Source organism: Microbacterium sp. JC 701 (assembly GCF_021026215.1).
GTDB classification, from domain to species: Bacteria; Actinomycetota; Actinomycetes; order Actinomycetales; family Microbacteriaceae; genus Microbacterium; species Microbacterium algihabitans.
The window spans coordinates 115,344-230,392 of sequence record NZ_JAJNCV010000002.1 but is presented as its reverse complement, the minus strand read 5'-3'; the positions used below and the strand labels follow the sequence as shown (position 1 = coordinate 230,392).

At 70.6% G+C, this 115,049-nt stretch carries 104 protein-coding genes and 1 tRNA gene (2 of these 105 cut by a window edge); 80 read left to right on the top strand and 25 right to left on the bottom strand.

The genetic code is table 11. The features are described 5' to 3' along the window. The 3 genes in view from thrS to LPW41_RS08995 are tightly spaced (at most 57 nt apart) and all read left to right on the top strand, a layout consistent with a single transcriptional unit that may run on beyond the window. On the top strand, window positions 1–1,198 hold the 3' portion of the coding sequence (gene thrS / locus LPW41_RS09005) for a threonine--tRNA ligase (RefSeq protein WP_144833520.1). 788 nt of this gene lie to the left of the window's left edge; the window shows 1,198 of its 1,986 coding nt (coding positions 789–1,986); the start codon falls outside the window, past its left edge; the stop codon is at window positions 1,196–1,198. A gap of 50 nt (window positions 1,199–1,248) precedes the next feature. Next, complete coding sequence (locus tag LPW41_RS09000) at window positions 1,249–1,818, top strand: HIT domain-containing protein (protein WP_230704928.1); 570 nt, start codon at window positions 1,249–1,251, stop codon at window positions 1,816–1,818. Between the two features lie 57 nt (window positions 1,819–1,875). Beyond that, a complete protein-coding gene (locus LPW41_RS08995; protein WP_230704635.1) occupies window positions 1,876–2,472 on the top strand; it encodes a hypothetical protein in 597 nt (198 codons plus the stop codon). Between the two features lie 646 nt (window positions 2,473–3,118). On the opposite strand, the gene pdxY is transcribed toward LPW41_RS08995, so the two are convergent. Both pdxY and LPW41_RS08985 read right to left on the bottom strand, forming a co-directional pair. Then, window positions 3,119–3,970, bottom strand: a complete 852-nt coding sequence (gene pdxY, locus LPW41_RS08990; RefSeq protein ID WP_154096643.1) for a pyridoxal kinase PdxY — start codon at window positions 3,968–3,970, stop codon at window positions 3,119–3,121. Beyond that, window positions 3,967–5,307: an aminotransferase class I/II-fold pyridoxal phosphate-dependent enzyme gene (locus tag LPW41_RS08985; RefSeq protein ID WP_154096644.1), complete on the bottom strand. Its 1,341-nt coding sequence runs from the start codon at window positions 5,305–5,307 to the stop codon at window positions 3,967–3,969. Before LPW41_RS08985 ends, pdxY begins: the two co-directional genes overlap by 4 nt. Window positions 5,308–5,426: 119 nt before the next feature. Here LPW41_RS08985 and pdxS point away from each other — a divergent pair, with 119 nt between their 5' ends. The 10 genes from pdxS to LPW41_RS08935 all read left to right on the top strand — a co-directional run bounded on the left by pdxS (window position 5,427) and on the right by LPW41_RS08935 (window position 15,628). Further along, complete coding sequence (pdxS, locus tag LPW41_RS08980) at window positions 5,427–6,311, top strand: pyridoxal 5'-phosphate synthase lyase subunit PdxS (RefSeq protein ID WP_187358409.1); 885 nt, start codon at window positions 5,427–5,429, stop codon at window positions 6,309–6,311. After that, on the top strand, window positions 6,301–6,921 hold the full coding sequence (pdxT, locus tag LPW41_RS08975) for a pyridoxal 5'-phosphate synthase glutaminase subunit PdxT (protein ID WP_154096646.1): 621 nt from the start codon (window positions 6,301–6,303) through the stop codon (window positions 6,919–6,921). Before pdxS ends, pdxT begins: the two co-directional genes overlap by 11 nt. Window positions 6,922–6,931: 10 nt before the next feature. After that, window positions 6,932–7,690: a YebC/PmpR family DNA-binding transcriptional regulator gene (locus tag LPW41_RS08970; RefSeq protein WP_144833508.1), complete on the top strand. Its 759-nt coding sequence runs from the start codon at window positions 6,932–6,934 to the stop codon at window positions 7,688–7,690. Window positions 7,691–7,738: 48 nt separating this feature from the next. Further along, the gene (gene ruvC / locus LPW41_RS08965) at window positions 7,739–8,341 is read left to right on the top strand and encodes a crossover junction endodeoxyribonuclease RuvC (protein ID WP_230704634.1); all 603 of its coding nucleotides are present in this window, start codon (window positions 7,739–7,741) and stop codon (window positions 8,339–8,341) included. A gap of 9 nt (window positions 8,342–8,350) precedes the next feature. After that, the gene (gene ruvA, locus LPW41_RS08960) at window positions 8,351–8,971 is read left to right on the top strand and encodes a Holliday junction branch migration protein RuvA (RefSeq protein WP_144833504.1); all 621 of its coding nucleotides are present in this window, start codon (window positions 8,351–8,353) and stop codon (window positions 8,969–8,971) included. Then, on the top strand, window positions 8,964–10,010 hold the full coding sequence (ruvB, locus tag LPW41_RS08955; protein WP_144833502.1) for a Holliday junction branch migration DNA helicase RuvB: 1,047 nt from the start codon (window positions 8,964–8,966) through the stop codon (window positions 10,008–10,010). The genes ruvA and ruvB overlap by 8 nt, the downstream gene beginning before the upstream one ends. Before the next feature lie 93 nt (window positions 10,011–10,103). Next, the gene (gene yajC / locus LPW41_RS08950; RefSeq protein WP_144833501.1) at window positions 10,104–10,559 is read left to right on the top strand and encodes a preprotein translocase subunit YajC; all 456 of its coding nucleotides are present in this window, start codon (window positions 10,104–10,106) and stop codon (window positions 10,557–10,559) included. Window positions 10,560–10,606: 47 nt separating this feature from the next. Continuing rightward, the gene (gene secD / locus LPW41_RS08945; protein ID WP_230704633.1) at window positions 10,607–12,316 is read left to right on the top strand and encodes a protein translocase subunit SecD; all 1,710 of its coding nucleotides are present in this window, start codon (window positions 10,607–10,609) and stop codon (window positions 12,314–12,316) included. Continuing rightward, the gene (gene secF / locus LPW41_RS08940) at window positions 12,316–13,302 is read left to right on the top strand and encodes a protein translocase subunit SecF (protein WP_144833497.1); all 987 of its coding nucleotides are present in this window, start codon (window positions 12,316–12,318) and stop codon (window positions 13,300–13,302) included. Before secD ends, secF begins: the two co-directional genes overlap by 1 nt. 76 nt (window positions 13,303–13,378) lie before the next feature. After that, window positions 13,379–15,628, top strand: a complete 2,250-nt coding sequence (locus LPW41_RS08935) for a bifunctional (p)ppGpp synthetase/guanosine-3',5'-bis(diphosphate) 3'-pyrophosphohydrolase (protein ID WP_144833495.1) — start codon at window positions 13,379–13,381, stop codon at window positions 15,626–15,628. 99 nt (window positions 15,629–15,727) lie between these two features. On the opposite strand, the gene LPW41_RS08930 is transcribed toward LPW41_RS08935, so the two are convergent. The 3 genes from LPW41_RS08930 to LPW41_RS08920 all read right to left on the bottom strand — a co-directional run bounded on the left by LPW41_RS08930 (window position 15,728) and on the right by LPW41_RS08920 (window position 18,451). After that, window positions 15,728–16,291, bottom strand: a complete 564-nt coding sequence (locus tag LPW41_RS08930; protein ID WP_230704632.1) for a hypothetical protein — start codon at window positions 16,289–16,291, stop codon at window positions 15,728–15,730. 78 nt (window positions 16,292–16,369) lie between these two features. Then, window positions 16,370–18,079, bottom strand: coding sequence for a DUF349 domain-containing protein (locus LPW41_RS08925; protein WP_308071711.1), 1,710 nt, complete (start codon window positions 18,077–18,079; stop codon window positions 16,370–16,372). Between the two features lie 81 nt (window positions 18,080–18,160). After that, on the bottom strand, window positions 18,161–18,451 hold the full coding sequence (locus LPW41_RS08920; RefSeq protein WP_144833490.1) for a dioxygenase: 291 nt from the start codon (window positions 18,449–18,451) through the stop codon (window positions 18,161–18,163). 129 nt (window positions 18,452–18,580) lie between these two features. Between LPW41_RS08920 and LPW41_RS08915 the strand changes: the two genes are divergently transcribed. The 11 genes from LPW41_RS08915 (at window position 18,581) to LPW41_RS08865 (ending at window position 31,072) form a co-directional block, all read left to right on the top strand. Further along, entirely contained in the window at window positions 18,581–19,996 is a 1,416-nt protein-coding gene (locus LPW41_RS08915) for a replication-associated recombination protein A (RefSeq protein ID WP_230704631.1), read from the top strand. 188 nt (window positions 19,997–20,184) lie between these two features. Then, a complete protein-coding gene (gene rpsD / locus LPW41_RS08910) occupies window positions 20,185–20,814 on the top strand; it encodes a 30S ribosomal protein S4 (RefSeq protein ID WP_144833486.1) in 630 nt (209 codons plus the stop codon). Between the two features lie 569 nt (window positions 20,815–21,383). Continuing rightward, window positions 21,384–21,671, top strand: coding sequence for an ATPase (locus tag LPW41_RS08905; RefSeq protein WP_230704630.1), 288 nt, complete (start codon window positions 21,384–21,386; stop codon window positions 21,669–21,671). A 63-nt stretch (window positions 21,672–21,734) separates the two neighbouring features. Further along, window positions 21,735–24,404 (top strand): alanine--tRNA ligase, encoded by a 2,670-nt coding sequence (alaS, locus tag LPW41_RS08900; protein WP_230704629.1) that lies wholly within the window; start codon window positions 21,735–21,737, stop codon window positions 24,402–24,404. Next, window positions 24,401–24,874 (top strand): Holliday junction resolvase RuvX, encoded by a 474-nt coding sequence (gene ruvX, locus LPW41_RS08895; RefSeq protein WP_144833482.1) that lies wholly within the window; start codon window positions 24,401–24,403, stop codon window positions 24,872–24,874. Before alaS ends, ruvX begins: the two co-directional genes overlap by 4 nt. 2 nt (window positions 24,875–24,876) lie before the next feature. Next, entirely contained in the window at window positions 24,877–26,688 is a 1,812-nt protein-coding gene (gene mltG / locus LPW41_RS08890; RefSeq protein WP_230704628.1) for an endolytic transglycosylase MltG, read from the top strand. Continuing rightward, entirely contained in the window at window positions 26,682–27,518 is an 837-nt protein-coding gene (locus tag LPW41_RS08885) for a shikimate dehydrogenase (protein ID WP_230704627.1), read from the top strand. Before mltG ends, LPW41_RS08885 begins: the two co-directional genes overlap by 7 nt. Before the next feature lie 4 nt (window positions 27,519–27,522). After that, on the top strand, window positions 27,523–28,749 hold the full coding sequence (aroC, locus tag LPW41_RS08880) for a chorismate synthase (protein ID WP_154096652.1): 1,227 nt from the start codon (window positions 27,523–27,525) through the stop codon (window positions 28,747–28,749). 190 nt (window positions 28,750–28,939) lie between these two features. Further along, complete coding sequence (locus tag LPW41_RS08875; protein WP_144833783.1) at window positions 28,940–29,428, top strand: shikimate kinase; 489 nt, start codon at window positions 28,940–28,942, stop codon at window positions 29,426–29,428. Next, window positions 29,425–30,501 (top strand): 3-dehydroquinate synthase, encoded by a 1,077-nt coding sequence (aroB, locus tag LPW41_RS08870; RefSeq protein ID WP_154096653.1) that lies wholly within the window; start codon window positions 29,425–29,427, stop codon window positions 30,499–30,501. The genes LPW41_RS08875 and aroB overlap by 4 nt, the downstream gene beginning before the upstream one ends. 34 nt (window positions 30,502–30,535) lie before the next feature. Next, a complete protein-coding gene (locus LPW41_RS08865) occupies window positions 30,536–31,072 on the top strand; it encodes a GNAT family N-acetyltransferase (RefSeq protein ID WP_230704626.1) in 537 nt (178 codons plus the stop codon). Window positions 31,073–31,154: 82 nt separating this feature from the next. Here the strand turns inward: LPW41_RS08865 and LPW41_RS08860 are convergent, their stop codons facing one another. From LPW41_RS08860 to LPW41_RS08850, 3 genes are all read right to left on the bottom strand, one after another. Then, window positions 31,155–32,474: an MFS transporter gene (locus tag LPW41_RS08860; RefSeq protein ID WP_144833470.1), complete on the bottom strand. Its 1,320-nt coding sequence runs from the start codon at window positions 32,472–32,474 to the stop codon at window positions 31,155–31,157. A 13-nt stretch (window positions 32,475–32,487) separates the two neighbouring features. Next, on the bottom strand, window positions 32,488–33,393 hold the full coding sequence (locus LPW41_RS08855; RefSeq protein WP_230704625.1) for a shikimate dehydrogenase: 906 nt from the start codon (window positions 33,391–33,393) through the stop codon (window positions 32,488–32,490). Between the two features lie 1,016 nt (window positions 33,394–34,409). After that, the gene (locus LPW41_RS08850) at window positions 34,410–35,042 is read right to left on the bottom strand and encodes a TetR/AcrR family transcriptional regulator (RefSeq protein WP_154096656.1); all 633 of its coding nucleotides are present in this window, start codon (window positions 35,040–35,042) and stop codon (window positions 34,410–34,412) included. 63 nt (window positions 35,043–35,105) lie between these two features. On the opposite strand from LPW41_RS08850, the gene LPW41_RS08845 reads away from it, so the two are divergent. The 5 genes from LPW41_RS08845 (at window position 35,106) to LPW41_RS08825 (ending at window position 41,704) form a co-directional block, all read left to right on the top strand. Continuing rightward, window positions 35,106–36,917 (top strand): sugar phosphate isomerase/epimerase and 4-hydroxyphenylpyruvate domain-containing protein, encoded by a 1,812-nt coding sequence (locus LPW41_RS08845; RefSeq protein ID WP_230704624.1) that lies wholly within the window; start codon window positions 35,106–35,108, stop codon window positions 36,915–36,917. 13 nt (window positions 36,918–36,930) lie between these two features. After that, window positions 36,931–37,389 (top strand): type II 3-dehydroquinate dehydratase, encoded by a 459-nt coding sequence (locus tag LPW41_RS08840; protein ID WP_144833460.1) that lies wholly within the window; start codon window positions 36,931–36,933, stop codon window positions 37,387–37,389. Between the two features lie 73 nt (window positions 37,390–37,462). Next, a complete protein-coding gene (gene efp / locus LPW41_RS08835; protein ID WP_144833458.1) occupies window positions 37,463–38,023 on the top strand; it encodes an elongation factor P in 561 nt (186 codons plus the stop codon). A gap of 2 nt (window positions 38,024–38,025) precedes the next feature. After that, a complete protein-coding gene (gene nusB, locus LPW41_RS08830) occupies window positions 38,026–38,436 on the top strand; it encodes a transcription antitermination factor NusB (protein ID WP_144833456.1) in 411 nt (136 codons plus the stop codon). A gap of 322 nt (window positions 38,437–38,758) precedes the next feature. Continuing rightward, window positions 38,759–41,704: a DEAD/DEAH box helicase gene (locus LPW41_RS08825; RefSeq protein WP_230704623.1), complete on the top strand. Its 2,946-nt coding sequence runs from the start codon at window positions 38,759–38,761 to the stop codon at window positions 41,702–41,704. A 13-nt stretch (window positions 41,705–41,717) separates the two neighbouring features. On the opposite strand, the gene LPW41_RS08820 is transcribed toward LPW41_RS08825, so the two are convergent. Further along, a complete protein-coding gene (locus LPW41_RS08820) occupies window positions 41,718–42,716 on the bottom strand; it encodes a DUF2207 domain-containing protein (protein WP_230704622.1) in 999 nt (332 codons plus the stop codon). 207 nt (window positions 42,717–42,923) lie between these two features. Then, window positions 42,924–43,319: a tautomerase family protein gene (locus tag LPW41_RS08815; protein ID WP_144833449.1), complete on the bottom strand. Its 396-nt coding sequence runs from the start codon at window positions 43,317–43,319 to the stop codon at window positions 42,924–42,926. Between the two features lie 156 nt (window positions 43,320–43,475). On the opposite strand from LPW41_RS08815, the gene LPW41_RS08810 reads away from it, so the two are divergent. After that, entirely contained in the window at window positions 43,476–45,038 is a 1,563-nt protein-coding gene (locus tag LPW41_RS08810) for a Rieske 2Fe-2S domain-containing protein (protein WP_230704621.1), read from the top strand. Window positions 45,039–45,041: 3 nt separating this feature from the next. Further along, entirely contained in the window at window positions 45,042–45,437 is a 396-nt protein-coding gene (locus LPW41_RS08805; protein WP_144833445.1) for a VOC family protein, read from the top strand. 425 nt (window positions 45,438–45,862) lie between these two features. On the opposite strand, the gene LPW41_RS08800 is transcribed toward LPW41_RS08805, so the two are convergent. After that, entirely contained in the window at window positions 45,863–47,419 is a 1,557-nt protein-coding gene (locus LPW41_RS08800; RefSeq protein ID WP_230704620.1) for an HNH endonuclease signature motif containing protein, read from the bottom strand. A 155-nt stretch (window positions 47,420–47,574) separates the two neighbouring features. Between LPW41_RS08800 and pyrR the strand changes: the two genes are divergently transcribed. The 29 genes from pyrR (at window position 47,575) to LPW41_RS08655 (ending at window position 79,740) form a co-directional block, all read left to right on the top strand. After that, window positions 47,575–48,105, top strand: a complete 531-nt coding sequence (gene pyrR / locus LPW41_RS08795; protein ID WP_144833439.1) for a bifunctional pyr operon transcriptional regulator/uracil phosphoribosyltransferase PyrR — start codon at window positions 47,575–47,577, stop codon at window positions 48,103–48,105. After that, on the top strand, window positions 48,102–49,070 hold the full coding sequence (locus tag LPW41_RS08790; protein ID WP_144833437.1) for an aspartate carbamoyltransferase catalytic subunit: 969 nt from the start codon (window positions 48,102–48,104) through the stop codon (window positions 49,068–49,070). The genes pyrR and LPW41_RS08790 overlap by 4 nt, the downstream gene beginning before the upstream one ends. Then, window positions 49,067–50,389 carry a dihydroorotase gene (locus LPW41_RS08785; protein WP_230704619.1) on the top strand — a complete coding sequence of 441 codons (1,323 nt, stop codon included), beginning with the start codon at window positions 49,067–49,069 and terminating at the stop codon, window positions 50,387–50,389. The genes LPW41_RS08790 and LPW41_RS08785 overlap by 4 nt, the downstream gene beginning before the upstream one ends. Next, a complete protein-coding gene (locus LPW41_RS08780) occupies window positions 50,386–50,886 on the top strand; it encodes a hypothetical protein (protein ID WP_186316624.1) in 501 nt (166 codons plus the stop codon). Before LPW41_RS08785 ends, LPW41_RS08780 begins: the two co-directional genes overlap by 4 nt. After that, entirely contained in the window at window positions 50,883–52,121 is a 1,239-nt protein-coding gene (gene carA, locus LPW41_RS08775; protein WP_230704618.1) for a glutamine-hydrolyzing carbamoyl-phosphate synthase small subunit, read from the top strand. The genes LPW41_RS08780 and carA overlap by 4 nt, the downstream gene beginning before the upstream one ends. Then, window positions 52,114–55,401: a carbamoyl-phosphate synthase large subunit gene (carB, locus tag LPW41_RS08770; protein WP_230704617.1), complete on the top strand. Its 3,288-nt coding sequence runs from the start codon at window positions 52,114–52,116 to the stop codon at window positions 55,399–55,401. Before carA ends, carB begins: the two co-directional genes overlap by 8 nt. After that, window positions 55,398–56,258 carry an orotidine-5'-phosphate decarboxylase gene (gene pyrF, locus LPW41_RS08765; protein WP_230704616.1) on the top strand — a complete coding sequence of 287 codons (861 nt, stop codon included), beginning with the start codon at window positions 55,398–55,400 and terminating at the stop codon, window positions 56,256–56,258. Before carB ends, pyrF begins: the two co-directional genes overlap by 4 nt. Continuing rightward, complete coding sequence (gene gmk, locus LPW41_RS08760) at window positions 56,251–57,156, top strand: guanylate kinase (protein ID WP_230704615.1); 906 nt, start codon at window positions 56,251–56,253, stop codon at window positions 57,154–57,156. The genes pyrF and gmk overlap by 8 nt, the downstream gene beginning before the upstream one ends. Before the next feature lie 236 nt (window positions 57,157–57,392). Further along, a complete protein-coding gene (gene rpoZ, locus LPW41_RS08755) occupies window positions 57,393–57,647 on the top strand; it encodes a DNA-directed RNA polymerase subunit omega (RefSeq protein ID WP_055837405.1) in 255 nt (84 codons plus the stop codon). 116 nt (window positions 57,648–57,763) lie between these two features. Next, the gene (metK, locus tag LPW41_RS08750) at window positions 57,764–58,957 is read left to right on the top strand and encodes a methionine adenosyltransferase (RefSeq protein WP_230704614.1); all 1,194 of its coding nucleotides are present in this window, start codon (window positions 57,764–57,766) and stop codon (window positions 58,955–58,957) included. A gap of 60 nt (window positions 58,958–59,017) precedes the next feature. Next, window positions 59,018–61,000: a primosomal protein N' gene (locus LPW41_RS08745; RefSeq protein WP_230704613.1), complete on the top strand. Its 1,983-nt coding sequence runs from the start codon at window positions 59,018–59,020 to the stop codon at window positions 60,998–61,000. Window positions 61,001–61,044: 44 nt separating this feature from the next. Next, the gene (gene fmt / locus LPW41_RS08740) at window positions 61,045–61,962 is read left to right on the top strand and encodes a methionyl-tRNA formyltransferase (RefSeq protein ID WP_230704612.1); all 918 of its coding nucleotides are present in this window, start codon (window positions 61,045–61,047) and stop codon (window positions 61,960–61,962) included. Next, the gene (locus LPW41_RS08735) at window positions 61,959–63,329 is read left to right on the top strand and encodes an RsmB/NOP family class I SAM-dependent RNA methyltransferase (RefSeq protein ID WP_187358410.1); all 1,371 of its coding nucleotides are present in this window, start codon (window positions 61,959–61,961) and stop codon (window positions 63,327–63,329) included. Before fmt ends, LPW41_RS08735 begins: the two co-directional genes overlap by 4 nt. 118 nt (window positions 63,330–63,447) lie before the next feature. After that, a complete protein-coding gene (gene rpe / locus LPW41_RS08730) occupies window positions 63,448–64,119 on the top strand; it encodes a ribulose-phosphate 3-epimerase (protein WP_308071710.1) in 672 nt (223 codons plus the stop codon). A 96-nt stretch (window positions 64,120–64,215) separates the two neighbouring features. Next, a complete protein-coding gene (locus LPW41_RS08725) occupies window positions 64,216–64,479 on the top strand; it encodes a phosphoribosyl-ATP diphosphatase (RefSeq protein ID WP_144833417.1) in 264 nt (87 codons plus the stop codon). A gap of 46 nt (window positions 64,480–64,525) precedes the next feature. Further along, window positions 64,526–65,368, top strand: a complete 843-nt coding sequence (gene hisG, locus LPW41_RS08720) for an ATP phosphoribosyltransferase (protein WP_144833415.1) — start codon at window positions 64,526–64,528, stop codon at window positions 65,366–65,368. Further along, window positions 65,368–66,132, top strand: coding sequence for an imidazole glycerol phosphate synthase subunit HisF (hisF, locus tag LPW41_RS08715; protein ID WP_056231813.1), 765 nt, complete (start codon window positions 65,368–65,370; stop codon window positions 66,130–66,132). The genes hisG and hisF overlap by 1 nt, the downstream gene beginning before the upstream one ends. Then, the gene (gene hisI, locus LPW41_RS08710) at window positions 66,129–66,467 is read left to right on the top strand and encodes a phosphoribosyl-AMP cyclohydrolase (RefSeq protein ID WP_144833413.1); all 339 of its coding nucleotides are present in this window, start codon (window positions 66,129–66,131) and stop codon (window positions 66,465–66,467) included. The genes hisF and hisI overlap by 4 nt, the downstream gene beginning before the upstream one ends. After that, entirely contained in the window at window positions 66,467–67,057 is a 591-nt protein-coding gene (locus LPW41_RS08705) for a Trp biosynthesis-associated membrane protein (RefSeq protein WP_154096671.1), read from the top strand. The genes hisI and LPW41_RS08705 overlap by 1 nt, the downstream gene beginning before the upstream one ends. Before the next feature lie 103 nt (window positions 67,058–67,160). Further along, entirely contained in the window at window positions 67,161–67,391 is a 231-nt protein-coding gene (locus tag LPW41_RS08700; RefSeq protein ID WP_144833410.1) for a DUF6704 family protein, read from the top strand. 2 nt (window positions 67,392–67,393) lie between these two features. After that, window positions 67,394–68,167, top strand: a complete 774-nt coding sequence (gene trpC / locus LPW41_RS08695) for an indole-3-glycerol phosphate synthase TrpC (protein WP_230704611.1) — start codon at window positions 67,394–67,396, stop codon at window positions 68,165–68,167. After that, window positions 68,167–69,510, top strand: coding sequence for a tryptophan synthase subunit beta (trpB, locus tag LPW41_RS08690; RefSeq protein ID WP_230704610.1), 1,344 nt, complete (start codon window positions 68,167–68,169; stop codon window positions 69,508–69,510). Before trpC ends, trpB begins: the two co-directional genes overlap by 1 nt. Further along, the gene (gene trpA, locus LPW41_RS08685; protein ID WP_230704609.1) at window positions 69,507–70,298 is read left to right on the top strand and encodes a tryptophan synthase subunit alpha; all 792 of its coding nucleotides are present in this window, start codon (window positions 69,507–69,509) and stop codon (window positions 70,296–70,298) included. The genes trpB and trpA overlap by 4 nt, the downstream gene beginning before the upstream one ends. 10 nt (window positions 70,299–70,308) lie before the next feature. Then, window positions 70,309–71,313 carry a prolipoprotein diacylglyceryl transferase gene (gene lgt / locus LPW41_RS08680; protein ID WP_230704608.1) on the top strand — a complete coding sequence of 335 codons (1,005 nt, stop codon included), beginning with the start codon at window positions 70,309–70,311 and terminating at the stop codon, window positions 71,311–71,313. A 52-nt stretch (window positions 71,314–71,365) separates the two neighbouring features. Further along, window positions 71,366–75,943: a glutamate synthase large subunit gene (gene gltB, locus LPW41_RS08675; protein ID WP_230704607.1), complete on the top strand. Its 4,578-nt coding sequence runs from the start codon at window positions 71,366–71,368 to the stop codon at window positions 75,941–75,943. Next, window positions 75,936–77,402, top strand: a complete 1,467-nt coding sequence (locus LPW41_RS08670) for a glutamate synthase subunit beta (RefSeq protein WP_144833397.1) — start codon at window positions 75,936–75,938, stop codon at window positions 77,400–77,402. The genes gltB and LPW41_RS08670 overlap by 8 nt, the downstream gene beginning before the upstream one ends. Window positions 77,403–77,457: 55 nt before the next feature. Next, window positions 77,458–78,903 (top strand): pyruvate kinase, encoded by a 1,446-nt coding sequence (gene pyk / locus LPW41_RS08665; RefSeq protein ID WP_144833395.1) that lies wholly within the window; start codon window positions 77,458–77,460, stop codon window positions 78,901–78,903. A 74-nt stretch (window positions 78,904–78,977) separates the two neighbouring features. Continuing rightward, a tRNA-Leu gene (locus LPW41_RS08660) sits at window positions 78,978–79,058 on the top strand. Window positions 79,059–79,119: 61 nt separating this feature from the next. Beyond that, entirely contained in the window at window positions 79,120–79,740 is a 621-nt protein-coding gene (locus LPW41_RS08655; protein ID WP_144833393.1) for an ANTAR domain-containing response regulator, read from the top strand. Window positions 79,741–79,944: 204 nt separating this feature from the next. Here LPW41_RS08655 and LPW41_RS08650 read toward each other — a convergent pair whose 3' ends face one another. Beyond that, complete coding sequence (locus tag LPW41_RS08650) at window positions 79,945–80,376, bottom strand: hotdog fold thioesterase (protein WP_230704606.1); 432 nt, start codon at window positions 80,374–80,376, stop codon at window positions 79,945–79,947. A 59-nt stretch (window positions 80,377–80,435) separates the two neighbouring features. On the opposite strand from LPW41_RS08650, the gene polA reads away from it, so the two are divergent. The 5 genes from polA to LPW41_RS08625 all read left to right on the top strand — a co-directional run bounded on the left by polA (window position 80,436) and on the right by LPW41_RS08625 (window position 88,366). Then, the gene (gene polA, locus LPW41_RS08645) at window positions 80,436–83,072 is read left to right on the top strand and encodes a DNA polymerase I (protein WP_230704605.1); all 2,637 of its coding nucleotides are present in this window, start codon (window positions 80,436–80,438) and stop codon (window positions 83,070–83,072) included. Between the two features lie 213 nt (window positions 83,073–83,285). Further along, a complete protein-coding gene (locus LPW41_RS08640) occupies window positions 83,286–84,962 on the top strand; it encodes a DUF885 domain-containing protein (RefSeq protein WP_230704604.1) in 1,677 nt (558 codons plus the stop codon). A gap of 98 nt (window positions 84,963–85,060) precedes the next feature. Further along, window positions 85,061–86,137, top strand: coding sequence for an LLM class flavin-dependent oxidoreductase (locus tag LPW41_RS08635; RefSeq protein ID WP_154096677.1), 1,077 nt, complete (start codon window positions 85,061–85,063; stop codon window positions 86,135–86,137). Further along, window positions 86,134–87,468 carry an MFS transporter gene (locus LPW41_RS08630; RefSeq protein WP_230704603.1) on the top strand — a complete coding sequence of 445 codons (1,335 nt, stop codon included), beginning with the start codon at window positions 86,134–86,136 and terminating at the stop codon, window positions 87,466–87,468. The genes LPW41_RS08635 and LPW41_RS08630 overlap by 4 nt, the downstream gene beginning before the upstream one ends. 133 nt (window positions 87,469–87,601) lie before the next feature. Beyond that, window positions 87,602–88,366: an SGNH/GDSL hydrolase family protein gene (locus LPW41_RS08625; RefSeq protein ID WP_187358411.1), complete on the top strand. Its 765-nt coding sequence runs from the start codon at window positions 87,602–87,604 to the stop codon at window positions 88,364–88,366. A 4-nt stretch (window positions 88,367–88,370) separates the two neighbouring features. Here the strand turns inward: LPW41_RS08625 and LPW41_RS08620 are convergent, their stop codons facing one another. Further along, the gene (locus LPW41_RS08620; protein ID WP_230704602.1) at window positions 88,371–89,420 is read right to left on the bottom strand and encodes a hypothetical protein; all 1,050 of its coding nucleotides are present in this window, start codon (window positions 89,418–89,420) and stop codon (window positions 88,371–88,373) included. Window positions 89,421–89,494: 74 nt separating this feature from the next. On the opposite strand from LPW41_RS08620, the gene LPW41_RS08615 reads away from it, so the two are divergent. Next, entirely contained in the window at window positions 89,495–90,307 is an 813-nt protein-coding gene (locus LPW41_RS08615) for an SDR family NAD(P)-dependent oxidoreductase (protein ID WP_154096680.1), read from the top strand. Window positions 90,308–90,498: 191 nt separating this feature from the next. On the opposite strand, the gene LPW41_RS08610 is transcribed toward LPW41_RS08615, so the two are convergent. Both LPW41_RS08610 and LPW41_RS08605 read right to left on the bottom strand, forming a co-directional pair. Continuing rightward, window positions 90,499–91,278 carry an SDR family NAD(P)-dependent oxidoreductase gene (locus tag LPW41_RS08610; protein WP_230704925.1) on the bottom strand — a complete coding sequence of 260 codons (780 nt, stop codon included), beginning with the start codon at window positions 91,276–91,278 and terminating at the stop codon, window positions 90,499–90,501. A 40-nt stretch (window positions 91,279–91,318) separates the two neighbouring features. Beyond that, window positions 91,319–91,513: a hypothetical protein gene (locus LPW41_RS08605; RefSeq protein ID WP_230704601.1), complete on the bottom strand. Its 195-nt coding sequence runs from the start codon at window positions 91,511–91,513 to the stop codon at window positions 91,319–91,321. Window positions 91,514–91,747: 234 nt separating this feature from the next. Here LPW41_RS08605 and LPW41_RS08600 point away from each other — a divergent pair, with 234 nt between their 5' ends. Then, entirely contained in the window at window positions 91,748–92,362 is a 615-nt protein-coding gene (locus LPW41_RS08600; protein ID WP_144833369.1) for a sigma-70 family RNA polymerase sigma factor, read from the top strand. A 71-nt stretch (window positions 92,363–92,433) separates the two neighbouring features. On the opposite strand, the gene LPW41_RS08595 is transcribed toward LPW41_RS08600, so the two are convergent. Further along, window positions 92,434–93,753 (bottom strand): MFS transporter, encoded by a 1,320-nt coding sequence (locus LPW41_RS08595; protein ID WP_154096685.1) that lies wholly within the window; start codon window positions 93,751–93,753, stop codon window positions 92,434–92,436. 10 nt (window positions 93,754–93,763) lie between these two features. After that, the gene (locus tag LPW41_RS08590; protein ID WP_230704600.1) at window positions 93,764–94,444 is read right to left on the bottom strand and encodes a methyltransferase domain-containing protein; all 681 of its coding nucleotides are present in this window, start codon (window positions 94,442–94,444) and stop codon (window positions 93,764–93,766) included. Window positions 94,445–94,482: 38 nt separating this feature from the next. Between LPW41_RS08590 and LPW41_RS08585 the strand changes: the two genes are divergently transcribed. Beyond that, window positions 94,483–95,943, top strand: coding sequence for an NAD(P)/FAD-dependent oxidoreductase (locus LPW41_RS08585; protein WP_230704599.1), 1,461 nt, complete (start codon window positions 94,483–94,485; stop codon window positions 95,941–95,943). 10 nt (window positions 95,944–95,953) lie between these two features. On the opposite strand, the gene LPW41_RS08580 is transcribed toward LPW41_RS08585, so the two are convergent. Both LPW41_RS08580 and LPW41_RS08575 read right to left on the bottom strand, forming a co-directional pair. After that, on the bottom strand, window positions 95,954–96,580 hold the full coding sequence (locus tag LPW41_RS08580) for a CDP-alcohol phosphatidyltransferase family protein (protein WP_230704598.1): 627 nt from the start codon (window positions 96,578–96,580) through the stop codon (window positions 95,954–95,956). Then, window positions 96,573–97,202, bottom strand: coding sequence for a TVP38/TMEM64 family protein (locus LPW41_RS08575; protein WP_230704924.1), 630 nt, complete (start codon window positions 97,200–97,202; stop codon window positions 96,573–96,575). Before LPW41_RS08575 ends, LPW41_RS08580 begins: the two co-directional genes overlap by 8 nt. A gap of 136 nt (window positions 97,203–97,338) precedes the next feature. On the opposite strand from LPW41_RS08575, the gene LPW41_RS08570 reads away from it, so the two are divergent. The 4 genes from LPW41_RS08570 to LPW41_RS08555 are packed head-to-tail and all read left to right on the top strand — an operon-like array spanning window position 97,339 to window position 101,325. Beyond that, the gene (locus LPW41_RS08570) at window positions 97,339–98,583 is read left to right on the top strand and encodes an ABC transporter substrate-binding protein (protein ID WP_222123930.1); all 1,245 of its coding nucleotides are present in this window, start codon (window positions 97,339–97,341) and stop codon (window positions 98,581–98,583) included. After that, window positions 98,580–99,455 carry an ABC transporter permease subunit gene (locus LPW41_RS08565; protein WP_230704597.1) on the top strand — a complete coding sequence of 292 codons (876 nt, stop codon included), beginning with the start codon at window positions 98,580–98,582 and terminating at the stop codon, window positions 99,453–99,455. Before LPW41_RS08570 ends, LPW41_RS08565 begins: the two co-directional genes overlap by 4 nt. Beyond that, window positions 99,452–100,288 (top strand): ABC transporter permease, encoded by an 837-nt coding sequence (locus tag LPW41_RS08560; protein ID WP_230704596.1) that lies wholly within the window; start codon window positions 99,452–99,454, stop codon window positions 100,286–100,288. Before LPW41_RS08565 ends, LPW41_RS08560 begins: the two co-directional genes overlap by 4 nt. Further along, a complete protein-coding gene (locus tag LPW41_RS08555; RefSeq protein WP_230704595.1) occupies window positions 100,285–101,325 on the top strand; it encodes an ABC transporter ATP-binding protein in 1,041 nt (346 codons plus the stop codon). Before LPW41_RS08560 ends, LPW41_RS08555 begins: the two co-directional genes overlap by 4 nt. 15 nt (window positions 101,326–101,340) lie before the next feature. Here the strand turns inward: LPW41_RS08555 and LPW41_RS08550 are convergent, their stop codons facing one another. Beyond that, entirely contained in the window at window positions 101,341–102,810 is a 1,470-nt protein-coding gene (locus LPW41_RS08550; RefSeq protein ID WP_187358414.1) for a radical SAM domain-containing protein, read from the bottom strand. A gap of 248 nt (window positions 102,811–103,058) precedes the next feature. Between LPW41_RS08550 and LPW41_RS08545 the strand changes: the two genes are divergently transcribed. Then, on the top strand, window positions 103,059–103,706 hold the full coding sequence (locus LPW41_RS08545) for an FMN-dependent NADH-azoreductase (RefSeq protein WP_144833353.1): 648 nt from the start codon (window positions 103,059–103,061) through the stop codon (window positions 103,704–103,706). A gap of 63 nt (window positions 103,707–103,769) precedes the next feature. Here LPW41_RS08545 and LPW41_RS08540 read toward each other — a convergent pair whose 3' ends face one another. Continuing rightward, complete coding sequence (locus tag LPW41_RS08540) at window positions 103,770–104,552, bottom strand: dienelactone hydrolase family protein (protein WP_230704594.1); 783 nt, start codon at window positions 104,550–104,552, stop codon at window positions 103,770–103,772. Between the two features lie 131 nt (window positions 104,553–104,683). On the opposite strand from LPW41_RS08540, the gene LPW41_RS08535 reads away from it, so the two are divergent. From LPW41_RS08535 to LPW41_RS08525, 3 genes are all read left to right on the top strand, one after another. After that, window positions 104,684–105,205 (top strand): DUF2127 domain-containing protein, encoded by a 522-nt coding sequence (locus LPW41_RS08535; RefSeq protein WP_230704593.1) that lies wholly within the window; start codon window positions 104,684–104,686, stop codon window positions 105,203–105,205. 109 nt (window positions 105,206–105,314) lie between these two features. Beyond that, the gene (locus LPW41_RS08530; RefSeq protein WP_230704592.1) at window positions 105,315–106,244 is read left to right on the top strand and encodes an AEC family transporter; all 930 of its coding nucleotides are present in this window, start codon (window positions 105,315–105,317) and stop codon (window positions 106,242–106,244) included. Window positions 106,245–106,346: 102 nt separating this feature from the next. Beyond that, a complete protein-coding gene (locus LPW41_RS08525; protein ID WP_144833347.1) occupies window positions 106,347–106,898 on the top strand; it encodes an HdeD family acid-resistance protein in 552 nt (183 codons plus the stop codon). Between the two features lie 49 nt (window positions 106,899–106,947). On the opposite strand, the gene LPW41_RS08520 is transcribed toward LPW41_RS08525, so the two are convergent. Next, the gene (locus LPW41_RS08520) at window positions 106,948–108,918 is read right to left on the bottom strand and encodes a S9 family peptidase (protein WP_230704591.1); all 1,971 of its coding nucleotides are present in this window, start codon (window positions 108,916–108,918) and stop codon (window positions 106,948–106,950) included. Window positions 108,919–108,920: 2 nt separating this feature from the next. Next, the gene (locus LPW41_RS08515) at window positions 108,921–109,685 is read right to left on the bottom strand and encodes an SDR family oxidoreductase (protein WP_144833343.1); all 765 of its coding nucleotides are present in this window, start codon (window positions 109,683–109,685) and stop codon (window positions 108,921–108,923) included. Window positions 109,686–109,830: 145 nt separating this feature from the next. On the opposite strand from LPW41_RS08515, the gene LPW41_RS08510 reads away from it, so the two are divergent. The 4 genes from LPW41_RS08510 to LPW41_RS08495 all read left to right on the top strand — a co-directional run bounded on the left by LPW41_RS08510 (window position 109,831) and on the right by LPW41_RS08495 (window position 112,532). Beyond that, window positions 109,831–110,319 carry an NfeD family protein gene (locus LPW41_RS08510; protein WP_154096693.1) on the top strand — a complete coding sequence of 163 codons (489 nt, stop codon included), beginning with the start codon at window positions 109,831–109,833 and terminating at the stop codon, window positions 110,317–110,319. Between the two features lie 9 nt (window positions 110,320–110,328). After that, window positions 110,329–111,270 carry an SPFH domain-containing protein gene (locus LPW41_RS08505; RefSeq protein WP_144833339.1) on the top strand — a complete coding sequence of 314 codons (942 nt, stop codon included), beginning with the start codon at window positions 110,329–110,331 and terminating at the stop codon, window positions 111,268–111,270. Next, complete coding sequence (locus tag LPW41_RS08500; protein ID WP_230704590.1) at window positions 111,270–112,067, top strand: glycerophosphodiester phosphodiesterase family protein; 798 nt, start codon at window positions 111,270–111,272, stop codon at window positions 112,065–112,067. The genes LPW41_RS08505 and LPW41_RS08500 overlap by 1 nt, the downstream gene beginning before the upstream one ends. A 93-nt stretch (window positions 112,068–112,160) precedes the next feature. Then, window positions 112,161–112,532, top strand: a complete 372-nt coding sequence (locus LPW41_RS08495) for an RNA polymerase-binding protein RbpA (RefSeq protein ID WP_144833335.1) — start codon at window positions 112,161–112,163, stop codon at window positions 112,530–112,532. Window positions 112,533–112,714: 182 nt separating this feature from the next. On the opposite strand, the gene lnt is transcribed toward LPW41_RS08495, so the two are convergent. Both lnt and LPW41_RS08485 read right to left on the bottom strand, forming a co-directional pair. Then, a complete protein-coding gene (lnt, locus tag LPW41_RS08490) occupies window positions 112,715–114,280 on the bottom strand; it encodes an apolipoprotein N-acyltransferase (RefSeq protein ID WP_230704589.1) in 1,566 nt (521 codons plus the stop codon). After that, window positions 114,277–115,049, bottom strand: partial view of an RNA helicase gene (locus LPW41_RS08485; protein ID WP_144833331.1) — the 3' portion only. Its footprint extends 1,711 nt past the window's final position; the window shows 773 of its 2,484 coding nt (coding positions 1,712–2,484); its start codon lies off the right edge, out of view; its stop codon occupies window positions 114,277–114,279. The genes lnt and LPW41_RS08485 overlap by 4 nt, the downstream gene beginning before the upstream one ends.

The following is a 115,049-nucleotide window of genomic DNA, read 5'->3' as shown; positions in this document are numbered from 1 at the left end:
CGCGGTGTTCCACCCCAAGGGCGGCATCGTGCGCTACGAGATCGAGCGCTACATGCGCGAGCGCCTGCTCGCCAGCGGCTACGAGGTCGTCAACACCCCGCACATCACCAAGGGCGACCTGTTCATGACGAGCGGCCACCTGCAGTGGTACGCCGACGGGATGTACCCCCCGATGGTGCTCGACGAGGTGACGGATGCCGATGGCCACGTCTCGCGCGAGGGCCAGGAGTACTACCTCAAGCCCATGAATTGCCCGTTCCACAACCTGATCTTCCGCTCGCGCGGACGCAGCTACCGCGAGCTGCCGCTGCGCCTGAGCGAGTTCGGATCGGTCTACCGCTACGAGAAGAGCGGAACCCTCTCGGGCCTCACGCGCGTGCGCGGCATGACCCAGGACGACACCCACATCTACGTCACGGCCGACCAGGTCAAGGGCGAGCTGACGCACAGCCTCGACTTCGTGCTGCAGACGCTGCGCGACTACGGCCTGAACGACTTCTACCTCGAGCTGTCGACCAAGGAGGAGGGCAACCCGAAGTTCATCGGCGACGACACCCTCTGGGCCGAGGCGACCGAGACGCTGCGCGAGGTCGCCGAGGCCTCGGGCCTCGAGCTCGTGCCCGACCCGGGTGGAGCGGCGTTCTACGGCCCGAAGATCTCGGTGCAGGCGCGCGACGCGATCGGGCGCACCTGGCAGATGTCGACCATCCAGCTCGACTTCAACCAGCCCGAGCGCTTCGAGCTCGAGTACACCGGCCCCGACGGCGAGAAGCACCGCCCGGTGATGATCCACCGCGCCCTGTTCGGCTCGGTCGAGCGCTTCTTCGCGATCCTGCTCGAGCACTACGCCGGGGCGTTCCCGGTGTGGCTCGCCCCGGTGCAGGTCGTGGCCGTGCCCGTCGCCGCCGAGTACGGCGACTACCTGCAGGGCATCGTCGCCGACCTCAAGACCAAGGGCGTCCGCGCCGAGGCCGACCACAGCGACGACCGCATGCAGAAGAAGATCCGCACGCACACCACGCAGAAGGTGCCGCTCATGCTGATCGCCGGCGAGCAGGACCGCTCCAACGGCACGGTCTCGTTCCGCTTCCGCGACGGCACGCAGCTCAACGGCATCCCGGTCGACGAGGCCGTCGCGCGCATCACCGGCGCGATCGCCCAGCGCACCCTGGTCAACACCGCCGAGGACCTGGCGTGATGAGCGATCCGGATGCCGTCGCGGCGGGCTCGTCGTCGGACTCCGGCTCGATGCCGGCCGTCGACGGCTCCGGATCGCCCACGACCGATGCGGAGCTCGTCGACGCCGCGACCCTTCCGGGCGTGCCCGACGAGTTCCAGCGCCTGTGGACGCCGCACCGCATGGCGTACATCTCGGCGGGGCGCGAGCCGATGGAGAAGACCTGTCCGTTCTGCGCCGCTCCCAGCAAGAGCGATGAAGACGGGCTGATCGTGGCGCGCGGGAAGACGGCGTACGTGCTGCTCAACCTGTTCCCGTACAACTCGGGCCACCTGCTCGTGTGCCCGTACCGTCACATCGCGACCTACGACCACGCCACCGATGAAGAGGTCGCCGAGATCGGCGCCCTCACGCAGCGCGGTATGCGGGTGCTGCGCGCAGTGTCGAACTGCGACGGCTTCAACCTCGGCATGAACCAGGGAGCGATCGCGGGGGCTGGCGTCGACGCGCACCTGCACCAGCACATCGTTCCCCGGTGGGCGTCGGATGCCAATTTCTTCCCCATCATCGCGAAGACCAAGGCCCTGCCGCAGTTGCTCGGCGATGTGCGCCGCACGGTCTCCGAAGCCTGGAACGCCTAGAACAGGGTTATCCACAAGCCCGGTTCGCGGTGGCGTCGGTCTGGCTACCGTGGGGCCATGCACGCTCGCCTTCGCCCCCTCGCCCTCGGTCTCGCCCTCGTCGCGGTGCTCGGGGTGACGACCGCGTGCATCCCGCTGCCGAGTCCGCTCCCACCCGATGCGGAGGCGTCTCCGGCGACCGAGGAGTCGGGCACGCCGGTTCCGGAATACAGCGGCACCGTCGCCCCCGACGGCGTCGAAGACGTCTTCGCGGAGCGCGAGGAGTATTTCCGCGAGCAGCAGCTGCCGATGGACGGGTCCCCGCTGGTGGCGGTGACGCCCGCGCAGCAGGAGTTCATCGCCCAGCAGCGCGCCTACGTCGAGCAGCAGGGCCTGTCGTGGACCGCGGCCGACGAGAGCCTGTCGCTCGCCCTCGCCGGCGACGCCTGCGAGACGGCGATCCTCAGCCGGCACGAGGTCGACGCGTCGACCCTGCAGGCGCACGTGGCGACCTCGCCCCTGTTCGCCCAACTGGTGCCCGCCGACGCGCAGGGCGATGCGCGCCTGCAGGCGGAGGCGCCGATCGCGAGCGTCATGGTGTTCGGCACGACGTTCATGTGCCCCGACGACGGCGACATGTGGGTCGCGGCGTATCAGGACGTGTACGGCGGTTGACGACCCCCTGCGCGACGCGAGGTGGCTGAGCTTGCGCGAGCTCCCGGTCCCTTCGACAGGCTCAGGGACCTGCCTTTCGCGAGGTGGCTGAGCCTGTCGAAGCCACCGGACCCACGAGACCTACGCAAGCGACCGGGCCCTTCGACAGGCTCAGGGACCTGCCTTTCGCGAGGCGGCTGAGCCTGTCGACGCCACCGGACCCACGAGACCTACGCAAGCGACCGGGCCCTTCGACAGGCTCAGGGACCTGCCTTTCGCGAGGTGGCTGAGCCTGTCGAAGCCACCGGACCCACGAGACCTGCGCAAGCTTGCGGTCCCTTCGACAGGCTCAGCGACCTGGCGTTCGCGAAGTGGCTGAGCCTGTCCAAGCCACCGGACCCACGAGACCTACGCAAGCGACCGGTCCCTTCGACAGGCTCAGCGACCTGGCGTTCGCGAAGTGGCTGAGCCTGTCCAAGCCACCGGACCCACGAGACCTACGCAAGCGACCGGGCCCTTCGACAGGCTCAGCGACCTGGCGTTCGCGAGGTGGCTGAGCTTGTCGAAGCCACCGGGCCCACGAGACCTACGCAAGCGACCGGGCCCTTCGACAGGCTCGGGGACCTGGGTTGCGCTCAGGGACCTGGGTTGCGCTCAGGGGCCCTGCTCAGCGCACCTGGCGCACGCCGAACTGCAGGCGCGGGTGGGCGTAGGCCTCCTGCGACTCGATGAGACGCAGTTCGCGCGACCCCGACTCGTAGGTGTTCGACAGCAGGTCGAACACGCTCGAGGCCGTGCGGGCGAGCGCGTCGGCGGCGTCGCCGGTGCGGCGGTAGTGCGCGGTGAACAGGGCCGCGGTGACGTCTCCCGAGCCGTTCGCCTTCATCGGAATCAGCGGGGTCTGCACGATCCAGGCCCCGGCGTCGTCGACGACCATCATCTCGATCGTGTCGGGCTCGCGGTCGGGGCGCTCGACGCTCGTGACGAGCACCGTGCGCGGGCCGCGGGCGCGCAGCATGTCGGCGGACTCGAGCGTCGAGTCGATGCTGCCGGGCTCGGTGTCGGTGAGGAAGCCGAGCTCGAACTGGTTGGGGGTCAGGATGTCGGCGACCGGCACGACGCGCTCGCGCAGCAGCACCGGGATCGCAGGCGCCACGAAGCACCCCGACTTGGCGTTGCCCATGACGGGGTCGCAGGCGTATACGGCATCCGGGTTCGCCTTCTTCACCCGCGCGACCGCGTCGATGATGACGTCGGCGATGCCCTCGCCGCCCTGGTAGCCCGAGAGCACCACGTCGATCTCGGGGAAGACGCCGCGGTCCTCGATGCCCTGGATCACGGCGGCGACGTCGTCGGGGGAGATGAGCGGACCGCGCCACGCGCCGTAACCGGTGTGGTTGGAGAAGTTCACGGTATACACCGGCAGCACCTCGACGCCGATGCGCTGCAGGGGGAAGACGGCGGCGGAGTTTCCGACGTGCCCGTACGCGACGGCGGACTGGATCGAGAGGACCTTCATGTCTCGATCCTCCCACTTCGTCCCGATCCGCGGAGCACGCCCGCGGCGGCGGCCAGGTCATCCGCGAGGGTCGTGGCCGAGGCCTCGTCGAGGTCGTGCACGGTGAGGCGCAGGAACGAGCCGTGGTCGCCGTCGCCGAGGAAGAAGGGGTCGCCCTCGCGCACCAGCCATCCGCGTCTCATGAGGTCTTCGCGCACTCCCGCCGCGGGCACCGGCAGCGGCACCCACAGGTTGAGGCCGTCGCCCGGGCTGACCGGCAACCCGCGAGCGGTGAGCTGCGCGCAGAAAGCGGCATTGCGCGCGGCGTAGTGCACGGCCGCGCTCTCGATGCCCTCGCGGACCGCGTGATCGGTCACGAGGGCGAGGGTGAGGCGCTGGAGGATGTGGCTGACCCACGTGGTTCCGGGCGTCAGGCGCTGCCCGAGACCGTCGGCGGTGTCGGGATCGGATGCCGTGACGGCGAGGCACGTGTCGGGTCCGAGGAACTTCGACATCGAGCGGATGCGCGCCCAGCGACGCTGCGAGGCGCCGATGACCGAGTGCAGGGGAGCGCGGGACAGCAGCGAGAAGTGATCGTCTTCGATGACGAGAACGTACGGGTGCTCCGCGAGCACCTCGCGCAGGGCCGTCGCGCGATCCGCCGTGAGACTCGCGCCGGTCGGATTGTGGGCGCGGGGCGTGCAGATGACGGCGCGGACGCCGGCCTCGAGCGCGGCGCGGAGTCCGTCGACCGTCATGCCCTCGGCATCCACCGGCACGGGCACCGCCCGATACCCCCCGGTGCGCACCGTGTGCAGGGCGGAGAGGAAGCACGGGTCTTCCAAGGCCACCGCGTCGTCGCGCTGCAGCGCTTGGGCGAGGAGGCGTTCGATGGCGTCGCTCGCGCCGCTCGTGACGGTCAGACGCAGGTCGTCGTGGGGGAGTCCGTCCGCCATCCAGTCGCGCGCCCATTCCTCCAGGCCCGGGTCGATCACCGGCTCGCCGTACAGCACGGGGCGCGCCGACCGGGCGAGGGCCGCGGTCGGATCGGGGATGAGCGCCGGGTCGGGGTTGCCCGACCCCACGTCGCGCAGCACGGTGTCGGGCGCGTAGCCCTCCTGGGCGACGGCGGCGCGATCGGCGACGCGTGTGCCGCCGCGACCGCGCGCTTCGACGAGGCCCGCCTGCGCGAGCTGCCGGTACGCCGCGACGACGGTGTTGCGGTTGACGCCGAGGTCGGCCGCGACGGCGCGCACCGACGGCAGCAGGGTCCCCGGGGTCAGCTCTGCGCGCTCGATGCGCGTGCGCAGATCGGCGGCGATCTCGGATGCCGATCGGCCGGTGATGTCGATGCTCATGAGCCCCCCTGAGTCCCGAACAGCCTATGTCCTGAGCCATGCTACGGTTTGGCCTAAGCCAAAGAATCGCGCCCCGAAGCGCGGAACCACGCGCCGCATCGGCGCGGAACGGAGTGGACATGACCGACACCGGAACCTCCCGCGTCAAGCGCGGTCTCGCCGAGATGCTCAAGGGCGGCGTGATCATGGACGTCGTCACCGCCGAGCAGGCGCGCATCGCCGAAGACGCCGGCGCCGTCGCCGTCATGGCGCTCGAGCGCGTGCCCGCCGACATCCGCGCCCAGGGCGGCGTCGCGCGCATGAGCGACCCCGACCTCATCGACGACATCATCGCCACGGTGTCGATCCCCGTCATGGCGAAGGCCCGCATCGGTCACTTCGTCGAGGCGCAGATCCTGCAGGAGCTCGGCGTCGACTACATCGACGAGTCCGAGGTGCTCTCGCCCGCCGACTACGTCAACCACATCGACAAGTGGAACTTCACCGTCCCCTTCGTCTGCGGGGCGACCAACCTCGGCGAGGCCCTGCGCCGCATCACCGAGGGCGCGGCGATGATCCGCTCCAAGGGTGAGGCCGGCACGGGCGATGTCTCGGAGGCGACCAAGCACATCCGCACGATCCGCGGCGAGATCAACGCCCTGCGCGCCAAGACGAAGGACGAGCTCTACGTCGCGGCCAAGGAGCTGCAGGCGCCCTACGACCTCGTCGCCGAGATCGCCGAGACCGGCGAGCTGCCTGTCGTCCTCTTCACCGCCGGGGGAGTGGCCACCCCGGCCGACGCCGCGATGATGATGCAGCTCGGCGCCGACGGCGTGTTCGTCGGCTCGGGCATCTTCAAGTCGGGCAACCCCGCCGAGCGTGCCGCCGCGATCGTGAAGGCCACGACCTTCCACGACGACCCGAAGATCGTCGCCGAGGCGTCGCGCGGCCTCGGCGAGGCGATGGTCGGCATCAACGTCAGCGACCTCCCGGCCCCGCACCGCCTCGCCGAGCGTGGCTGGTAACTCCCCGCGCGTCGGCGTCCTCGCCCTGCAGGGGGACGTGCGCGAGCACCTCGCCGTGCTCACCGCCCTCGGTGCCGACGCGCGACCCGTGCGCCGGCCCGAGGAGCTCGCCGCCGTGGAGGGCCTCGTCCTCCCCGGCGGCGAGTCGAGCGTCATCGACAAGCTCGCCCGCGCCTTCGGCCTGTTCGAGCCGATCCGCGCGGCGATCGCCGAGGGGATGCCGATGTACGGCACGTGCGCAGGTCTCATCCTGCTCGCCGACCGCATCGACGGGGCGATCACCGGCCAGCAGACGTTCGGCGGCATCGACGCGCGCGTGGCGCGCAACGTCTTCGGCGGCCAGACCGCGTCGTTCGAGACCGAGCTCGAGGTGCCCGTCCTGGGCGATCCACCGGTGCACGCGGTCTTCATCCGCGCGCCCGCGGTGGTGGAGTGGGGTCCGGATGCCGCGCCCCTGGCGACCCTCGCCGACGGACGCGTCGTCGCGATCGAGCAGGGCGCCCTGTTGGGGACCGCGTTCCACCCCGAATCGACGGGGGAGACGCGTTTCCACCGCCGCTTCCTCGATCACGTCGCGGCCAGACGCGGCATCCACGCCCCCGCGCTCTAGACTGGAAGCTATGTCCGGACACTCCAAATGGGCCACGACCAAGCACAAGAAGGCGGTCATCGACTCCCGTCGCGCCAAGTCGTGGGCCAAGCTCATCAAGAACATCGAGGTCGCGGCGAAGCTCGGTGGAGCCGACCTCCAGGGCAACCCCACCCTCTTCGACGCCGTGCTCAAGGCCAAGAAGACCTCGGTCCCCAAAGACAACATCGACCGCGCGATCAAGCGAGGTGCGGGCATCGGCGGCGAGGCTGTTGAATACGCCTCGATCATGTACGAGGGCTACGGCCCGAACGGCGTCGCGTTCCTCATCGAATGTCTGACCGACAACAAGAACCGCGCCGCGGCCGAGGTGCGCACCGCCCTCAGCCGTAACGGCGGAACACTCGCCGACCCGGGCAGCGTCGCCTACAACTTCAGCCGCAAGGGCGTCATCGTGGTTCCCTCCGAGGGCACCACCGAAGACGACGTCATGCTCGCGGTCCTCGAGGCCGGCGCCGAAGAGGTCGAGCCGCACGGCGAGGGCTTCGGCGTCATCACCGAGGCGAGCGACCTCGTGTCGGTGCGTTCTGCTCTGCAGGACGCCGGCATCGAGTACGACTCCGCCGACGTCGAGTTCGTGCCCTCGCTCAAGGTCGAGGTCGACGCCGACACGGCCCGCAAGGTGTTCCGCCTCATCGACGCGCTCGAAGACAGTGACGACGTGCAGAACGTCTACACCAACTTCGACATGACGCCCGAGGTGCAGGCCGAGCTCGAGAACGACGAGTAAGGGCGCGCCCTGAGCTCGACCACGACCCCTGCGCCTACCGTGGGGGTCGTGGCATCTTCCCTGCGCGTCCTCGGCATCGACCCCGGCCTCACGCGCTGCGGCATCGGCATCGTCGACGTCGCTCCCAACCGCACGGCCACCCTCGTGCACGTCGGGGTGGCGCGTTCGGCACCGACCGATCCGATCGAGAAACGTCTCGCGGCCATCGCCGCCGGCATCCGCGAAGTTCTCCTCGCCCACCAGCCGCACGTCGTCGCCGTCGAGCGCGTGTTCGCACAGAACAACCGCCATTCGGTGATGGGCACGGCCCAGGCCAGCGGCATCGCGCTGCTGCTCGCCGCCGAGCACGGTCTCACCGCCGCCACGCACACGCCCAGCGAGGTCAAGGCCGCGATCACCGGCTACGGCTCGGCCGACAAGCTGCAGGTGCAGACGATGGTCGCGCGCGTGCTGCGCCTCGACGCTCTTCCCCAGCCGGCGGATGCCGCGGACGCGCTGGCCATCGCGCTCTGCCACGCGTGGCGCGGGGGAGCAGCCGCAGCTCCCGGCGGCGCGGAGCTCACCCCCGCGCAGCGCGCCTGGCGCGACGCCGAGAAGCGACGGACACCGCCGACGCGTGTCGCTCGAACACATGTACGAACCGATGCGTAGGCTCGGAGCATGATCTCTTCGCTGCACGGGACGGCGGCCCACGTCGCCGACGACTCGCTCGTGATCGTGGTGGGCGGCGTCGGTTTCTCCGTCGCCGTCACCTCGCAACTCGCCCGCACCGTCCACGTCGGCGATGACGTGCACCTGCACACGAACCTCATCGTGCGCGAAGACGCCCTGTCGCTCTACGGCTTCGACACCCGCGAAGAGCTGACCGTGTTCACGCAGCTGATCAGCGTGACCGGCGTCGGACCGAAGTCGGCCCTCGGCGTGCTGTCGTCGCTCACCGTTCCGCAGATCGCCCAGGCCGTCGCCGACGACGACGACGCCCCCTTCCGCCGCGTGTCGGGCATCGGCCCCAAGACCGCGAAGCTCATCGTCGTGCAGCTCGCGGGCAAGCTCGCCGTGATTCCCGCCACCGCCCCCGCGGCCGTGTCGGCGCACGGACAGGTGCCCCTGCAGGTGACGCAGGCGCTCATCGGCCTCGGGTGGACCGAACGCACGGCGGCCGAGGCCGTGGCATCCGTCGCCGAGAACGCCTCCGACGCCGACCGCGCGTCGGTGCAGGCGCTGCTGCGACTGACGCTCGCGCTGCTCGGCCCCGCCCGCAAGGAGAGCGTGAGTGGCTGACGTCCGCGACGCCGGCACCCCCGACGACGAGGTCGAGCTCGCGATCGAGGGGGCGCTGCGCCCCACCTCGCTCGCCGAGTTCGTCGGCCAGCAGAAGGTGCGCGGTCAGTTGCAACTGCTGCTCGATGCCGCACGCATCCAGCAGCGCTCGCCCGACCACATCCTGCTGTCGGGCCCTCCCGGGCTCGGCAAGACCACGCTCGCCATGATCGTCGCGCACGAGAGCGGCCGCCCCCTGCGCCTGTCGAGTGGACCGGCGATCCAGCACGCGGGCGACCTCGCGGCCCTGCTGTCCTCCCTCACGCCGGGTGAAGTGCTCTTCATCGACGAGATCCACCGCATGGCGCGCTCGGCCGAAGAGATGCTGTACCTCGCGATGGAGGACTTCCGCATCGACATCATGGTCGGCAAGGGTGCGGGTGCCACCAGCATCCCCCTCGACCTCGCCCCCTTCACCCTCGTCGGCGCCACCACCCGATCGGGCCTGCTGCCGAACCCGCTGCGCGACCGCTTCGGCTTCACCGCCCACCTCGAGTACTACGAGCCCGAAGAGCTCGAGCAGGTCGTCACGCGTTCGGCGTCGATGCTCGACGTCGGGCTGCCGGGCACCGCGCGCTCCGAGATCGCGCGCCGCTCGCGCGGCACCCCCCGCATCGCGAACCGCCTGCTGCGCCGCGTGCGCGACTACCTCGTGGTGCACGGGCCGTCCGCGGGCGCCGAACACGGCGACGCCGACGTGCGCACGGTCGGTGCCGCCCTCGACCTCTACGACGTCGACTCCATCGGCCTCGACCGCCTCGACCGCGCCGTGCTCGACGCGCTCGTGCGGCGCTTCCGCGGGGGACCGGTCGGACTCAGCACGCTCGCGGTCGCCGTCGGCGAAGAGCCCGAGACGATCGAGTCCGTCGTCGAGCCCTACCTCGTGCGCATCGGATTCATGGGCCGCACCCCCCGCGGCCGCGTCGCCACCCCAGAGGCGTACGACCACCTGGGCGCCCCTCACCCCGACGGCCTGCTCCGGTTCAGCCAGGGGTCATGACCTATACTCGGCGGGGGATTCCCCGACCCCCGCTCTACCCCCCGCTAGGCAGTGCCGCACGGCGCGCCTGACTTTGAAAGGTGCACCGCCTCGATGGATATCGCCCGGTTCTTCTCCGATTACGGCCTCATCATCCTGCTCATCGGCCTGCTGGTCTTCATGTTCTGGAGCTCGCGCCGCCGCATGCAGAAGCAGAAGGCCGAGCAGGAGAAGAAGGCCCGCGAGACCGTCGCCGGCGCCGAGGTCCTGCTGCAGGGCGGCCTGTACGGCACCATCGTCGAGTACGACGGTGAAGACCTCGACAAGCCCGCGCTGGTCGAGATCGCGCCCGGCGTGGTCATCAAGGTGCACAGCCAGGCCGTGCTCCGCATCGTCGACGCCGCCCAGGGCGCCGTCACCGAAGACGAGTTCATCGAGGCCGAGGAGTCCGAGGCCGAATACATCGCGGGCGTCGCCGACCACGACATCACCTCGATCAGCGACGACCAGCGCGCCGCCCGTCAGCACACCGAGGCCGAGCAGACCGACAAGGACCGCCCGCAGGCCTGACCTCCGCTCTTCCGCCGTACTCGCCCGCCGCACAGAAAGCCGACTCCGTGGCGCCCTCGACTCCTGTCCGTCATGCCTGGCGCGTGTTGACCGGACTGCTCGCCATCACCGGCGTGCTGTTCGGCATCAACGCGCTCGGCGTGTACACCTTCAACGCCAGTTCCTGGTCTCCCGAGCTCGCGCTCGACCTCCAGGGCGGCACGCAGATCATCCTGCAGGCCCAGACCACCGACGGCGCCGCGCCCGACAGCGATCAGCTGCAGCAGGCCGTGTCGATCATCCGCCAGCGCGTCGACGCCTCGGGCGTCGGCGAGGCCGACGTGGCCACCGAGGGCGGACAGAACATCGTCGTGCAGATCCCCGGCCAGGCCGACGAGGCCACCCGCCAGCGGATCCAGAGCGCCGCGCAGCTCCAGCTGCGTCCCGTGCTGTTCACGGGCTCGCCGGCCACGACGTTCGTCGGCGCCGACGGCAACTCCACGCCGTACCCGACGCCCGACCCGAGCCTGCCGGCCACGCCCACCGCGTCGCCGACCGACGCGAGCGACCCGGCGTACATCACCCCGGCTCTGCAGGCGCAGTTCCTCTCGTACGACTGCGCGAACCCGCCGAGCAACCCCGCGCAGGCCCCGGCAGACCAGCCGATGATCACGTGCGGGCTCCAGGACGGTACGAAGTACATCCTCGGACCCGTCGAGCTCGACGGAAACGACATCGTCGACGCCACGAACGGCCAGGAACAGAACACCGGCCGCTGGGCCGTCAACCTCGTCTTCAACGACCAGGGCACCCAGAAGTTCGGCGAGATCAGCCAGCGCCTTTACGGCAAGCAGGCACCCTTCAACCAGTTCGCGTTCGTGCTCGACGGTCAGGTGCTGTCGGCTCCGTCGATGAACGGCATCATCCTCGACGGCCGCCCCAGCATCACGGGCAGCTTCACGCAGGAGTCGTCGAAGGCCCTCGCCGACCAGCTGAAGTACGGCGCCCTGCCGCTGAGCTTCACCGTCGTCAGCAGTGACACCGTGTCGGCGACACTCGGTTCGCAGCAGCTGCAGGTCGGTCTGATCGCCGGCCTCATCGGCCTCGGCCTCGTCGCGATCTATTCGCTGATCGTCTACCGGGCCCTGGGCACGGTGATCATCGCGTCTCTCGCCGTGATGGCGGTGTTGACCTACGCCGCGATCTGCATCCTCGCGTGGCGCGCCGGCTTCCGCCTGTCGCTCGCCGGTGTCGCGGGTCTGATCGTCACGATCGGCTTCACCGCCGACTCGTTCATCGTGTACTTCGAACGCATCCGCGACGAGTTGCGCGACGGCAAGTCGATCACCGCGGCCGTCGAAGACGGATGGGGTCGCGCCAAGCGCACGATCTACATCTCGAAGTCGATCAACATCCTCGCCGCCGTCGTGCTGTACATCCTCGCGGATGCCACGGTGAAGGGCTTCGCGTTCACCCTGGGCCTGACCACGGCGATCGACATCCTGATCTTCATCCTGTTCACCCACCCGGTCATGCAGCTGCTGGCGCGCACGCGCTTCTTCGGCTCGGGCCACCCGCTCTCGGGGATGGACCCCAACGCGCTCGGGGCCGTCTACCGCGGTCGTGCGGAGTTCCGCGCCCCGGTCGTCGACAGCGGTCGCGCCAAGCGCTCGCGGGGCGAGGCCGCACGTCGGCAGACGATCGCCGAACGCAAGCAGGCCGAGCTCGCTGCCGCGTCCCGCGGCGATAGCCGCTCCACGAAGGAGGGAGACGACTGATGCGCTCCATGTCTCAGCTCGGAAACGACCTCTACTCCGGGAAGACCTCGTTCCCGTTCGTGCAGCGTCGTCGTCTGTGGTTCATCATCGCGGCGGTGCTCGTCATCGGCGCGGCGCTCGTGCCCTTCATCCGCCCCGTGCAGTTCTCGATCGAGTTCACGGGTGGGTCGCAGTTCACCGTGTCGAACCCCGCCAGCTTCGACCAGTCGCTCGCGACGAACGCGGTGACCTCGGTCGTGCCGGGCGCGCAGACGCGCGTCACCACGATCAGCGACCAGGCCGTCCGCGTGCAGACCGACCAGCTCGGCAGCGACCAGACGCAGGCCGTCTCGGCCGCGCTCGCGAGCGCGTACGACGTGCCCTCCGCCGAGGTGACCGACTCGTTCATCGGTCCCACCTGGGGCGCCGACGTCACGCGTCAGTCGCTGTGGGGTCTGGCGATCTTCCTCGCGCTGACCTTCCTCATCCTCGCGCTGTACTTCCGCACGTGGAAGATGTCGGTCGCCGCGATCATCGGCCTGGTCGACGTGCTCGTCATCACCATCGGCGTGTACGCGGTGTTCGGGTTCGAGATCTCGCCCGCGGCGGTGATCGGCTTCCTCACCATCCTCTCTTACGCCCTCTACGACACCACCGTCGTCTTCGACAAGGTGCGCGAGAACACGAGAGAAGACGGCGAGATCTCCGGCCGCACCTTCGCGGAGTCGGTCAACCTCGCCGCCAACCAGACGCTGATCCGCTCGATCAACACGACGGTCGTGGCCGTGCTCCCGGTCGGTGCGATCCTCTTCATCGGTGTTCCGCTCGGTGCCCGCACGCTGAGCGACATCTCACTGTCGATCTTCGTCGGCACGATCGTCGCGGCCTACTCGACCCTGTTCGTCGCCGTCCCGATGTACGCGCTGCTGCGCGAGTCGGAGAAGCCCATCGCCCAGCGCGACGCCCGCGTCGTCGCCGCGCGCGAGAAGGCGGGCGTCCCGGCCTGAGGCCGGGGCCCCGCCGCTCTCCGGGGCATCGCGCGGGGCGTAGACTTGATCGACTGGCCGTGAGGAAGGGGTGGCGATGACCGAGACCGCATCCTCCGCGCCGCCGCCGTCCTCGCTGCGACGCCTCGTGCCGCGCATCTTCTCGCGTGCCGCCCGCCGCGACGACGTCGACAAGTTGCTGCGAACGGTGCGCACGCATCACCCCAAGGGTGATCTCGCGATCATCGAGCGCGCCTACGCCGTCGCTGACAAGGCGCACGACGGGCAGAAGCGCCAGAGCGGCGAGCCGTACATCACGCACCCGCTCGCCGTCGCGCAGATCCTTGCCGAGCTGGGCCTAGGGCCGAAGGCCATCGCCGCGGCCCTCCTGCACGACACGGTCGAAGACACCGACTACCCGCTCGACGAGCTCGCCGCCGACTTCGGCGACGAGGTGGCGATGCTCGTCGACGGCGTCACCAAGCTCGACAAGGTCAAGTACGGCGACAGCGCGCAGGCCGAGACCGTCCGCAAGATGATCGTGGCGATGTCGAAAGACATCCGCGTGCTGCTGATCAAGCTCGCCGACCGCCTGCACAACGCGCGCACCTGGGGCTTCGTGCCGCCCCACAAGGCGGCCAAGAAGGCCACCGAGACGCTCGAGATCTACGCCCCGCTGGCTCACCGCCTCGGCATCCAGGCGATCAAGAGCGAGCTCGAAGACCTCTCGTTCGCGGTCATGCACCCCAAGCTCTACGCCGAGATCGAGAGCCTCGTCAAACAGCGCACCCCGCAGCGCGAGCAGTACGTGCAGAACGTGATCGACGCCGTCGACGCCGACCTGCGCGAGCTCCGCGTGCGCGGGCGCGTCATGGGTCGACCGAAGCAGCTGTACTCGGTGTACCAGAAGATGGTCGTGCGGGGCCGCGAGTTCGACGACATCTACGACCTCATCGGCATTCGCATCCTCGTCGGGACCGTGCGGGACTGCTACGCGGTGCTCGGCGCAATCCACGCGCGGTGGACACCGCTGCCCGGGCGGTTCAAGGACTACATCGCCACGCCCAAGTTCAACCTGTACCAGTCGCTGCACACGACGGTGATCGGCCCGGGCGGACGCACGGTCGAGATCCAGATCCGCACGAACGAGATGCACCAGCAGGCCGAGTTCGGCGTGGCCGCGCACTGGAAGTACAAAGAGCGCATGGCCGGCGGCAAGACCGACGCGAAGGCCGTCGACGCCGACATGGCGTGGATCGCGCACATCTCCGACTGGCAGGCCGAGACCGCCGACCCGGGGGAGTTCCTCGACTCGCTGCGCTTCGAGATCGGCGCCAAAGAGGTCTACGTCTTCACGCCGAAGGGGCGCGTCGTGGGTCTTCCCACTGGCGCCACCCCCGTCGACTTCGCCTACGCCGTGCACACCGAGATCGGCCACCGCACGATGGGCGCCAAGGTCAACGGTCGCCTCGTGCCGCTGGAGTCGACTCTGCAGAGCGGCGACGTCGTCGAGGTCTTCACCTCGAAGAACCCCGATGCCGGCCCCAGCCAGGACTGGCTCGGCTTCGTCAAGAGCACCCGCGCGCGCAACAAGATCCGCGGGTGGTTCACCAAGGAGCGTCGCGAAGAGGCCATCGAGCAGGGCAAGGACTCCATCGCGCGCGCGATGCGCCGGCAGAACCTGCCGCTGCAGCGCCTGATGAACCAGGACTCGTTCACCGAGGTGGCGCGGCAGTTCCACTACGAAGACGTCTCCGCCCTGTACGCCGCGGTCGGAGAAGGCCACGTCTCGACCCAGTCGGTCATCGAGAAGGTCACCGCGCTCGTCAGCGCCGAAGAGACCAACACCGGTCCCATCGACATCCCCGTCGGGCGCAGCCGCGCCCCGCGCGGCGGAGACTCCGGCGTCCTCGTGCGCGGAGCCCCCGACATCCTCGTCAAGCTCGCCAAGTGCTGCACGCCCGTGCCGGGCGACGAGATCGTCGGCTTCGTCACACGCGGCAGCGGGGTCTCGGTGCACCGCGGCGACTGCACCAACGTGCGTTCGCTCAAGGAAGAACCCGACCGTCTCATCGAGGTCGAGTGGGCGCCGACGACCAAGAGCGTGTTCCTCGTGCAGATCCAAGTCGAGGCCCTCGACCGCTCGGGTCTGCTGAGCGACGTCACGCGCGTGCTCAGCGAGCATCACGTCAACATCCTCTCGGCGACCGTATCGACCACCAACGACCGCCTCGCCCTGAGCAAGTTCGTGTTCGAGATGGGCGACACCGTGCACCTCGACCGGGTGCTCAACGCCGTGCGCCGCATCGACGCCGTCTACGACGTGTACCGCGTCACCTCGTCGTAAGGCCGGCGTCTCACGACCGAGGCCGCGTGCCGGTCTGCCCGTGCGCCGTCTCGCTCGATTCAATCGTGGATCGTCACGGCGGCCGGGGGATCCGACGCGTCAGCTCGTGGGCTGCGACTCGGACCGACCCGCCGCCGTCTGCGCGAGCACGTCGGCGGCGCGACGGGCGAAAGGGAATCGCGGATGCCGCGCGAGCCACTCGACCGCGTCATCCCGAGCTCCGGGATCATCGGCGGCCCACATGCGAGCGGCACGACGCTCGGTCTCGTCGTCGCTGCGCGCGAGGTCGACGAGGGTGCGTACGGGTGAGGTGACCGACACCCCCGCCACCTGCCGCACGTCGGCGGCCGCAAGGCGCACCTCGTGAGACACGACGCGCGCGTCGTGCGGCGCGCGGGCGCGGGTGGCCGCGACGCGCTGCACGTGGTGTCGATACGGTTCGGTCAGCACCCCGCCGTGGATCCACGCCGCGCTCAGGCGGATCGCCGCCCACCGCTCACCCACGAGCGGGGCGATGCTGCGCGCGCGCATCCACGGCGTCTCGACGGCATCGGCGGGGATGTAGCCCGCCCCGAGCGGGACCAGGATGCCGTCGAGGCACGCAGCGGTGAGCTCGGCGATCGACAGACGCTCACCGGGGAAGAACAGGAAGGGCGACACCATTCCGCCAGTGTGGCGGGAACGGTGTCGCCCCGTGACGGAAGTCCGTCAGCCTGTGGATAACCCGGTGGGTCGGCCTGTTCAGCCGCCGAGAGCGCGCAGCCAGGTGAGGCGCGCCTCGAGGGCCTCCTGCGTCTGGGCCACGGCGCGCTTGTCGCCCTTGGCCTCGGCGGCGGCGAGCTCGGCCTCGAGCTTGTCGATGGCGTCGGTGAGCTGACGCGTCATGTCGTTGGCGCGCGCCTTCTGCTCGGGATCGTTGCGCTTCCAGTCGGCGTCTTCGCGGGTGCGCACGCTCTGCTCGATGTTGCGGAGCTCGTCGTCGAGGGCGCGCTCCTTGTCGCGGGGGAAGATGCGACCGATCTCGTCCCACTGACGCTGGATCGCGGTGAGCTTCTGGCGCGCCGTGGCGATGTTCTTCTCATCGACGATCGGAGCGGCCTCCTGCAGCAGCACGCGCTTCTGCTCGATCTTCTCCTTCGACGCCTCGGCGTCGGCCGACTCGCGCTCGATGCGCGCGCCGTAGAGCGCGTCGCCAGCGGCCTTGAAGCGCGCCCACAGGGCGTCGTCGACCTTGCGGCCGGCGCGGCCGGTGGCCTTCCACGCGTCGAGCAGATCGCGGTACGCGCCGATGCCGTCTTCGCCACGGGGGGCGAGTGCCTCGGCACGCTCCACCAGGCGGGTCTTCGCCTCGCGCGCGGCCTTGTGGGTCTCGTCGAGCGACGAGAAGAACTCGCGGCGGTGGCGGTCGACCGTGGCGCGGGCGTCGCGGAAGCGGCGCCACAGCTGCTGGGCGGTCGACTTCGACAGGCGCGGACCGTTCTGCTGGTGGGCCTGCCACCGGTCGAACAGCGCGGTCATGTCGGCCGTCATCTGCTTCCACTGCACCGTCTGCGGGTCGCGAGCGGCCAGGGCCTCGGCCTCTTCGACGATCGCGGTGCGCTCGCGCACGGCCTCTTCGGTGGCCTGCTTGGCGGCGACGGCCTCAGTCTCACTCGCCTCGGCGAGTTCGGAGGTGAGGGCGTTGACGCGGGCGATCAGAGCCGAGAGGTCGCCGACCGCTGCGGCACCGTCGAGCTTGCCGTGCAGCGCCTTGGCCGCGGCGCGCAGGTCGGACGCCGAGGCGCCACCGCGACGGTGACGGGTCTCGAGCAGCGTGACCTCGCCGGCGAGGTCGGCGAACTTGCGTTGGAAGTAGGCGAGGGCCTCGGCGGGGGTGCCGTCGGGGTACTGCCCGACGACGCGCCACTCGTCGCCCTCGCGGACCGACACGGTGCCTTCGTCATCGACGCGGCCCCAGGGCTCGGTCGACGAGGTGGAGGCCTTCTTGCCGGGCGGGGGACCGGGCACGCGCGCACCGGGGCGGGGGCCGGGGGCCGCCGGGGCGGCGGGGGCCTCATCGTTCGCGGACGCGTCCTCAGCAGGGGCGTCTTCGGCGGGAGCCTCAGCGGCGGCAGCGTCCTCAGCGGGGGCGTCCTCGACGGCGTCCGCGGCGGGAGCCTCGTCCGCAGGAGCACCCTCGGCGGGCGCGTCCTCCGCAGAGGCGTCCTCGACGGAGGCCTCGTCAGCGGCGGGGGCGTCAGCCGCGGCCGCGTCTTCGACGGGGGATTCCTCGGCGGGAGCGTCCGACGTCTCATCGGCGGAGACCGGAGCCGTCAGGTCGTCGGAGGCCGCGGCATCCGGAGCCTCGACGGCCTCGGCCGTCTCGGCGCTGTCGGCCTGGGTGGTGTCGACCTCGACGTCGTTCGCGGCGTCGCGCGGGTCGGAGGACTCGGGGGTGGGGACGGAAGTCACGGGTAGCACCTCATCGCGGCAGAACCGCCTGGGGGAGAAGGACCCTCCGAGCCTAGTACGCGCGGCCCCCGCGAGACAGGATCAGGGCGTCGGCGTCGCCGCGGGAGCAGGCGCGGAGGGGGAGGTGTCGGGCGTCGACGCGGGCGTGGCGGGCGTCGACGGCGAGGGCGCGGGAGCACCGGGCCCGGCCACGAAGTACGCGGTCTGCACGCCGATGGCTCCGGCGATCACGACGAGACCGACCACGACGGCGAGTAGGTTGTCGCGCCGACGGCGTCGTCCCTGTCGCTCGTGCAGCTCGAGCCGCGCCTGGTAGGTGCGGGCGCGCTCGCGCTGCTCCCGCGTCTGCCGGTCTTTTCCGCGCGTCGCCACCATCGACTCCTCTCGCCCGTCACGGGCCCTTCGATCCTACAAAGCGGCGCCCGCGCGACATTCCCGCCCGCGCCCGTCGCGGTCCGCCCGCCCGGGCTCGATGTCGGAGGCCGCGGTTAGCCTGGAGGGGTGACCCCTTCCTCCGCCCTCTTCCAGGGCCAGACGCCGCTCGCCGTGCGCATGCGGCCGACCAGCCTCGACGAGGTCGCCGGCCAAGGGCACTTGCTGCGACCGGGATCGCCGTTGGTCACACTCGCGACGACCGACTCCTCGTCATCCGCGTCGGCGGCCTCGGTCATCCTCTGGGGCCCGCCCGGCACCGGCAAGACGACGCTCGCCCAGGCCATCGCCCGATCGTCGGGGCGACGCTTCGTGGAGTTGTCGGCGATCACCGCGGGCGTCAAAGACGTGCGCGAGGTCATGCAAGAAGCCCTCACCCAGCGCGATCTGTACGGGCAGTCGACGATCCTGTTCCTCGACGAGATCCACCGCTTCACCAAGGCCCAGCAAGACGCGCTGCTTCCCGGCGTCGAGAACGGCTGGGTCGTGCTCATCGCCGCGACCACCGAGAACCCGTCATTCTCGGTGATCTCGCCCCTGCTCTCGCGCTCGCTCCTGCTGACCCTGCGTCCCCTCGGCGACGACGACCTCGGAGCCCTGGTGGATCGCGCGGTGACCGACCCCCGCGGCCTCGCCGGACGCGTGGTGCTCGACGACGACGCCCGGGCGGCCCTGGTGCGCCTGGCCTCCGGCGACGCCCGACGCGCCCTCACCGCCCTCGAGGCGGCGGCCTCTGTCGCGGGCGACGATGCGGGGGCGACCGCACCGGCCGTCCGCGACGCCGAGGACGAAGACGACTCCGACGACGACGAGGATCCCGGTCCGTTCACCGGCGGAGGAGACGAGCTCCCCGTCATCACCGCCGACCACATCGCCCAGGCCGTCGACCGCGCCCTGCTCCGCTACGACCGCCAGGGCGACGAGCACTACGACGTCATCAGCGCCTTCATCAAGTCGGTGCGGGGGTCGGATCCGGATGCCGCGATCCACTACCTCGCGCGCATGATCGAGGCGGGCGAGGACCCCCGCTTCATCGCGCGGCGCCTGGTCATCTCGGCCGCGGAAGACATCGGCATGGCCGACCCGCAGGCCCTGCAGATCGCGGTGGCCGCGGCCGACGCGGTCGCGTTCATCGGCATGCCCGAGGGGCGCATCCCCCTTGCCGAGGCGACCGTGTACCTCGCCACGACCGCCAAGTCGAACGCCGCCTACAACGCCATCAACGCCGCGATCGCCGACGTGCGCGCGGGCGGGTTCGGACGCGTGCCGATGCACCTACGCGACGCCCATTATCCCGGCGCCAAGCGACTCGGGCACGGCAAGGGCTACAAGTACGCGCACGACAGCGACATCGGCATCGTCACGCAGCAGTACCTGCCCGACGAGCTCGTCGGCAAGCGGTACTACGAACCCACCAGTCACGGTGCCGAACGCGACGTGTCGGCGCGTCTCGAGAAGATCCGCCGCATCCTCGAGGGGCGCTGACGCGGCATCCGGCATGCTCCCGGCGCGCTCTGATAGCATGAACCGGCTCGAAACAGGGTTTTCGGGCATCCCCTCCTTCCTGTGATCACCTTCCGGTGCGCCCCGGCGTGCGCTTCGGATCGGGCGGAAGGGGGCGATACGCCCGTGAGCCGTGAAAGGCGCGGCCACGTCATCGGAAGGAGAACTTCGTGACCACGAAGTCTCAGGACCGCCGCAAGGTGCGTCTGTCGCGCGCCCTCGGCGTCGCACTCACCCCCAAGGCCGCCCGCTACCTCGAGAAGCGTCCCTACGCTCCCGGTGAGCACGGCCGCACCAAGCGCAAGGCCGACAGCGACTACGCCGTCCGTCTCCGTGAGAAGCAGCGTCTGCGCGAGCAGTACGGCATCCGCGAGAAGCAGCTTCGCATCGCGTTCAACGAGGCCCGCCGCACCGACGGCCTGACCGGTGAGAACCTGGTCGAGCTGCTCGAGATGCGTCTGGACGCCCTCGTCGTGCGTTCGGGCTTCGCCCGCACCACCGCGCAGGCTCGCCAGCTCGTCGTGCACCGCCACATCATGGTCGACGGCCAGCTCGTGGACCGCCCGTCGTTCCGCGTCAAGCCGGGACAGCTGATCCACGTCAAGACCAAGAGCGAGGGCCTCGAGCCCTTCCAGGTCGCCGCCGCCGGTGGGCACGCCGAAGTGCTGCCCCCCGTTCCGGGCTATCTCGAGGTCGACCTCTCCACGCTGCAGGCGAAGCTTCTGCGCCGCCCCAAGCGCGCCGAGGTTCCCGTGACGTGTGAAGTTCAGCTCGTCGTCGAGTACTACGCCGCCCGCTGATCTCAGCGAGCAGAGAAGGGCGTCGGGTTCTCCCGGCGCCCTTCGTCGTTCCCGGGTCGCGCTGTCACGCCGCCCTTCGTCCTTTCGGGGTCGCGCTCCCGCGTGGCCCTTCGTCGTTCCCGGGTCGCACTCCCGCGCGGCCGTTCGTCGTTCTCAGCCCGAGCACCGGCCTCCCCGGACACGACGCAGGAGATCCGCCGTCAACGGTCGGCAATCCGGGGGCAACGGGCGGATCCGCGTCCGATCTCCTGCGTTGTGTCCGCCCGGACTTCCTGCCGGCGCCGGGCACCCGTCGCGGGCGAGAGGGACGCAACGCAGCAGTCTCGGCGCCGCAGCCCTACGCACGCAGGGCCGCGAGCCACCGATGAGGCAGAACTCCTGCGTCGTGTCAGGACACGCGGCCGCTCCGACACGGCAGCGCTCCGCGACGCGACGGCGGCGGGAAGCGCCCGCAGGCGGCTGGGGACGGGCCGACTCCACGGCATCCCGTCGGTGGACGCGCGCGCCGCGGGGGCCGTCGCTTACGATGAGGGATGCCGCGATCGCGGCGTCGTATCGAGGAAGAAGTGGTGATCGTGAAAAGCCTCGTCTGGTTCGCGTTGGGTATCGCCGGTGGTTTCGTCGCCGCCCACCTGGTCAACAAGGACCCGCGCGGGCAGGAGGTGCTCGCCCAGCTCGACTCGCGCATCGGCGAGTTCACCGACCGTATGAGCGACGCCTACCACCAGCAGGAGACCCGACTCTCCGAGATCATCGACGACGCCAAGGGCGTCGCCGCCGCCGCTGTCGACAAGACCGCGGATGCCGTGGGCGACGCCGCCGCTACGGCCACGAAGGCCGTTTCCTCCTCCGACTGACCTCCCTGCGGCATCCGTCCCCGAACACCGGGGCGAATCCGCACGCGCACGGAAAGACCCGCCATGAAAACCGCCGAGATCGCCCAGCGCTTCCTCGACTTCTTCGAGAAGAAGAACCACACGATCGTCCCCTCGGCCTCGCTCGTCACCGACGACCCGGCCCTGCTGTTCACCGTGGCGGGCATGGTGCCCTTCATCCCGTACCTCAGCGGTGTCGTGCCGCCGCCGTACCCCCGCGCGGCCGACGTGCAGAAGTGCATTCGCACCAACGACATCGAGGAGGTCGGCAAGACCCCGCGTCACGGCACCTTCTTCCAGATGCTCGGCAACTGGTCGTTCGGCGACTACTTCAAGGAAGACGCGATCCGCTTCGCGTGGGAGCTGCTCACCGCGCCCGAGTCGGAGGGCGGACTCGCCTTCGACCCGAAGGATCTGTGGGTCACCGTCTACGAAGAGGACGACGAGGCCCGCGACCTCTGGCTGAAGCTCAGCACCCTGCCTGACGAGCGCATCCAGCGCCTCGGCAAGGACACGAACTACTGGTCGACCGGCCTGCCGGGCCCCGCCGGCCCCTGCTCGGAGATCTTCTTCGACCGCGGTCCCGCATACGGCATCGACGGCGGTCCCGCGACCGACGACGACCGCTACGTCGAGATCTGGAACCTCGTGTTCATGCAGTACGAGATCACCAACGTGCGCTCGAAGTACGACTTCGACATCGTCGGCGAGCTGCCCGCGAAGAACATCGACACCGGCATGGGCCTCGAGCGCATCGCGTTCATCAAGCAGGGCGTCGACAACATGTACGAGACCGACCAGGTGCGCCCCGTGCTCGACCTGGCCGCGAAGCTCGCGGGCAAGTCGTACGGCCAGGAATCGCACGAAGACGACGTGCGCCTGCGCATCGTCGCCGACCACGTGCGCTCCTCGCTCATGCTGCTCGCCGACGGCGTGACCCCCTCGAACGAGGGACGCGGCTACATCCTGCGCCGCATCATGCGCCGCGCGATCCGCTCGATGCGCCTGCTGGGCGTCGAGGGCGCGACCTTCCCCGAGCTGTTCGCCGCCTCGCGCGACGCGATGAAGGAGTCGTATCCCGAGGTCGAGGCCGACTACGCGCGCCTCTCGGCCTACGCGATCGCCGAGGAGCAGACGTTCCTGCGCACGCTCGCGGCCGGGTCGGCGATCCTCGACCAGTCGGTCGTCGAGGCCAAGAACGGCGGCGGCACCACCCTGTCGGGCTCCGAGGCGTTCCTCCTGCACGACACCTACGGCTTCCCGATCGACCTGACGCTCGAGATCGCCGAAGAGGCGGGCTTGTCGGTCGACCGTGCCGCGTTCGACACGCTCATGCTCGAGCAGCGCACGCGCGCCAAGGCCGATGCCCGCGCCCGCAAGGGAGCGCTCGCCGACCAGAGCGCATACCGTGAGTTCCGCTCGCTGGGCGAGACCGTGTTCACCGGCTACACCGAGATGCAGACCGAGTCGAAGATCCTCGGCATCCTCGTGCAGGGCCAGGGCACCGACCGCGCGTCGGAGGGCCAGATCGCCGAGGTCATCCTCGCCGAGACCGCCCTGTACGCCGAGTCGGGCGGCCAGGTCGCCGACAAGGGCGTCATCGTCGGCCCGGGCTACGAGCTCGAGGTGCTCGACGTGCAGCGCCCCGTTCCGGGCCTGGTCAGCCACACCGTCGAGGTCACCACCGGCGAGGTGTCGGTCGGCGCCCCCGCGACGACCGTGGTCGACGCGCTCAACCGCCACGCGGCTCAGCAGGCGCACACCGCGACGCACCTCGTGCACGCGGCGATCCGCGACACGCTCGGCAAGAGCGCGACGCAGACCGGTTCGCTCAACCGCGCCGGGTACATGCGCTTCGACTTCAGCTGGGGCTCGGCGCTGTCGCCCGAGACCCGCACCGAGATCGAGGACATCGCCAACAACGCCGTCCGCGACAACCTCGAGGTCACCACGCGCGTGATGTCGCTCGACGAGGCGAAGGCCGCCGGCGCCATGGCGCTGTTCGGCGAGAAGTACGGCGACACCGTGCGCATGGTCGACATCGGCGGCCCCTGGTCGCGTGAGCTGTGCGGTGGCACCCACGTCGCCCGCAGCGCTGAAATCGGCCTGGTCAACCTCGTCGGCGAGCAGTCGGTCGGCGCCTCCAACCGTCGTGTCGAGGCCCTCGTCGGTCTCGACGCCTTCCGCGACCTCGCCGCCGAGCGCGCGATCGTCTCGCAGCTCAGCTCGAGCCTGAAGACGCCGCGCGAGCAGCTGCCCACGCGCATCGCCGAGCTCGCCGCCAACCTCAAGGCCGCCGAGAAGAAGATCGCGGCCTTCGAGGCGCAGGCCCTGACCGGTCGCCTGCCGCAGCTGGTCGAGTCGGCCGTCGCGGTCGGCACGGTGCGCGTCGTCGCACAGAGCCTGGGGGAGGGCGCGTCGGCCGACGACGTGCGCTCGCTCGCGCTGCAGGTGCGCGACCGCCTGGGCACCGACCCGGCCGTGGTGGCGCTCGCGACCGTCGCGGGTGGGCGTGCCACCGTCGTCGTCGTCACCAACGACGCGGCGCGCGAGCGCGGTCTCGCCGCGGGCGCCCTGGCCAAGAACGCCGCCGGTGTGCTCGGCGGCGGAGGCGGCGGACGCCCCGATGTCGCGCAGGGCGGTGGAACGGATGCCGCGGCCCTCCTGCAGGCGCTCGACGGCATCGTCGCCGACGTGCGGGCGACCACCGCGTGACGGAGTTCCGCCGCGGTATCCGCCTCGGCATCGATGTGGGGCGCGCCCGCGTGGGCGTGGCGCGCTCCGACCCCGACGGCGTGCTCGCCGTTCCGGTCGAGACGGTCCAACGCAAGAAGGAGCCGGTGCGACGCATCGTCGCCCTCGCCGCCGAGTACGAGGCGTTCGAGGTGCTCGTCGGTCTGCCGCTGAACCTGCGCGGCGACGACACGCCCTCGACCACCGACGCGCGGGCGTTCGCCCAAGCCCTCGCCGACGCCCTGCCGATGCCGGTGCGCTTGGTCGACGAGCGTCTGAGCACGGTGTCGGCGCACGGCGTCTTGCGGGAAGCAGGACGTTCCCAGCGCGATTCTCGTAGCATTGTGGATCAAGTCGCCGCTGTGGTCCTGCTGCAGCAGGCGCTCGACGTGGAGCGACAGTCCGGCGAGCCGGCCGGACCCGCCGTCACACCGGGACAGGAGCCCGCCTGACAATGCCCGAGAACCAGCCCCCCGAGAACGATCCGTTCGCCGACCTGTACGGCCGTCTGCCCGACCCCCGCCGGGCCGCGCGGTCTTCATCCGGCGACGACGCCGCACCCCCGTCGCGCCGGGCCGCGCGCGAGGCCCGGCGCACGTCGACGGGTCCGACCCCCACTCCCGAGTCGTCCGACGCCCCGACGCCCGACGCCGCCCCGCGCTTCGATGCGGCCCGCCGTGCCCCCGAAGACACCCCCGTGGCTCCGCCAGTCGAGACCGCGCGCCCCACCGCGCAGGACAGCCCAGCCCCCGCGCCCGCCCCGCGCGCGGCCGACGACGGCCCCACCGTCGTGCCGACGGCCGTCCCGGCCGCGGAGGTTCCGGATGCCGCGCCCCGGCGCACGGCATCCGCCCCCGCTCTCCGCGGAGACGACCTGGCCCAGCCCGGGCCGGTGCGCCGAGGCACGGACGGCCCCGCCCTCTCGTCGGACGCCGCGCGCCGCGCCGCCGCCGCCGCTCCCGCTCCCGCAGCCCCCTCCGGCCCGTCAGCGGCCGCTTCGCCCCCGGTCGAGCCCGCGCGCGACGAGGTGCGCGAACCCGTGCTCGTCGGCGCCGGAGCCGCGGCCGCCGGGTCTGCGGCATCCGGTTCGCGCTCCGCCGCGGCGGGGTCGCTCGAAGACCTGTTCACCGGCCAGACGACCACCCACGACATCGGCGAGCACGCCCCGCGCGCAGCGAAGAAGCGTCGACGGATCGCGGGGTGGATCGCCCTCGCCATCGTCGTCCTGATCGTCGGCGGCGTGGCCGCCGGAGGCCTCTATGTCTGGAACACCTACGGCGACCGTGTGCGCGAGTTCCTGGGCACGAGCGAACCGATCGAGTACGCGGCCGGCGAGGCCACCGGCGAAGCCCGCGTGACGATCGTCGCGGGCGACACCGGCGAATCGGTCTCTCCCAAGCTTTTCGACGCGGGCGTGACCAAGGCGTCGAACTCGCTGTACAAGTACATGGTCGACAACGCCGTGGGCTTCACCTTCCAGCCCGGCGTCTACAAGCTGCAGCAGAAGATGACCTCCGAGGCGGTCATCGCGGCGCTGAAAGACCCGGCCACCCGACTGAACTACTCGGTGCAGCTGCGCGAGGGCCTGACCCTCAACCAGTCGCTCGACCTCATCGCGGAGCAGCTCAAGATCCCGCGCGCCGACCTCGACGCCGCGACCGCCGATCCCTCGCAGTACGGGGTTCCGGCCTCGACGCTCGAGGGCTGGATCTTCCCGGCCACGTACGACTTCGACGAGGGCGTCACCGCGCAGCAGGTCATCCAGACCATGGTGCAGCGCACCGTGCAGTCGCTCGACAAGGCCGGAGTGCCCGAGGGCGATCGCGAGCGGATCCTCATCATCGCCTCGATCATCGAGCGCGAGGCACGCAGCAGCGAGGACTTCTACAAGGTCTCGCGCGTGATCGAGAACCGCCTGCAGCCCGACAACACCGAGACGCACGGCCTGCTGCAGATGGACTCCACGGCCCAGTACGGCGCGAACGAACTCGACGCCGGTTCGTCGTCGTCGAGCGAGAACGCGCTCACGAGCGACAACCCGTGGAACACCTACATCCGCCCGGGGCTCCCCGTCGGACCGATCGCGAATGCCGGCGATCTCGCCATCGATGCGGCCATGCACCCCGTCGACGGCACCTGGTACTACTTCACGACCGTCAACCTGGCCACCGGTGAGACGGTGTTCTCGACCACCTACGCCGACCAGTTGAAGGCCGTCGACCAGTTCCAGGCCTGGTGCCGCGAGAACCCCGACGGCGGATGCTGACCGGCCCGACCCGGCTGGCCGTCTGGGGCGACCCGATCGCACACTCGCGGTCGCCCCGGCTGCACGCCGCGGCCTACGGCGTGCTCGGGCTCGACTGGGAGTACGACCGACGCCAGGTCGACGACGCCTCGTTCATCGGTGAGATCGAGGCCCTCGACGCGACCTGGCGGGGGCTGTCGCTCACGATGCCGCTCAAGCAGGTCGCTGCGGCCCGCGCGGCGACCCTCGACGACGACGCGCGCCTGACCGGCGCGGTCAACACGTACCTGCTGACCGCCGACGGACCGCACGGGTTTAACACCGACGTCGGCGGCCTCGCTCGCGCCCTGGACGAGTACGGCGTGCGCGAGCCGCGGCTGGTGCGGGTGCTCGGCGCGGGGGCGACGGCGACCTCCGCGGTCGTCGCGGCGGCCCGCGCCGGAGCCTCGACGATCGAGGTGCGCGCCCGGCGCCCCGAAGCGGCCGCACGGCTCACGGACCTCGGGGCGGCACTGCAGGTCGAGGTGCGGGCGCGATCGCTGGACGATCCGCATCTCGCGTCGGCGGATGCCACGATCGCGGCGCTCCCGGGCGGGATCGACCTCGGCCCGGTCGGCGACGCCCTGGCATCCGGCTCCGGCCCCCTCGTCGACGTGGTCTACGGCGGGTGGCCGACCCCGCTCGCCCTCGCGTGGGAGCGGGCGGCCGTCGCCGCGCACGACGGCCTCGGGATGCTGCTGCACCAGGCCCTGCTGCAGGTGCGGGTGTTCGTGGGGGAGGACCCGGCTCGCCCCCTCTCGCGCGAGCCCGAGGTGCTGGCCGCAATGCGCATCGCGCTCATGGGAGACTAGGGACATGCTTCGCGTCTTCACCGCCGGCGAGTCCCACGGCCCCGAATTGATCGCCCTCATGGAGGGGATGCCGGCCGGCGTTCCCGTCTCGTCGGCGCAGATCCGCGCCGAGCTGGCGCGTCGGCGCTTGGGCTACGGCCGCGGCTCGCGCATGAAGTTCGAAGAAGACGAGCTCACGCTCTCGACCGGCATCGTGCACGGCTTCACCATCGGCAGCCCCATCGCGCTGCGCATCGGCAACACCGAGTGGCCGAAGTGGACCGAGGTGATGAGCCCCGAGCCCGTCGAGCTCTCCGACCGCTCCCGCGGCCGCGGCGCCGCCCTCACGCGCCCGCGACCCGGTCACGCCGACCTCGTCGGCATGCAGAAGTACGGCTTCGACGAAGCGCGACCCATCCTCGAGCGGGCCTCGGCCCGCGAGACCGCCGCGCGCGTTGCCCTCGGCGCCGTCGCCCGCTCGTTCCTGAACGAACTCGGCATCCGTCTGGTCAGCCACACCCTCTCGATCGGCCCCGTTCGCGTCCCCGACGACGCGGAGTTCCCGACGCCCGATGACGTCGACCGCCTCGACGCCGATCCGCTCCGCTGCTTCCACGCCGAGACGAGTGCCGCGATGGTCGCCGAGGTCGACGACGCCAAGAAGTCGGGCGACACCCTCGGCGGTGTCGTCGAGGTGCTCGCCTACGGCCTGCCCCCGGGGCTCGGTTCGCACGTGCAGTGGGACCGCCGCCTCGACGCGAGGCTCGCGCAGGCGCTCATGAGCATCCAGGCGATCAAGGGCGTCGAGGTCGGCGACGGCTTCCTCACCACGACCCGCCGGGGCTCGCAGGCCCACGACGAGCTGTTCGCCACCGACGGCGGCATCACCCGCTCGTCCGACCGCGCGGGCGGCACCGAGGGCGGCATGTCGACCGGCACCGTGCTGCGCGTGCGCGCGGGCATGAAGCCGATCGCCACGATCCCCAAGGCGCTGCGCACCGTCGACGTCGCCACCGGCGACACGGCCGCGGCCCACCACCAGCGTTCCGACGTCTGCGCCGTGCCCGCCGCGGGCGTGGTCGCCGAGGCCATGGTCGCCGTGACCCTCGCCGACGCGGTGCTCGAGAAGTTCGGGGGCGACAACGTCGCCGAGACGCGCCGCAACCTCGAGTCGTACCTGGCGAACCTGCCTGAGACGCTGCGCACGAGCGACGCGTCCGACGCGGCGCTGCTCGCGCATGACCTCGCCTGAGCGGGTGCCCGCCGACGAATCGCACGCCGGGGGTCCCGGGCTTCCGGGGGCTGCCGGCAGCGCGGCGGCATCCGGTGACTCCGGCGCACCCGGTGTCTCCGGCGCACCCGGTATCTCCGGCGTGCCCGGCAGCGCGGCGACACCCGGGCCCGACGGTGCTCCCGGTCCCGCCGTCGTGCTCATCGGTCCGATGGGCGCCGGCAAGACGAGCGTCGGTCGTCGCGTCGCGCGTGCGCTCGGCACGACCTTCACCGACACTGACAAGCTCGTCGTGCGCGACCACGGACCCATCCGCGACCTGTTCCTCGCCCACGGCGAGCCGCACTTCCGCGCCCTCGAGCGCGAGGCCGTCGTCGAGGCCCTCGGGCGCGGCGGAGTCGTCGCCCTCGGTGGGGGAGCCGTGCTCGACCCGCTCACCCGCGAACGCCTCACCGCGCATCGTGTCGTTCTGCTGACGGTGTCGCCGCACGTGGTGGCTTCGCGCATCCACGGCGACGAGCGTCCCCTGCTCGGCGGCGAAGACCCGGCCGAACGCTGGCTGCGCATCTTCGAGGAGCGCCGGCCCATCTACGAATCCACCGCCCACATCGCGTTCGACACGTCATCGGGGCCGTTGTCCCGCGTGGTCGACGACATCGTGGCCTGGGCGCAGAGCGTCCCGGCCCAGGAGGCACCATGAGCGACACCACGACCATCTCCGTCGCCGGCGACCCCGGTTACGACATCACCGTCGGCCGCGGGCTGCTCGCGACCCTGGGCGAGAAGCTGCCCGCCGGAGCGCAGAAGGTGCTCATCGTGCACCCGCCGACCCTCGCGAAGCAGGCCGAGGCGCTGCGCGCGCAACTCGTCGGCGACCACCAGGTGCTGCTGGCCGAGATCCCGGATGCCGAGCAGGGCAAGCGCGTCGAAGTGGCGGCGTTCTGCTGGCAGGTCATGGGACAGGCCGACTTCACCCGCACCGACGTCGTGATCGGCTTCGGCGGGGGAGCGGTCACCGACCTCGCCGGCTTCGTCGCCGCGACCTGGCTCCGCGGCGTCGCGCTCGTGCAGGTGCCCACCACGGTGCTCGGCATGGTGGACGCCGCCGTCGGCGGCAAGACGGGCATCAACACCGCCGAGGGCAAGAACCTCGTCGGTGCGTTCTGGCCTCCGGTCGCCGTGGTCTGCGACCTCGACCTTCTCGACACGCTGTCGAAGAACGAGGCCACCGCGGGGTTCGCCGAAGTGGTCAAGGCGGGCTTCATCTGGCATCCGGAGATCCTCGACCTCATCGAGGCCGACCCGACGGGCATCGTCGACCCGCGCGGTGACGCGTTCCGTCGCTGCGTCGAGCTCGCGATCGACATGAAGGCCCGCGTCGTCGGCGAAGACCTGCGCGAGGCAGGACTGCGCGAGGTGCTGAACTACGGCCACACCCTCGGCCACGCGATCGAGCACGCCGAGCGCTACCGCTGGCGCCACGGCGCGGCCATCTCGGTCGGCATGGTGTTCGCCGCCGAGCTGTCGCGTCTGGCCGGTCGTCTGTCCGACGACGTCGCTCAGCGTCACCGCACGGTGCTGGAGTCGCTGGGCCTTCCGACGACCTACCGCGCCGGCGCGTTCCAGACGCTCAAGGCCACCATGCAGCGCGACAAGAAGAGCCGCGGCAGCATGCTGCGCTTCATCGTGCTCGACGACCTCGCGCGCCCGACCGTGCTGCAGGCTCCGGACGAGTCGCTGCTGTTCGCGGCGTACCAGGAGGTCGGTGCGTGAGCACCGCACGGTGCCGTGTGGAGAAGGCGCGCGCGTGAGCGTCACCGTGCGCCGCGTGCGCGCGGGGGAGGGCGACCGCGTCCGCACGCTGCGCCTGCGCGCGGTGAGCGACCCGGCGGCATCCATCGCCTTCCTCACCACCCTCGAGCAGGAGCGCACGCGCGCGCAGGAGTTCTGGGACGACCGCGCCTCGGCCGCCGCCGCGGGTGATGCGGCGGCGATGTTCATCGCGGAGCGCGACGACGCGTGGCTCGGTTCGGTGACGGTGCTCGTGCGTCGCGGGGGCGAGGTCGACCACACCGGTCGTCGCATCAGCGACGCGCGCGCCGACGTGGTCGGGGTGTACGTCGCGCCCGAACTCCGCGGCACGGGGGCGATCGACGCACTGCTCGACGCCGCCGCCCGCTGGACCCGCGAGCAGGGCTTCGACACGCTCGCCCTCGACGTGCACGCGGACAACGCCCGCGCCCAGGCCGCCTATCGCCGCGCCGGGTTCGTCGCGACGGGCGAGGAGTTCACCGGCCCGATCGGCCCCGAGCTCGCGATGAGCCGCTCGCTGCGCACGCTCTGACGCGCGGGTCTCGCCGCGCACGCAGAACCCCGCCTACGCGAAAGCCCCGCCTCACGGAGAGACGGGGCTTTCGCGTCAGGGGTCAGACCGTGGCGGGAACGCGGCGCTCGGCGGCGAGACCCAGCTGATCGGTGGGCACGTCCTTCGTCTCGCGAGCGGTCAGGGCGCTCACCGAGGCGATGACCGCGATGATCGCGGTGAAGACGCTGATCACGACCCAGCCGCCGGCCGACCCGCCACCGAGGGCGGCGACGATGCTGGGCGCGAAGCCGGCCATGAGGAAACCGAGCTGCGTGCCGATCGCCATGCCCGAGAAGCGCACGCGCGTGCTGAACATCTCGCCGTAGAACGAGGGCCACACGGCGTTGGCGGCGGCGTATCCGCACGAGAAGGTGAGGATCGCGAGACCGAAGGTCAGCAGGTCGTTCCCCGCGCCCATCGACAGCATGTAGAACGGCATGAACACCGCCGACGACAGCGCGCCGTAGATGAACACCGGCTTGCGTCCGACGCGGTCGGCGAGCTTGCCGAACAGCGGCTGCGTGAACAGCGCGACGACGTTGGCGACCACGACGAGCCACAGGGTGACGCTGGCCGCGAGGCCCTGCTCCTTGCCGTAGGCGATCGCGAGCGTGCCGAACACGGTCGAGACGGCGGCGATGAACGCACAGCAGATCACGCGCAGCACGTCGCGCCAGTGGTTCTTCAGCAGGGGGATCAGGGGCATGCGGGCGATCTGGCCGGTGGCCTTGGCCTGCTCGAACTCGGGCGTCTCGTGCAGGCTGCGGCGGATGAAGAACGCCACGATCACGACGACGGCGCTGAGCCAGAACGGGATGCGCCAGCCCCACGAGAACTTGATGTCGTCGGGCAGCGCGACCACCGGAATGAAGATGAGCGCGGCGAGGATCTGACCGCCCTGCGTGCCGGTGAGGGTCCACGAGGTGAAGAACGACCGACGCCCGTCGGGGGCGTGCTCGAGGGTGAGCGACGAGGCGCCCGCCTGCTCCCCGGCGGCCGAGAGTCCCTGCGCGAGGCGGCAGAGCACGAGCAGCACCGGAGCGAACCAGCCGATCTGGGCGAAGCCCGGCAGGCAGCCGATGATGAAGGTCGACAGACCCATCAGCACGAGCGTGAACATCAGCACCTTCTGGCGACCGATGCGGTCTCCGAAGTGGCCGAGGATCACGGCGCCCACGGGACGCGCGATGTAGGCGAACCCGAAGGTCGCGAACGACATCACGAGGGCCGCCTGGTCGCCCGACGGGAAGAACACCGTCGGGAAGATGAGGGCGGCGGCCGAGCCGAACAGGAAGAAGTCGTAGTACTCCACGGCGCTTCCCATGAAGCTGGCGGTGGCCGCCTTCACGGGAGTCTTCCGCGTCGTTGCGGTGGTGGTCATGGACGAGTGCTCCTTAGCGGGAGAGGGCCGGACCGACGGGGACGTCGGTGGTCGAGCCGGGGGTGACGAGGTCGAGGAAGTGGGCGGTCATGCGGTCGGGATCGGGTCGCGTCCCGGTGATGAGGGCGAAGGCGTCGACGGCCTGGTGGACCGCCATGCGTCCGCCGCTGAGGGTGCGGCATCCGCGCTCGCGCGCGGTGACGAGGAGTTCGGTATCGAGGGGGCGGTAGACGATGTCGGCGACCCACAACTCGGGGCGCAGCAGGTCGGCGTCGAGGGGGAGTCCCGGGTGCTCCGCCATGCCGACCGGGGTGCAGTGCACGAGGCCGTCGGCATCGGCGAGCACGGCGGGGAGGTCGGCGGGGGAGGAGGTGTCGACGACGGCGAGCGGATGCCGTGCCGCGAGGTCGTCCGCGAGGCCCTGCGCCCGCGCCGGGTCGAGGTCGACGATGCTCAGCCGGGCGGTACCCAGGCGCAGCAGCGCGTCGGCGACGGCCGACCCCGCCCCGCCGGCGCCGAGCTGGACGACGTGCCGGGTCTCGGCATCCGGGAGCCCGTCGGTGAACGCCGCGGCGAAGCCCGTCGTATCGGTGTTGTGGCCGACGCGGCCGGTGGGGGTGAAGAGCACGGTGTTGACCGCGCCGAGGGCGGCGGCGACCGGGTCGATGCGGTCGAGGTGCGCGAGCACGTTCTGCTTGCAGGGGTGGGTGACGTTGACGGCGTCGTAGCCGAGGCGTTCGGCCCAGGCGAGCACGTCGCCGATGCGGTCGGGATCGATGCCGAGAGCCGTCAGGTCGAGCGGACGGTAGACGTAGGTGAGCCCGAGCGCACGCGCCTCGGCCATGTGCATGGGCGGCGTCAGCGACGGGAGCACGCCCGTGCCGATGAGGCCCACGAGATAGGGGTGCGAGTCGATCACGGTACTCCTTCGTCTCCGCGACACCGGCTTATGTACTAACCGGTACGTTCAGAGGAAACCACGCTCGCGTCGCGGTGTCAACGACGGGATCGCGGATGCCGCGGACCCGGGGCCCACGCGCGTGTCCGGTGGCTTCGACAGGCTCAGCCACCTGCGAACCGAGGTCCCCGAGCTCGTCGAAGGGCCCGGGGCCAGCGGGGTGTCCGATGGCTTCGACAGGCTCAGCCACCCGCGAACCGAGGTCCCTGAGCTCGTCGAAGGGCCCGGGGCCCGCGGGATGCCCGGTGGCTTCGACAGGCTCAGCCACCTGCGAACCGAGGTCCCTGAGCTCGTCGAAGGGCCCGAGGCCAGCGGGGTGTCCGGTGGCTTCGACAGGCTCAGCCACCTGCGAACCGAGGTCCCTGAGCTTGCCGAAGCGCCCGGGGCCCGCGGGCATCCGGCGGCTTCGACAGGCTCAGCCACCTGCGAACCGAGGGCCCTGAGCTTGTCGAAGGGCCCGGGGCCAGCGCAGGTGACCGGTGACTTCGACAGGCTCAGCCACCTGCGACGCGAGGTCCCCGAGCTCGTCGAAGGGCCCGGAGCCAGCGGGGTGTCCGGTGGCTTCGACGGGCTCAGCCACCTGCGAACCGAGGTCCCTGAGCTTGTCGAAGGGCCCGGGGCCAGCGGGATGCCCGGTGGCTTCGACAGGCTCAGCGACCGGCGAACCGAGGTCCCTGAGCTTGTCGAACGGCCCGGGCCCACGCAGGTGACCGGCGGCTTCGACAGGCTCAGCCACCTGCGACGCGAGGTCCCCGAGCTCGTCGAAGGGCCCGAGGCCAGCGCGGGTGACCGATGGCTTCGACAGGCTCAGCCACCTGCGAACCGAGGTCCCTGAGCTTGCCGAAGGGCCCGAGCCCACGCGCAGGACCGGTGGCTTCGACAGGCTCAGCCACCTGCGAACCGAGGTCCCTGAGCTTGCCGAAGGGCCCGGGGCCAGCGCAGGTGACCGGTGACTTCGGCAGGCTCAGCCACCGGCGTCAGCGCGCGGGGGCCGTGAGCCAGCCGACCACCACGTCGCCGATCACCGCGCGCAGGTGCGGGCGACGGTCGGGGGAGGCGAGGTCAACGTCGAACAGGTGCCCGAACGTGTACTGGTTGGCGACCTGGAACACGCAGTACGCGCTGATCACCAAGTGCACGTCGATCGCGTCGACGTCGGCGCGGAAGAGGCCGTCGGCGCGACCGCGCTCGAGGATCTCGTCGAGCAGACCCTTGGCCGGCTGCGACAGGGTGCGCAGTCCCTCGATCTGACGGATGAAGGTGCCGCGGTGGATGTTCTCGATCGCGACGAGACGGATGAACGCGTCATGCCCGACGTGATGGTCGTAGGTCAGCTCGGCGAGGGCGCGGATCGCATCGACGGGGTCGGCGTGATCGACGTCGATCGCGCGTTCGGCCTCGCGGATCCCGCGGTACGCCTCCTCGAGGACGGCCCGGTAGAGCCCCTCTTTGCTGCCGAAGTAGTAGTAGATCATGCGCTTCGTGGTGCGCGTGCGGGCGGCGATCTCGTCGACGCGGGCACCCGAGAACCCGTCCTCGGCGAACACCTCGGTCGCCACCGCGAGCAGTTCGGAACGCGTGCGTTCGGCGTCTCGACGTGCCTCGGCCATGGCTTCAACCTACTGGACGGGGGGAGTGGACCCCGTTTGTACTAACTGGTACATTCAGCCGCCATGAAGACCTCGATGGCGACCGTCTGCATCAGCGGCACCCTGGCCGACAAGCTCCACGCGTGCGCGGCGGCCGGATTCGACGGCGTCGAGATCTTCGAGCCCGACCTGCTCGCCGCCCCCGAGAGCCCCGAGGAGATCGCCGCGATCGCCGCACGCCTCGGCCTCACGCTCGACCTCTACCAGCCCATGCGCGACGTCGAGGGCGTCGACGAAGACGCGTTCGCCGCCGTCCTGCACCGCGCCGAGGCGAAGTTCCGGCTGATGAACCGCCTCGGCATCGACCTCGTGCTGTGCTGCAGCAACGTGGCCACCGCGAGCATCGACGACGACGACGTCTCGGCGGGGCAGTTGCGCCGGCTCGGCGATCTCGCTCAGGGCTACGGCATCCGGATCGCCTTCGAAGCCCTCGCGTGGGGGAAGTACATCGACGACTACCGCCGCGCGTGGCGCGTCGTCGAACGCGCCGACCACCCCGCGGTCGGGGTGTGCCTCGACTCGTTCCACATCCTCTCGCGCGGGCACGACCTCGCCGACATCGCCCTGATCCCGGGGGAGAAGATCTTCTTCGTGCAGCTCGCCGACGCCCCGCGGCTCAGCATGGACGTGCTGTCGTGGAGCCGGCACCACCGCCTGTTCCCCGGCGAAGGCGACTTCGACCTGGCCGACTTCACCGCGCGCATCGTGGAGGCGGGATACACCGGCCCCTTGTCGCTCGAGGTCTTCAACGACACGTTCCGTCAGACCGATCCCCGCCGCACCGCCCTGCACGCGCGGCGATCCCTGCGCTGGCTCGAGGACGCCGTCGCGCGCACCCTCGCCGAGGTCCCGGCCGACCTGCGGATGCTGCCCGACTCCGCCGCTCCGTCGGGCGTGGACTTCGTGGAGATCAAGGCCGAGGACACCTCCGCGATCGAGGAGCTGCTGCACCAGCTCGGCTTCACCTCGCGCGGCCGGCACCGCACCAAGCCCGTGACCCTGTGGACCGCGGGCGACGCCCGCGTCGTGCTCAACGAGCAGCACGCGCGGGGGTGGGAGCCGCGTCTGGCCGCGATCGGGCTCGAGGTCGACGATGCCGAGGCCGTCGACCTGCGCATGCACGAACTGCGCGTTCCCCGCGCCTACCGTCGCACCTACGCCACCGAGGAGCGGCTCGACGGCGCGGTCGCCCCCGACGGCACCGAGGTGTACTGGGCGCAGGCCGCCGACGAGGGAGAACCCGCGTGGGTCGCGGAGTTCGAGCACGGCGAGCCCGAGACCCCCACCACCGTCGCCGGCGTCGATCACGTCAGCCTCTCGCAGCCGTGGCAGGCGATCGAAGAAGCCACCCTGTTCTACACCGCCGGGTTCGCGCTGCGCGTCGACAGCAGCACGGAGGTCCCGGGGCCGCAGGGCCTCGTCGCCAGTCGCGTGCTCGGCTCCCCGGGCGGCGAGGTGCGCCTGCCGCTGAACGTGGCACCGCCGATCCTCGCCGACCAGCGCGCCGGGGCCGCCCTGCCCCAGCACGTCGCGTTCGCGTGCACCGACGTGCGCGCGCTCGCCCGCGCCGCCCGGGAGCGCGGCTTCATTCCGCTCGCGATGCCCGGCAACTACTACGACGACCTCGCCGCGCGATTCGAGATGACGGATGCCGCGGTCGACGAGCTGCGCGAGCTGCACCTCGGCTACGACCGCGACGCCGCGGGGGAGTACCTGCACTTCTACACGCGCACGATCGGCGAGGTGTTCCTGGAGTTCGTCGAGCGCGTCGACGCCTACGCCGGATACGGCGCGGGCACCGCCCCCGTACGCCTGAGCGCGCAGGGCCGGCGCTGATAGCGTGCCGACCATGACCACGCCCCGTCGCCTGCTGCTCGTCAACGGTCCGAACCTCAACCTGCTCGGCACCCGGCAACCCGAGATCTACGGTCGCGAGACCCTCGCCGACGTCGAGCGGATCACCTCCGACGCCGCCGCGCGGTTCGGGCTCGAGGTACGCGCGATCCAGAGCAACCACGAGGGCGTGCTGATCGACGCGATCCACGCCGCCCGACTCGACTGCGCCGGCATCGTGATCAACGCCGGAGGGCTCACGCACACGTCCGTGTCGTTGCGCGACGCCCTGGCATCCGTCGACCTCCCCGTCGCCGAAGTGCACATCTCGAACATCCGCGAGCGCGAGAGCTTCCGGCACTTCTCGTACATCGAAGACGTCGCCGTCGTGCACGTCATCGGCGAGGGTGTGCCGGGCTACGCACGTGCGGTCGAACGCCTCATCGAGGTCATCTCGGGCCGCGCCGACGGCTGACGGCGCGCATCACGTAGACTCTGACGTCGGGCTCTCGCCCCACATCGACTCACGAAACGGAATATCGGCACTCATGGCATCCACCGCAGACATCAAGAACGGCGTCGTCCTGAACATCGACGGTCAGCTCTGGAGCGTCGTTGAGTTCCAGCACGTCAAGCCCGGAAAGGGCGGCGCGTTCGTCCGCACGAAGCTCAAGAACGTCATGAGCGGCAAGGTCGTCGACCGCACGTTCAACGCCGGCGCCAAGATCGACCTCGAGAACGTCGACCGCCGCGACTTCACCTACCTGTACAACGACGGTGAAGGTTTCGTCTTCATGGACGTCGCCGACTACGACCAGATCACCGTCGGTTCCGCCACCGTGGGCGACGCCGCGAACTTCCTGCTCGAGAACCAGCAGGTGCAGATCGCGCTGAACAACGGCAACCCGCTCTACATCGAGCTTCCGCCGTCCGTCATCCTCGAGGTGACCTACACCGAGCCCGGCCTGCAGGGCGACCGCTCCTCGGCCGGCACCAAGCCCGCCACCGTCGAGACCGGCTACGAGATGCAGGTTCCGCTGTTCCTCGAGACCGGCACGAAGATCAAGGTCGACACTCGCACCGGCGAGTACCTCGGCCGCATCAGCTGACCTTGAGCGCCCGTACCAAGGCGCGCAAGCGCGCCCTCGACATCCTGTTCCAGGCCGACGTGCGCGGCGAAGAGCTCGCGATCATGCTCGCGACAGAAGCCAAGCGCGCCGCCTCCGAGCCCGCTCGCGAGGCCTCGTGGCTCTACGCGCGCGACATCGTCGACGGAGTGATCGACAACCGCGACGCGATCGACGAGCAGATCACGACGTTCTCGAAGGACTGGTCGCTGCAGCGCATGCCCGCCGTCGACCGCGCCCTGCTGCGCATCGGCACGTGGGAGATCCTCTACAACGACGACGTGCCGACGGCCGTCGCGATCGACGAGGCCGTGGAGCTCGCGAAGGAGTTCTCCACCGACGACTCCGGTTCATTCGTGCACGGCGTGCTCGCGCGGATCGCGCGCTCGTCCTGAGCAGTCCCGACGTGGTGCGACGCGGCCCCGACCCCCGGTCGGCGGTCGCGTCGCGTCGTTTCACGAGCGGGGCGGATGCCGCGTGCGCGCAGGTCGACGGACCGGTATCGGGTCGCGCCGAGTCGAGGCATGGCGCGGCGGATGCCGCGTGCCCGCCGCCCGGCCTGCCTGCGACGGGTCGCATCGTCCGGCCCCGCGGCGGATACTCACGCATGAACGGTGTCGGCGCGCAGGAACATGAACTGCACGCGTTCATGCGCGCGGAAAGCGTTCATGGGTGGCCGCGCGCGTCCCTGTCGGAGGTCCACGGAAGGATCGCCGCGTGACGTCGTGGCGAGAGCTCATCCCCTCCGGCGGCACTGCGTCGTACGAGGCGCTCGCGCTGGGCGTCGAACTGCGTCAGCGCGAGGCGTACGACCCGGGCCGGTGGGAGGCGCGCGCCGTCGTGCCGGTGACCCCGCGCCTGCTCGCGCAGCGCCAGGACGACCTGCAACTCGCGGCCCGTCCCCTCGTGCGGGGGTCTCGCGAGGCCTGGATCAAGGCGGATGCCACGTGGGAGACGGTCCGCCGCTCGCCCGCTCGCTTCGACCCCGCTCACGTCCACTGGTTCGCCGAGCTGTTCGCTCTCGCTCAGGCCTTCCGCACGACGGGCCCCTTCGCGCCCGCCGGCGACACGATCGCGCTCGACACCGTCACCTCGCCCCTGCTGTGGCCGCACCTGGCGGCGGCGGAGCGGCTCGGCATCCCGCTCGTGTCGATGAACCCCCAGCAGAACGTGCGCCTCGCGAGCGCGGCGATCGCGCGGGTGGCGCTCGACGCCGTGGGCGGGGGAGCGCTGCGGATCTCGGCCGACCTCACGCTCGACGGCGACACCGTCGACGCGACGCGAGCGCGCGCGATCGGCGCGTCGGGGCTGTTCGCGTTCGAACTCGATCGCGACCCGGTGCCGATCGTGCTCGCTCCGGTCGCGTTGCCCGAGCCCCTGCCGACGCTCCTCGGCACCGCGGGGGTCGACGTACCCCGCGGCGAGGCCGACGAGTTCGTCGCCGAGGTGTACCCCCGGCTCGCGCGTCGCGCGCCGCTGTCGGTGGGCGCGGGGGTCCCGACGCCGCCGCCGGACCGTCCGATCCTCGAGGTCGCGGTGGCCTACGCCGATGACGACGTCGCCTACCGGCTCGAGTGGGTCTACCCCGGTGCTCGTCGCGTGGCCTACGACGCGGCGGACGACGCCGAGCGCGACCTCCGCGCCGAGGCGCAGGTCGGCGAGCGATTCGAGACGGCGTGGATGGCGGCATCCGACCTCCCCGTGATGCCCCGCGCGAACCTGCACGACGCGGATGCCGCCGTGTTCGCGACCCGGGTGCTCCCCGCGATCGACGTGCTCGACGAGGTGCGGGTGCGCACGACCGGCACGGCTCCGACGTTCCGCGAGCTGAGGGGCGACCCGTCGCTGCGGATCACGGCGGTCGAGTCGCTCGATCGCGACTGGTTCGACCTCGGCATCGTCGTGACGATCGAGGGGCGCCTGATTCCGTTCGGCACGCTGTTCTCGGCGCTCTCGCGCGGGCGCACGCGCATCAAGCTCTCGGACGGCGCGTGGTTCTCGCTCGCCCATCCGGCTCTGCAGCGGCTTCGCGACCTGCTCGATGAGGCGGCGGCGCTCGATGAGTGGGAGACCGGTCCGCGGCTTCCGCGCACGCACCTCACCTTGTGGGCGGAGTTCGAGGACCTCGCCGACCAGTCCGAGGCTGCCGTCGAGTGGCGCGGCCTGGCACGCGCGTTGCGGGATGTCTCCGAGGTTCCGGAGGTGCCGACGCCATCCGGGTTCCGCGCCGAGCTGCGCCCGTACCAGCGCGAGGGGCTGTCGTGGCTCGCGGTGCTGCACCGGCACCGGCTCGGCGGGATCCTCGCCGACGACATGGGGCTCGGAAAGACCCTGCAGTTGCTCGCCCTCATCGCCCACGCGAAGGCGTCGGGGGAGCAGCGGCCCTGGCTGGTCGTGGCACCCACCTCGGTGCTGCCGACGTGGCGCGACGAGGCGGCGCGCTTCGCCCCCGACCTGCGGGTCGCGGTGGTCGAAGCGACGGCCGTTCGCCGTGCGTCCGCGATCACCGACATCGCCAGGGGTGTCGACATCGTCGTGGCCCCCTACGGGGTCGTGCGGGCGGATGCCGCGGAGTTCGGCGCCGTGCACTGGGCCGGCGTCGTGCTCGATGAGGCGCAGTTCGTGAAGAACCCCGCGACGCGGATCCATCGCGCGATCGCGGCGTTGCAGACCGACGCGGTGTTCGCCGCCACGGGGACGCCGATCGAGAACGGTCTCGACGACCTGTGGGCACTGCTCTCGCTCACCGCTCCGGGGCTGTTCCCCTCGATCCGGCAGTTCCGCGAGGACTACACCCGCGCGATCGAGCAGCTGCCCTCCGACGCCCCGACGGCCCTGTCGGCGGCCGCGGCGAGCGCGCACCGCGAGAAGACGCTGGATCGACTACGCCGTCGGGTGCGGCCGTTCCTGCTGCGGCGCACGAAGGACGTCGTGGCATCCGATCTCCCTCCCAAGCAGGAGCAGGAGATCGCGGTTCCTCTCGGTCCCGCGCATCAGGAGCTGTACGACCGTGTGCTGCAGCGCGAGCGGCAGAAGGTGCTCGGGTTGCTCGACGATCTCGATCGGCAGCGCTTCATCGTGTTCCGGTCGCTCACCTTGCTGCGCATGCTGGCCCTCGCGCCGGGGCTCGTTGACGAGCGCGATGCGCATCTGGGGTCGGCGAAGCTCGACGTGCTGCTCGACCGTCTCGTCGAGGTGGCCGCCGAGGGACACCGTGCCCTGGTGTTCAGTCAGTTCACGTCGTTCCTCGATCTGGCGGCCGAGCGACTGGATGCCGCCGGTCTCGCGTACGCGCATCTCGACGGGTCGACGGCTCGTCGGGGGGATGTGATCGACGGGTTCCGCGAGGGGGATGCTCCGGTGTTCCTCATCAGCCTGAAGGCGGGTGGTTTCGGTCTGACCCTCACCGAGGCGGAATACGTGTTCCTGCTCGACCCGTGGTGGAATCCCGCCGCCGAGAATCAGGCGATCGACCGGGTGCACCGCATCGGTCAGACCAAGAGCGTGTTCGTGTACCGCCTCATCGCGGCGGGCACCGTCGAAGAGAAGGTGCGGGCGCTGCAGCATCGCAAGGCGGCGCTGTTCGACGCGGTGATCGATGACGACGACGCGTTCGCCGCAGCCCTCGACGCGGACGACATCCGGGGGTTGCTCGGGCCGTGATCCGCTCCTCGGCTCAGGAGAGCAATCCGTCGACGATCGCTCCCGCGGCGTCGAGGAGGTGGTCGGCGCCGGCAGCGATGTTCAGCACCCCGTTCACGAGGGCGTCGGCATCCATCACCTGCAGGAGCCCCTCCCCGATCTGCCCGATGACATCCTCCGACGTCTCACCGAGCTCATCGAAGTCGGCTCCGAGAGTGGCGAGCCACGCCTTCTCGACCCCGAAGATCACGGCGTAGGGGAGCAGCCGCTCGTTGAGCGCGAAACGCGACGCGGTGTCGCCGGGTTGCTGGAGTGACCCGGTCGGAGACTGCAGGGCGCGCAGACGCTCGGCCTCGGCGACGAGGAGATATCGACGGATGCCGTCGAGGTGCATGCGCCGTTCGGTCGCGGCCGGCGCGAACCGGCGGGATCGGCCCGGCGGAACGACGATGAGTGCTGCGGCGAGAAGGGCCTCGGCGCACAAGGACACGGCGAACGGCGCCGGGGGCGGGGGCGTGGCGAGGAAGACCCCCACGGCGAGGACGAGCAATGCGGTCGCCCAGCGGATGAGGGAACGACCGGAATACCACCCGCTCAGCAACCCCTCCGTGGTGAGGGCGAGTGACCGGGCGTCGACCAGTCTCCGCGCGCGTCGAGCGGTCCGTCGTCGGTCGCGGGAGAGCCGCCGTGAGAGGCGGCTCGGGGTCGCTTCACCGCAGATCGTGTCGAGCAGTCGGCGTTCTTCGTCGGTCAGGACCGCGCCGGCGATGAGTTGGACCGCGATCCCCGCGCGTGCGGTGCCACTCTCGGTCAGAAGGCGCACTCGTCGGCGGACCACGAGATCGACGAGTCCCGCCGCGAGGGCGCGCCGATCTCGACCGGCGAGGTTCGCGTCCTCGATGACGGACGCACCCGCCAGCGGCGAGAACTGCACGACCAGCGAGCGCGGAAGGCGTCCCGCGTTCGCTCGCGCGACGATGGCGCACGACAGCAGCACTCCCGCGATGATCAGAAGGGTCGTGGCTGCAGCCATGTCGCGACGGTAGGGGGACCCTCGCCGTCGTCTCGCGATCCGCGCGTCGCCCCGGGAGCGGGTGATGTCAGCGCCGGTGGGTCGACGTCCCTCAGGTGTTCGGCGCCGCTCGCCGGAGTCGTCGCCGAACATGCCGCGGATGCTTTTCACCCACGCCCGTTGTTCGTGGGCCCCCGTTCGGACTCCGACGAAGCGGCATCCGGGATCTCAGCCGAGCTCGCCCGTCACGAACTGCGCGGTGCCGTGACCGAACGACCAGTCGGCGTCGCCGTTCTCCGTGATGCTCACGACGAGGTCTTCTCCGCCGATGTCGAGGCGGTCCTTCAGGTTGCGGGCGAGGGCGCGGTACAGAGCGACCTTGGCGTCTTCCGTGCGCGCCTTCGATGCGAACCGCACGATGACGAGTCGCTCGCTGCGGGTGATCCCGAGACCGGTGTCGAGGGCCACGAGCTCGAACGGTTCGTGCTGGGTGAGGATCTGGTACCGGTCGGTGTCCGGGACGTCGAACGCTTCGACGACGGCATCCTGCACGGCATCCATCAGCGTGCGCAGCTGCGTCTCGTCGTACTGTCCGCGGATGGTGTCGATCATGGCAAGGGGCATTCGGGGGTCCTTTCGTCGGTACGCCCGGCACGGTACTCGCGCCCGGTATGCGGGGGAGTGGCTTGACGGGGACTTCTCGACACCGGCGCACTCCCCGGGCTCTCGCAGTCCGCCCCGCGTAGACTCGACGGGTTCCGCCCACGACACAGGAGCGTTATGAAGATCACCGGCCTCGGCCACGCGGGAATGTTCATCGAGACGCGCGGCGGCAGCATCATCTGCGACCCCGTCATCGGTCCGAGCTTCTTCGGCTCGTGGTTTCCGTTCCCCGACAACCGCGCCCTCGACTGGGAGCGGTTCGGCAAGGCGGACTTCCTCTACATCTCGCACCGCCACCGCGATCACTTCGATCCGGCGATGCTCGAGCGGTACGTGTCGAAAGACATCAAGGTGCTGCTCCCCGAGTACCCCACCGATGACCTCGAGCAGGACCTCCTCGCGCTCGGCTACACCAACCTCGTGCGCACCGAGGCGGGTGTTCCCCTGCAGTTCGGTGACCTGAAGCTCATGGTGACGCCGCTGCGCGCGCCCTCCGATGGTCCGATCGGCGACTCGTCGCTGTCGCTCGACGACGGAACCGCCTCGATCCTGAACCAGAACGACTCGCACCCGCTCGATCTCGACAAGCTGTTCGACTTCGGCAAGCCCGACGCGTACTTCACCCAGGTTTCGGGTGCGATCTGGTGGCCCATGGTCTACGACCTGCCGCAGGACGCGAAGCAGAACTTCGCCAAGCTCAAGCGCGATGCGCAGAACAAGCGCGCGATGTACTACATCGACAAGGTCGACGCCGAACACGTGTTCCCGATGGCCGGTCCGCCGATGTTCCTGCGCGAGGAACTGTTCCGCTACAACGGCACCGGCATGGACGACGACTCGATCTTCACCGACCAGCGCGAGTTCCTCGCCCACATGAAGGAGCAGCGTCCCGACCAGAAGGGGTACCTGTTCCTCCCGGGCACCGAGGTCGAGGTGCAGGGGTCGGATGTCACGGTCACCCAGACTCTGTACACGGATGCCGAGATCGAACGCGTCTTCGGCGACAAGTGGAACTACCTGGCCGAGCAGCGCGACAGCCGCCAGGCCGAGGTTCAGGCGGAGGAGGCGACGCGCGCCGAGATCATCCCGCCGGCCGAGATGCTCGCCGCGCTGAAGGAGTGGTGGGAGCCGCTGCTGCGTCGCGCCCGGGTGATCCGCAATGGCGTGGGCGGCATGGTGCGGTTCCGCATCGGCGAGCTCGACATGGTCGTGGACTTCCCGAAGGCGAAGCTCCGCGAGTACGCCGGCGAGGAGTGCATCTACTGGTACACGATCCCCGCCGACCTCGTGTCGACGAACATCCGCGATCACGAGATCGACTGGTCGAACTCGATCTTCCTGTCGATGCAGTTCGAGGTGGGTCGTTCGGGCAAGTTCAACGAGTTCCTCACGACGTTCCTGAAGTGCTTGTCGCGCGACCGGATCGAGTACGTCGAGAACTGGTACGCCGAGCAGTCGGACCAGACCGAGGATGCCGAGATCGACGGCTGGACCGTTCAGCGTCGCTGCCCGCACCTGCGTGCCGACCTGACGAAGACCGGCAAGATCGAGGACGGTGTGCTGACCTGTTCGCTGCACGACTGGAAGTGGGATCTGGCGTCGGGTCGGTGCCTGACGACGACCGGTCACCCGATCCGTTCGACCCGTGCCGCCGAACCGGCCGAGGTCGCCGCGAGCTGACCCGTGCCGGGGTTCCATCACGTCGAGGTGTGGGTCGCCGACCTGGCTTCGGCGCGTGCCGAGTGGGGATGGCTGCTCACCGCGGTCGGGTTCGAACGGACCGGCCAGTGGTCCGAGGGCGAGACGTGGAGTGCGGGGGACGGCCCGTACCTGACCCTGACGACGTCGCCGAACCTGTCGGGACCCGAGCATGATCGGCGCGCTCCCGGCGTGAACCATCTGGCGTTCCTCGGTGGTTCTCGGGCGCAGGTGGATGCCGCGATGGCCGCGGCGAGCTCTCACGGGTGGCGGTCGCTGTACCAGGAGCGGTATCCGTTCGCCGGTGGTCCTTCGCACTACGCGGGATGGCTGGAGAACTCCGCGGGGTTCAAGGCGGAGATCGTCGCGGACGAGGACTGACCCGACCGGGTACCTGGTGCTCGGTCACGTGCGTCGCACTCACGAGCGTCGTGCGCGATCACGCGCGTCGCGCTCCGTCACGAGCGTCGCGCTCCATCACGAGCGCCGGCCTCCGTCACGAGGGTCGTGGTCCCTCACGCGCGACGCGCTCGGTCACGCCGCGACGCGCACCGAGACGAGCGACGCGGTCTGACACCCCGCGACACGCCCCGTTACAAGCGTCACGCTCGATCACGTGCGTCGCGCCAGGCCACGCGCATGGCGCGCAACCACACGCGTCGCGTTGGGCCATGCCACGTCACGCTCGGTCACGCCGCGACGCGCCCCGTCCCGCGGGTGGCGCTCAGCCACACGCGTCGCGTTCGGCCACGCCACGTCACGCTGGGCCACGTGCGTCGTGCTCGGTCACGCCGCGCCTTGCTAGGTCACGCCGCGTCGAAGCGACGCGGAGACCTCGACCGCAGCAGCGTGGGCGGGCGCACCTCACCCGTACGCGGATCAGGCGGGGCGTGCAACCAGTACGAGTCCCGCCCGGTCACGGGATCCCGCTCGCGCACGATCTTCTCGCCCCGATTGTGCAGACCCAGGTGATGGTTCCGGCAGAGGGGGACGCCGTCGTCGACGTCGGTTCTGCCCCGATCCGCCGCCCAATGGTCGATGTGATGCATCTCGCACTGCGAGATGGGGGCACGGCATCCGATACCGACGCACCCGCCGTCGCGCACCGCGATCGCGATCCGCTGGGCGCGGGTGAACAGCCGCTGGTGTCGACCGACGTCGAGCGGCCGCCCCGCGTCGCCCACGGAGACCGGCACGGCGCCCGCATCGCACAGGTAGCTCTCGATGACCCCGCCGGGGAGGGCGGACCCGCCGTCTTCGAGGTGTCCGACTCCGCGCACGGTGGTCACGACACCCATCGCCTCGGCGCCAGGGGACTCGCCCTCCACCAGCGACGGAGCCTCCACCAGCGACGGAGCCTCCACCAGCGCCGACGCCTCCGCCAGCGCCGACTTCTCCGCCAGCGCCGACGCCTCCAGCACGATCCGCACGCCGGGTTGCCGGTCGCCGAACGCCTGCGCCGGATCGGCGGCGGCGCCCGTCCGCATGACGGCCATCAGCGTGTCGTAGGCGATCTGCTCGCCCGACCGCTCGTCGGGCGCGTCGGCGACCACGGCATCCGGATCCACGAACCGCGGCCCCCGCCGCGGACGCAACGCCGCCTGGAGGATCGCATCGACCCAGGCCGCCGCATCGTCGTCGAACACGAACCGTCCGTGCCGCTGCCCGTGCTCGTCGACCCATGAACGATACGACCGGGCGGCGAAGCGCTCCTCGAACCGCAGGGTCACCCCGACCGGGTCGAGACGGTCCCGCGCGATCCGCGCGGACGCCCGCAACTCCTCGACCGGCAGGTGCGGCGCTTCGGCGATGAGCCGCTCGACGGCCGCCACCCAAGCGCGGGGGAGGAAGTCCGGATCGAGCTCGGGATACCTCTCGACCGGCGGCTCACCCAACCCCACGCGGATCGCCTGGAACTGAGCGTGACTGAGCGCCCCGTCACGCAGCGCCCCGCCGGCGCGTTCGAGCCATTCGCCACCCGCCGACGACACCGGCGATGCCGTGTCGCGAGGCCCGTCGTCACCCACGACGCCTACGGCATCGAGCAGGTCGCCCCCGGTCTTGACCGACCGCGTCACCTCGCGCCTGCTCCGCCCGGTCAGCGTCTGCAGCAACTCGGTCGCGTTGCGGTGCCCCTGTCGTTGGGCCAGCCCCGCCCCACCAAGCTCTCGCGCCGACCGTGCGTCGATCACCCGGGCCGCACACGCCGCCAACACGTCGAGGGCATTCAGCGCCGCGGTGATCTCGGCCATGACCCCGACGATCTCGCGATCATCGAGGGCGGAGAGCTCCCGCCCCGCGATCAGGCCGACGACGCGCTCGCTCGCCGCCCGAAGGCGGTCGACCGGCGCGCTCACTTCCATAGAACAAATGTACGAATGAACCACTCGAGCCGCTAGCGCCCGACCGCGACACCACCCGTAACCGCTCGAGGTTCACCCGCCCGCACCCGCTAGACTCGACGAAGAACCACAGCAACCTTTAACCCCGTCCCGTGAGGCGGAGAAGGGAGCGGCGGATGAATACGCGCACCGTCATGCACGATGCCGATATCGCCCGCGCTTTGACGCGCATATCGCACGAGATCCTGGAGTCCAACAAAGGACCGGAAGGACTCGTCCTCCTCGGCATCCCGACCCGCGGCGTCACGCTCGCGAACCGGATCGGCCCCCTCGTCAGCGAGTTCGGCGGCACATCCGTCCCGGTCGGATCGCTCGACGTGACGATGTACCGCGACGATCTGCACCGCAACCCCACGCGGGCCCCGCGTCGCACCGAGATCCCCGCCGGCGGCATCGACGGCAAGGTCGTCGTGCTCATCGACGACGTGCTGTTCTCGGGTCGCAGCATCCGCGCCGCCCTCGACGCGCTGCAGGACATCGGCCGCCCCGCCGCCGTGCGCCTCGCGACGCTGATCGACCGCGGCCACCGCGAGCTGCCGATCCGCCCCGACTTCGTGGGCAAGAACCTCCCGAGCGCCCGCGACGAGCGCGTCAACGTGCGCCTCGCCGAGATCGACGGCGTCGAAGAGGTGACGATCGAATCATGAGGCACCTCCTCGACACCCAGCACCTGTCTCGCGAAGACGCCCTCGAGATCCTCGACGTCGCCGAAGACATGGCCGACACCCAGCGCCGCGAGGTCAAGAAGCTCCCGACGCTGCGCGGCAAGACGGTGGTCAACCTCTTCTTCGAGGACTCCACCCGCACGCGCATCTCGTTCGAAGCCGCCGCCAAGCGCCTCTCCGCCGACGTCATCAACTTCTCGGCGAAGGGCTCGAGCGTCAGCAAGGGCGAGTCGCTGCAGGACACGGCGCAGACGCTGCAGGCGATGGGGGCGGATGCCGTGGTCATCCGCCACGGCGCGTCCGGCGCCCCGCGCACCCTGGCCACGTCCGGCTGGATCAGCGCCGGCGTGGTGAACGCCGGCGACGGCACCCACGAGCACCCCACGCAGGCCCTGCTCGACGCCTTCACGATCCGCAAGCGCCTGTTCGGCGACGACAGCCGCGGTCGCGGGCTCGACGGCATCCGGGTCACGATCGTCGGAGACGTGCTGCACTCGCGGGTCGCGCGGTCGAACGTGTGGCTCCTGCACACCCTGGGCGCGCACGTGACGTTGGTGGCTCCGCCGACGCTGGTGCCGCAGGACGTCAGCCGCTGGCCCGTCGAGGTCGACTTCGACCTCGACCACGCGATCGCCGCCGGTCCCGACGCGCTGATGATGCTGCGCATCCAGCTCGAGCGGATGTCGGCGGCGTATTTCCCGACTGAACGGGAGTATTCCCGCCGGTACGGGCTCGACGCACGGCGTTTGCAGGCGCTTCCGGGCGGTAGCATCGTTCTACACCCCGGTCCGATGAACCGAGGTCTGGAGATCTCCGCCGAAGCCGCCGATTCGCCTCGCTCGACGGTGCTCGAGCAGGTCACGAACGGCGTCTCCGTGCGGATGGCCGTGCTGTACCTGCTGCTGGCGGGCGAGCGCCCCGACACCGAGAAAGAGGACCTCCGATGAGCCACGCCCCCGCACAGACCCTTCTGGTTCGCGGCGCGCGCGTCGAGGGTCATGACGCCACCGACCTGCTCGTGCGCGACGGTGTCATCGTCGAGACCGGCTCCGGCCTCTCGCACCAGGGCGCGACGGTCGTGGATGCCGACGGTCTCGTCGCCCTGCCGGGCCTCGTCGACCTGCACGTGCACCTGCGCGAGCCCGGGTACGAGGCATCCGAGACGATCCTCACCGGTTCCCGGGCCGCAGCCGCCGGTGGATTCACCACCGTCTTCGCCATGCCGAACACCTCCCCGGTCGCCGACACGGCGGGCGTGGTCGAGCAGGAACTCGCCCTCGGCGAGGCCGCCGGCTACGTGCACGTGCAGCCGATCGGCGCCGTGACCGTGGGGCAGAAGGGCGAACGCCTCGCCGAACTCGGCGCCATGGCCGACTCCCGCGCTCGCGTCCGTGTGTTCAGCGACGACGGCTTCTGCGTGTTCGACCCGCTGATCATGCGGCGAGCGCTGGAGTACGTGAAGGCGTTCGACGGCGTCATCGCGCAGCACGCGCAGGACCCGCGCCTGACCGAGGGCGCGCAGATGAACGAGGGCGCCGTCTCGGCCGAGCTGGGTCTCACCGGTTGGCCGGCGGTCGCCGAGGAGTCGATCATCGCGCGCGACGTGCTGCTGGCCGAGCACGTCGGCTCGCGCCTGCACGTGTGCCACCTGAGCACCGCGGGCTCGGTCGACATCATCCGCTGGGCCAAGAAGCGCGGCGTCAACGTCACCGCCGAGGTCACCCCGCACCACCTGCTGCTGACCGACGAGCTCGTGCGCGACTACGACGCGCGGTTCAAGGTGAACCCGCCGCTGCGCCGCGAAGAAGACGTGATGGCCGTGCGCGAGGGTCTGGCCGACGGCACGATCGACATCGTCGCCACCGACCACGCCCCGCACCCCGCCGAGGCGAAGGCCTGCGAGTGGGCGGCCGCCGCGAACGGCATGGTGGGTCTCGAGAGCGCTCTGCGCGTCGTTCACCACGCGATGGTCGAGACGGGCCTGCTCGATTGGACCGACGTCGCCCGCGTGATGTCGGCGAACCCGGCCCGCATCGGACGCCTCGACGGACACGGCACGCCCGTCGCCGCGGGGCAGCCGGCGACCTTCACGCTGTACGACCCGCGCCCCTCCCGCACGTTCGGCCTCGACGACCTGCGCGGGCGCAGCACCAACTCGCCCTACCTCGGCCGGGAGCTGCCGGGCGAGGTGCGCTGGACCGTGCGCGCCGGCATCCCGACCGTCGTCGACGGTGCCGTGCTCGACGCTCCCGGGGTGCTCGCATGAGCCGCGAGGGCGCCCTCGTCGTGATGATCGGCGTGGCCCTCGTGCTGCTGGCCGTGCTCGCCTGGGCCTGGGTGCGACGAACGCGGCGCGATGCGCGCTATACGGCCCCGGTGGGGGAGCTGCCCGCAGACGCCGTCGAAACGGCGGTGTTCTCGGGCCTCTACGTCGCCACGACCCGACACGACGAGCCGCTCGAGCGTCTCGCCATCAAGGGTCTCGGCTTCCGCTCCCGCGTCGACGTCACGGTCACCTCGGCCGGCGTCGCCCTCGACCTGCAGGGCCAGCCCCGCATCGCGCTCACCCGCGACCGCCTCGTCGACGCCTCTCAGGCCACGGTCGCCATCGACCGCGTGGTCGAGCGCGACGGCCTGACGCGCGTCAGCTGGCGCATCGACGACGACACGATCGTCGACACCTACCTCCGTCCTCAGGACGCCTCGGCCAAAGCTCTGGCCGACGCGATCCGCCCCCTCACCTCGACAGGAAGCGACGCATGACCGCCCTGATCCCTTCCGCGCGCCTTTCGCGCGACCCGGCCGTCCTCGTGCTCGAAGACGGCACCCGCTACACCGGCCGCGCCTACGGCGCTCGCGGCGAGACCCTCGGCGAGGTCGTCTTCGCCACCGGCATGACCGGCTACCAGGAGACGATCACCGACCCCTCGTACGCGGGCCAGATCGTGCTGCAGACCGCGCCCCACATCGGCAACACCGGCGTGAACGACGAAGACCCCGAGTCGCGTCGCATCTGGGTCGCCGGCTACGTCGTGCGCGACCCCTCGCGCATGGTGTCGAACTGGCGCGCGAACCGCTCGCTCGACGACGCGCTCGTCGAAGACGGCATCGTCGGCATCTCCGGCATCGACACCCGGGCCGTCACGCGCCGCATCCGCTCCGAGGGCAGCATGCGCGGCGGCGTCTTCTCGGGCGAGGCCGCGGACCTGGATGCCGAGGAGCAGATGCGCCGCGTGCGCGAGGCCCCGGGCATGGCGGGTCGCAACCTCTCCGCCGAGGTGTCGGTCAGCGAGGTCGAGGTGACGCCCGCGACCGCCGAGCGCATCGGCAACCTCGCCGTGCTCGACCTCGGTGTGAAGCAGTCCACGATCGACAACCTCGCCGGGCGCGGTTTCGATGTGCACGTGTTCCCGCAGTCCGCGACGATCGAGGAGATCCGCGCGATCGAACCGGTCGCGGCGTTCTACTCGAACGGCCCCGGCGACCCCGCGGCATCCGACCAGCACGTCGAGCTGCTGCGCGCCGTGCTCGGCGACGGTCTGCCCTTCTTCGGCATCTGCTTCGGCAACCAGCTGCTGGGCCGCGCGCTCGGCTTCGGCACCTACAAGCTGCCGTTCGGCCACCGCGGCATCAATCAGCCCGTGCTCGACAAGACCACCGGCCGCGTCGAGATCACCTCGCAGAACCACGGCTTCGCCGTCGAGGCGCCGCTCGATGAGATCGTCGACAGCCCCGCCGGCTTCGGCCGCGTCGAGGTCAGCCACATCGGCCTGAACGACAACGTCGTGGAGGGCCTGCGCGCCCTCGACATCCCGGCGTTCAGCGTGCAGTACCACCCCGAGGCCGCCGCCGGCCCGCACGACGCCAACTACCTGTTCGACCGCTTCCGCGAGATGGTTCTCGCGAGTCAGGCCCTTCGACAGGCTCAGGGACCGGATGCCGCTGCTCTGGCCCCCTCCGACGCTCAGGACTCGACCCAGGAAGACAACAATGCCTAAGCGCGACGACATCCACTCCGTCCTCGTCATCGGTTCCGGCCCGATCGTCATCGGTCAGGCCTGCGAGTTCGACTACTCCGGCACCCAGGCGTGCCGCGTGCTGCGCGAAGAGGGCGTGCGCGTCATCCTCGTCAACTCCAACCCGGCGACGATCATGACCGACCCCGACTTCGCCGACGCGACCTACATCGAGCCGATCACCCCCGAGGTCATCGAGTCGATCATCGCCAAAGAGAAGCCGGATGCCGTTCTCCCCACCCTCGGCGGACAGACCGCTCTGAACGCGGCGATCCAGCTGCACAAGCGCGGCATCCTCGAGAAGTACGGCGTCGAGCTCATCGGCGCCGACTTCGACGCGATCAACCGCGGCGAGGATCGCCAGATCTTCAAGGAGCTCGTGCTCGAAGCGGGCGCCGATGTCGCGGCATCCGTCATCTGCCACTCGATGGACGAACTCCTCGCCGGCGCCGAGAAGCTCGGCTACCCGCTGGTCGTGCGCCCGTCGTTCACCATGGGCGGCCTCGGCTCGGGCTTCGCGTACGACGAGGCCGACCTCCGCCGCATCGGCGGCGCGGGCCTGCACGACTCGCCCACCAACGAGGTGCTGCTCGAGGAGTCGATCCTCGGGTGGAAGGAGTACGAGCTCGAGCTCATGCGCGACACCGCCGACAACACGGTGGTCGTCTGCTCGATCGAGAACGTCGACCCGGTCGGCGTGCACACCGGCGACTCGATCACGGTGGCGCCCGCACTGACCCTGACCGACCGCGAGTACCAGAAGCTGCGCGACATCGGCATCGACATCATCCGCGCGGTCGGCGTCGACACCGGTGGCTGCAACATCCAGTTCGCGGTCGACCCGGCGACGGGCCGCATCATCGTCATCGAGATGAACCCGCGCGTCTCGCGTTCGTCGGCGCTGGCGTCGAAGGCCACCGGCTTCCCGATCGCCAAGATCGCCGCGAAGCTCGCGATCGGCTACCGGCTCGACGAGATCCCGAACGACATCACCAAGGTGACCCCGGCGAGCTTCGAGCCCACGCTCGACTACGTCGTGGTGAAGGTGCCGCGGTTCAACTTCGAGAAGTTCCCGGCCGCCGACACCACGCTGACCACCACCATGAAGTCGGTGGGCGAGGCGATGGCGATCGGCCGCAACTACACCACGGCCCTGCAGAAGGCGCTGCGCTCGCTCGAGAAGCGCGGGTCGAGCTTCCACTGGGGCGAGGAGTCGCGCTCGGTGGAGCAGCTGCTCGAGATCTCGAAGACCCCGACCGACGGCCGCATCGTGGTGCTGCAGCAGGCCCTGCGCAAGGGCGCCACGCCCGAGCAGGCGTTCGATGCGACGGCCATCGACCCCTGGTTCATCGACCAGATCGTGCTGATCAACGAGGTCGCTGAGTTCATCGGCGACGCCGAGAACCTGGATGCCGACACCCTCCGCGTCGCGAAGGAGCACGGTTTCAGCGACGCCCAGATCGCGCAGATCCGCGGGCTCGACGAGGCCGAGGTGCGTGAGAGCCGCTACGCGCTCGACGTGCGCCCGGTCTACAAGACCGTCGACACCTGCGCGGGGGAGTTCCCGGCCCTCACGCCGTACCACTACTCCTCGTACGACGCCGAGACCGAGGTCACCCCCTCCGACCGCACGAAGGTCGTCATCATCGGCTCGGGCCCCAACCGCATCGGCCAGGGCGTCGAATTCGACTACTCGTGCGTGCACGCCTCGTTCGCGCTGTCGGACGCCGGCTACGAGACCGTCATGGTCAACTGCAACCCCGAGACCGTGTCGACCGACTACGACACCTCCGACCGCCTGTACTTCGAGCCGCTGACGCTCGAAGACGTGCTCGAGGTGCTGCACGCCGAGGCGCAGTCGGGCACGATCCTCGGTGTCGTCTGCCAGCTCGGCGGACAGACGCCGCTGGGCCTCGCGAAGGGCATCGAGGCCGCCGGGTACACGATCCTCGGCACGAGTCCCGAGGCGATCGACCTCGCCGAGGAGCGCGAGCTGTTCTCGCGCCTGCTCGACGAGGCCGGACTCGTGGCCCCGCGCAGCGGCACCGCGATCGACGTCGAAGGCGCCGTGACCGTGGCCGAGGAGATCGGCTACCCCGTGCTGGTGCGCCCGAGCTTCGTGCTCGGCGGTCGCGGCATGGAGATCGTCTACTCGACCGACGCGCTGCGCGACTACTTCGTGCGCGTCGCCGACCAGGCGATCATCGGCCCCGGCCTCCCGCTGCTCGTCGACCGCTTCCTCGACGACGCGATCGAGCTCGACGTCGACGCGCTGTTCGACGGCACCGACCTGTACATCGGCGGCGTCATGGAGCACCTCGAAGAAGCCGGCATCCACTCCGGTGACTCCTCGTGCACCCTCCCGCCCGTGTCGCTCGGTCGCACCGAGGTCGACCGCGTGCGCGAAGCGACCCTCGCCATCGCGAAGGGCGTGGGCGTGCGGGGTCTGCTGAACGTGCAGTTCGCGATCTCGGCGGGCGTCCTTTACGTCATCGAGGCGAACCCGCGCGCGAGCCGCACGGTGCCGTTCGTGTCGAAGGCGCTGGGCATCCCTCTCGCCAAGGCCGCCAGCCGCATCATGGCCGGCAACACCATCGCCGAGCTCATCGCCGAGGGTCTCCTGCCCGAGCAGGACGGCTCGCGCGTGCCGCTCGATGCTCCGGTCGCCGTCAAGGAGGCCGTGCTGCCGTTCAAGCGCTTCCGCACCGCCGACGGGCACACGGTCGACTCGGTCCTCGGACCCGAGATGCGCTCGACCGGTGAGGTCATGGGCATCGACCGCGACTTCCCGACCGCGTTCGCGAAGTCGCAGGAGGCCGCGTACGGCGGCATGCCGACCTCGGGAACCGTGTTCATCTCGGTCGCCGACGCCGACAAGCGCGCCGTGATCCTGCCCGCCCACCGTCTGCAGGAGCTCGGTTTCTCGTTGCTCGCGACCGAGGGCACCGCGGAGATCCTCGCACGCAACGGCATCCGGGTGAAGGTCGTCGAGAAGTACTCCGAGACGCAGGGGTCGGACCAGCAGAACGTGGTCGACCTGATCAACGCGGGTGAGATCGACATGATCGTCAACACCCCCTCGGGTGGCACGGCACGAGCCGACGGCTACGAGATCCGCGCGGCGGCTGTGGCCGCCGACAAGGCCCTGTTCACCACGATGGCCGTGCTCGGCGCCGCGGTGAGCGCCCTGGGTGCGATGAAGGACGGCTTCGAGGTCCGCAGCCTGCAGGAGTACGCCGTGGATCGCGCGGCGCGCCTGTGAGCAAGACGTTCGGTCAGCGACTCTCCGCCGCCCTCGACCTGCACGGCGCCCTGTGCGTCGGCATCGACCCCCACGCCGCCCTGTTGTCGGCGTGGGGGCTGGATGCCACGGCCGAGGGCGCGCGGGAGTTCGGCCTGCGCACCGTCGAGGCCGCCCACGGGCGGGTCGGCGTGGTCAAGCCGCAGGTGGCGTTCTACGAGCGCTACGGCTCCCGCGGGTTCGCCGCCCTCGAAGACGTGATGGCCGCCGCGCGCGACGCGGGGCTCCTCGTGATCGCCGACGCCAAGCGCGGCGACATCGGCACGACGATGGAGGGCTACGCGCACGCCTGGCTCGCGCCCGGTTCTCCTCTCGAGGCGGATGCCGTGACCCTGTCGCCGTACCTCGGCGCCGACTCGCTGCGCGAGGCGTTGGCGCTGGCCGTGCACCACGGCAAGGGCGCGTTCGTGCTGACCGCGACGAGCAACCCCGAGGCGCGTGCGCTGCAGAGCGCGATCGTCGACGACGCCCTCGCGGTGGGCGATCGCGAGCACGTCGCGGCCCGTGTGGCGCACGACGTGAACCAGGCGAACATCGGCGCCCCCGGAGCCCTCGGCCCGGTCGGCGTCGTGGTCGGCGCGACCGTCGACCGCTCGGCGTTCGGGCTGGGCGACGTGGCGCTGGCGGGCATGCCGATCCTCGCTCCCGGCTTCGGTGCGCAGGGGGCCGCGCCCGCCGACCTGCGCCGCTTGTTCGGCTACGTGGCATCCGCCGTCGTCGCGAACGAGAGCCGCAGCATCCTCGCGGTCGGACCCGACCGTCTCGCCGCCCGCATCGACGAGCGCGCCGCGCTCTACCGGGAGTCCCTGCATGGCTGAAACCCGTCGTCCGCCCGAGGTCGACCGCGCCGCCGCCTCGCGCCGCGCCGTCGAGGCTCGTCGCGAGCGCGCCGCGCTCAAGCGCGACGTGTCGACCCGCGTGATCTCTCCGCAGGAGCTGCTGCGCCGTGGCCTCGCCGACCCGCTGTCGGCGGCCGGGGCGATGCGCGTGACCGAGTTCCTCACGGCGATCCCCGCGATCGGCGAGAGCAAGCGCGACCGCATCCTCGCTTCGCTCGGCATCTCGCCGGTGAAGCGTCTGGGCGGTCTGGGCTCGCGTCAGCGCGACGCGCTGCGCTCCTACCTCGACACGCGCTGGCCCGAGCCCGGTCCCCGCGAGGGACGCAGCCGCCTCATCGTGCTCGCCGGCCCCACGGCCGTCGGCAAGGGCACCGTCGCCGCGCACATCAAGGAGCACTACCCCGAGATCCACCTCTCGGTCTCGGCGACCACGCGCAGCGCCCGCCCGGGAGAGGTCGAGGGCGAGCACTACTACTTCGTCGACGACGCCGAGTTCGACCGTCTGGTCGAGGCGGGGGAGTTGCTGGAGTGGGCCGTCGTGCACAACAAGAACCGCTACGGCACGCCGCGCGCTCCGATCGAGCGCGTTCTCGCCGAGGGCGGCACCGCCCTGCTCGAGATCGACCTGCAGGGCGCCCGTCAGGTGCGCGCGGCCGATCCGTCGGCCACCCTGGTGTTCCTCCTGCCCCCGAGCTGGGACGAGCTCGTGCAGCGCCTGGTCGGTCGGGGGACCGAGGATGCCGAGGAGCGGGCTCGCCGCCTGCGCACGGCCCGCGTCGAGCTCGCCGCGCAGAACGAGTTCGACTACCGCGTCGTGAACGACGAGGTGGCCCACGCGGCCGCCCAGGTTGTCGAGCTCGCCTCGGCGCAGCACTGAGCCGACCCGCCCGGGCCGCAGCGCTCGCTTCTGCACAGAGCGTCCGGTTCGGGGCGCGATCTGCACCTCGGGGCGGGAATTTCCCGCCCCGAGGTACGGAATCCGCCCCGAACCCGCTCCGCCCGACCCACCCGACGCCCCTCGGCACAGCCCGCGCCGGCGTCGGCTAGAATAAGAGGATGCTTCGGCGCTCGAGCGCCGCATCCACCCCATCCCGCCGAACCAGGAGGTTCCCCATGGCCGGACGTGACAAGGGCATCATCGACCCGCCCATCGACGCTCTGCTCGACAAGGTCGACTCGAAGTATCAGCTCGTGATCTACGCGTCCAAGCGCGCGCGCCAGATCAACGACTACTACTCCGACCTGCACGAGGGAAACCTCTTCGACAACGTGGGACCGCTGGTCGACTCCACCGTCGAAGACAAGCCCCTCACGATCGCGCTGCACGAGATCCACGAAGACAAGCTGCGCCTGCGCGCTGCGGAGTGATCCACAGCCGACGCATTTCGTGATCTGTTCACAGATGTGACGATGCCCCGGGCGGCCCACCGCCGCCCGGGGCATACTTGTGCCCGTCCCCAGCCCTCAACTTTTTCGGAGTCGTCTTGACCGACCTGCGCCTGTTCACGTCCGAGTCCGTCACCGAAGGACACCCCGACAAGATCTGCGACCAGATCTCCGACAGCATCCTCGACGCGATCCTCACCGACGACCCCACCGGTCGCGTGGCCGTCGAGACGCTGGTCACCACGGGGCTCGTGCACGTGGCCGGCGAGGTCTCCACGAGCGCCTACGTCGAGATCCCCGCCATCGTGCGCAACGTGGTCAACCGCATCGGCTACACCTCGAGCGACACCGGCTTCGACGGCGAGTCGTGCGGCGTGAGCGTGTCGATCGGCGCGCAGTCGTCCGACATCGCCGCGGGCGTCAACAAGGCGTTCGAGCAGCGCGAGCGCGGCTCCGTCGATCCCCGCGACCTGCAGGGTGCGGGCGACCAGGGCATCATGTTCGGTTTCGCGACCAACGAGACGCCGCAGCTCATGCCCATGGCCGCCTGGACCGCTCACCGCATCGCCGAGCGCCTGGCATCCGTGCGCAAAGACGGCTCGCTGCCGTTACTGCGTCCCGACGGCAAGACCCAGGTCACGCTCGGCTACGAGGGGCACGTGCCGCGCACGGTCGACTCGGTCGTGCTGTCGACGCAGCACCACCCCGACATCGCGCAGGAAGACCTGCGCGCCGAGGTGCAGGCCGCGGTCATCGACCCGGTGCTCGCCGAGACCGGTCTCGCCCTGCCCGACGTGAAGTACTACATCAACCCGGCAGGTCCCTTCGTCATCGGCGGACCGAAGGGCGATGCGGGCCTGACCGGCCGCAAGATCATCATCGACACCTACGGCGGCGCCTCGCGTCACGGCGGCGGTGCGTTCAGCGGCAAAGACCCGTCCAAAGTCGACCGCTCGGCCGCCTACGCCATGCGCTGGGTCGCGAAGAACGCCGTCGCCGCGGGTCTCGCCGACCGCCTCGAGGTGCAGATCGCCTACGCGATCGGCAAGGCCAACCCCGTGGGCCTGTACGTCGAGTCGTTCGGCACGGCGCACGTGGCCGACGACGTGATCGTGAAGGCGATCCGCGACGTGTTCGACCTGCGCCCGGCCGCGATCGTCGAGCAGCTCGACCTGCTGCGCCCGATCTACGCGAAGACGGCGACCTACGGCCACTTCGGCCGCGAACTGCCCGACTTCACGTGGGAGCGCACCGACCGCGTCGACGAGCTCCGCACCGCCGCCGGACTCTGAGAGTGCGTGGGGGAGTGCGCCCCGGCTCGATGATCGACGCAGCCCCCGGGGACCGATCTCGTGAGTGAGCGGCGCGTCGCGCGCGTGCAGCTCGAGTCGCCCGTGCCCCAGCTCGACCGACTGTTCGACTACGCCGTTCCGCACCCGCTCGTCGCCGATGTCGCTCCGGGCGTGCGGGTGAAGGTGCCGTTGCGCTCGGCCGGTCGCATGATGGACGCCTTCGTCATCGAGGTGGTCGCCGACGACGGCACCGAGCGACCCCTGTCGGCGGTCGAGGCGGTCGTCTCGCCCATGCCGGTGCTGCCCGAGCGGCTGTACACGCTGGCCCGACGGGTCGCCGACCGCGCGGCGGGCTCGGTGAGCGACGTGCTGCGCTTGGCGGTGCCCAAGCGCATGGTCCGCGCCGAGAAGGCGTGGGCGGCAGCCCCGGCTCCCGAGACGCCCGAGGTGGTGCCCGCGGCCCGAGAGCGCGCCACGGCCCTGCTGCAGCCCTACCCGGGGCTCGCCGACGCCCTCCACGCGGGGGAGCGACTCGCCGTCGACGCCCCGCCGCATCCGCATCCGGAACTCCCGCGCGGCGCGTGGGCCGACCTGCTCGCCGCGGCCGCCGTGCACACGCTCGCGCGGGGGCGCAGCGCCGTGCTCGTCGTGCCCGACTATCGCGATCAGGCGCAGGTGCTGGCTGCTCTGGCCGAGCTCGTGACTCCGGATGCCGTGGTGCGCGACGACTCCGACCAGTCCGGTCCCGCGCGCTACGCCCAGTACCTGCGCGCCCTCGCGCCGGTGCCCTGCATCGTCGTGGGCCGCCGCTCGGCCGTCTACGCCCCCGCGCACGACACCGGCCTCGTCGCGATTTGGGACGACGGCGACACCCTGCTCGCCGAGCCCCTGTCGCCCGGCGTGCACGCCCGCGACGCCGCCCTCGTGCGGCAGGAGCTCGAGGGATCGGCGCTGCTGTTCGCCGGCCACACTCGCACCACTGACGTGCAGCGCCTCGTCGAGGTCGGCTACGTGCGCGAGGTTCCGCAGGCGCGTCGCCAGAGCCCGCGGGTCGTCCTCAGCGCCACGCGCGAGGGCGAGCAGCGGCAGTCGCGCGTTCCGTCGTCGGCGTTCGCGGCGGCGCGCGAGGCTCTTCAGCACGGCCCCGTGCTCGTGCAGGTCGCCCGCCCCGGTTACGCCCCGTCGCTCATCTGCGCCGATTGCCGACGCCCGGCGCGCTGCCAGCACTGCGCCGGCCCGCTGCGCGCCGCCCGACCGGGTGCCGTGCCCGTGTGCGCGTGGTGCGGGCGGAGCGCCCACGCGTGGGCCTGCGGGCACTGCGGCTCGACCAAGCTGCGCATGGCCTCCTCGGGCAGCGAGCGCACCGCCGACGAGCTCGGCCGCGCCTTCCCGAACACGCGGGTGATCGTCGCCGACGGCGCCCATCCCGTCGCCGAGGTCGACGCCACTCCCGCCCTCGTGATCGCCACGCGCGGGGCCGAGCCGCTCGCGCGGGGCGGCTACAAAGCCGTGATCCTGCTCGACGGCGACCGGATGCTGCAGAACGAAGCCCTGCGCATCGCCGAGCACTGCCTGCGCTGGTGGTCGAACGCCGCCGCCCTGGCCGCCCCCGGCGCCCCCGTGCACCTGGTCGGCGTCGCGGGACCGGTCGCCCGGGCGCTCGCGACCTGGACCCATCCGGCGTACGCGCGCGGAGAACTCATCGAGCGCCTTCCCCTGCGGATGCCGCCCGCCGTGCGCGTCGCGAGCATCGACGGACACGCCCGGAGCGTCGACGTGCTGCTCGAATCGCTGCGCGAGAGCGTGCCCGACCTCGACCCGCTCGCGATCCTCGGCCCGGTCGACACGTCGGAGACGCCCGACGTCGCGACCTCCCGCGCACTGGTGCGCTTCGACTACGCCCACGGCCGCGCCGTCGCCGAGGCCCTGCGCGCCGGGGTGATCGCCGACGCCCTGCGCGCGCGCAAGTCGCGCAAAGATCGCGGCCCCAAGCCGCGCAGTACGCTCAGAGTCCGCCTCGACATCCCCGAGCCCGACCTCTGAGCGGGTCACGCACCCGTCACGACCCCGAGACTCTGAGGAGACCCATGCGCCTCGTCTTCGCCGGCACACCCGCCGTCGCCGTCCCCTCCCTGCGCGCCCTCGCGTCGGGGCCGCACGAGATCGTCGCGGTCGTCACGCGCGACGACGCGCCCCTCGGCCGTAAGCGCGTGCTCACGCCGTCGCCGGTCGCGCAGGCCGCCGAAGACCTCGGTCTGCCGATCATCAAGGCCGACCGCCTCGACGCCGACGTCACCGCCCGCATCGCGGAGTTCGAGCCCGAGCTCGGGGTGATCGTGGCCTACGGCGGACTCGTGCGCGAACCGCTGCTGTCGACGCCCGCGCACGGCTGGATCAACCTGCACTTCTCGCTGCTCCCGCGCTGGCGCGGCGCCGCCCCCGTGCAGCGCGCGCTCATGGCGGGCGATGCGGTCACGGGCGCGAGCGTCTTCCAGCTCGTCGCCGCGCTCGACGCGGGCGACGTGTTCGCTGAGGAGCGCTACGAGGTGCCGACCGAGGCGACCTCGGCCACGGTCCTCGACGACCTCGCCGAGATCGGGGCTCCGCTGCTGGCCCGCGTGGTCGACGGCATCGCCGACGGCTCGGCGACCGCGACGGCGCAGCAGGGCGAGCCGACCCTCGCGCCCAAGCTCACCCTCGACGATGGCGCCCTCGATCTCACCCGGGATGCCGAGAGCCTCTTGCACCAGATCGCCGGGGTCACGCCCGAACCCGGGGCCCACACCACCCTCGACGGAGCGCGCTTCAAGGTGCTGCGCGCCGCCCCCGCCGATGCGCCCCCGTTGCCGCCGGGCCGGGTCGCGGCATCCGGGAAAGACGTCGTCGTCGGCACGGGGACCACACCGTTGCGCCTCGACACCGTGCAACCCGCAGGAAAGGGAGCGATGAACGCGAGTGATTGGTTCCGCGGCCTCCGCACCGACGAGCCGGAGCTCGGCGCATGAACGTGCAGGGAGCCCGTGCCGTGGCCTACGAGGTGCTGCGCGCCGTCTCGGGAGACGAGGCGTACGCCAACCTGCTGCTGCCGCACGCGATCACCCGTCAGAAGCTGGATGCCAAAGACGCAGGTCTCGCGACCGAGCTGACCTACGGCACCCTGCGCCGACGGGGCACGTACGACGCGATCATCGCCTCCGCCGCCGACCGCACGGTCGATCGGATCGACCCGGCCGTGCTCGACGCCCTCCGCCTGGGCGTGCATCAGCTGCTGTCGACCCGCGTCGCCTCGCACGCCGCGGTGAACGAATCGGTCGAGCTCGCACGTCGGCACGGCGGGGGCCGCGGAGCCGCCGGCTTCGCCAACGCGGTGCTGCGCCGGGTGTCGCGCGACAATCCGGGGCAGTGGATGCAGACCATCTCGGCGGCCGCGCGCAGCGACGACGAGCGCCTCGGCCTGACGACCTCGCACCCGGTGTGGATCGTGCGGGCGCTGCGCCGCGCCCTCACCGCCGAGGGGCGCGCCGACGAGCTCGACGGACTGCTCGAGGCCGACAACGTCGCGCCGCGCGTGGCGATGATCGCCCTGCCCGGCCTCGCGGAGGTGCCGGATGACGCGACCCCCACGAGGTACGCCCCGACCGCGTTCACCACCCGTGGGGGAGACCCCGAGGGGCTGATCCGCTCGTCGGGCGGCACGATCCGCGTGCAGGACGAAGGGTCGCAGCTCGCCGCCCTCGCCCTCAGCCGTGCCCTTCCCGTGCGCGAGGGCGAGCGCTGGCTCGACCTGTGCGCCGGGCCCGGCGGCAAGACCGCGTTGCTCGCCGCCGAAGCCCTCGCCCACGGGGCGACGCTCGACGCCAACGAGATCGCCCCGGCGCGAGCGGGGCTGGTGCGCCAGGCCGTGGCATCCGTGCCCCTCGACGTCGAGGTGAGCGAAGAGGACGGGCGCGAGCGCGCGGCGCGGATGCCGGGGGAGTACGACCGCGTCCTCGTCGACGCCCCGTGCACCGGCATCGGCGCTCTGCGACGCCGGCCCGAGGCGCGCTGGCGCAAGACGCCGGCCGACGTGCCCGACCTCACCGCACTGCAGCAGGAACTCGTGCTCGCCGCCTTCGAGGCCCTGAAACCCGGGGGAGTCGCGGCCTACGTCACGTGCTCGCCGCACCTGGCCGAGACCTCGGGCGTGCTCGCCGAGGTGAAGCGTGCGCTCGGCGACGCGGTCGAAGAGCTCGACGCGCGCGCGGTGGTGCGCGAGATCGCCGAGGCCGAGATCGACCTGCCCGACCAGGCCGACGGGTCGCTGCGGGCGCAGCTGTGGCCGCACCGGCACGGCACCGACGCGATGTCGATCGCGCTGCTGCGCAAGCGCTGAACCGCGTCCGTCCCACGCGAGCCCCCGCGTGAGTCGCCAAGACCTGTCGCTTCCGTAGTCCGTGAAGCGACGAACTCTGGCGACTCACGCGATCCGCACCGGCGCCCATAATGGTCGGGTGCCTACCGACGCCCCGCGCATCAACCCGAGCATCCTCGCCGCCGACTTCGTGAACATGGAGGCCGAGCTCGCGCGCATCGCGGGAGCCGACTTCGTGCACGTCGACGTGATGGACAACCACTTCGTTCCGAACCTCACGTTCGGGCCGCAGATGGTGGGCCGCATCCAGGAGACCAGCCCCGTGCCGCTCGACGTGCACCTGATGATCGACGACCCCGACCGCTGGGCTCCGGCGTACGCCGAGCTGGGTGCGGCATCCGTGACCTTCCATCTCGAGGCCGCGGCGTCTCCCGTCGCGCTCGCCCGGCAGCTGCGCTCGATGGGCGCGCGGGCCGGAGTGGCCGTGAAGCCCGGAACCCCGGTCGAGAACCTCTTCGACTCGCTCAACGAGTTCGACCAGATCCTCGTGATGACCGTCGAGCCCGGCTTCGGGGGGCAGTCGTTCATGCCCGAGACCATGCCGAAGCTGCGCTCCCTCGCCGACGAGGCGAAGCGCCGCGGGGCCAGGGTCTGGCTGCAGGTCGACGGCGGCATCGGCGAATCCACGATCGCCCAGGCCGCGGAGGCCGGGGCCGACACGTTCGTCGCGGGCTCCGCGGTGTTCGGCGCCGACGACCCCGACCGCGCGATCCAGTCGCTGCGCGCCTCGGCCGCCCACCACCGCCACTGAGCCCGGCCGGCGAACTCCACGCTCGGGAAACGCTCCCCGCCCCGCGCGCACACGCCGCGGACAGCCCCACCCCCGCCGACCCGATACCCTGGAACCGTGAAAACTTTCGACGACCTGTTCGCGGAACTCAGCGCCAAGGCCGTCGAGCGACCCGCCGGCTCCGGCACCGTCGCTCAGCTGGATGCCGGCGTGCACGCCATCGGCAAGAAGATCGTCGAAGAGGCCGCCGAGGTGTGGATGGCCGCCGAGTACGAGACCGACGAGGCGGCCGCCGAAGAGATCTCGCAGCTGCTCTACCACCTGCAGACGCTCATGCTCGCGAAGGGCCTGTCGCTTCAAGACGTCTACCGACATCTCTGAGCCGCGCTCTTCCCCCTCCAGCTCACACAACACGAAAGCCCCCGTCATGCTGCGAATCGCCGTGCCGAACAAGGGGTCGCTCGCCGAGACCGCCGCCGAGATGCTCTCGGAGGCCGGTTACACCGGACGTCGCGACTCGAAAGACCTGTACACCGTCGACCCCGTGAACGAGGTCGAGTTCTTCTACCTCCGTCCGCGTGACATCGCGACCTACGTCGGCTCGGGTGCGCTCGACGTCGGCATCACCGGTCGTGACCTGCTGCTCGACGCCCGCATGCCCGGCGCGCGCGAGGTGGAGTCGCTCGGCTTCGCCGGTTCGACGTTCCGCTTCGCCGGTCGCCCCGGTCGCTTCACCGACATCGCCGACCTCGAGGGTCTGCGCGTCGCCACGGCCTACCCGGGTCTGGTCGACGCATTCCTCGACGAGCGCGGCATCGCCGTCGACATCGTCCCGCTCGACGGGGCGGTCGAATCGGCCGTGCAGCTCGGGGTGGCGGATGCCGTGGCCGACGTCGTCTCGACCGGAACCACGTTGCGCCAGGCCGGTCTCGAGATCTTCGGGCCGGTGCTGCTCGAGTCCGACGCCGTGCTGATCGCCGGTCCCCAGGAGGCCGAGGGCACCGACACTCTGCTGCGCCGCCTGCGCGGCGTGCTCGCCGCCCGCACCTACGTGCTGATCGATTACGACCTGCCCGCTCACCTGATCGAGCAGGCCGTCGCCGTGGCCCCGGGCCTGGAGTCGCCCACGATCTCGCCGCTGCGCGACCCCGAGTGGGTGGCCGTGCGGGTCATGAGCCCGCGCCGCGACGTCAACCAGGTCATGGACGCCCTCTACGCGATCGGCGCGCGCGCGATCCTCGTCACCGAGATCCTCGCCGCGAGGCTCTGATGACCCTCGCGCGTCGCGTCATCCCCTGCCTCGACGTCGCCGCGGGCCGCGTCGTCAAGGGCGTCAACTTCCTCGACCTGCGCGACATGGGCGACCCCGTCGAGCTCGCGAAGCTGTACTTCGAGCAGGGCGCCGACGAGGTCACCTTCCTCGACGTGACCGCCACGGTCGACGAGCGCTCGACGACCTACGACGTCGTTCGCCGCACGGCCGAACAGGTCTTCATCCCGCTCACCGTCGGCGGGGGAGTGCGCTCGAGCGACGACGTCGCCCGCCTGCTCGCGGTCGGCGCCGACAAGATCGGCGTCAACTCGGCCGCGATCGCGCGGCCGGCCCTGATTGACGAGATCGCCGACCGCTTCGGCGCGCAGGTGATCGTGCTCTCGCTCGACGTCAAGCGGGCGGCATCCACCCCCTCGGGCTTCGTCGTGACCACCCACGGCGGCCGCACCGAGACCACGCTCGACGCCCTCGAGTGGGCGCGCGAGGCGGTCGAGCGCGGAGCCGGCGAACTGCTCGTCAATTCGATCGACGCCGACGGCACCAAGCAGGGCTTCGACCTCGAGCTCGTGCGCCTCATGCGCCAGGTCGCCGCGGTCCCCGTCATCGCCTCGGGCGGGGCGGGCGCGCTCGAGCACTTCGCCCCGGCCGTGCAGGCCGGCGCCGACGCCGTGCTCGCGGCATCCGTGTTCCACTCCGGCCAGCTCACCGTGGGACAGGTCAAAGACGCCATGGCCGCCGAAGGGATCGAGGTGCGCCGATGAGCGTCGACCGTGTGAAGTACGACGCCGACGGTCTCGTGGCCGCGGTGATCCAGCAGTTCGACTCGCGCGAGGTGCTGATGGTGGGGTGGATGGATGCCGAGGCCCTGAACCGCACGCTCACCACCGGTCGCGTGACGTTCTGGTCGCGGTCGCGCCAGGAGTACTGGCGCAAGGGCGACACCTCGGGCCACATTCAGCTGGTCAAGGGCGCGCGCCTGGACTGCGACGGCGACACCCTGCTGATCGAGGTCGACCAGATCGGCGCCGCGTGCCACACCGGCGACCACACCTGCTTCGACTCCGACGACCTGCACCCGGTCGTGGGGGAGCGCTGATGCGTCGCGCCCGCTCCACGGCGGTGCTCGCGATGCTCCTGACCGGCGCGATCGGGGTGATCGCGTCGACGCAGACCTGGATCGACGTCACCCTCGACGACGGATCGCAGCAGACGCTCGCGGTGCCCGGCGCCGAGGCCCTGCCCGTGCTCACCCCGCTGAGCCTCGCCGCCCTCGCCCTGGGCGCCGCCCTCTCGATCGTCGGCCCCGTCATGCGGTACGTCTTCGGCGCGCTCGGCGTGCTCATCGCCGCCCTCGTCGGGTTCGGCACCGCGCAGCTGCTGTTCGCCACCCCCGTGTCGGCGACCGCGGCGACCGTCACCGATGCGACGGGGATCTCGGGCACGGATGCCGTGGGAGCGCTGGTCCAAGACCTCTCGCTCACGCCGTGGCCGGCCGTGACCTTCGTCGCGCAGGTCGTGCTGCTCGCGGCATCCGTCTTCACCCTCGTCACGGCGCGACGCTGGGCCTCGGGCGCGAGCCGCAAGTACCGCACGGCCGAGGAGGCCGCGGCGACCGGCACCGGTCGTCCGCACGACGCGATCGACTCGTGGGACGACCTCTCGCGCGGCGACGACCCCACCGCCTGAGCGATCCTCGCGACATCGAGACGTCGGCGCGGGGACGGCACCACCGTTTCGGTAGACTGGACGCACGCTTTCCCCCGCGCTGCGCGCGACTGTAAGGAGCCCCATGAGCAACCCCATCGGCGATCCCGGCCACGGACACTCGCCCGCCGCCTGGACGACCGTGATCATCATGCTGGTCGCGATCACGCTCGGCACGCTGTTCTTCTGGTTCGACATGCCGGTCATGGTGTGGGCGTCCGTGGGTCTGCTCGTGGTCGGCGCGATCGTCGGCTTCGTCATGACCAAGGCCGGTTACGGCGCGAACGGCGCGAAGTCCAACCCGAAGGCCCACTGATCGTGCTGGCCGATCTCACGGCCGGAGCGGTGGAAGACGCCGAGCAGCGCGCCCAGGCGCGTCCGCTCGCGGAGGCCGAGCGCGATGCCCTCGCGCAGACCCCGGCTCGCGATGCCCTCGCGATGCTCGCCCCCGCCGACCGCGTGAAGATCATCGCCGAGGTCAAGCGCGCGAGCCCCTCGCGCGGCGACCTCGCCTCGATCCCCGACCCCGCTCGTCAGGCGCGCCTGTACGAAGAGGGCGGGGCCTCGGCAATCTCGGTGCTCACCGAGGGGCGCAAGTTCAAGGGCAGCCTGGCCGACCTCGAGGCCGTCCGTGCCGCCGTCAGCGTTCCCGTGCTGCGCAAGGACTTCATCGCGACGCCCTACCAGGTGCTCGAGGCCCGGGCGTCGGGCGCCGACCTGGTGCTGCTCATCGTCGCGGCCCTCGACGACAAGACCCTCGCAGAGCTTTACGGCCTCGTCACCGACCTGGGCATGACCGCCCTCGTCGAGACGCACTCGGCCGACGAGCTCGAGCGCGCGTCGCAGCTGGGCGCGAAGCTCATCGGCGTCAACGCGCGCAACCTGTCGACCTTCGAGCTCGACCGCGACCTGTTCGGTTCGCTGGTCGAGCGTTTCCCCGCGGATGCCGTGAAGATCGCCGAATCGGCCGTCCTCGCCCCCGCCGACGTGGCGCACTACCGCGCGGCGGGTGCCGACGTCGTGCTCGTGGGCGAGGCCCTCGTCACCGGCGACCCCGTCGCCACGCTCCGCGCATTCCTCCAGGAGTCCTGATGACCACCGTGCCCGACCAGAAGCTGCGCGACCAGAAGGGGCCGTTCTTCGGCGACTTCGGCGGGCGCTACATGCCCGAATCGCTCATCGCGGCGATCGACGAGCTCACCGAGGTCTACGAGTCGGCGATGGCCGACCCGGAGTTCCACACCGAGCTGCGCGCTCTGCTGCACGACTACGCGGGTCGCCCCTCGGTGCTCACCGAGGTGCCGCGCTTCGCCGCGCACGCGGGAGGCGCGCGCGTCTTCCTCAAGCGCGAAGACCTCAACCACACCGGCTCGCACAAGATCAACAACGTGCTGGGCCAGGCGCTGCTGACCAAGCGCCTCGGCAAGACGCGCGTGATCGCCGAGACCGGAGCCGGCCAGCACGGCGTCGCCACCGCGACCGCCGCGGCCCTGTTCGGCCTCGAGTGCGTCGTCTACATGGGCGAGGTCGACACCGAGCGCCAGGCGCTCAATGTGGCCCGCATGCGCCTTCTCGGCGCCGAGGTCATCCCCGTCACGACGGGCTCGCGCACGCTGAAAGACGCGATCAACGAGGCCTACCGCGACTGGGTCGCCTCGGTCGAGACGACCAACTACATCTTCGGCACCGCCGCGGGCCCGCACCCCTTCCCGGCGATGGTGCGCGACTTCCAGAAGATCATCGGCGAAGAGACCCGCGCGGAGTTCCTCGAGCGCCTCGGCCGCCTCCCCGACGCCGTGTTCGCGTGCGTCGGCGGCGGATCGAACGCGATCGGCATGTTCGACGCGTTCCTCGACGACGAGGGCGTGGCCCTCTACGGCGTCGAGGCGGCGGGCGACGGCGTCGACACCCCCAAGCACGCGGCCTCGATCGAGCGGGGTCGCCCCGGCGTCCTGCACGGTGCGCGCACCTACGTGCTGCAGGACGAAGACGGCCAGACCACCGAGTCGCACTCCATCTCGGCCGGACTCGACTACCCGGGCGTCGGTCCCGAGCACGCGTGGCTCGCCGACATCGGCCGCGCCCAGTACATCCCCGCCACCGACGACGAGGCCATGCAGGCCCTGCGCCTGCTCTCGCGCACCGAGGGCATCATCCCGGCCATCGAGTCGGCCCACGCCCTCGCCGGAGCCCTGCGCATCGGTCGCGAGTTGGGTCCGGATGCCGTGATCGCCATCAACCTCTCGGGTCGCGGCGACAAAGACATGGACACCGCGGCGCGCTACTTCGACCTGTACGACGCCGAGCACGCGGCCGAGGGTCCCGAGGGCTCCGCGCAGACGCGTGCTGCGGAGACGGTGGCATCCGCCCCCGGCTCGCCCGTCGACGTGACCCCGGCCCCGGACGCCGCCAGCGGCGCGGGAGTCGAGCTGTGACCTCTCGCGTCTCGGCGGCCATCGACGCCGCCCACGCCGAGGGCCGTGGTGCCTTCGTCGGCTACCTGCCCGCGGGCTTCCCCGACGTCGCGACCAGCATCGAGGCGGCCGTCGCGCTGGCCGAGGCCGGCGCCGACGTCATCGAGCTCGGCCCGCCCTACAGCGACCCGGTGATGGACGGCCTGGTCATCCAGGAGGCCACGCAGACGGCGCTCGCGAACGGGTTCCGCATGCGCGACCTGTTCTCGATCATCCGCGAGGTCACCGCGCGCACCGACGTGCCGGTCCTCGTGATGACCTACTGGAACCTCGTCGAGCAGTACGGCGTCGACCGCTACGCCGACGAGCTCGTCGCCGCGGGCGGTGCGGGCCTCATCACGCCCGATGTGACCCCGGATGCCGCATCGCAGTGGATCGAGACGAGCAAGCGCGCCGGCCTCGACCGCGTGTTCCTCGCCGCCCCCACCTCGTCGGACGAGCGTTTGAAGATGATCGTCGAGGCCTCCACCGGCTTCGTCTACACCGTGTCGACCATGGGCATCACGGGGGAGCGCACCTCGCTCGACGCCGCCGCGCGGAACCTCGTCGAGCGCCTGCGCTCGTTCGGTGCCGCCCACGCATGCGTCGGGATCGGCATCTCGAACGCCGAGCAGGTCGCGGGTGTCGTCGAGTACGCCGACGGCGCGATCGTCGGAACCGCGTTGGTCAAAGCGCTCCGCGACGGCGGCGTCGAGGGGCTCTCCTCGCTCGCGAAGGAGCTGTCCGCGGGCGCTTCGAAGCGCGCCTAGACTCATCTGCATGACGTTCGCCCTCTCGAGCGCCGCCTCCGGCGTGCTCGCCAGCATCCCGAGCCCGACGATCTCCTACGTCGATCTCGGTCCGCTCCGCATCCACTTCTATGCCCTGTGCATCGTCGCGGGCATCATCGTCGCGGTGTTCCTCACGAACGCGCGTCTGACGCGTCGCGGGGCCGAGAAGTGGGTCGTCATCGACATCTGCCTGCTGGCGGTGCCCCTCGCCATCGTCGCGGCGCGCATCTACCACGTGGTCACGCACGCGGGCTTCTACTTCGGCCCCGGCTCCAATCCGTGGAACATCACGCAGCCCGGATCGGTGTGGGCCATCTGGGAGGGCGGCATCGCCATTTACGGCGCCCTCATCGGCGGCGCGATCGGCGCCTTCCTCGGGTGCAAGTGGACCGGCATCCGCTTCTGGACCTTCGCCGACGCGCTCGCGCCGGGCCTCATCATCGCCCAGGCCATGGGTCGCTTCGGCAACTGGTTCAACCAGGAGCTCTTCGGCCAGCCCACCGACCTGCCCTGGGGTCTGCAGATCGACTCCGGCAACCCGGCCATCCCGGTCGGCCTGCCCGCCGGCACCCTGTTCCACCCCACCTTCGCCTACGAGGTCATCTGGAACCTGCTGGGCGCCGCGGTCATCCTCTACGTCGGCAAACGCTTCACCCTGCAGTGGGGCAAGCAGTTCGCGATCTACCTGGTCTGGTACTCCGCCGGACGCATCGTGTGGGAGTCGATCCGCGTCGACCCGAGCGACATCATCCTGGGGCTGCGCACGAACGTGTGGGCCGCGATCTTCGGCGTGATCCTCGGCATCGTGATCTTCATCGTGCAGTCGCGTCGCCACCTCGGTCTCGAGCCCTCGCCCTACGCGCCCGGGCGCGAGTCGAAGGCTCCGGGGGCTGTAGACTCAGGCGACCCCTCTGACTTCGTCGACGTGAGCGAGCCGCCCGCGACGAGCGACACCGTCGGCACCAGCGCCACAAGCAGCCCCGCCACGAACTAACACTCTGGGCCGACGTCGTCCCATTCGAAGCATCAACGTGAGGACGGTTGATATGGCTTCCAGCCTGCGCTCCGACACCGTCGGAGGCACGTTCCCCGCCCGACAGGGAATGTACGACCCGTCGTTCGAGAAAGACGCCTGTGGCCTCGCCATGGTCGCCACTCTCCGCGGCGAAGCCGGTCACGACATCATCGACCTGGCGCTGACGGCGCTGCGCAACCTCGAGCACCGTGGCGCCATCGGCTCCGACGCGGGCACGGGCGACGGCGCCGGCATTCTGACCCAGATGCCCGACGCGTTCCTGCGCGAGGTCGTCGACTTCGACCTGCCGCCGGTGGGGGAGTACGCCGCGGGCATGATCTTCCTGCCGCTCGGCCACGACGAGCGTCAGGCCATGAAGTCGGGCATCGAAGAGCTCGCGCGCCACGAGAACCTCGAGGTGCTCGGCTGGCGCGAGGTGCCCGTCGAGACCGAGAACCTCGGCAAGCTCGCCTTCGAGGCGCGTCCCGCGTTCGAGCAGCTGTTCGTCTCGCGCCCGGCCACGGGCGACGAGCCGGCGCTGTCGGGCATCGCGCTCGACCGCCGCGTCTACCGCCTGCGCAAGCGCGCGCGTCACGAGCTCCAGGCGTACTTCGTGTCGCTGTCGAGCCGCACGCTCGGCTACAAGGGTATGGTCACCACGCTCCAGCTCGAGCCGTTCTACCCCGACCTCTCCGACGAGCGCTTCGCCTCGGAGCTCGCGGTCGTGCACTCGCGATACTCCACGAACACGTTCCCGTCGTGGCCGCTCGCGCAGCCGCTGCGCATGCTCGCGCACAACGGCGAGATCAACACCGTCAAGGGAAACCGCAACTGGATGCGCGCGCGTCAGTCGCAGCTCGAGTCCGAGCTCATCGGCGACGTTCGCCCCCTGCTGCCCATCTGCACCGAGGGCGCGAGCGACTCGGCGTCGTTCGACGAGGTGCTCGAGCTGCTGACCTTGACGGGTCGCAGCCTGCCGCACGCGGTGATGATGATGGTGCCCGAGGCCTACGAGAAGCAGGCCACGATCGACCCCGACCTGCGCGCCTTCTACGACTACCACTCCATGCAGATGGAGCCGTGGGACGGCCCCGCCGCGCTGATCTTCACCGACGGCACGCTCGTGGGCGCCACCCTCGACCGCAACGGACTGCGCCCGGGCCGCTGGACCGAGACGACCGACGGCCTCGTGGTCATCGGCTCCGAGACCGGTGTGCTCGACTTCGCGCCCGAGCGCATCAAGCGCCGCGGCCGCCTGCAGCCGGGCCGCATGTTCCTCGTCGACACGGCCCAGCGCCGCATCGTCGAAGACGAGGAGATCAAGGCCGACCTCGCCGCCTCGCAGCCGTGGGGCGAGTGGGTCAGCAAGGGCCGCGTCAAGCTCAGCGAGCTGCCCGAGCGCGAGCACATCGTGCACCCCATCGCCTCGATCACGCGCCGCCAGCGCACTTTCGGCTATACCGAAGAAGAGGTGCGCATGCTGCTGACCCCCATGGGTCAGGGCGGCACCGAGCCGCTCGGCGCCATGGGCAGCGACGCACCCGTCGCCGTGCTCAGCGACCGCCCTCGTCTGCTGTTCGACTACTTCTCGCAGCAGTTCGCGCAGGTCACCAACCCGCCGCTCGACTCGATCCGCGAAGAGGTCGTCACGTCCCTCTCGCTCGGTCTCGGTCCCGAGCGCAACCTGCTGGCCTGGGGTCCCGACCACACGCGCACGGTGACCCTCGACTTCCCCGTCATCGACAATGACGAGCTCGCGAAGATCCAGCACATCGACACCGCCCTGCCGGGCCGGTCGTCGGTGACGATCCGCGGTCTCTACCGCGTCGAGGCCGGACACAAGGGTCTGCAGAAGCGCCTCACGCAGATGTGCACCGAGGTCGACCAGGCCATCGAAGACGGCGCCGAGTTCATCGTGCTCAGCGACCGCGACTCCAACAAAGACCTCGCGCCGATCCCGTCGCTGCTCATGCTCGCGGCCGTGCACCACCACCTCATCCGCAAAGAGACCCGCATGAAGGTCGGTCTCGTGGTCGAAGCCGGCGATGTGCGCGAGGTGCACCACGTGGCGACCCTCATCGGCTACGGCGCCTCGGCGGTCAACCCGTACCTGGCGATGGAGACCGTCGAGTACCTGGTGCGAGCGGGCTTCATCACCAACGTCACGCCCGAGAAGGCGGTCAAGAACCTGATCTACGCGCTCGGCAAGGGCGTGCTGAAGATCATGTCGAAGATGGGCATCTCGACCGTGTCGTCGTACGCCGGCGCCCAGGTGTTCGAGGCCGTGGGACTGTCGCGCGACTTCATCGACGCGTACTTCACCGGCACCGAGACCAAGCTCGGCGGCGTGGGACTCGACGTCATCGCGGCCGAGAACGCCGCGCGCCACGAATACGCCTACCCGCAGGACGCGGCGGCCCGTGCGCACGAGCGCCTGTGGACCGGTGGCGAGTACCAGTGGCGCCGTGACGGGGCCCCGCACCTGTTCAACCCCGACACGGTCTTCCGTCTGCAGCACGCCACGCGCGAGCGCCGGTACGACATCTTCCGCGAGTACACGCACCTGATCGACGACCAGGCGCACGAGCTGAAGACCCTGCGCGGTCTGTTCGGCCTGCGCACGGGCCTGCGGCCGGCCGTGCCGATCGACGAGGTCGAGCCCGTCTCGGCGATCGTCAAGCGTTTCTCCACCGGCGCGATGAGCTACGGCTCGATCTCGAAAGAGGCGCACGAGGTGCTCGCCGTCGCGATGAACCGCATCGGCGGCAAGTCGAACACCGGTGAGGGCGGAGAAGACGTCGACCGTCTGCTCGACCCCGAGCGTCGCAGTGCCATCAAGCAGGTGGCATCCGGTCGCTTCGGGGTGACGAGCCTCTACCTGACGAAGGCCGACGACATCCAGATCAAGCTCGCGCAGGGCGCCAAGCCCGGCGAGGGCGGTCAGCTGCCGCCAACCAAGGTGTACCCGTGGGTGGCGCGCACGCGCCACGCGACCGCGGGCGTCGGGCTCATCTCGCCCCCGCCGCACCACGACATCTACTCGATCGAAGACCTCAAGCAGCTCATCTTCGACCTCAAGCGCGCCAACCCCTCGGCCCGCATCCACACCAAGCTGGTCAGCCAGTCGGGTATCGGTGCGGTCGCGGCGGGTGTCGCCAAGGCGCTGAGCGACGTCATCCTGGTTTCCGGTCAGGACGGCGGCACGGGCGCGAGCCCCATGAACTCGCTCAAGCACGCTGGCACCCCCTGGGAGCTGGGCCTGGCCGAGACGCAGCAGACGCTCATGCTCAACGGCATGCGCGACCGCGTCGTCGTGCAGGTCGACGGTCAGATGAAGACCGGTCGCGACGTCATCATCGGCGCCCTGCTCGGTGCCGAGGAGTTCGGCTTCGCCACCGCTCCGCTGGTGGTCTCGGGCTGCATCATGATGCGCGTGTGCCACCTCGACACCTGCCCCGTGGGCGTCGCGACGCAGAACCCCGTGCTGCGCGAGCGCTTCACCGGCAAGGCCGAGTACGTCGTCAACTTCATGGAGTTCATCGCCCAGGAGGTGCGCGAGTACCTCGCCGCCCTCGGCTACCGCTCGATCGACGAGATCGTGGGTCGTTCGGAGCTCTTGGATGCCAACGAGGCGATCCAGCACTGGAAGGCGCGCGGCCTCAACCTCGCGCCGATCCTCGAAGGACCCCGCTTCGCCGACGACGAGCCCCGCCGCCACGCGCGCAACCAGGACCACGAGCTCGAGGAGCACTTCGACGTGCAGCTCATCGAGCGCGCGCAGGACGTCATCGCGCACGGCGGTCAGCTCACGATCGACCTGCCGATCCGCAACACGGCCCGCGCGGTGGGGACCATGCTCGGCCACCACGTCACCAAGGCGCGGGGCGAGCACGGACTGCCCGAGAACTCGATCGACGTGCGCCTGACCGGCTCGGCCGGCCAGTCGTTCGGTGCGTTCATGCCCGCCGGCATCACGCTGCGCCTCGAGGGCGACTCGAACGACTACGTCGGCAAGGGCCTGTCGGGCGGCACGATCGTCGTGCGCCCGCCGCGCGGTTCGACCTTCGCCGCGTCCGAGAACGTCATCGCCGGAAACGTCATCGGCTACGGCGCCACGCAGGGGCAGATGTTCCTCAACGGCGTCGTAGGCGAGCGCTTCCTCGTGCGCAACTCGGGTGCGACCGCGGTCGTCGAGGGCGTGGGCGACCACGCGCTCGAGTACATGACCGGTGGTCTCGCCGTGATCCTCGGCGCCACGGGCCGCAACCTCGGCGCCGGCATGTCGGGCGGCCAGGCCTACGTCTACAAGCTCGACCGCGACCTCGTGAACCGCGAGGCCATGGCATCCGGTGAGCTCGAACTCGGTCCCCTCGGAGCGGGGGATGCCGAGATCCTGCGCGACCTGCTCGAAAAGCACGTCGCGGAGACCGATTCCACCCTCGCCCGTCGTCTGCTCGACGAGTTCGAGACCGAGGTGGACAACTTCGTCCGGGTGCTGCCACGCGACTACGCCGCCGTGCTGCAGACCCGCCAGGAGGCGGTGTCGGAGGGGCTCGACCCCGACGGCGACGTCGTCTGGAAGCGCATTCTGGAGGTGACGGGTGGCTGACCCGAAAGGTTTTCTCAAGACCACGGAGCGCGAGCTTCCGAAGCGTCGTCCCGTTCCGGTCCGCATCATGGACTGGAAAGAGGTGTACGAGCCGGGTGATTCGGCCGTCATCAAGCGCCAGGCCGGTCGCTGCATGGACTGCGGCATCCCGTTCTGCCACAAGGGCTGCCCGCTCGGGAACCTGATCCCCGAGTGGAACGACCTCACGTGGCGCGGCGAGGGCCGTGCGGCCATCGAGCGCCTTCACGCGACCAACAACTTCCCGGAATTCACCGGTCGCCTGTGCCCCGCGCCCTGCGAGAGCTCGTGCGTGCTCGGCATCAACCAGCCGGCCGTCACGATCAAGCAGGTCGAGGTCTCGATCATCGACGAGGCGTTCGGCAACGGCTGGGTGGAGCCCGAGCCGCCCGAGCGCCTGACCGGCAAGACGGTCGCCGTCGTCGGCTCCGGCCCCGCCGGACTCGCCGCCGCCCAGCAGCTCACTCGCGCCGGGCACACGGTCGCGGTGTTCGAGCGCGACGACCGCATCGGTGGTCTGCTGCGCTACGGCATCCCCGACTTCAAGATGGAGAAGCGCCACCTCGAGCTGCGCCTGCGCCAGATGCAGGCCGAGGGCACGCGTTTCCGCGCGGGCGTCGAGATCGGCAAGGACATCTCGTGGAGCGACCTGCGGGCGCGCTACGACGCGGTCGTGGTGGCCACCGGCTCCACGGTGCCGCGCGACCTCGCGATCCCGGGCCGCGACCTCGACGGCGTGCACTACGCGATGGAGTACCTCATCGAGGGCAACAAGGCCGTCGCGGGCGACCAGGTGCCGCACCAGATCACCGCCGAGGGCAAGCACGTCGTGGTCATCGGCGGTGGCGACACCGGCGCCGACTGCATCGGCACCGCGCACCGTCAGGGCGCGCTGAGCGTGACCAACCTCGCGATCGGCAAGCAGCCCCCGTCGGAGCGCCCGGCCGAGCAGCCGTGGCCGATGATGCCGAACCTGTTCGAGATGGCATCCGCTCACGAAGAGGGCGGGGAGCGCACCTTCCTCGCCTCCACCGTGGAGTTCCTCGGCAACGCCGCGGGCGAGGTGCGCGCGCTGCGCGTCGCCGAGACCGAGTACCTCGACGGTCGTCGCGTGCCCAAGAGCGGCACCGAGCGCGAGATCCCCGCCGACCTCGTGCTGATCGCCATGGGCTTCACCGGCCCCGAGCGCGAGGCGCTCGAGCAGCAGCTCGGCACGCAGTTCACGAACCGCGGCAACCTCGAGCGCGACGCGACGTACGCCACCACCACGCCCGGCGTGTTCGTGGCCGGCGACGCGGGTCGCGGTCAGTCCCTCATCGTGTGGGCCATCGCCGAGGGTCGCGCCGCGGCCGCGGAGGTCGACACGTTCCTCATGGGCGAAACGGTGCTGCCCGCACCGGTGCGCCCGACCGATGTCGCCATCGGCCTCCTGCCCGCCTAAGCTGGCAAGGGCCGATCGGCCACTTCCCGAAAATCCTCACGGAGCTTGAAAACGGATGAGACGCGCCAAGATCGTCGCAACACTCGGGCCCGCCACGTCGTCGTATGAGATGGTTCGCGCCATCATCGACGCCGGGGTGGACGTCGCCCGCCTCAACTTGAGCCACGGAGATTACTCCGTGCACGACGCCAACTTCGCCAATGTGCGCAAGGCCGCGGAGGACGCCGGTCGCCCGGTCGCCGCCCTCGTCGACCTGCAGGGTCCGAAGATCCGCCTCGGCAAGTTCGAGAACGGTCCCCACGACCTGCTGCCCGGCGACATCTTCAAGATCACCGTCGAAGACATCCTCGGCACCAAAGAGATCGTCGGCACGACTTTCAAGGGTCTGCCCCAGGACGTCCGCCCCGGCGACTTCCTGCTGATTGATGACGGAAAGGTGCGCGTCGAGGTCGTCGAGACCGACGGCACCGTCGTCACCACCCGCGTCGTCGTGGGCGGTCCGGTCTCGAACAACAAGGGCATCAACCTGCCCGGCGTCGCCGTCAACGTCCCCGCCCTGAGCGAGAAGGACGAAGCCGACCTCCGCTGGGGTCTGAACGCCGGTGCCGACCTCATCGCGCTGTCGTTCGTGCGCGACGCGAAGGACATCGAGCGCGTGCACGAGATCATGGCCGAAGAAGGACGCTACGTGCCCGTCATCGCCAAGATCGAGAAGCCGCAGGCGGTCGACAACCTCGAAGAGATCATCGACGCCTTCGACGGCATCATGGTCGCCCGCGGCGACCTCGGCGTCGAGCTGCCGCTCGAGGCCGTACCGATCGTGCAGAAGCGCGCGGTCGAGCTCGCCCGTCGCATGGCCAAGCCCGTCATCGTGGCGACGCAGATGCTCGAGTCGATGATCAACAGCCCGGTGCCCACGCGCGCCGAGACCAGCGACGTCGCCAACGCCGTGCTCGATGGCGCGGATGCCGTGATGCTCTCGGGCGAGACCAGCGTCGGCGACTACCCGGTCGTCGTCGTCGAGACGATGGCCCGCATCGTCGAGTCGACCGAGGAGCACGGCCTGGAGCGCATCGCGCCCCTGACCAACAAGCCCCGCACGCAGGGTGGCGCCATCACCCTCGCCGCCGTCGAGGTCGCCGACTTCGTCGAGGCCAAGTACCTCTGCGTCTTCACCGAGTCGGGCGACTCGGCCCGTCGCATGTCGCGCCTGCGTTCGACGATCCCCATGATCGCGTTCACGCCCGAGCCCGGCATCCGCCGCCGCCTGGCGCTGACGTGGGGCGTGCGCTCGACCCTGGTCGAGCACGTGTCGCACACCGACAAGATGTTCCTGCAGGTCGACGACTACCTGCTCTCGCACGACCTGGCCAAGGTCGGCGACAAGGTGGTCGTGATCTCGGGTTCCCCTCCCGGAATCGCGGGCTCGACCAACGACCTGCGCGTGCACCGCGTGGGCGACGCCGTGCACGGTGCGGCTCCCGGTTACCAGGAGGTCTGACCCTCCGACGACGCGCGCCGGTTCTCCGGCGCGCGTCGTCGCGTTCCCCCCGGTAGGTTGGGAACGCAACACCTGCCGGTGTGGCGGAATGGCAGACGCGGAGCACTCAAAATGCTTTGTCGCAAGACGTGTGGGTTCGAGTCCCACCACCGGCACGCTTTCCCACATCCCGGTCGAGACCGGGGTTGTCCGCATTCGTCGTTCTAGGATGGTCCCGTGACTGATCAAGAAGCCGCTCCGGCTACCGCCCCGACCGCACCCCGCCGCGTCGTCGTCGCGGAAGACGAGTCGCTCATCCGCCTCGACATCGTCGAGATCCTCCGCGACAACGGCTACGACGTCGTGGGCGAAGCGGGCGACGGCGAGACCGCCGTCCAGCTGGCCACCGAACTGCGCCCCGACCTCGTCATCATGGACGTCAAGATGCCGCAGCTCGACGGCATCAGCGCCGCCGAGAAGCTCAGCAAGAACCACATCGCCCCCGTGGTGCTGCTCACCGCGTTCAGCCAGAAAGAGCTGGTCGAGCGCGCGAGCGAGGCCGGCGCCCTGGCCTACGTGGTCAAGCCCTTCACGCCCAACGACCTGCTGCCGGCGATCGAGATCGCGCTGGCCCGCTACGAGCAGATCATCACGCTCGAGGCCGAGGTCGCCGACATGGTCGAGCGCTTCGAGACCCGCAAGCTCGTCGACCGGGCCAAGGGCCTGCTCAACGAGAAGATGGGCCTGAGCGAGCCCGAGGCCTTCCGCTGGATCCAGAAGGCGTCGATGGACCGCCGCCTCACCATGCAGGACGTCGCCAAGGCGATCATCGAGCAGCTGGCCCCCAAGAAGGCCTGACGCTCTCTGACACGGAATGGATGCCACTTCGGTGGCATCCATTCGTCGTTTCGCCCCGGTGATCCGCGGCACCAGGTGGCTGAGCCCGTCGAAGCCACCGGCCACACGCAGGGCCCTCGCGGCACAGGTGGCTGAGCCCGTCGAAGCCACCGGACACTCGCAAAACCCCGACCCTTCGACAGTCTCAGGGCCCTCCACCCGCCATCAGCGCGCGGGGGCGTCCTTGATGAGGTTCGTGATGCGGATCGTCGAGCACCGGCGACCCTGCTCGTCGGACACCGCGATCTCGTGCACGGTGTGCGAGCGGCCGAGGTGGATCGGGGTGCAGACGCCCGTGACGATGCCCGAGGTGGCCGAGCGGGTGTGCGTGGCGTTGATGTCGATGCCGACCGCCAGACGCCCCGAGCCGGCGAAGAGGTTCGCGGCCATCGACCCGAGCGACTCGCCGAGCACCACGTAGGCCCCGCCGTGCAGCAGGCCGACGGGCTGGGTGTTGCCCTCGACGGGCATGGTGGCGACGCAACGGTCGACGGTGAACTCGACCCACTCGATGCCCATCTTCTCGGCGAGGGCGCCCATTCCGCGCTGCTTCGCCCAGTCGAGGCCGGCGGACGTGTCAGGGGTCGTGGAGGTCATCATCGCCTTCGATCGGGCCGGGCCGGGGGAGTGTCCGTGGTTCTCGTTACGCTGGAGGGGTGACGGATGCCGAAAAGCCTACTCTCCTCGTCGTCGACGGCCACTCGCTGGCCTATCGGGCGTTCTACGCGTTGCCGGTCGACAACTTCTCGACGAAGGACGGCCAGCACACCAACGGCATCTACGGGTTCCTGTCGATGTTCGTGAACCTCGTGAAGGCCGAGAAGCCCACTCATCTCGCCGTGGCGTTCGACACGTCGCGGCAGTCGTTCCGCACGCGCGAGTACGCCGAGTACAAGGCGAACCGCAGCGAGTCGCCCGCGGAGTTCAAGGGGCAGATCCCGCTGCTGCAGGACTGCCTGCGCGCGATGGGCGTTCCGGTGCTGACCAAGGAGGACTTCGAGGCCGACGACATCCTCGCGACCCTCGCCACCCAGGGCGAGGAGCAGGGCTTCACGGTGCTGGTCTGCTCGGGTGATCGCGACACGATCCAGCTCGTGACCGACGACGTCACGCTGCTGTACCCCAATGTGCAGGGCGTCTCGCAGCTCAAGCGCTACGACACCGAGGCCGTCATCGAGAAGTACGGCCTGCCGCCCGCGCAGTACCCCGAGATCGCCGCCCTCGTCGGCGAGACGAGCGACAACCTGCCGGGCGTGCCCAAGGTCGGCGAGAAGACCGCCGTGAAGTGGCTGACCCAGTGGGGCTCACTCGATGCCCTGCTCGAGAACGCCGACAAGATCACCGGCGTGGTGGGCAACAACCTGCGCGAGCACATCGACGGCGTGCGCCGCAACCGCTCGCTCAACCGTCTGCTGCGCGACGTCGAGCTCCCCGTCGGCCCCGGCGAGCTGAAGATGCACCCGCTCGACGCCCAGGCCGTCCGCGACATCTTCGCTCGCCTCGAATTCCGCACGCTGTTGCCGCGCGTGTTCGACGCGCTCGGCGGCGACGCGGGCATCGTCGAAGAGCAGCGTCCCACCGCGACCGCTCCGACGCCCGCGCAGCTCGACGCCGCTGCCCTCGCGGAGTGGGCCGCGGCGGCCACCGGCGAGGTCGGGGTCACCGTGACGCTGGCCGACGGCGCGCCCACCGCGATCGGACTCGCCTCGGCCGACGCCGCGGTCGAGGCCGAGTGGACGCCGGCGGTGCGCGACGCGCTGGCCGAGTGGCTGGCATCCGACGCCCCCAAGGTCTTCGCCGACGCGAAGCCCCAGATCAAGGCGCTCGCCCGCGACGGCGTGACGGTGGCCGGCGTGGCGTTCGACGTGATCCTCGCCGGGTGGCTCGTGCGCCCGAGCTTCCCCGACAAGACGCTCGGCGACCTCGTGGAGCGCATGCTCGACGAGAAGCTGCCGGTCGCCGACCCGACGCAGTTGGTTCCCGAGACCGAGGGCGCGACCCCCAGCCAGCTGTCGTGGTTCACCCGCCGCGTCGCCGAGGCGCAGCGGGCCGACATGCCCGAGACGGTCGCGAGCGTGCTCGACGACATCGAGCTGCCCACGCTCACCGCCCTCGCCGACATGGAGCTCGCCGGTGTCGCGGTCTCGCACGAGAAGCTCTCGAGCTTCTCGACCGAGCTCGGCGCCCGCGCCGATGCGCTCGCGCGCGACGCCTACGCCGCGATCGGTCACGAGGTCAACCTCGGTTCGCCGAAGCAGCTGCAGGAGGTGCTGTTCGACGAGCTGCAGCTGCCAAAGACCCGCAAGACCAAGAGCGGATACACGACGGATGCCGCGGCCCTCGCCGACCTGCAAGAGAGCGCGCCGCATCCCTTCCTCGACCTGCTGCTGCGCCACCGCGAGGCGACGAAGCTGAAGCAGATCATCGATGCGCTCGATACGGCCACCGGTGCCGACGGGCGCATTCACACCACCTATGTGCAGACCGGCAGCCAGACCGGGCGCCTGTCGAGCACCGACCCGAACCTGCAGAACATCCCGATCCGCACCGAGGAGAGCCGTCGCATCCGCGCGGCGTTCGTCGTGGGCGAGGGCTACGAGACGCTCCTCACCGCCGACTACTCGCAGATCGAGATGCGCATCATGGCGCACCTGTCGGGTGACCCCGGGCTCATCGAGGCCTTCAACTCAGGCGAAGACCTGCACCGCTTCGTCGGCGCGCGCGTCTTCGGCGTCGAGCCGGCCGAGGTCACCCCGGCCATGCGCACGAAGGTCAAGGCGATGTCGTACGGCCTGGTCTACGGCCTGTCGGCGTTCGGGCTGTCGAAGCAGCTGCGCATCGAGCAGTCCGAGGCCAAGAAGCTCATGCTCGAGTATTTCGCCCGCTTCGGCGCCGTGCGCGACTACCTGCGCGGGTCGGTCGAGCAGGCCCGCCAAGACGGCTACACCGAGACGATCTTCGGTCGACGCCGGCCGTTCCCCGACCTCACGAGCATGAACCGCGTGCTGCGCGAGAACGCCGAGCGCGCCGCGCTCAACGCCCCGATCCAGGGCAGCGCCGCCGACATCATGAAGGTTGCGCTGTTCCATATCCAGCGCGATCTCGCCGACGCCGACCTGCGCTCGCGCGTGCTGCTGCAGATCCACGACGAACTCGTGGTCGAAGTCGCGGCGGGGGAGTGGGACGACGTCGAGAAGATCGTGCGCGCGCGCATGGCCGACGCCGCCGACCTGTCGGTTCCGCTCGACGTGCAGATCGGCCGCGGCGGCGATTGGGACGAGGCCGGGCACTAGCACCCGCGGTTGCCGCGCCCCGCCGCTGAGCCCGGGGCGCGGCATCCGGAACCGCCGGCGACGCGGGGCCGCGCTGCGCGTGGTCGCACCGGGGCGCCGCATCCGGAACGGTCCACCGCGACGTGGCCGACACGTGCGGGTGGGGCGAGCGCTGGCATCCGGAACCGCCCGAGGGGGCGTGCGCGCGCGGCGCGCCTTGCCTAGGCTCGGAAGATGACTGACGCACAACGCACCCCCACGCCGATCGACACGATCGCGGACGCGTGGGTCGACACCCTGGCGGAGAAGGACCCGACGCTCGCGACCTACATCGGCCGCTTCGAGCACAACGGTCGCTTCGGCGACTACAGCCCCGCGGGCGCGGAAGCCCTCGTGTCGGAGGCGCGCTCGACGAAGTCCGCGCTCGAGGCGGCGGAGGCGACCGACGCGATCGACACGGTCACCAAGATGGACCTCGTGCGTGAGCTCGACCTCATGATCGAGCAGCACGAGGCCAAGACCCACCTGCGCGACCTGAACGTCATCGCCTCGCCCGCGCAAGACATCCGCTCGACCTTCGACCTCATGCCCACCGCGACGGTCGACGACTGGTCGACGATCTCCGACCGCATGAAGGCGCTGCCGGCGGCCATCGACGGCTACGTCGCGACGCTGCGTCAGGGCATCGCCGAGGGCGTCGTCCCGGCGCGCCGCCAGGTGAGCGAGGTCGTGACCCAGATCGCTCGCTACACCTCCGACACGGGCTTCTTCGCCGAGTTCGTCGGAGACGCCGCCCCCGAGGAGGGGCAGCTTCCGGCGTCGCTCGCGCGCGACCTCGCCGCGAACTCCAACGCGGCGCGGGTGGCCTACGACAGCCTCGCATCGTTCCTGTCGAAGGAGCTCGCGCCGGCCGCGGGAGAGGTCGACGCCGTCGGTCGCGAGGTGTACGCCCTGCAGTCGCGTCACTTCCTCGGCGCGGAGGTCGACCTCGACGAGACGTACGAGTGGGGTGTCGAAGAGCTCGCGCGCATGGTCGCCGAGCAGGAGGCCATCGCGAACGAGATCCTGCCGGGCTCCACGGTGGAAGAGGCGGTGGCGTTCCTCGAGAAGGACGAGTCGCGCAAGCTCCGCGGCACCAAGGCCCTGCGGGAGTGGATGCAGCGCACGAGCGACAAGGCCGTCGAAGAGCTCGGCCGCACGCACTTCGACATCGCCGAGCCGATCCGCCACCTCGAGTGCATGATCGCCCCGACCAACGAAGGCGGCATCTACTACACCGGCCCCACCGACGACTTCTCGCGCCCGGGTCGCATGTGGTGGTCGGTGCCCGAGGGCGTCGACACGTTCGACACCTGGCGCGAGCTGACGACGGTCTACCACGAGGGCGTTCCGGGCCACCACCTGCAAATCGCCCAGGCCGTACACAACCGCGCCGAGCTCAACTCGTGGCGCCGCCTGCTCGCCGGCACGAGCGGCCACGCCGAAGGCTGGGCACTCTACGCCGAGCGCCTCATGGAGCAGCTCGGCTACCTCGACGACCCGGCCGACCGCCTGGGCATGCTCGACGGCCAGCGCATGCGCGCTGCGCGCGTCGTGCTCGACATCGGCGTGCACCTGCAGAAGCCCCGCCTCGACGGCACCGGCACCTGGGACCACGACTACGCGCTCGCGTTCATGCTGAAGAACGTCAACATGAGCGAGGAGTTCGTGCGCTTCGAGGTCAACCGCTACCTCGGCTGGCCCGGACAGGCGCCGTCGTACAAGGTCGGCCAGCGCATCTGGGAGCAGGTGCGCGACGAGGAGCAGGAGCGCCACGGCGCCGACTTCTCGATGAAGCAGTTCCACACGCGCGCGCTCGACATCGGCGGCGTGGGGCTCGACACGCTGCGCGCGGCTCTGGCCTCCGCTTGATCTCCTCGAGGGGCGTCACCACGGTGGCGCCCCTCGCCGGTTTCGGGGAATACCCGGCGCCCGCGTAAAGTTCATTCATCCGAATGCAAGGAGACCTCATGGACGTTCGCCCCCTCGAGCTCGGCCTCGACACCTTCGGAGACATCTCGCGCGGCCCCGACGGGTCGCTGCAATCCGACGCGCAGACCATCCGCAACGTCGTGGAACAGGCGGTGCTGGCCGACCAGGTCGGGCTGTCGTTCTTCGGCGTGGGGGAGCACCACCGCAAGGACTTCGCGGTCACGAGCCCCGAAATGGTGCTGGCCGCCGCGGCCGCCCGCACCGAGAACATCCACCTCGGCAGCGCCGTGACGGTGCTCTCGAGCGACGACCCGGTGCGCGTGTACGAGCGCTTCGCGACGCTGGACGCCGTCTCGAACGGCCGGGCCGAGGTCATCCTCGGGCGCGGCTCGTTCATCGAGTCGTTCCCGCTGTTCGGCTACGACCTCGCCGACTACGAGCAGCTCTTCGAAGAGAAGCTCGAGCTGTTCTCGCTGCTGCGCGACGAGAAGCCCGTCACCTGGTCGGGTCGCACGCGCGCCGCGCTGCAGGATGCCGACGTGTACCCCAAGACCGAGAACGGCCTGAAGGCGTGGGTCGGCGTCGGCGGCTCTCCCGAGTCGGTCGTGCGCACGGCGCGCTACGGCTACGGACTGGTCCTCGCGATCATCGGCGGATCGGCCGCGCGCTTCCGCCCCTACGCCGACCTGTACCGCCGGTCGCTCGACGAGCTCGGAAAGCCGCAGATGCCCATCTCGGTGCACTCGCCCGGCCACGTCGCCGAGACCGACCAGCAGGCGTGGGAAGAGGCGTTCGAAGGCGTCGCCGAGCTCAACAACACGATCGGACGCGAGCGCGGCTGGCCCGAGTACAACCGCATGCGCTTCCAGCACGACGTCGGGCCCGAGGGGTCGATGTACATCGGTTCGCCCGAGACGGTCGCCACGAAGATCGCCACCACCGTGCGGGCCCTCGGCAACTCGCGCTTCCAGCTCAAGTTCGCCAGCGGCTCCATCTCGCACGACAAGCTGATGTCGAGCATCGAGCTGTACGGTACGAAGGTGCTGCCCCTCGTTCACGACATGCTCGCCGACACCCCGGCCCAGACGCCCGCCGGCGCCTTCGGCATCCGGTGAGCACCGCCACCGACACCATCCGGGTGTCCGAACGCCTCGATGCTCTGCCGTTCACGCGGCGGCACGGGCGGATCCTGGGTGGGTCGGGGCTGGGGTGGGCCCTCGACGCCATGGACGTCGGGCTCATCTCGTTCGTCATCGCCGCCCTCAGCGTGCAGTGGAAGCTGGCGCCGAGTGAGGCCTCGTGGATCGCGTCCGCGGGCTTCGCGGGGATGGCGATCGGTGCGAGCCTCGGCGGCCTTCTCGCCGATCGGTTCGGCCGGCGCCACGTCTTCGCCCTCACCCTGCTGATCTACGGCGTCGCGACGGGGGCGAGCGCGCTGGTCGGCGGTCTCGCCGCCCTGCTGGTGCTGCGCTTCGTCGTCGGCCTCGGCCTGGGCGCCGAGCTGCCCGTCGCCTCGACCTACGTGAGCGAATTCGCCCCGGCCCGCATGCGCGGGCGCCTGATCGTCCTCCTCGAGGCGTTCTGGGCGGTCGGCTGGACCGCGGCCGCGCTCATCGGCTACCTCGTCGTGCCGTCGTCGGCCGACGGCTGGCGCTGGGCGTTCGCGCTCGGCGCGATCCCGGCGGTCTACGCCCTCGTCGTGCGCTGGGGCCTGCCCGAGTCGCCCCGGTGGCTGGCGTCGCGCGGCCGCAACACCGAAGCGGTCGCGATCGTGCGCGACCTCGAGGCCGCCGCCGGCCGCGTGTCGCTCGAGCCCTCGGCCGAGGGGGTCACGGCATCCGTCCCCGCTCCGCGTCCGCGGGTGAGTGCCCTGTGGGCCCCGGCGCTGCGGATACGCACGGCGAGCCTGTGGGTGCTGTGGTTCTGCGTCAACTTCTCGTACTACGGCGCGTTCATCTGGATCCCCACGATCCTCGTGAGCCAGGGTTACGACCTCGTCCGTTCCTTCGGCTTCACCCTCATTATCACGCTCGCCCAGCTGCCGGGCTACGCGGTCGCCGCGTGGCTCATCGAGGCATGGGGGCGCCGCCCGACGCTCGCGGTGTTCCTCGCCGGGTCGGCGGTGTCGGCGGTGTTCTTCGGCACGGCATCGGGAGAGGTCTCCGTGATCGCCGCCGGCATGGCGCTGTCGTTCTTCAACCTCGGCGCGTGGGGCGCCCTGTACGCCGCGACGCCCGAGACCTACCCCACGCCGCTGCGGGCGACCGGCTCGGGCTGGGCCGCGGGCATCGGTCGCATCGCGTCGATTCTCGCGCCGCTGGCCGTGCCCCCGCTGCTGGGCATCGGGGGAGCGCCCCTGCTCTTCGTCGTGTTCGCCGGGTTCTTCGCCGTGGCGGTGGTGGCGGCGCTGTTCCTGCGCGAGCAGCGAGGGCGCGCTCTGGCGTAAGACCGTCTCAGGGGTTTGGGGCGGATATCGCTGATTGGGGCGCAGAAACTTCGCCCCAAGCGACGGGATGCGCCCCGAACCGGTGAGTGTGGCGAGCGACGGCCAGCACCACGCGCCCGCGTAGGCTCGAGCCATGGCATCCGTGCGCTACGTCGCGATCGGCGATTCGTTCACCGAAGGAGTCGGCGACGAACTGCCCGACGGAACCGTGCGAGGGTGGGCCGACCTCGCCGCGCAGGGGTGGGCCGATGCCGCGGGCGAGCCGATCGAGTACGCCAACCTCGCCATTCGCGGCAAGCTCGTCGAACCCATCGTCGACCAGCAGCTCGAACCGGCGTTGGCGTTGAAGCCCACGCACCTGTCGTTCAACGGCGGCGGCAACGACATGCTGCGCCCGCGCACGGGGATCGAGCGCATCGTCGACGTCTTCGACCACGTCGTGCGCCGCTGCGACGAAGAGGGCGTGCAGCTGATCGTGCTCTCGGGCGCGAACCCCTCGGCGGGCCTGCCGCTCGGCCGGATCGTGCAGGCGCGCGGCGACAGACTGTCGCACGCGGTCGAAGATCGACTCGCCTCACGCCCCGACGTCATCACGGCCTACAACTGGTTCGACCGCGAGCTCGCGGGCGGGGAGTTCTGGTCGGTCGACCGCCTGCACATGAACGCGCGCGGGCACCACCGCGTCGCCGCGCGCGTCATCTCGTCGATCGGTCTGACCCCGCCGACGGACTGGTGGCACCTGCGCGAGATCCCCGAGATCGAGCGGCTGAAAGGCACCGCCTACTACCGCGAGCACGTCGCGCCGTGGGTGCGCCGACGGCTCACCGGCACTTCGTCGGGCGACAACCGTCAGGCGAAGTTCGGCGGCGGCTGGGTCGAGCTGACCCCCGCCGGCTGAGCGCTCAGGGCACGCGGCAGTCCGCGGTCAGCGAGAAGTGCATCAGCCCGTCGATGCTCGAGCGATCGCGGGCCGAAAGACGTACGACGCCGTTGTCCCGCAGGTCTTCCTGCATCGCGCGGTCCTCCGCGTAGCCCTCGGCGGTCCACGCGTCGAGGATCGCCGCGTAGGAAGCGGCGTTGTCATCGGTGCGGATGGCGAGGTCGTACGCGGTCGTTCCGTCGCACGGGAGGTCGGATGCCGCGGGCGCGGTCACCGGCACCCCCTCGGTATCCGTCACCGGGGCCTCGGCGGCGTCGATCGTCAGTTGCACCATGCGCGCGATGTCATCGCGCGAGTCCGACACCGGAGCCGGCGCGGGGCCTTCGTCGGAGTCGGGGAGGGGAGGAGCGGTCGTGGGCGGGGCGGTCGACGGCGATTCGCGACCGAAGGTGGAGCCGCATTGTTCGCCCATGTCGAGCACGACGGGGAGCGCGAAGGAGGGAGTGCCCGACGGGTAGGTCCGAACCCGAAGGGTGTCGCCGTCCATGTCGACGCGGTAGTCACCCTCGGCGAAGGGATGCTCCCCACCGCGGCGAAGCTCACTGTCGACAGCGGTGGCCACGAAACCGTCCGGGCGGAGGATATCGATCGTGGTGTGCCGCCACGGCGTACTCTCGCGCACGACGTACCCCGTCGAGCACCCGTTCGCCATCAACGGCACGATCGTGTTCTCCGAAACGACGGCTGCCAGAAAACCTGCGGGCAGGATCGCGCAGAACGCCAGGAATCGCAGGGGCAGGAACACCGCCAACCACCACCGCCGCGCGGGGATCGCGCAGACGATCACGAAGAAGACGACGGTGGATGCCAGGACCGACACGAACGTGATCTGCCGGCCGTCCCACGATCCGACCAGCATCTCGGCCGTGTCGTCGCCCTGCTCCGACACGGCCCGCACGCCCACGATGACGCCGATCGACACCACGAGCAGTACCGCGGCGACGAGGATGACGAGACGTCGCGACCGACTGACGGATGCGGCATGCGGCGGCGAGGCAGGATCGTCGGTCACCCGGCAACCCTGGCAGCCCCGGCTGGACGACTCCCGCACACCGCGCCCATGGGTTCGAGGAGCAGACTGAGCCCATGACTCTCGCGATCGTCACCGGAACCACCAGCGGCATCGGCCTGCACACGGCCATCGGACTCGCCCGATCGGGGGTGTCGGTGATCGCCACCGTGCGCGACACCGCGCGTGCTGAGGCGCTGCGATCCTCGGCATCCGAGGCCGGTGTCGACCTCGACATCCGGGCCTTGGATGTGACGGATGCCGAGGCGGCTCGCGCCCTCGTGGAGGCGGCGGGTCCCGTCGACATCCTCGTCAACAACGCCGGACGAGGTGCGGTCGGCACCCTCGAGCAGCTCAGCGACCACGACCTTCAGGACCAGCTCGAGACGAACTACCTCTCGGTCGCGCGCCTGACCCGTCTCGTCCTGCCCGGCATGCGCGAGCGGGGGAACGGACGCATCGTGACCGTCACCAGCGTCGGGGGAGCCGTGGGCCAGCCCTTCGCCGACGCCTACTGTGGGGCGAAGTTCGCCGTCGAAGGTCTCATGCAGTCGCTCGCCCCGGTCGTGGCGCCGTTCGGCATCGACGTGGCCATCGTCGAGCCCGCCGCGGTCGCCTCGTCGTTCACCGACTCGGTGCACCGCGCACCCGCCGGCCCGTACGCGGTGCAGCAGCAGGCCTACCTCGACCGCGCGGCGACCTCGTTCGCGTCGGCGCAGTCGGCGGAAGATGCCGCGAAGACGGTCGTCGAAGCCGCAACGACCTCAGCTCCTCGCTTCCGGTGGCAGACGTCGGACGCCGCGGTCAGCTTCGCGGGGCTCTCGCTCGCCGATCTCGACGGCTCGCGCGTGCTCGGCGTGACGGCGGGATGGGTGCGACCGGGGGAGTGACGGGCTGCGTGCCACGACCCGCCGGGCCCCGCTGACGCCGTCGCGCATGACTCGCCGAGCCCGCGCAGCGTAAGATGCGCGTGAGGAGGGGATGGCTCGTCGATGTCGCTGAGACCGATCTTCAGGTCGGCTCCGCCGTCGCTTCCCTCCGCACTCGGCATCCGCCGGACTCCGCCTTCATCGGTTCCCCGTCAGGGCAGGATGCTGTCGACGTAGCCACCGTCGACCCGCAGGGCACCGCCCGTGGTCGCCGAGGCCAGGGGAGAGGCGAGGTAGACGACCATGTTCGCGATCTCCTCGGGCTCGATGAGCCGCTGGACGAGGGACTGCGGCCGCGCGGTCTTCATGAACTCGCGTTGCGCCTCGTCCCACGGCAGGTTTTCGTCGACGAGTTCGTAGACGAAGCCTTCGACGCCCTCCGTGTGGGTGGGGCCGGCGATGACCGAGTTGACGGTGACCCCCGTGCCGGCAGCCGCTTTGGCGAAGCCGCGCGACACCGCGAGCAGCGCGCTCTTGGAGGCGCCGTAGTGGATCATCTCCTCAGGGATGACGACGGCGGAGTCGCTGGCGATGTTCAGCACCCGGCCCCAGCCGCGCTTTATCATGCCCGGGAGCATCAGACGGATGAGCCGTGCAGCGGACACGACGTTGGTGTCGAGGAAACGGCCCCACTGCTCGTCAGTGATCTCCAGCGCCGGGGTCGACCCGAAGATGCCGAGGTTGTTCACGAGGATGTCGACCGCCCCCGCCTCCTCGGCGAGCGTGGCCGCCCCCTCGGGCGTGGTCACGTCGGCCGCGATTCCGCGGACGCCCGCACCCATCGTCGCCACGACCTCGTCGACCCGCTGCAGGGTGCGTCCGTTGACGACCACGTCGGCTCCCGCCTCGTGCAGACGACGCGCGATGGCGAGACCGATGCCCTGCGTGGATCCGGTGACGACCGCCGTCCTGCCGGCGAGGTCGATCGCGATGGTGGAGCTCATGGGGTGCCGCCTTTCATCGCGACCGAGGCTACTCGGGGCGGCAGGTTGCCGCTCGGCCGCGACCGGTGATGCGGGCGAACCACGCCTTGACGCGGCGCGTCTGCCGATCGGTGTAGTCGTTCGACAGGCGCATCGCCTCGTCGGTGATGTCGGCGCCCGCGTGGATGTTCGCCAGGGCGCGCAGCGCGCGTTCCTCCTGGGTTGCATCGTCGTCGTCGGGCATGCGCCCAGCGTACGTCGGGTCTCGGGAGACCGCAGTACGCGCCGCGGGGGAGATCGCAGGCATGACCTCCGTTTGGAAACTGACATAATGTGCATTATCGGCGCACCTAAAACGACGGCGACCGACCGCTGCAGTCGGCTCCGACCCAGGTGAACCAGACTTCATTCAGATGCATACTCCAACGGCGCAAGCAAGTGCTGTTTCACCGCTGAGATTATCTGTCAGCATCACCTCATGGCCGCTCGCGCTCCGCACACCGACGACGTCGATGATCACGCCGTCGACACCCTGAGCGCTCTGGCGGCCGCCGTCGCAGAGGGCGATCGCGCAGCGTTCGCCCAGCTGTACGACCTCACCTCCGCCCGGGTGTTCGGAGTGGTGCTCCGGGTGGTCGTGAATCGCGCTCTGGCCGAAGAGGTGCTCCAGGAGGTGTACGTCTACGTCTGGCAGAACGCGTCGAGATTCGTCGCCTCGAAGGGCAGCCTGCAGGCGTGGATCAGCACGATCGCGTATCGCCGAGCCGTCGACTGCGTGAGGGCGACGCAGGCGTCTCACGACCGGGACCGGCACGTGGGATCGAGAGCTCTCGTCTGGGACGCCGACGTGGCCTCGGATGCCGTCGACCACTACCTCGAACGCGCGCACCTTCACGCCGCTCTGGCTCAGCTCTCCCCCGATCAGCGGCTCTGTGTGGAGCTGGCCTACACCGCCGGCCTCACGCAGTCGCAGATCGCGGCCCGCCTCGGCCAGCCCCTGGGGACGGTGAAATCCCGCACGCGAACCGCCCTGAGAGAGCTGCGTCGCATCCTTCACGGACACGCCGGCCTGGGCGTGGGGGCGGTGGCATGACACCGGCGGTCGGCATCATCCCAGGCTGATCTCGACGACGCGTCGGCTCGACCAGCCCGCGGCTCACCATCTCAGCCGGGTATGGCTCGCTCTCGTCGACGCAGCGCCGCCTCGGTCACCGACATGCCGACGACGGAGAGCAGGGCGACACCGGCGAGGCCGATGGTGAGCAGCGCGAGCCCGTCGAAGAGCAGCCACTCGGCGAAAACTCCCCCGAGCACGTTGCCGAGAAGGTAGCCCGCTCCCACGACGACCGAGTACGCGCCCATGATGAGACCACGATCGTCGCGATGATCCGCCGAGATCTCACTGAGATGGATGAGGGCGGCGGGCGTGAATCCGGCCTCGAGGAACACGCCCACCGCGACCATCGGAAGGACGACCACGAGGGACGCTCCGTGATTGGCGAGGAGCAATCCGAAGGATGCCAGCATGGCTCCGGCCACCGTGACGAACAACACGGGAAGCGTCGGGAACCGGCCGATGAAGAAGGCCCAGAACACGATGCAGGCGCTGAAGAACAGCACGTAGACGCCCAAGACGGCGGATAGTCCCGCCTCATCGCCGCGGAACGCCCCGGGGAACAGCTGGTCGTCGACGGTGACGTCTCCGGCGAGGACGAACGTGATCTGCGAGGTGACCCACGTTCCGAGGATCGCGTTCACGGCGATCCATGCCGGAAGGAACGCGAGGAGCCGAGGCTGGGCCAGGACCCCCACCCGTTCGCGGAGCGAGACGCGCGCGGCGGGTTGCGTGAGCGCGGCCGCGGGACGAACACGAGCGAAGATGAGAATGGCGGTCGCGACGTACACGACGGCCAGGGCGACGAACGTCCAGAGACCGAGCGCGCCGTAGAGCAACGGGCCCGCCACGGCTCCGAGGGCGATTCCGCCCGACGAGGACAATTCGTAGAGGCTCGTCAGCCGCCCGCGACGCCGCCGGTCGCCGTCGGTGGCGTCAGCCAGAAGCCCGAGTGTCGCGGGGGCCGAGATCGCGGCGCCCGCGCCGTCGAGCAGTCGCGAGCTGCCGACGATCACCACGACCAGCGCGAGCGGGGGAACCGCCGCCAGCACCGAGGCTCCGGGGGTCAACAGGACGCCGCCGGCCGCGAGGAGCGGGGCTGCGATGAGGAAGACCCGGCGCCCGCGCCGATCGCTCGCCGATCCGGCGACCGGCGCGAGCACGAGCTCCGCCAGAAAGCTGACGGCCGACAGAATTCCCAGCAGCAGTGCCCCCACCGACGTGCCCTGCCGCGAGAGATCGACGAAGTACGACCCCAGCGCGAGCGCCCCGGCGGCCGAGGCGGTCCGCAGAAGGAGCTGGGCCACGATGACGGCACCGGAGCCCGACGCCGCGACCCGAGGCCCCGACGAAGACGACGGCGGGTTCATGACGGGCCCCTCACGCCGAATCCGCGCCGAGGGTGACCCGGTCGGCGAGGTCGGCGGCCACGGCCACCAGATGACCGCCCTTGCGCTCGGCCCTGCCGATTTCGCGCGGGTCGGCCGCGTCGCGTTCGAGCAGATGCACCGGGTGCGCGTCGATGTCGGCACCCCCGGTCGCGCAGGCGAGAAGAGCGAGGGGTTCGAGCAGTCGCCACCGGCCCCGCGGTCGCTGCATGTCGACGATGCCGGCGCGTCCGCCCGGCCGCACGGCGGCGCACGCGCGACGCCACGCCTCATCTCGTTGCGGGATCACGCTGAGCGCATAGGTGGAGAACACGGCATCCGCTCCCCGTCCGCCGGTCGCGGCGAGGATCTCGCGGGGGTCGACGGTGGCGGCGTCGGCTGCCAGGAGCGTCACGACCGCGTCCCACCCCGCGGCGGAGACACGACGGCGCGCGACGGCCAGCATGTCGGCGCTGCGATCGATGCCGATCACGCGACCCGTCGGCCCGACGGCGGCCACGAGACCGGCGAAGTTCAGACCCGTGCCGCATCCGAGGTCGATCACGACGTCTCCGGGGTGAAGGTCCAGAAGGCGGATGCCGGCCTCACGGCCCGCCCCGTACACCCATCGCTCCCCCGACAGCACGTCGTACCATCGAGCGCCCACGCCGTAGCGACGCAGTGGTGTCGTCATCGCCCCACCCCCTCTCTCCCCCACCCTAGGCTTCGAGCATGACCTCTTCGCCCCCTCGACGTGCCCGCCCGCTGACCTCGGCGGAGGCGGGCCGCGTCGAGTGGGATCTCGTCGTCGTGGGCGCGGGCAGCGCCGGTCTGGTGGGAGCCCGCACCGCGGCGGCGCTCGGGGCGCGGGTGCTGCTGATCGAGGCATCCGGCTTCGGCGGGGAGTGCCTCTACACGGGCTGCGTGCCCTCCAAGGCGCTCATCGCGGCCGCCGACGCGGCGCACGATGCGCGAGCGGCCGCGCGACTGGGCGTGCACGCGGGCGAGGTGCGTGTCGACTTCCCCGCGGTGATGGCGCACGTGAAGCAGGCGATCGCCGAGATCGAACCCGTCGACTCCCCCGAGACGCTTGCAAAGACGGGCGTGCACACTCTGCGCGGCCGCGCTCGGTTCGACGGGCATCGGTCGGTGGTGGTCGAGGGTGTCGGCATCCGCTTCCGAGACGCGCTCATCGCCACCGGCAGTTCTCCGATCGTTCCGCCGCGGATCGACGACGTGCTCACCAACGAGACGTTGTGGGATCTCACGGAGCTCCCCGAGACGTTGATGGTCATCGGTGCGGGTGCCGTCGGATGCGAGATCGCCCAGGCGATGGCGCGTCTGGGGAGCCGGGTGACCCTCGTCCACCGGGGGGAGCGCGTGCTGCCGAAGGAGGATCCCGCGGCGAGTGCTCTCGTGATGGCCGCTCTCCGGGCCGACGGTGTCGAGGTGCGCGTCGGCACGACCGTCGAGACGGCCGAGCACACGGGCGGACGGACGCACGCCCGTCTCAGCGACGGCACCACCGTGATCGCCGACCGCGTGCTGGCCGCGCTCGGACGCCGCGTCGACACCATCGGATTGGGCCTGGATGCCGCGGGCGTCGAGGTCGACGACTCGGGAGCGATCCGGGTCGATCGCACTCTCGCCACGAGCAACCCGCGCATCCGCGCCGCCGGTGACGCCACTCCCCTGCCGCGCTTCACCCACACGGCGGGGATGTTCGCCAGCGTCGCCGCGACAAATGCCGTGCTCGGCTTGACGCGACGCATCCGTCTCGACGATGTCCCGCGCGTCACGTTCACCTCCCCCGAGGTCGCCGCGGTGGGAGTGTCGACCGCAGCCTCCGAAAGCGCGGGGCTGCGCGTGGTCGAGACCGGGCACGACGACCTCGACCGAGCGATCACCGAGAACCTCACCGCCGGCTTCACCCGTCTCGCCGTCGACCGGAAGGGACGCGTGGTCGGCGCCACGATCGTGGGACCGAGGGCCGGCGAATCGCTGGGCGAGCTGTCGACGGCGGTGTCGCTCGGCCTCACGGTGCGCGCACTCGCAGGCGTCATGCACGCCTACCCGACCTACTCCGACGCGGGCTGGAACGCGGCCGTTCGCGATGCGCAGAGCGCCTTGCGCCACGGGGCGGTGGCCGCGGTGATCCGACTGCTCCGTCGCGTACGGCGGCGGCGCACCTGATCGGCGATCGTCACCGCAGCAGGCGGTAGCCGGTCACGACGCGTTGCGCGGCGCTGATCCCGACGAACAGGCTCCACACCAAGGCGATCTGCCACGCCCAGAACGGCAGGATGAGCCAGAGGGCGTGCACGATGATCGTCTCGGTGCCTTCCGCGATGCGTCCGAGGAACGACAGGGATCGGCCATCGTCCAGCTGACGACCGGTGCGTTCGGCGATCGACGAGAACGCCAGGAACGCGGTGCCGTTGACGTAGTACGCGACCAGCACGAGCAGGAACGGCCACCACGGCGCCCCGTACGCCGCCGTCGCCCCCCACGCGACGCCGAAGACGCCCACTCCGTAGGCGATGAAGTCGGCGGCGATGTCGAGGAATCCCCCGGCGTGGCTCTCACTCCCCCGGCCTCGGGCGCGGCGCCGGCGCGCGAGGGTGCCGTCGAGCCCGTCCGCGACGCGAGAGAGCAGCCACAGCACAACCGCCGCCCCCCACCACTGCGCCGCTGCGGCCCCCGCTGAGATGAGGGCGAGGACGAGCCCCGCGACCGTCAGCCGATCGGGCGTGATGCCCGGACGATCGAGGGCCGCCGCTGCGGCCTCCAACGGAGTGGAGAGCGCGGCGCGCATGGTGCGGTCAAGCATCGGGCGCTCCGGCGCTGCGGCGACGCCGAACGACGGCCCCCACGACGAGTCCTCCCGCCAGCAACACGCCGACGGCGGCCAGCGCGACCCAGAACTCGGGACCGAGCTCCCAACCGAACGCACCGAGGGCGACGTACGCGGCGGATCCCGGAAGAATGCCCACCGCGGTGCCGATCGCGTAGTCGCGCCGACGAACCGAGGTCAGGCCCGCGCCGTAGTTGATGAGGGTGAACGGAATGACCGGAATGAGCCGTGCACTCAAGACGGCGACGAGTCCGCGTCGGCCGATCGCGGCGTCGAGGCGGGCCACCCGCGCACCCGTGAAACGTTCTACGGCCTCGCGGCCCAGCGCTCGCCCGATCAGGAACGACGCCGCGGCCCCCAGCAACGCGCCCACGTAGACCATCGCGAAGGCGACGGGGAAGCCCCAGACCAGTCCGGCCGCGATTCCCAGGACGTTCTTCGGGGCCGGACTGAGCGTCAACGCGGCGTAGAGCACGGTGAAGAGCACCGCGCCCGCCCACCCGGCCTGGCTCGACCAGGCGCGGATCTCCCCGACGTCGTGCGGCATGAAGACGAACCCAACCGTTGCGACGACGGCGACGAACACGAAGAGAAGCACCAACCGGAGGACGGGTCGGCGCTTCGCCCCGCGCGCCGGCACGTCTATTCCGCTCGGTTGCATCGATCACCCTCCGCTACCCCATACCCTAAAGCCGCACGCGACCTGCGGTCGCCGGTCCCGACCGAGGAGCCTCATGACCCCCCTTCGACACCGACGTCGACTCGCCGCGATGACCGTGGCCACGGCATCCGCCCTCTTCGCCCTCGCCGGGTGCGCCGCACCCGCCGCCCCCGAAACGGCGGAGTTCTCCGACTGGGATGCCGTTCTCTCGGCCGCCCGGGGCCAGACCGTGCAGTTGTGGATGTACGGCGGTGACGATCAGGGCAACGCCTACGTCGACGATGTGCTGACCCCCGCGGTCGCCGAATACGGGGTGACCCTCGAGCGCGTTCCGGTCACCGACACGCGCGACGCGCTCAACCGCGTGTTCACCGAGCTCCAGGCCGGCCGCGACGACGGCAGCGTCGACCTCGTGTGGATCAACGGCGACAACTTCCGCACGGGCAAAGAGGCCGGAGCGTGGCGCTGCGGCTGGACCGGCCTGCTCCCGTCGATGGCGGGCACCGGCGCCGACGACCCTCTGCTGCAATCCGACTTCGGCACGCCGGTCGACGGCTGCGAGGCACCGTGGCACAAGGCGCAGTTCACGCTGGCCTACAACGCCGAAGCGATCGCCGATCCGCCGACCACCCTCGCGGGTGTGCTCGACTGGGCCGACGCTCACCCCGGGCGCTTCACCTACCCGGCGCCGCCCGATTTCACCGGCTCGGTGTTCGTCCGCGAGGCGCTCGCGAGCGTCTCCGGCGGGGCAGACGAGGTGCCCACCGCGTTCTCGCAAGACGCCTACGACGAGCTCACGCCCGCGCTGTGGAACCGCCTCGACGAGCTCGCCCCCCACCTGTGGCGCGGGGGCGACACCTATCCCGCGAACGAGACGGAGCTCGGGCAGCTCTTCGCGGACCGTCAGATCGACATGACCATGACGTACGGCCCGGCCACCCTCACCGCTCTCGTGGCGGACGGAACCTACCCCGCTCAGACCAAGGTCCTGACACTCGAGGACGGCACCGTCGGCAACGCCAGCTTCCTCGGACTGCCCGTCAACTCCGACGCCGCGGCGGGCGCGATGGTCGTGGCGAACGTCGCGCTGTCTCCCGAGCAGCAGGCGAAGAAGGCCGAGCCCGAGGTGTGGGGGCAGTTCCCGGTCCTCGATCTGGACGCTTTGTCGGCCGAGGATCGGGAACTCTTCGATGCGCTGCCGACCTCGCCGGTCGTGCCGCCCTACGACGAGCTCTCGCGCAACGCCCACGGCGAGCTCGCCGCCGAATGGGTCCCGGCTCTCGACGACGGCTGGCGGCAGAACGTGCTGCCCCGGTGACCTGGGCGCCCGTCGCCCGGCGCACCGGCTCGACCCGCGAGAAACTGCTCGGGGCGGTCCTGGTGCTGCCCGCGGTCGCCCTCGCCCTCGTCGTGGTGGGCGGTGGCGTGGGAGCGACGGCCCTTCAGGCCTTCGGCCTGCTGCCGGTGGTCGGTCGGCCGAGGCCGGGGACGGGGGCGTTCACCGCGCGTCCCGGTGAGCTCTTCGCGGCGATCGGGGTCTCGCTGAGCGTCGCCGTCGTCGCCACGGCGGTCGCGGTCGTCGTCGGCACGACGGCCGCCGTGGTCATCGTGTCGCGCACCCGCAGCAGCCGGGCCGTGGCGACGTTGGGCACCTTGACCGTGACGATCCCCCACCTCATCGCCGCTGCGACCGTGGGCCTGCTGCTGTCGGATGCCGGTGTGCTCCCGCGCCTGTTGGGGATCTCCCCCGACGACTGGGCGCCCTGGGTCGGCGGTCCGCTGTGGGGCGCGGCGATCGTCGAACTGGCGTGGAAGGAATCGGCGTTCATCGCCCTCATCGTCACGGGAACGCTCGCCACCCGCATCCAGACGTACGACGAGACCGCAGCGCTCCTGGGCGCGGGACGTGCACAGCGGTTCCGCCATGTGCTGCTGCCGCTGACGGCGCCCACGATCGTCATCGGAGCGGCGATCAGCTTCGTCTACGCGCTGGGCTCGTACGAAGTCCTCTGGTTGCTGGGCCGCACCTCCCCCGAACCGCTACCCGTCCTGGCAGTTCGGCTGTTCCAGGGGGTGTCCCTCGATGCGCGGAACGAGGCCGCGGCGGTCGCGCTGGTCACCTGCGTGCTGGCGCTCGGCGCGGTCGCCCTCACCTTCGCCGCGCTCCGGCGGACGGCGACGTGGCGATGACCTCGGTGGACAGCCCTCTGACCCGATCGCGCGGCGCCGGGAAGGTGGCGCGCCGCGCGCTCGCCGTCGCGCTCGTGGTGTGGTTCGCGCTGCCCCTCCTGCCCCTCCTGCTGTGGTCGTTCGCCGACAGCTGGAGTGTCCCCGCCCCCCTGCCGACGGCCGTGGGGGTGCGCTCGGTCGATGCGGCGATCGCCTTCGGCGCACTCCCCGCCCTCGGCCGCTCGCTCGTGCTCGGCGTCGTCGTGGCCATCGCGGCCACCGCGATCGGCGCCCTCGCTGCTCGAGCGCTCACCTTCGGTGCCGTTCCCGCAGCGCGTGCCGTCTCGGTGCTGCTGCTCGCCCCCATCGCCCTTCCACCGTTCGCGGCCGTGCTCGGCGTCAACGTCGTGCTGCTGCGCGCGCATGTGCCCTCTGTGATCGGCGTCGCGATGGTGCTCACGGTCATGGCCCTGCCCTACACGGCCTTCGTGATGCGCACCGCGTACGGCGCGTACGACCGCTCGTACGAGGAGGAGGCGCGGTTGCTCGGCGCCGGGCGGCTGCAGGTCTTCCGCCGTGTGCAGCTGCCCCTCATCGCGCCCGCCCTCGCTCGGGCCGCGTTCCTGGCGTTCCTCGTCGCGTGGAGCGACTACATCGTCACCCTCATCGTCGGAGGCGGAGAGGTCGTCACTCTGCCGCTCGTCGTCGCCTCGGCGGCTGCCGGCTTGGGTAACGACGCCGCCGTCTCGCTGATGTCGCTGTCGGCGGTCGCTCCGCCCGTTCTCCTCCTGCTCGGTGTGCTGGCCTTCGGGCGTCGGCGTCGAGCCCTTCCCGTGAAAGAGATGGTGGCATGAGCACCGACCTGGTCCTGACGGGCCTGACCAAGACCTTCGCCGCGTCTCCGAACCCGGCCCTCGACGACCTTTCACTGACGGTCACCGCGGGCACCTGCACGGCCGTGCTCGGCCCCAGCGGGTCGGGCAAGTCCACCCTGCTCAGCGTCATCGCGGGGCTCGAGACCCCCGACCAGGGCAGCGTGTCGATCGCGGGACGTGACGTCGCCGCCGTCGCCGCCGAACGTCGCGGCGTGGGGATGGTGTTCCAACGATCGCTGCTGTTCCCGCACCTGTCGGTTCTCGACAATGTCGCCTTCTCGGACCGCGTCGCCGGAATGCCACGGGCCCGCGCCCGCGAGCGAGCCGAACGCTACCTCGACACGGTGCGACTGACGGGTTACGGCCGTCGCCGCGTCGGCGAGCTATCGGGCGGGCAGGAGCAACGCGTCGCGATCGCCCGTGCTCTCGCCGCCGAGCCGGCCGTGCTGCTGCTCGACGAGCCATTCAGTGCCCTCGACCCGGCCCTTCGAGCCGACATGCACGAACTTCTCGAAGCGGTGCGCGCCGATGTCGCGCCCACGATCCTGCTCGTCACGCACGATCGCGACGAAGCCGCGCGCGTGGCCGATCGCATCGCCCTGGTCGAGCACGGACGACTGCTGCACGAGGGCACCGTCGCCGACGCCTATCGACGGCCCGGGAGCGTGCGCGCCGCCGAGCTGATGGGCGGACGCAACGCCGTCCCCGGTCGAGTGCGCAACGGCGTCCACCGCAGTGTGCTCGGCGAGATCGCCGCCGCCGGGGTCGACGAGGGCCCTGCGACCCTCCTCTTCCGACAGGAGGACGTGCGGGTCGACGAGCACGCGGATGCGGCTTCGCTCCGCATCGTCGGGATCGTCCTCGTGCGGCGTCCGACGGGTGCCCGAAGCGAACTGACGGTCGGAGCGGGTGGCGTCGAACTGCACGCCGAGGTGCCGTCGATGTCGCCGCTGAGCCCCGGCGACGAGGTCGTACTGTCGGTGCCGGAAGCCCTCGCCCACGTCGTCGCCCGCTGAGGACGCCGGGGCGCCTCAGACGACCCGCGTGCCGGTCTCGCGCACGGCGGTGAGCCCGGAGGGACGAGCGGTGACGGTCGCGCCGGGACGCACGGTCGGCAACGGCAGGATGCGCCGCAGCTCGACGTTCTCCTGCGGGTCGAGCACCGAGTGCTGCACGCAGGCGGGAACGAGGCGGCCGTCCTCGGGGTGGGACATGGCGTACATGCACGCCCCGAGGCGCTCCTGGGTTTCGCGAAGCAGCGGATCGTCGGCGACGACGCCCTCTTCCATCATCTTCCAGGCGGGGGCGACCTGCTCGGCATCCATGAAGTTGTGGATCACGAACGTCTTGAACGACACCTTGCCCCGACGCGCGGCCGCCGCGACCTTGCGCACGCCTCCCGCCCGACGCAGCACGCGACTCATCAGGCCGAGGAGCGGAGGGATGTCGCCCGGGTGTGCGGCGAGAGCGCGCACGACCTTGATCGCGAGGACGTGACGGGGGATGCCGCCGAAGATCATCCCACCGAAGTGGGAGAGGAACCGATCGCGCGCGGCGATGTCCTTGGCGTCGTCGGGGTCGAGCACGGGGGCGAAGGTCTTCCCGACGCGCACGCCGACGCTCGAGCGATTGCACCGCGGGTCACCGAACTGCGTGGCCTGCCAGGGCAGTTTCTGTCCCGCTCCGGCCTCGATGCGCTCCCACACCGCGTCGATCGTGACCTCGCCGAAGTCTTCGCGCCAGCGGCGATCATCGCCGATGAAGGCCGCGGGCTGGAACGACATCATGTCGAACGGCATCTCGAGGACGTCGCGAGTGACCTCCTCGACCTCGGCGACGTTCGAGGGAGTGACCGTCATGTTGTGCGCGAGATAGCTGCTGACCCCGTGGTCGCGCTTGAGATCGACGAACATACGGGCGAATGCCTCGCGGAAGGGGTTCAGCTCGGCCTCGCTGTGCGGGCGAACGGCACCGCGGCGCCCGCGCATGAGCGAGTCGAAATGCGCAGCGAACGACACCTTGTCGAAGCGGGGCTTGCCGTCGGCGTCGAGCACGACATCGAGCAGGTAGTCGTAATCGAAATCGCCATGGGTCATCGACATGGGTTCGCGCCCGACGGCTCGCATGGCCAGGAGCGAACGCGCGTGATCCTCGGCGCTCAGCAGGCTGACCTCGCCGCCGATGAGCTGCGCGTGCGCGCGCGGACCGCGGACCTCGCGCAGGAAGTCCATCTGCCGGATGACGTTGTCGACGGTGTGTTCGCCGTCGATGCGCACCTTGTTGGCGTCCGCCGAGTGGTAGCACGGCGAGCACGTGAGGTTGCACTTGGGGAAGACGCCGTGCGTCCCCTCGCAGCCGACGGCGCTGCGACCGAGAAGTTGACCCGGGGTCTGCGCGTGAGGAGGGAGCTCCGCCCACCGGCGGTCCAGTGCTCGTCTCGTCTCGGGGTGGATCGGGCGGGTGTCCAGCTCGAACCGTCGCAGGGCCGTTGCAAGTCGCATGTCGTCCTTTCGTGGCGTCATCGCTCACCGGGCATTCGACACACACGTGCGTTCGGTTTGCCCGAAGCCTCATTCTGCCCCGATCGCACCCGGGTGAGGCCGTCTTCGCGCCGCGGCCGGACATCCCGCCGGACGACCCGTGCGCGCACGGCCCCGTCGACCTCGTCAGCGCCGCGTCAGGTTGCCTTCGGCCCACTCGCCGAGCTGACCCAGGATCGGTTCCATAGTCACTCTGATCGGAGAAGCGCATGACCTTGTTCCGTCTCGATGCCAGCATCCTGCCCGCCACCTCTGCCAGCCGCGAGCTCGGCGATCTCGTCGAGGCCGAATGGCTCGCCGCGCACCCGTCGTCGACGGTCGTCCGCCGCGATGTCGCCGCCGACCCGATGCCCGCCACCGCCTGGCGCGACGCGGTGACCTCGGGCTTCACCCCCGCCGACCAGCACACCGACGGCCAGCGTGAGGCCATCGCGCTGCGCACCCGCCTCGCCGACGAGCTGATCGACGCCGACGCCCTGCTCTTCACCGTTCCGCTGTACAACTACGGCGTCTCGCAGCACGTGAAGACCTGGTTCGACCTCGCCTACACCGACCCGCGCATCGACCCGCAGGGCACCGCGCTCCGCGGCAAGCCCGCCACCCTCGTCACGGTGCTCGGCGGCAACTACGAGCCCGGAAGCCCGAAAGAGGGCTGGGACCACTCGACCGGCTGGCTGCGCCGCGTCTTCGCAGACGTGTGGGGACTCGACCTCACCGTCGTGCACCGCCCCTTCACCCTCGTCGGGGTGAATCCCGCGCTCGACGCGTTCGCCGACGTGGCGGCAGGACTGAAGACGGATGCCGAGCAGGCCGCCGTCACCGCCGGGCGCACCCTCGCCGCGTCGCGCGCCGCCTGACGCCGGCACGTCCCGACTCGCCCGCCACGGACCGCTCCGGCGAACCGTGGCGGGCGAATCCCGTCACGCCCGGGGTTCGAACACCTCCGCGAGGAACGCCTTCATCGCGGCCCAGCTGCGCCGCTCGGCGGTCCCCTGGAACTGTGCGCCGTGCTCGGGGGCATCGGCATCCGGAAGCGTGAAGGCGTGCATCGCATTCGCGTACGACACGAGCTGCCAGTCGACAGACGGCGCCGTTCGCAGGTCGTTCTCGAAGGCGAGCATCGCGTCGTCGGGTGCGACGGGGTCGGCGGCGCCGTGCAGCACCAGCAGCTTCGCGGTGATCTGCTCCGCCTCGCCCTCGGGGCCGGTGAGCAAGCCGCCGTGGAAGCTGACAACCGCGTCGACGTCGGCGCCCGTGCGGGCGAGCTCGAGCACCGACGACCCGCCGAAGCAGTATCCGATCGCCGCGGTGCGGTCGGCGTCGACCGACGGCTGCGCGCGCAGGGAGGCGAAGGCCTCGGTCAGACGCTTCCTCCACAGCGGGCGATCCTGGTAGAAGCCGCCGGCCACACCGGCCGCATCCTCGGGAGCCGGTCGCACGTCGGCGCCGTAGACGTCCGCCGCGAAGGCCGTGTAGCCGAGGCGAGCGAGCATGTCGCAGCGCATGCGCACGTAGTCGGTCACACCGAGCCAGTCGTGCACGACCATGATCCCCGGATGCCGCCCCTCCCCCGCCGGGCGCGCGAGGTAGCCGCGATAAGCGACGCCGTCGGCTTCGTAGTCGACGTCGCCGGACTCGATTCCGGATGCCGGGAGGGGTTCGCGATCGAGGATCTCGGTGAGGTTCGGGGCGTAGGTCGTCATTCTGCGGACGCTAGACCGCGGAGATATGGACCGGCCGGGTCTTGCGCTCGCACCGTCTGCGCACTTCATCTGCAGGCCTACACTCGGCGCTGACGGCGACCGCCGTCACCTCCGGCCGGAGAGGAGCGCGCGTGCGCGAACGGGTGATGGATCTCGTCTTCCTCATCGGCGTCGCCCTGAAGGGCCTCGACGGTCTGGTCGAACTGGTCGGCGCGATCGTGCTGCTGGTGACGACCCCCGGTCAACTGCTGCACGTCGCGCAGCGGCTGACGGCGCACGAGCTCGCGCGGGAGCCGAACGACGTCCTCGCCAACGCGCTGCTGCACAGCATCAAACAGCTCGGATCGGGCACCGTGGTCTTCCTCGCCGTGTACCTGCTGTTGCACGGCGTCGTGGAGCTGGCCATCGTCGTCGCCCTGATGCTCGGCACTCGGCGGGTGTACCCGTGGGCGATCGCCGCGATCGGCGCCTTCCTCGTCTACCAGGTGTACGAGCTGTTCGTCTCACCCAGCATCGGGCTCGTGCTGCTCACGGTGTTCGACCTGATCATCCTGCTGCTCACCTGGCGCGAGTGGCGGCGGGGTCGTCCCCTGCGCCAGACCTGGCATTCGACGCTCGACTGGATCCTGCGCCGGCCGCAGCCGCAGCACTAGCTAGAGAGGCATCGCCCCGCGGCATCCGCCCCCGTCATTCCCACCCCTGCTCCCCCGCTACGCTCGAACCGATGACTCCCCACAGCGCTCCCCCGAAACGGCCGGGCGCATGAGCGGGATCTTCACCGGCTTCGCGGTCGTCGGCCTCGCCGTGGTGGTGGGCTACATCATCGCCCGCATCGACCTGCTCGGACCTCACGCGCGCCATGTGCTGAGCCGCCTGACGTTTTTCGTGCTGTCGCCGTTCCTGCTGTTCACGGTGCTGGCGAAGGCTGATGTGGCGACACTGTTCTCGGCGCTGCTGCCGGTGTCTATGATCACCGCAGCGGGCGTCATCCTGGTCTCGGTCCTGGTGTCCGCGCTGATACTGCGCCGGCCCGTGGGCGAGACCGTGATCGGCGCCCTGTCGGCCGGGCAGGTCAACAGCAACAACATCGGCATCCCGATCTCGCTCTACATGCTCGGCAACGCGGCCTACAGCGCGCCGGTGATCCTGTTCCAGCTGCTGATCCTCATGCCGATCGCCCTGTCGATCCTGGATGCCGCGACCTCGGGCTCGCGCAACATCGGACGCATCCTGCTGCAGACGGCGAAGAACCCGATGCTCATCGGCTCGGCCCTCGGCGTGCTCGTGGCGCTGCTGGGCATCGACCTGCCGCCGATCGTGTTCGACCCGCTCCAGTTGATCGCCGGTGCGTGCGTGCCGGTGCTGCTGATGTCGTACGGCATGTCGCTGTACGGCCAGCGGGTGCTCACCGAACCGGGGCGTCGCGTCGACGTCGTCATCGCGTCGGCTCTCAAACTCGTGGCGATGCCCGCGCTGGCGTGGCTCGTCGCGACGCTGTTCGGCCTCCCGGCCGACCAGGTGTTCATCATCGTGGTGCTTGCGGCGCTGCCGACCGCGCAGAACGTGTTCAACTTCGCCCAGCGGTACGGGGTGGGCGAGATCCTCTCGCGCGACGTCGTGTTCATCTCGACCATCGGCTGCCTGCCGGTGCTGTTCGCGGTCGCGCTGCTGCTCGAGCACTCCCCCGCCTGACGGCCGCGCGGAGCGTGACGGCGTGCGTCGCCCGACCCGCGACGTTTCACCTCCGGGTCTAAGGTGAGCACTGTTCCCAGCGTTCGCACAGAAAGGCTCGCCATGTCGCCCTCGTCAACGACCAACCCCGCCGTCGGAGCCGTGCGCACCGCGCTCGCCGTCAGCGGAGCCCTCTCGCTCGTGATCGGCCTGATCATCCTCATCTGGCCGGGTCGCACCGCCCAGGTGGCCGTCGGCATCATCGCCGTCTACGTCATCATCGCGGGCCTCGTGAACATCGGAATCGGCCTGTTCTGGCGCTCGGGCTGGGCGCGCATCGGCTACATCGTGCTCGGCGTCCTGTTCATCGTCGCCGGCATCTTCTCGTTCGCGAACCTCCCCGCGACCACCGCGTGGCTCGGCGTCTTCATCGGCACGCTCGTCGGCATCCTGTGGATCATCGAGGGCGTCGTCTCGCTCACCACCGCGAGCCACCAGTCGAAGGCCCGAGCCTGGACGATCTTCTTCGCGATCATCAGCATCGTCGCCGGCATCGTGCTGCTGTTCTCGCCGCTGCTCGGCGCGGTCACGCTGTTCATCCTCATCGGCTTCTCGCTGATCGTGCTCGGCATCTTCCAGATCGTCCGGGCGATCCAGTTCGGCAAAGCGGTCTGAGGCGGAACGACGAGGGCCCGGATGCCATGGCATCCGGGCCCTTCCCGACTCACGCGACCGGCAGGTACCGCCGCCACCAGTCGAGCACCGCATCGAAACGCTGCACGCGGTGCTGCGGACGACCGGAGCGCGTGAGCTCGTGGTCTTCGCCGGGGAAGACGAGCATCTCGGCGTCAACGCCGTTGCGCTTCAGCGCCGCGTAGTAGCGCGTCGCCTGGTCGAGCGGGCAGCGGTAGTCGAGCTCGGAGTGCAGCACCAGCGTGGGCGTGCGCACCCGGTCGGCCACGGCCATGGGGCTCTGCGCCGCGACGAGCTGCGGATCGGTGCCGACGTACTCGTCTCCGAAGAACGATCCGATGTCGCTCGAGCCCGGGAAGGCCGCCGGGTCGAGAAAGCCGCGCTCGACGATCGAGGCCGCGAAGCGGTGCTCGTGCGCGATGATCCAGGCGGTGAGGTATCCGCCGTACGAGCCGCCCATGACCCCGACGCGGTCCGCGTCGAGGCGCGAGTCGGCCGCGATCACGCCGTCGAAGAAGTCCATGACGTCGAAGAAGTCGAGCGTTCCCATGCGGCGGCGGATCGCGCGACCGTGCGCGCGACCGTAGCCGGCGCTGCCGCGGGGGTTGCTGTAGACGACGGCGTATCCGGCGTCGACGAGCACCTGCGTCTCGTCGAACAGGTGCACGCCGTACGAGGCGTAGGGCCCGCCGTGGATCTGCAGGATCACGGGGAACGGCCCCTCGCCCTCGGGAACGGCGACCCACCCGTGCACGGGCGAGCCGTCGCGGCCGGTGATCTCGTGCTCGACGGGCACGACGACACCGCGTTCGGCCGCGCCCGCGCCGAAGTGCGTCAGCGCCCGCACCTCGCGTCCCTCGAGCAGCACCAGCTCGCCCGCTGATTCGGGAGAGGCGACGGATGCCACGACCCGGCCGTGCGCGACGGCGTGGCCGTTCACCTCGAGGTCTCCGCCCAGCACCTCGGTCACCGCGCCGGTGCGCGTGACGCGCAGCAGGCGGACCCGACCGCGGGTGCGGTCCTGCACGAGCACGTCGTCGCCGTCGAATGAGAGGTGGCTCCCCACCTCGCCGAGGTCGATCGACTCGGCATCCGTCAGCGCATGGGGTCCGTCGGGCTCGAGGGCGAACAGGGCGACGCCCGGTGCCACGAAATCGGCCCCGCTCTCGCCCACGTCGTGCGCAAGGAGGAACACCGCTCCGTCCGGAGCGACCGACACCTCCGACACCGACAGGTTCTCGGCCGTGCCGAGCACCTCGCGCTGCTCTCCGCTGTCGACGGCCACGGCGACCACCCGGTCGCGCAGGTCGCGCCGCGCGGTCTCGATGACGTCGGGAACGCTCAGCAGCTCCGCGCCGTCGGCGCTCCACGCCACGCCTCCCCAGCTCGTCTCGCCGTGGGTGAGCTGGGCGGCGGGCTCGGGCACGATGCGCTTCTCGGGCGTCTCGAGGGCCGGCGCCGGCAAGTAGAACGGCTCTGCGTCGGTCGCGGGCACGTCGACGACGAACAGCTGCGCGGGACGATCGAGGTAGCCCAGCCCGTTGGCGTGCCAGCGGATGCCGGTGATGCGGCGCGGCGGCTCGGCCGCGGCATCCCGCCCCTCCACCGTGCCGTAGCGGCCGGGTTCGGGCACGCGCGCGGTGAAGGCGAGGCGGCTGCCGTCGGGGGAGAACGCCGGAGCGGTCACTCCCCCGGGCTGATCGGTGACCTGCACGGGCTCGCCCCCGGACGCGGCGACCACGAAGACCTGCGCGCGGCCCTTGTCGTCGGCGCGCAGGAACGCGATCGTCGCGTCGTCGGGCGACAGGCGTGGAGCCGTGTCGGCGACACCGCGCGTGAGACGGCGGGGCGAGCCGGCGGGCAGGTCGACCCGCCAGAGCTGCCCGACCGTGCGGTCGGCTGCGAGGTCGGGGCGCGAGATCGCGAAGACCGCGAAGGCCCCGGAGGCGGCGATCGTGGGCCGACCGACCCCGATCAGTGTCTCGATGTCGGTCGGCCGCATGCTCACTCGCCTCCGAACGAACCCGTGTCTCCCACGAGGCGGGTGTTGTCGGCGGGCACCGGGTCGACCGCGGCGCGGGCCACCTCGGCGGCGAACTCCGACACGTTGTAGAGCTTGCCGGCGTCTTCGCGGCGGGCCGAGATGGCGCCGGGGTTCGCCCGCTCGAGCAGGGTCGCCGTGATGGTGCCCTCGATCATGTCGCCCGAGACCACGGTGAAGCCGATGCCGCGCTCTTCGAGGGCGGGGATCTTCTCGCGCAGGGCGTCTTCGCCGGCGCGCTTCGACAGGGCGACCGGCTCGTACTCCGGCATGGTCGGCGTGGTACGGATGAAGTGCGCCTGGTGGCTGGTGACGAAGACCACGCGCGCGTCGTCCTTCAACAGCGGCAGGGCCGTCTCGAGCACGTTGACCTGCGCGTCGCGGTTGAGCAGCAGCGCGTAGTCCTCGGCCATGCCCGACTCCATGCCGCCCGAGGCGTTGAGCACGAGGATGTCGAGGCCGCCGAAGGTGCGCTCGACCTCGTCGAACATCGCCTTCACCGACTCGGGATCGGTGAGGTCGGCGCCGACCACCAGAGCCTCGACGCCGAGCTCGCGCAGCTGCGTGGCGAGCTTCTCGGCGCGGGGCGCCTTGTTGCGGAAGTTGATGACGACGTTCGCGCCGGCCTCGGCGAAGTAGCGGACGGTGTCGGCGCCGATGCCGCGCGACGAACCGGTGACGAGGGCGGTCTTGCCGCTCAGCGAGCCGGACGGGAGGGTCTGAGACACGGAAGTACTCCTGACGATTCGAAAGATCGACTCCCCAGCCTACCGACCGCCTCGCCACCGTCTCGGGTGACGCAGTCTGTGGGGTGGTTGAGAAGCGGCCCCGGTGTCGTACCCCGGTGCTACGTTCAGCCTCAGGAGGTGCGACATGGACGTTCTCTCCACTTTCGACACGTGGGCCTGGATCGGGTGGCTCGTGTTGATCCTGGTCTTCCTGGTCGTCGAAATGCTCACCGGTGAGCTGACGTTCCTCATGCTGTCCGTGGGCAGCGTGGTGGGTCTGGCCGCCGACCTGGTGGGCGCACCGCTGTGGCTCCAGGTGATTCTGGCCGCCCTCGCCGCCGGTGCGCTGCTGACGTTCCTGCGGCCGCCGCTGCTGCGACGCCTGCACCGCGGCGCCGACACCCGCCCGTCCAACGTCGAGGCCCTGCTCGGCCTCGAGGGTCTCGTGCTCTCGCGCATGTCGCCGTCGGTCGCGGGGCAGGTCAAGCTCGCCAACGGCGACGTCTGGACCGCACGGGCCGAGAGCGACACCCGGATCGACCCCGCCACGCGCGTCGAGGTCGTCCGCATCGACGGCGCCACCGCCGTCGTGCGCCCCACGCAGCAGCGCGCCCACGACACCGCCAGCGACTAGGAGGCCGCGATGAACATCGACACTCTCATCCCCGTCACGATCGGCTGGGTGCTCGCGATCGTGGTGGCGGTCTTCGTCATCGTGGTGCTGTTCCGCTCGATCCGCATCATCCCGCAGGCCCGCGCGGGGGTGGTCGAGCGCCTCGGCAAGTACCACAAGACGCTCTCGCCCGGCCTGAACCTCGTCGTCCCCCTCGTCGACCGCGTGCGGCCGCTGCTCGACATGCGTGAGCAGGTCGTCTCGTTCCCGCCGCAGCCGGTGATCACCGAAGACAACCTGGTCGTCTCGATCGACACGGTCGTCTACTTCCAGGTCACCGACGCGCGCGCGGCGACCTACGAGATCGCCAACTACCTCGGCGCGGTCGAGCAGCTGACGACCACGACGCTGCGCAACGTCGTGGGTGGCCTCAACCTCGAGCAGGCGTTGACCAGCCGTGACAACATCAACGGCCAGTTGCGCGTGGTCCTCGACGAAGCCACGGGAAAATGGGGCATCCGGGTAGGACGCGTCGAGCTCAAGGCGATCGATCCTCCCCTCTCGATCCAGGACTCGATGGAGAAGCAGATGAGGGCCGAACGCGACCGCCGTGCCGCGATCCTGACCGCCGAGGGCTCGAAGCAGTCCCAGATCCTCGAAGCCGAGGGCCGGCGTCAAGCCGCGATCCTCGAGGCCGAGGGCGACAAGCAGGCCGCGGTCCTGCGCGCGCAAGGCGAGGCCGAGGCCATCCACTCGGTGTTCACGGCGATCCACGAGGGTCGGCCCGACGACAAGCTGCTCGCCTACCAGTACCTGCAGACGCTGCCGAAGATCAGCGACAGCGCCTCGAGCAAGCTGTGGATCATCCCGAGCGAGTTCACCGAGGCCCTGAAGGGCATCTCGGGGGCGTTCGCCTCGCGCACCGGTGACGGCGACTCCCCCGCGGTCGCACCGCGCCCCTCCGCACCCTGATGACGCGGCATCCCTACCTCTCCCCCGACGCTCCGCACGTGCTGGCCCATCGGGGCCTCGTGACTCCGGATGCCGCGACCCTCGGCATCGCCGAGAACTCCTTCGCGGCGGTGGCCGAGGCCCACGCCGCCGGCGCGGTGTACGTCGAGTCGGACTGCCACCTGACCGCGGATGGCGTGGTCGTGCTGTTCCACGACGACGACCTGCAGCGCGTCGCGGGCGACCCGCGGGCGATCGCCGACGTGCGCGTGCACGAGCTCGAAGAGCTGATGGCCGACCGCGGCGGCTTGATCACCCTCGCGCAGGCGCTCGAGGCGTTCCCCGAGGTGAGGTTCAACCTCGACGTGAAGGCTGCGGCCGCGGCCGAGGGCGTCGGTCGACTCGTCGCCCCTCACACGGAGCGCGTTCTGGTGACCAGCTTCTCCGACGAGCGACGCCTCGAGGCACTGCGCGCCGCGGCCACGGCCGGAGCCGCCCAGCGCCCGGCCACCTCCCCCGGTTCGGCGACGATCGCGCGTCTGGTCGCGGCGCGCGCACTGCACCAGACCCGCCGTGTACGGGCGCTGCTGGCCGATGTCGACGCCCTGCAGATCCCCGAGAAACAGGGGCCGCTGCGGCTCGTGACGCCGGGTCTGCTGCGCGACGCGCATGCGGCCGGCGTCGAGGTGCACGTGTGGACGGTCAACGACGAGTCCGACATGGCGCGGCTGCTCGACGCGGGTGTCGACGGCCTCGTGACCGACCGCGCCGACGCTGCTCTGGCGTTGGTGAACGAACGGGGAACGGCGACTGTCTGAGCATCCTCTGTGAAAGCTGCCACGACGCCCGCTCTTCGAATAAAGCGCACAGGTGCGAACGTTATACATGGGGACCGACGAGAGGACCACAAAATGGCAGACCGCAGTCTCCGCGGCATCCGACTCGGCGCCCAGAGCCTCCAGAGCGAAGACGGCGTCGTGTTCCACGACCGTGCACAACACACCTATGTCTGCAGCACCTGCGGACGCGAGACCGTCCTGACCTTCGCGGCTGACGCCGAGGTTCCCGACGCCTGGGAATGCCGCACATGCGGCGCCGAGGCGCTCCTGCGTGTCGGCGACAACATCGCGACCGTCGACCACTCGGGCGACAAGGCCGCCCGCACGCACTGGGACATGCTCCTGGAGCGTCGTACGCTGCCCGAGCTCGAGGAGCTGCTCGAAGAGCGCCTCGCCTTCGTGCGCGCCCGTCGTGGCGCAGGCAACGAGAAGCTCAGCGCGTAACCCGCTGCGCGACGAAGATTCAGACGCCGGTCCCCTCGGGGGCCGGCGTCTTCGTCGTTGCGTGATGGCGGCATCGCGCCCGTCGCGGCGACGACGCCCGACGTCGTTATCGGATGCGTGCTGCTCAGGCCCGCGGGCGACGGCGCCGCACCGCGGCGACCAGGCCCGCCGCCAGCCGCTGCTCAGGCCTGCGGGCGACGGCGGCGCACCGCGACCACGAGACCCGCCGCGAGCAACGCGACGATGCTCCCCCACCCGATCACGATCTTCACGGCGGGACCGATGACGGCCGCGGGGGTGAGGCCGGTGCGCAGCGGCACCTCGGTGAGCATGTGCCCGGCGGTGTCGATGGGCAGGGCGTCGAGGGTCGCCCCGTCGGGGGCGATCACCTGGCTCGTGCCGACGGTCGAGAGATTGACCACCGAGCGCCCGGTCTCGATCGCGCGCATCTGCGCGAAGGCCAGCTGCTGCAGGTTCTCGTCGGTGCCGCGGAAGTCGGCGTTGTTCGTCTGGAACATGTAGACCTCGGCGCCCTCGTTCGCGCCGTCCCACACGACGTCGTCGTAGATGACGTCGAAGCAGATCGCGAGGCCCACGCCGATGCCGTTCAGATCGATGAGCGGGCGCGCGGTGCCGGGCGTGTACTCGCGCCCGATGAGGCCGATGAGGTCGGGCGCGAAGGGCTCCCAGAACGCGCGGTCGGGCACGTACTCGCCGAAGGGCACCGGATGCCGCTTGTCGTAGGTCTCACCGGTCTGCCCGTCGGCGGTCCACAGCAGCGAGGAGTTGAACAACTCCGATCCGCGCTCGGTCACCGCCGAGACCAGCAGCGGCGCGTCGAGGCGCCGCGACAGCTCGGACAGCGCCGCGGAGGTCTGCGCGTTCGCGGTCGGGTCGGAGTCGACCCCGCCCTCCGGCCACAGCACGACGTCCATGTCTTCACCGAAGAGGGGGGCGGATGCCGCGAGCTGGGCGTTCAGCACGGCGTTGCGCGCGCGCTGGTCGAAGTAGCCCGCCGGGCCGTTGCCCTGCACCGATCCCACGCGCAGCGACCCCGCGGCGGTCGTGGGGAACTGCGGCAGCACGACCAGCACGGCAAGGAGTGCCGCGACCGGGATCGCGCGCACCGCGCGACGCACGCGCCCGCCCCGCACGACCTCGATGAGCATCGCGCACGCGAGCACGACGAGGAACGACAGCCCCGACATGCCCACCCACGACGCGACCTCGGCGAACGGTCCGTTGACCTGCGAGACGCCGATGCGCCCCCAGGGGAATCCGCCGTAGGGCCACGAGCCCACGATCTGCTCGCGCAGGGTCCACAGCCCCGCCACGAGCGCCGGGAGCAGCAGCAGGCGCCCCACACGCCCCGGGACCACCCGCGGCAGCCACCGGTACGCGAGGGCGATCGGCGCCGCGAGCACCGCCGTGAGCAGCGACTCGAGCACCGACAGGGCGAGCCACGGGATCGGGCCGAGGTAGCGCGCCGTGAACAGCAGGTTGACCGAGAAGAACGCCGCCCCAAAGAGGAAGCCGATCAGCACGGCCGACCAGAAGCGGCGCCCGATCAGCACGACGAGGGCGAGCACGACGGCGGGGAAGGCCATCGGCCACCATGCCAGGGCGGGGAAGGCGGTGACGAGCAGGAGGCCGGCGACGACCGACAGCGGCGCCGCGAACGCGAGCCGCACCAACGGCGCCCGGGTCGGGGCCACCGCGGCGGCGGTGGTCGTCGATGCGGCGCTCATGCCGACGTGTAGGCGACGATGCCGCGGCGCACGGCGTCGAGCGCGGTGCGAGCCGTTCCGGCCAGCTTGGGCTCGGCCACGAGCGAGATCTGATCGAGCAGGTCGATCGTCTGCTTCGCCCAGCGCACGAAGTCTCCGGCGGCCATGTCGGCGAGGGTCAGGACGCTGTCGAGCGGGAGGCCCTTCGCCCACGCGTGCATCGCCGGCGCGAGGCCGGAGGCGGGCGACTCCGAGCCCGGCAGCCGGTGGTCGCGTTCGAGGTCGTCGAGCTCCTGCCAGAGCGTCTGCGTGGCGTCCAGGGCCCCGCGGAAGGCACCGCGCGGCAGACCGCGCTCGCCCGGACCCGCCTCGTCGCGCCGCGGCTCGTACACGAGGCAGCAGGCGAGGGCAGCGAGCGACGGGGCGTCCAGCCCCTCCCACAGCCTCTGGCGCAGTGACTCGGCCACGAGCAGGTCGCGCTCTCCGTAGATGCGGCGCATCGTGCGCCCGGCACGCGTCAGCACGGTGGCACCGTCGTCTTCGATCGCCACGTACTCCAGCGCCGCGAGCACCTCGACCACGCGGTCGAACACGCGCGCGACGGTGCCGGTGCGCTGGTCGATCTGCTGACGGGTCTTGTCGGTGCTGCGCTTCAGCTTCCAGTAACGCTCCGCCCACCGGGCGTGGGCCTCGCGGTCGGGGCACGACTGGCACGGGTGCCGCTGCATGCGCTTGCGCAGCGACTGGATCTGCTGCTGCCGCTCATCGCGCAGGCGGCGGGGCGCCGTGG

Coding starts and splice junctions, on each gene's coding strand:
- LPW41_RS09000 (WP_230704928.1), top strand. CDS start 1,249: ATGCCGGCCGTCGACGGCTCCGGATCGCCCACGACCGATGCGGAGCTC.
- LPW41_RS08995 (WP_230704635.1), top strand. CDS start 1,876: ATGCACGCTCGCCTTCGCCCCCTCGCCCTCGGTCTCGCCCTCGTCGCG.
- pdxY (WP_154096643.1), bottom strand. CDS start 3,970: ATGAAGGTCCTCTCGATCCAGTCCGCCGTCGCGTACGGGCACGTCGGA.
- LPW41_RS08985 (WP_154096644.1), bottom strand. CDS start 5,307: ATGAGCATCGACATCACCGGCCGATCGGCATCCGAGATCGCCGCCGAT.
- pdxS (WP_187358409.1), top strand. CDS start 5,427: ATGACCGACACCGGAACCTCCCGCGTCAAGCGCGGTCTCGCCGAGATG.
- LPW41_RS08970 (WP_144833508.1), top strand. CDS start 6,932: ATGTCCGGACACTCCAAATGGGCCACGACCAAGCACAAGAAGGCGGTC.
- ruvA (WP_144833504.1), top strand. CDS start 8,351: ATGATCTCTTCGCTGCACGGGACGGCGGCCCACGTCGCCGACGACTCG.
- yajC (WP_144833501.1), top strand. CDS start 10,104: ATGGATATCGCCCGGTTCTTCTCCGATTACGGCCTCATCATCCTGCTC.
- secF (WP_144833497.1), top strand. CDS start 12,316: ATGCGCTCCATGTCTCAGCTCGGAAACGACCTCTACTCCGGGAAGACC.
- LPW41_RS08935 (WP_144833495.1), top strand. CDS start 13,379: ATGACCGAGACCGCATCCTCCGCGCCGCCGCCGTCCTCGCTGCGACGC.
- LPW41_RS08930 (WP_230704632.1), bottom strand. CDS start 16,291: ATGGTGTCGCCCTTCCTGTTCTTCCCCGGTGAGCGTCTGTCGATCGCC.
- alaS (WP_230704629.1), top strand. CDS start 21,735: ATGAAAACCGCCGAGATCGCCCAGCGCTTCCTCGACTTCTTCGAGAAG.
- mltG (WP_230704628.1), top strand. CDS start 24,877: ATGCCCGAGAACCAGCCCCCCGAGAACGATCCGTTCGCCGACCTGTAC.
- LPW41_RS08885 (WP_230704627.1), top strand. CDS start 26,682: ATGCTGACCGGCCCGACCCGGCTGGCCGTCTGGGGCGACCCGATCGCA.
- aroC (WP_154096652.1), top strand. CDS start 27,523: ATGCTTCGCGTCTTCACCGCCGGCGAGTCCCACGGCCCCGAATTGATC.
- LPW41_RS08875 (WP_144833783.1), top strand. CDS start 28,940: ATGGGCGCCGGCAAGACGAGCGTCGGTCGTCGCGTCGCGCGTGCGCTC.
- aroB (WP_154096653.1), top strand. CDS start 29,425: ATGAGCGACACCACGACCATCTCCGTCGCCGGCGACCCCGGTTACGAC.
- LPW41_RS08860 (WP_144833470.1), bottom strand. CDS start 32,474: ATGACCACCACCGCAACGACGCGGAAGACTCCCGTGAAGGCGGCCACC.
- LPW41_RS08850 (WP_154096656.1), bottom strand. CDS start 35,042: ATGGCCGAGGCACGTCGAGACGCCGAACGCACGCGTTCCGAACTGCTC.
- LPW41_RS08845 (WP_230704624.1), top strand. CDS start 35,106: ATGAAGACCTCGATGGCGACCGTCTGCATCAGCGGCACCCTGGCCGAC.
- LPW41_RS08840 (WP_144833460.1), top strand. CDS start 36,931: ATGACCACGCCCCGTCGCCTGCTGCTCGTCAACGGTCCGAACCTCAAC.
- efp (WP_144833458.1), top strand. CDS start 37,463: ATGGCATCCACCGCAGACATCAAGAACGGCGTCGTCCTGAACATCGAC.
- LPW41_RS08820 (WP_230704622.1), bottom strand. CDS start 42,716: ATGGCTGCAGCCACGACCCTTCTGATCATCGCGGGAGTGCTGCTGTCG.
- LPW41_RS08815 (WP_144833449.1), bottom strand. CDS start 43,319: ATGCCCCTTGCCATGATCGACACCATCCGCGGACAGTACGACGAGACG.
- LPW41_RS08810 (WP_230704621.1), top strand. CDS start 43,476: ATGAAGATCACCGGCCTCGGCCACGCGGGAATGTTCATCGAGACGCGC.
- LPW41_RS08800 (WP_230704620.1), bottom strand. CDS start 47,419: ATGGAAGTGAGCGCGCCGGTCGACCGCCTTCGGGCGGCGAGCGAGCGC.
- pyrR (WP_144833439.1), top strand. CDS start 47,575: ATGAATACGCGCACCGTCATGCACGATGCCGATATCGCCCGCGCTTTG.
- LPW41_RS08790 (WP_144833437.1), top strand. CDS start 48,102: ATGAGGCACCTCCTCGACACCCAGCACCTGTCTCGCGAAGACGCCCTC.
- LPW41_RS08785 (WP_230704619.1), top strand. CDS start 49,067: ATGAGCCACGCCCCCGCACAGACCCTTCTGGTTCGCGGCGCGCGCGTC.
- LPW41_RS08780 (WP_186316624.1), top strand. CDS start 50,386: ATGAGCCGCGAGGGCGCCCTCGTCGTGATGATCGGCGTGGCCCTCGTG.
- carA (WP_230704618.1), top strand. CDS start 50,883: ATGACCGCCCTGATCCCTTCCGCGCGCCTTTCGCGCGACCCGGCCGTC.
- carB (WP_230704617.1), top strand. CDS start 52,114: ATGCCTAAGCGCGACGACATCCACTCCGTCCTCGTCATCGGTTCCGGC.
- gmk (WP_230704615.1), top strand. CDS start 56,251: ATGGCTGAAACCCGTCGTCCGCCCGAGGTCGACCGCGCCGCCGCCTCG.
- rpoZ (WP_055837405.1), top strand. CDS start 57,393: ATGGCCGGACGTGACAAGGGCATCATCGACCCGCCCATCGACGCTCTG.
- fmt (WP_230704612.1), top strand. CDS start 61,045: ATGCGCCTCGTCTTCGCCGGCACACCCGCCGTCGCCGTCCCCTCCCTG.
- LPW41_RS08735 (WP_187358410.1), top strand. CDS start 61,959: ATGAACGTGCAGGGAGCCCGTGCCGTGGCCTACGAGGTGCTGCGCGCC.
- hisG (WP_144833415.1), top strand. CDS start 64,526: ATGCTGCGAATCGCCGTGCCGAACAAGGGGTCGCTCGCCGAGACCGCC.
- hisF (WP_056231813.1), top strand. CDS start 65,368: ATGACCCTCGCGCGTCGCGTCATCCCCTGCCTCGACGTCGCCGCGGGC.
- hisI (WP_144833413.1), top strand. CDS start 66,129: ATGAGCGTCGACCGTGTGAAGTACGACGCCGACGGTCTCGTGGCCGCG.
- LPW41_RS08705 (WP_154096671.1), top strand. CDS start 66,467: ATGCGTCGCGCCCGCTCCACGGCGGTGCTCGCGATGCTCCTGACCGGC.
- LPW41_RS08700 (WP_144833410.1), top strand. CDS start 67,161: ATGAGCAACCCCATCGGCGATCCCGGCCACGGACACTCGCCCGCCGCC.
- trpB (WP_230704610.1), top strand. CDS start 68,167: ATGACCACCGTGCCCGACCAGAAGCTGCGCGACCAGAAGGGGCCGTTC.
- lgt (WP_230704608.1), top strand. CDS start 70,309: ATGACGTTCGCCCTCTCGAGCGCCGCCTCCGGCGTGCTCGCCAGCATC.
- gltB (WP_230704607.1), top strand. CDS start 71,366: ATGGCTTCCAGCCTGCGCTCCGACACCGTCGGAGGCACGTTCCCCGCC.
- pyk (WP_144833395.1), top strand. CDS start 77,458: ATGAGACGCGCCAAGATCGTCGCAACACTCGGGCCCGCCACGTCGTCG.
- LPW41_RS08650 (WP_230704606.1), bottom strand. CDS start 80,376: ATGACCTCCACGACCCCTGACACGTCCGCCGGCCTCGACTGGGCGAAG.
- LPW41_RS08640 (WP_230704604.1), top strand. CDS start 83,286: ATGACTGACGCACAACGCACCCCCACGCCGATCGACACGATCGCGGAC.
- LPW41_RS08635 (WP_154096677.1), top strand. CDS start 85,061: ATGGACGTTCGCCCCCTCGAGCTCGGCCTCGACACCTTCGGAGACATC.
- LPW41_RS08625 (WP_187358411.1), top strand. CDS start 87,602: ATGGCATCCGTGCGCTACGTCGCGATCGGCGATTCGTTCACCGAAGGA.
- LPW41_RS08615 (WP_154096680.1), top strand. CDS start 89,495: ATGACTCTCGCGATCGTCACCGGAACCACCAGCGGCATCGGCCTGCAC.
- LPW41_RS08605 (WP_230704601.1), bottom strand. CDS start 91,513: ATGCCCGACGACGACGATGCAACCCAGGAGGAACGCGCGCTGCGCGCC.
- LPW41_RS08600 (WP_144833369.1), top strand. CDS start 91,748: ATGGCCGCTCGCGCTCCGCACACCGACGACGTCGATGATCACGCCGTC.
- LPW41_RS08595 (WP_154096685.1), bottom strand. CDS start 93,753: ATGAACCCGCCGTCGTCTTCGTCGGGGCCTCGGGTCGCGGCGTCGGGC.
- LPW41_RS08590 (WP_230704600.1), bottom strand. CDS start 94,444: ATGACGACACCACTGCGTCGCTACGGCGTGGGCGCTCGATGGTACGAC.
- LPW41_RS08585 (WP_230704599.1), top strand. CDS start 94,483: ATGACCTCTTCGCCCCCTCGACGTGCCCGCCCGCTGACCTCGGCGGAG.
- LPW41_RS08580 (WP_230704598.1), bottom strand. CDS start 96,580: ATGCTTGACCGCACCATGCGCGCCGCGCTCTCCACTCCGTTGGAGGCC.
- LPW41_RS08570 (WP_222123930.1), top strand. CDS start 97,339: ATGACCCCCCTTCGACACCGACGTCGACTCGCCGCGATGACCGTGGCC.
- LPW41_RS08560 (WP_230704596.1), top strand. CDS start 99,452: ATGACCTCGGTGGACAGCCCTCTGACCCGATCGCGCGGCGCCGGGAAG.
- LPW41_RS08555 (WP_230704595.1), top strand. CDS start 100,285: ATGAGCACCGACCTGGTCCTGACGGGCCTGACCAAGACCTTCGCCGCG.
- LPW41_RS08550 (WP_187358414.1), bottom strand. CDS start 102,810: ATGCGACTTGCAACGGCCCTGCGACGGTTCGAGCTGGACACCCGCCCG.
- LPW41_RS08545 (WP_144833353.1), top strand. CDS start 103,059: ATGACCTTGTTCCGTCTCGATGCCAGCATCCTGCCCGCCACCTCTGCC.
- LPW41_RS08540 (WP_230704594.1), bottom strand. CDS start 104,552: ATGACGACCTACGCCCCGAACCTCACCGAGATCCTCGATCGCGAACCC.
- LPW41_RS08530 (WP_230704592.1), top strand. CDS start 105,315: ATGAGCGGGATCTTCACCGGCTTCGCGGTCGTCGGCCTCGCCGTGGTG.
- LPW41_RS08525 (WP_144833347.1), top strand. CDS start 106,347: ATGTCGCCCTCGTCAACGACCAACCCCGCCGTCGGAGCCGTGCGCACC.
- LPW41_RS08520 (WP_230704591.1), bottom strand. CDS start 108,918: ATGCGGCCGACCGACATCGAGACACTGATCGGGGTCGGTCGGCCCACG.
- LPW41_RS08510 (WP_154096693.1), top strand. CDS start 109,831: ATGGACGTTCTCTCCACTTTCGACACGTGGGCCTGGATCGGGTGGCTC.
- LPW41_RS08505 (WP_144833339.1), top strand. CDS start 110,329: ATGAACATCGACACTCTCATCCCCGTCACGATCGGCTGGGTGCTCGCG.
- LPW41_RS08500 (WP_230704590.1), top strand. CDS start 111,270: ATGACGCGGCATCCCTACCTCTCCCCCGACGCTCCGCACGTGCTGGCC.
- LPW41_RS08495 (WP_144833335.1), top strand. CDS start 112,161: ATGGCAGACCGCAGTCTCCGCGGCATCCGACTCGGCGCCCAGAGCCTC.
- lnt (WP_230704589.1), bottom strand. CDS start 114,280: ATGAGCGCCGCATCGACGACCACCGCCGCCGCGGTGGCCCCGACCCGG.